74 protein-coding genes are annotated in these 89,011 nt (G+C 69.8%); 44 read left to right on the top strand and 30 right to left on the bottom strand.

Going from position 1 to position 89,011, the window contains the following annotated elements:
• Positions 1 to 180: 180 nt before the first annotated feature.
• Entirely contained in the window at positions 181 to 765 is a 585-nt protein-coding gene (locus ACI3KX_RS08000) for a GNAT family protein (protein ID WP_349426747.1), read from the bottom strand.
• 185 nt (positions 766 to 950) lie between these two features.
• On the opposite strand from ACI3KX_RS08000, the gene ACI3KX_RS08005 reads away from it, so the two are divergent.
• The 5 genes from ACI3KX_RS08005 (at position 951) to ACI3KX_RS08025 (ending at position 6,179) form a co-directional block, all read left to right on the top strand.
• On the top strand, positions 951 to 2,498 hold the full coding sequence (locus ACI3KX_RS08005; RefSeq protein WP_404909323.1) for an ABC transporter substrate-binding protein: 1,548 nt from the start codon (positions 951 to 953) through the stop codon (positions 2,496 to 2,498).
• A gap of 123 nt (positions 2,499 to 2,621) precedes the next feature.
• Positions 2,622 to 3,581 (top strand): ABC transporter permease, encoded by a 960-nt coding sequence (locus ACI3KX_RS08010; RefSeq protein ID WP_349426749.1) that lies wholly within the window; start codon positions 2,622 to 2,624, stop codon positions 3,579 to 3,581.
• Complete coding sequence (locus ACI3KX_RS08015) at positions 3,578 to 4,450, top strand: ABC transporter permease (protein ID WP_363357901.1); 873 nt, start codon at positions 3,578 to 3,580, stop codon at positions 4,448 to 4,450. Before ACI3KX_RS08010 ends, ACI3KX_RS08015 begins: the two co-directional genes overlap by 4 nt.
• Positions 4,447 to 5,274, top strand: a complete 828-nt coding sequence (locus ACI3KX_RS08020; protein ID WP_404909324.1) for an ABC transporter ATP-binding protein — start codon at positions 4,447 to 4,449, stop codon at positions 5,272 to 5,274. Before ACI3KX_RS08015 ends, ACI3KX_RS08020 begins: the two co-directional genes overlap by 4 nt.
• Positions 5,271 to 6,179, top strand: coding sequence for an ATP-binding cassette domain-containing protein (locus ACI3KX_RS08025; RefSeq protein WP_363357899.1), 909 nt, complete (start codon positions 5,271 to 5,273; stop codon positions 6,177 to 6,179). Before ACI3KX_RS08020 ends, ACI3KX_RS08025 begins: the two co-directional genes overlap by 4 nt.
• A 552-nt stretch (positions 6,180 to 6,731) precedes the next feature.
• Here the strand turns inward: ACI3KX_RS08025 and ACI3KX_RS08030 are convergent.
• A complete protein-coding gene (locus tag ACI3KX_RS08030) occupies positions 6,732 to 8,567 on the bottom strand; it encodes a phospho-sugar mutase (protein WP_404909381.1) in 1,836 nt (611 codons plus the stop codon).
• A gap of 32 nt (positions 8,568 to 8,599) precedes the next feature.
• Positions 8,600 to 9,433 carry a purine-nucleoside phosphorylase gene (locus ACI3KX_RS08035; RefSeq protein WP_404909325.1) on the bottom strand — a complete coding sequence of 278 codons (834 nt, stop codon included), beginning with the start codon at positions 9,431 to 9,433 and terminating at the stop codon, positions 8,600 to 8,602.
• Between the two features lie 106 nt (positions 9,434 to 9,539).
• Here ACI3KX_RS08035 and ACI3KX_RS08040 point away from each other — a divergent pair, with 106 nt between their 5' ends.
• Positions 9,540 to 10,997 (top strand): NAD(P)H-quinone dehydrogenase, encoded by a 1,458-nt coding sequence (locus tag ACI3KX_RS08040; RefSeq protein ID WP_349426753.1) that lies wholly within the window; start codon positions 9,540 to 9,542, stop codon positions 10,995 to 10,997.
• 360 nt (positions 10,998 to 11,357) lie between these two features.
• Here ACI3KX_RS08040 and ACI3KX_RS08045 read toward each other — a convergent pair whose 3' ends face one another.
• The 3 genes from ACI3KX_RS08045 to ACI3KX_RS08055 all read right to left on the bottom strand — a co-directional run bounded on the left by ACI3KX_RS08045 (position 11,358) and on the right by ACI3KX_RS08055 (position 14,586).
• A complete protein-coding gene (locus ACI3KX_RS08045) occupies positions 11,358 to 11,501 on the bottom strand; it encodes a hypothetical protein (RefSeq protein ID WP_404909326.1) in 144 nt (47 codons plus the stop codon).
• Positions 11,502 to 12,019: 518 nt separating this feature from the next.
• Positions 12,020 to 13,786, bottom strand: a complete 1,767-nt coding sequence (locus ACI3KX_RS08050; protein ID WP_349426756.1) for a biotin carboxylase N-terminal domain-containing protein — start codon at positions 13,784 to 13,786, stop codon at positions 12,020 to 12,022.
• Between the two features lie 110 nt (positions 13,787 to 13,896).
• Positions 13,897 to 14,586: a Maf family protein gene (locus ACI3KX_RS08055; protein WP_404909327.1), complete on the bottom strand. Its 690-nt coding sequence runs from the start codon at positions 14,584 to 14,586 to the stop codon at positions 13,897 to 13,899.
• 37 nt (positions 14,587 to 14,623) lie between these two features.
• Here ACI3KX_RS08055 and ACI3KX_RS08060 point away from each other — a divergent pair, with 37 nt between their 5' ends.
• From ACI3KX_RS08060 to ACI3KX_RS08075, 4 genes are read left to right on the top strand one after another with little or no spacing between them, the layout of a single operon-like run.
• A complete protein-coding gene (locus tag ACI3KX_RS08060; RefSeq protein WP_404909328.1) occupies positions 14,624 to 15,988 on the top strand; it encodes a class I SAM-dependent RNA methyltransferase in 1,365 nt (454 codons plus the stop codon).
• Positions 15,989 to 16,010: 22 nt separating this feature from the next.
• Complete coding sequence (locus ACI3KX_RS08065; protein WP_349426758.1) at positions 16,011 to 16,688, top strand: response regulator transcription factor; 678 nt, start codon at positions 16,011 to 16,013, stop codon at positions 16,686 to 16,688.
• Positions 16,678 to 17,928: an ATP-binding protein gene (locus ACI3KX_RS08070; protein ID WP_404909329.1), complete on the top strand. Its 1,251-nt coding sequence runs from the start codon at positions 16,678 to 16,680 to the stop codon at positions 17,926 to 17,928. The genes ACI3KX_RS08065 and ACI3KX_RS08070 overlap by 11 nt, the downstream gene beginning before the upstream one ends.
• On the top strand, positions 17,925 to 19,022 hold the full coding sequence (locus ACI3KX_RS08075; protein WP_404909330.1) for a hypothetical protein: 1,098 nt from the start codon (positions 17,925 to 17,927) through the stop codon (positions 19,020 to 19,022). The genes ACI3KX_RS08070 and ACI3KX_RS08075 overlap by 4 nt, the downstream gene beginning before the upstream one ends.
• Before the next feature lie 450 nt (positions 19,023 to 19,472).
• Here ACI3KX_RS08075 and ACI3KX_RS08080 read toward each other — a convergent pair whose 3' ends face one another.
• Positions 19,473 to 19,736 carry an acyl-CoA carboxylase subunit epsilon gene (locus tag ACI3KX_RS08080; RefSeq protein ID WP_404909331.1) on the bottom strand — a complete coding sequence of 88 codons (264 nt, stop codon included), beginning with the start codon at positions 19,734 to 19,736 and terminating at the stop codon, positions 19,473 to 19,475.
• A complete protein-coding gene (locus tag ACI3KX_RS08085; RefSeq protein ID WP_404909332.1) occupies positions 19,733 to 21,322 on the bottom strand; it encodes an acyl-CoA carboxylase subunit beta in 1,590 nt (529 codons plus the stop codon). Before ACI3KX_RS08085 ends, ACI3KX_RS08080 begins: the two co-directional genes overlap by 4 nt.
• A 138-nt stretch (positions 21,323 to 21,460) precedes the next feature.
• Between ACI3KX_RS08085 and ACI3KX_RS08090 the strand changes: the two genes are divergently transcribed.
• The 3 genes from ACI3KX_RS08090 to ACI3KX_RS08100 all read left to right on the top strand — a co-directional run bounded on the left by ACI3KX_RS08090 (position 21,461) and on the right by ACI3KX_RS08100 (position 24,326).
• Entirely contained in the window at positions 21,461 to 22,273 is an 813-nt protein-coding gene (locus tag ACI3KX_RS08090; RefSeq protein WP_363358238.1) for a biotin--[acetyl-CoA-carboxylase] ligase, read from the top strand.
• Between the two features lie 267 nt (positions 22,274 to 22,540).
• On the top strand, positions 22,541 to 23,125 hold the full coding sequence (locus ACI3KX_RS08095) for a PH domain-containing protein (RefSeq protein WP_363357891.1): 585 nt from the start codon (positions 22,541 to 22,543) through the stop codon (positions 23,123 to 23,125).
• Positions 23,126 to 23,189: 64 nt separating this feature from the next.
• Positions 23,190 to 24,326 carry a 5-(carboxyamino)imidazole ribonucleotide synthase gene (locus ACI3KX_RS08100; RefSeq protein ID WP_404909333.1) on the top strand — a complete coding sequence of 379 codons (1,137 nt, stop codon included), beginning with the start codon at positions 23,190 to 23,192 and terminating at the stop codon, positions 24,324 to 24,326.
• A 7-nt stretch (positions 24,327 to 24,333) separates the two neighbouring features.
• Here ACI3KX_RS08100 and ACI3KX_RS08105 read toward each other — a convergent pair whose 3' ends face one another.
• Complete coding sequence (locus tag ACI3KX_RS08105) at positions 24,334 to 25,209, bottom strand: hypothetical protein (protein WP_404909334.1); 876 nt, start codon at positions 25,207 to 25,209, stop codon at positions 24,334 to 24,336.
• Between the two features lie 203 nt (positions 25,210 to 25,412).
• On the opposite strand from ACI3KX_RS08105, the gene ACI3KX_RS08110 reads away from it, so the two are divergent.
• Positions 25,413 to 25,898 carry a hypothetical protein gene (locus ACI3KX_RS08110; RefSeq protein WP_404909335.1) on the top strand — a complete coding sequence of 162 codons (486 nt, stop codon included), beginning with the start codon at positions 25,413 to 25,415 and terminating at the stop codon, positions 25,896 to 25,898.
• A gap of 26 nt (positions 25,899 to 25,924) precedes the next feature.
• Here ACI3KX_RS08110 and ACI3KX_RS08115 read toward each other — a convergent pair whose 3' ends face one another.
• The gene (locus tag ACI3KX_RS08115) at positions 25,925 to 27,133 is read right to left on the bottom strand and encodes a hypothetical protein (protein WP_404909336.1); all 1,209 of its coding nucleotides are present in this window, start codon (positions 27,131 to 27,133) and stop codon (positions 25,925 to 25,927) included.
• A gap of 376 nt (positions 27,134 to 27,509) precedes the next feature.
• Between ACI3KX_RS08115 and purE the strand changes: the two genes are divergently transcribed.
• The 4 genes from purE (at position 27,510) to ACI3KX_RS08135 (ending at position 32,818) form a co-directional block, all read left to right on the top strand.
• The gene (purE, locus tag ACI3KX_RS08120) at positions 27,510 to 27,977 is read left to right on the top strand and encodes a 5-(carboxyamino)imidazole ribonucleotide mutase (protein WP_404909382.1); all 468 of its coding nucleotides are present in this window, start codon (positions 27,510 to 27,512) and stop codon (positions 27,975 to 27,977) included.
• Positions 27,974 to 29,443 carry an LCP family protein gene (locus tag ACI3KX_RS08125; protein WP_404909337.1) on the top strand — a complete coding sequence of 490 codons (1,470 nt, stop codon included), beginning with the start codon at positions 27,974 to 27,976 and terminating at the stop codon, positions 29,441 to 29,443. Before purE ends, ACI3KX_RS08125 begins: the two co-directional genes overlap by 4 nt.
• A gap of 3 nt (positions 29,444 to 29,446) precedes the next feature.
• A complete protein-coding gene (locus ACI3KX_RS08130; RefSeq protein WP_404909338.1) occupies positions 29,447 to 30,574 on the top strand; it encodes a glycosyltransferase in 1,128 nt (375 codons plus the stop codon).
• A 150-nt stretch (positions 30,575 to 30,724) separates the two neighbouring features.
• Positions 30,725 to 32,818, top strand: a complete 2,094-nt coding sequence (locus ACI3KX_RS08135; protein ID WP_404909339.1) for a hypothetical protein — start codon at positions 30,725 to 30,727, stop codon at positions 32,816 to 32,818.
• Between the two features lie 59 nt (positions 32,819 to 32,877).
• On the opposite strand, the gene ACI3KX_RS08140 is transcribed toward ACI3KX_RS08135, so the two are convergent.
• Genes ACI3KX_RS08140 through rfbB form a run of 3 tightly spaced genes read right to left on the bottom strand, consistent with a single transcriptional unit; the run spans position 32,878 to position 36,469 of the window.
• Positions 32,878 to 34,044 carry an acyltransferase family protein gene (locus tag ACI3KX_RS08140; RefSeq protein ID WP_404909340.1) on the bottom strand — a complete coding sequence of 389 codons (1,167 nt, stop codon included), beginning with the start codon at positions 34,042 to 34,044 and terminating at the stop codon, positions 32,878 to 32,880.
• On the bottom strand, positions 34,041 to 35,468 hold the full coding sequence (locus ACI3KX_RS08145) for a sugar nucleotide-binding protein (RefSeq protein ID WP_404909341.1): 1,428 nt from the start codon (positions 35,466 to 35,468) through the stop codon (positions 34,041 to 34,043). The genes ACI3KX_RS08140 and ACI3KX_RS08145 overlap by 4 nt, the downstream gene beginning before the upstream one ends.
• Positions 35,469 to 35,470: 2 nt before the next feature.
• Entirely contained in the window at positions 35,471 to 36,469 is a 999-nt protein-coding gene (gene rfbB / locus ACI3KX_RS08150; RefSeq protein ID WP_404909342.1) for a dTDP-glucose 4,6-dehydratase, read from the bottom strand.
• 71 nt (positions 36,470 to 36,540) lie between these two features.
• Between rfbB and rfbA the strand changes: the two genes are divergently transcribed.
• From rfbA to ACI3KX_RS08180, 6 genes are all read left to right on the top strand, one after another.
• Positions 36,541 to 37,425 (top strand): glucose-1-phosphate thymidylyltransferase RfbA, encoded by an 885-nt coding sequence (gene rfbA, locus ACI3KX_RS08155; RefSeq protein ID WP_404909343.1) that lies wholly within the window; start codon positions 36,541 to 36,543, stop codon positions 37,423 to 37,425.
• A 67-nt stretch (positions 37,426 to 37,492) separates the two neighbouring features.
• Positions 37,493 to 39,460 carry a rhamnan synthesis F family protein gene (locus ACI3KX_RS08160; RefSeq protein WP_404909344.1) on the top strand — a complete coding sequence of 656 codons (1,968 nt, stop codon included), beginning with the start codon at positions 37,493 to 37,495 and terminating at the stop codon, positions 39,458 to 39,460.
• A 107-nt stretch (positions 39,461 to 39,567) separates the two neighbouring features.
• The gene (locus ACI3KX_RS08165; RefSeq protein ID WP_404909345.1) at positions 39,568 to 41,415 is read left to right on the top strand and encodes a rhamnan synthesis F family protein; all 1,848 of its coding nucleotides are present in this window, start codon (positions 39,568 to 39,570) and stop codon (positions 41,413 to 41,415) included.
• A gap of 67 nt (positions 41,416 to 41,482) precedes the next feature.
• Positions 41,483 to 42,394 carry an ABC transporter permease gene (locus tag ACI3KX_RS08170; protein ID WP_404909346.1) on the top strand — a complete coding sequence of 304 codons (912 nt, stop codon included), beginning with the start codon at positions 41,483 to 41,485 and terminating at the stop codon, positions 42,392 to 42,394.
• On the top strand, positions 42,394 to 43,605 hold the full coding sequence (locus ACI3KX_RS08175; RefSeq protein WP_404909347.1) for an ABC transporter ATP-binding protein: 1,212 nt from the start codon (positions 42,394 to 42,396) through the stop codon (positions 43,603 to 43,605). Before ACI3KX_RS08170 ends, ACI3KX_RS08175 begins: the two co-directional genes overlap by 1 nt.
• The gene (locus tag ACI3KX_RS08180) at positions 43,598 to 44,452 is read left to right on the top strand and encodes a glycosyltransferase family 2 protein (protein ID WP_404909348.1); all 855 of its coding nucleotides are present in this window, start codon (positions 43,598 to 43,600) and stop codon (positions 44,450 to 44,452) included. Before ACI3KX_RS08175 ends, ACI3KX_RS08180 begins: the two co-directional genes overlap by 8 nt.
• Here the strand turns inward: ACI3KX_RS08180 and ACI3KX_RS08185 are convergent.
• Positions 44,437 to 45,942 carry a DUF2142 domain-containing protein gene (locus ACI3KX_RS08185; protein WP_404909349.1) on the bottom strand — a complete coding sequence of 502 codons (1,506 nt, stop codon included), beginning with the start codon at positions 45,940 to 45,942 and terminating at the stop codon, positions 44,437 to 44,439. The two genes, ACI3KX_RS08180 and ACI3KX_RS08185, sit on opposite strands and share 16 nt — an antisense overlap.
• Before the next feature lie 50 nt (positions 45,943 to 45,992).
• On the opposite strand from ACI3KX_RS08185, the gene ACI3KX_RS08190 reads away from it, so the two are divergent.
• From ACI3KX_RS08190 to ACI3KX_RS08200, 3 genes are read left to right on the top strand one after another with little or no spacing between them, the layout of a single operon-like run.
• Positions 45,993 to 46,610: an acyltransferase gene (locus ACI3KX_RS08190; RefSeq protein ID WP_404909350.1), complete on the top strand. Its 618-nt coding sequence runs from the start codon at positions 45,993 to 45,995 to the stop codon at positions 46,608 to 46,610.
• On the top strand, positions 46,607 to 47,704 hold the full coding sequence (locus ACI3KX_RS08195; protein WP_404909351.1) for a DegT/DnrJ/EryC1/StrS family aminotransferase: 1,098 nt from the start codon (positions 46,607 to 46,609) through the stop codon (positions 47,702 to 47,704). Before ACI3KX_RS08190 ends, ACI3KX_RS08195 begins: the two co-directional genes overlap by 4 nt.
• Complete coding sequence (locus tag ACI3KX_RS08200) at positions 47,704 to 48,708, top strand: Gfo/Idh/MocA family oxidoreductase (protein ID WP_404909352.1); 1,005 nt, start codon at positions 47,704 to 47,706, stop codon at positions 48,706 to 48,708. The genes ACI3KX_RS08195 and ACI3KX_RS08200 overlap by 1 nt, the downstream gene beginning before the upstream one ends.
• Here the strand turns inward: ACI3KX_RS08200 and ACI3KX_RS08205 are convergent.
• Both ACI3KX_RS08205 and ACI3KX_RS08210 read right to left on the bottom strand, forming a co-directional pair.
• Positions 48,686 to 49,684: a glycosyltransferase family 2 protein gene (locus tag ACI3KX_RS08205; protein WP_404909353.1), complete on the bottom strand. Its 999-nt coding sequence runs from the start codon at positions 49,682 to 49,684 to the stop codon at positions 48,686 to 48,688. The two genes, ACI3KX_RS08200 and ACI3KX_RS08205, sit on opposite strands and share 23 nt — an antisense overlap.
• Positions 49,684 to 50,115, bottom strand: a complete 432-nt coding sequence (locus ACI3KX_RS08210) for a GtrA family protein (protein ID WP_404909354.1) — start codon at positions 50,113 to 50,115, stop codon at positions 49,684 to 49,686. The genes ACI3KX_RS08205 and ACI3KX_RS08210 overlap by 1 nt, the downstream gene beginning before the upstream one ends.
• 112 nt (positions 50,116 to 50,227) lie before the next feature.
• Here ACI3KX_RS08210 and glf point away from each other — a divergent pair, with 112 nt between their 5' ends.
• The 5 genes from glf to ACI3KX_RS08235 all read left to right on the top strand — a co-directional run bounded on the left by glf (position 50,228) and on the right by ACI3KX_RS08235 (position 57,332).
• On the top strand, positions 50,228 to 51,364 hold the full coding sequence (gene glf / locus ACI3KX_RS08215) for a UDP-galactopyranose mutase (RefSeq protein ID WP_404909355.1): 1,137 nt from the start codon (positions 50,228 to 50,230) through the stop codon (positions 51,362 to 51,364).
• A 209-nt stretch (positions 51,365 to 51,573) separates the two neighbouring features.
• The gene (locus ACI3KX_RS08220; RefSeq protein WP_404909356.1) at positions 51,574 to 53,847 is read left to right on the top strand and encodes a glycosyltransferase; all 2,274 of its coding nucleotides are present in this window, start codon (positions 51,574 to 51,576) and stop codon (positions 53,845 to 53,847) included.
• 77 nt (positions 53,848 to 53,924) lie between these two features.
• The gene (locus ACI3KX_RS08225) at positions 53,925 to 55,706 is read left to right on the top strand and encodes a DUF6798 domain-containing protein (protein ID WP_404909357.1); all 1,782 of its coding nucleotides are present in this window, start codon (positions 53,925 to 53,927) and stop codon (positions 55,704 to 55,706) included.
• A 70-nt stretch (positions 55,707 to 55,776) separates the two neighbouring features.
• Positions 55,777 to 56,583 carry an ABC transporter permease gene (locus ACI3KX_RS08230; protein WP_404909358.1) on the top strand — a complete coding sequence of 269 codons (807 nt, stop codon included), beginning with the start codon at positions 55,777 to 55,779 and terminating at the stop codon, positions 56,581 to 56,583.
• Positions 56,583 to 57,332, top strand: a complete 750-nt coding sequence (locus ACI3KX_RS08235) for an ABC transporter ATP-binding protein (RefSeq protein ID WP_404909359.1) — start codon at positions 56,583 to 56,585, stop codon at positions 57,330 to 57,332. The genes ACI3KX_RS08230 and ACI3KX_RS08235 overlap by 1 nt, the downstream gene beginning before the upstream one ends.
• A gap of 3 nt (positions 57,333 to 57,335) precedes the next feature.
• Here ACI3KX_RS08235 and ACI3KX_RS08240 read toward each other — a convergent pair whose 3' ends face one another.
• Genes ACI3KX_RS08240 through ACI3KX_RS08250 form a run of 3 tightly spaced genes read right to left on the bottom strand, consistent with a single transcriptional unit; the run spans position 57,336 to position 61,233 of the window.
• The gene (locus tag ACI3KX_RS08240) at positions 57,336 to 58,325 is read right to left on the bottom strand and encodes a glycosyltransferase family 2 protein (RefSeq protein ID WP_404909360.1); all 990 of its coding nucleotides are present in this window, start codon (positions 58,323 to 58,325) and stop codon (positions 57,336 to 57,338) included.
• A gap of 56 nt (positions 58,326 to 58,381) precedes the next feature.
• Positions 58,382 to 59,737: an O-antigen ligase family protein gene (locus tag ACI3KX_RS08245; protein ID WP_404909361.1), complete on the bottom strand. Its 1,356-nt coding sequence runs from the start codon at positions 59,735 to 59,737 to the stop codon at positions 58,382 to 58,384.
• On the bottom strand, positions 59,734 to 61,233 hold the full coding sequence (locus ACI3KX_RS08250) for an O-antigen ligase family protein (protein WP_404909362.1): 1,500 nt from the start codon (positions 61,231 to 61,233) through the stop codon (positions 59,734 to 59,736). The genes ACI3KX_RS08245 and ACI3KX_RS08250 overlap by 4 nt, the downstream gene beginning before the upstream one ends.
• Before the next feature lie 84 nt (positions 61,234 to 61,317).
• Here ACI3KX_RS08250 and manA point away from each other — a divergent pair, with 84 nt between their 5' ends.
• From manA to ACI3KX_RS08270, 4 genes are all read left to right on the top strand, one after another.
• Positions 61,318 to 62,466: a mannose-6-phosphate isomerase, class I gene (manA, locus tag ACI3KX_RS08255; protein WP_404909363.1), complete on the top strand. Its 1,149-nt coding sequence runs from the start codon at positions 61,318 to 61,320 to the stop codon at positions 62,464 to 62,466.
• 182 nt (positions 62,467 to 62,648) lie between these two features.
• Positions 62,649 to 62,975, top strand: a complete 327-nt coding sequence (locus ACI3KX_RS08260) for a WhiB family transcriptional regulator (protein WP_349426796.1) — start codon at positions 62,649 to 62,651, stop codon at positions 62,973 to 62,975.
• A gap of 231 nt (positions 62,976 to 63,206) precedes the next feature.
• Positions 63,207 to 66,041, top strand: a complete 2,835-nt coding sequence (locus tag ACI3KX_RS08265; protein WP_404909364.1) for a glycosyltransferase — start codon at positions 63,207 to 63,209, stop codon at positions 66,039 to 66,041.
• Positions 66,038 to 67,444: a DUF5719 family protein gene (locus ACI3KX_RS08270; protein ID WP_404909365.1), complete on the top strand. Its 1,407-nt coding sequence runs from the start codon at positions 66,038 to 66,040 to the stop codon at positions 67,442 to 67,444. Before ACI3KX_RS08265 ends, ACI3KX_RS08270 begins: the two co-directional genes overlap by 4 nt.
• Before the next feature lie 109 nt (positions 67,445 to 67,553).
• On the opposite strand, the gene ACI3KX_RS08275 is transcribed toward ACI3KX_RS08270, so the two are convergent.
• Complete coding sequence (locus ACI3KX_RS08275) at positions 67,554 to 67,994, bottom strand: metallopeptidase family protein (protein WP_308868331.1); 441 nt, start codon at positions 67,992 to 67,994, stop codon at positions 67,554 to 67,556.
• A 140-nt stretch (positions 67,995 to 68,134) separates the two neighbouring features.
• On the opposite strand from ACI3KX_RS08275, the gene ACI3KX_RS08280 reads away from it, so the two are divergent.
• Positions 68,135 to 68,341, top strand: coding sequence for a DUF3499 family protein (locus ACI3KX_RS08280; RefSeq protein WP_163616793.1), 207 nt, complete (start codon positions 68,135 to 68,137; stop codon positions 68,339 to 68,341).
• 27 nt (positions 68,342 to 68,368) lie between these two features.
• Here the strand turns inward: ACI3KX_RS08280 and ACI3KX_RS08285 are convergent, their stop codons facing one another.
• Positions 68,369 to 69,319, bottom strand: a complete 951-nt coding sequence (locus ACI3KX_RS08285; protein ID WP_404909366.1) for a class I SAM-dependent methyltransferase — start codon at positions 69,317 to 69,319, stop codon at positions 68,369 to 68,371.
• A gap of 95 nt (positions 69,320 to 69,414) precedes the next feature.
• Between ACI3KX_RS08285 and ahcY the strand changes: the two genes are divergently transcribed.
• On the top strand, positions 69,415 to 70,914 hold the full coding sequence (gene ahcY, locus ACI3KX_RS08290) for an adenosylhomocysteinase (RefSeq protein WP_404909367.1): 1,500 nt from the start codon (positions 69,415 to 69,417) through the stop codon (positions 70,912 to 70,914).
• 166 nt (positions 70,915 to 71,080) lie between these two features.
• Here the strand turns inward: ahcY and ACI3KX_RS08295 are convergent, their stop codons facing one another.
• Positions 71,081 to 72,256, bottom strand: a complete 1,176-nt coding sequence (locus ACI3KX_RS08295) for a glycosyltransferase family 2 protein (RefSeq protein ID WP_404909368.1) — start codon at positions 72,254 to 72,256, stop codon at positions 71,081 to 71,083.
• Between the two features lie 57 nt (positions 72,257 to 72,313).
• Here ACI3KX_RS08295 and ACI3KX_RS08300 point away from each other — a divergent pair, with 57 nt between their 5' ends.
• The 3 genes from ACI3KX_RS08300 to ACI3KX_RS08310 are packed head-to-tail and all read left to right on the top strand — an operon-like array spanning position 72,314 to position 75,479.
• Positions 72,314 to 73,186, top strand: a complete 873-nt coding sequence (locus tag ACI3KX_RS08300; protein ID WP_404909369.1) for a glycosyltransferase family 2 protein — start codon at positions 72,314 to 72,316, stop codon at positions 73,184 to 73,186.
• On the top strand, positions 73,183 to 74,382 hold the full coding sequence (locus ACI3KX_RS08305) for a hypothetical protein (protein ID WP_404909370.1): 1,200 nt from the start codon (positions 73,183 to 73,185) through the stop codon (positions 74,380 to 74,382). Before ACI3KX_RS08300 ends, ACI3KX_RS08305 begins: the two co-directional genes overlap by 4 nt.
• Positions 74,379 to 75,479 carry a glycosyltransferase family 4 protein gene (locus ACI3KX_RS08310; RefSeq protein WP_404909371.1) on the top strand — a complete coding sequence of 367 codons (1,101 nt, stop codon included), beginning with the start codon at positions 74,379 to 74,381 and terminating at the stop codon, positions 75,477 to 75,479. Before ACI3KX_RS08305 ends, ACI3KX_RS08310 begins: the two co-directional genes overlap by 4 nt.
• A 7-nt stretch (positions 75,480 to 75,486) precedes the next feature.
• Here ACI3KX_RS08310 and ACI3KX_RS08315 read toward each other — a convergent pair whose 3' ends face one another.
• From ACI3KX_RS08315 to ACI3KX_RS08325, 3 genes are all read right to left on the bottom strand, one after another.
• Positions 75,487 to 76,644, bottom strand: coding sequence for a glycosyltransferase family 4 protein (locus tag ACI3KX_RS08315; protein WP_404909372.1), 1,158 nt, complete (start codon positions 76,642 to 76,644; stop codon positions 75,487 to 75,489).
• Positions 76,631 to 78,241, bottom strand: coding sequence for a DUF2142 domain-containing protein (locus tag ACI3KX_RS08320; protein WP_404909373.1), 1,611 nt, complete (start codon positions 78,239 to 78,241; stop codon positions 76,631 to 76,633). Before ACI3KX_RS08320 ends, ACI3KX_RS08315 begins: the two co-directional genes overlap by 14 nt.
• A 334-nt stretch (positions 78,242 to 78,575) precedes the next feature.
• On the bottom strand, positions 78,576 to 79,421 hold the full coding sequence (locus ACI3KX_RS08325; protein WP_404909374.1) for an RDD family protein: 846 nt from the start codon (positions 79,419 to 79,421) through the stop codon (positions 78,576 to 78,578).
• A 16-nt stretch (positions 79,422 to 79,437) separates the two neighbouring features.
• Here ACI3KX_RS08325 and ACI3KX_RS08330 point away from each other — a divergent pair, with 16 nt between their 5' ends.
• From ACI3KX_RS08330 to katG, 3 genes are all read left to right on the top strand, one after another.
• Positions 79,438 to 80,433, top strand: coding sequence for a stage II sporulation protein M (locus ACI3KX_RS08330; protein ID WP_349426802.1), 996 nt, complete (start codon positions 79,438 to 79,440; stop codon positions 80,431 to 80,433).
• A 172-nt stretch (positions 80,434 to 80,605) separates the two neighbouring features.
• Entirely contained in the window at positions 80,606 to 81,088 is a 483-nt protein-coding gene (locus ACI3KX_RS08335) for a Fur family transcriptional regulator (protein WP_404909375.1), read from the top strand.
• A gap of 47 nt (positions 81,089 to 81,135) precedes the next feature.
• Positions 81,136 to 83,445, top strand: coding sequence for a catalase/peroxidase HPI (katG, locus tag ACI3KX_RS08340; RefSeq protein ID WP_404909376.1), 2,310 nt, complete (start codon positions 81,136 to 81,138; stop codon positions 83,443 to 83,445).
• A 72-nt stretch (positions 83,446 to 83,517) separates the two neighbouring features.
• Here the strand turns inward: katG and aqpZ are convergent, their stop codons facing one another.
• From aqpZ to ACI3KX_RS08365, 5 genes are all read right to left on the bottom strand, one after another.
• Entirely contained in the window at positions 83,518 to 84,315 is a 798-nt protein-coding gene (aqpZ, locus tag ACI3KX_RS08345; RefSeq protein ID WP_349426805.1) for an aquaporin Z, read from the bottom strand.
• Between the two features lie 262 nt (positions 84,316 to 84,577).
• Positions 84,578 to 85,879: a DUF58 domain-containing protein gene (locus ACI3KX_RS08350; protein ID WP_404909377.1), complete on the bottom strand. Its 1,302-nt coding sequence runs from the start codon at positions 85,877 to 85,879 to the stop codon at positions 84,578 to 84,580.
• 63 nt (positions 85,880 to 85,942) lie between these two features.
• On the bottom strand, positions 85,943 to 86,965 hold the full coding sequence (locus tag ACI3KX_RS08355; RefSeq protein WP_404909378.1) for an AAA family ATPase: 1,023 nt from the start codon (positions 86,963 to 86,965) through the stop codon (positions 85,943 to 85,945).
• A complete protein-coding gene (locus tag ACI3KX_RS08360; protein ID WP_404909379.1) occupies positions 86,962 to 88,161 on the bottom strand; it encodes a DUF4350 domain-containing protein in 1,200 nt (399 codons plus the stop codon). Before ACI3KX_RS08360 ends, ACI3KX_RS08355 begins: the two co-directional genes overlap by 4 nt.
• Positions 88,158 to 88,844, bottom strand: a complete 687-nt coding sequence (locus tag ACI3KX_RS08365; RefSeq protein WP_404909380.1) for a DUF4129 domain-containing protein — start codon at positions 88,842 to 88,844, stop codon at positions 88,158 to 88,160. The genes ACI3KX_RS08360 and ACI3KX_RS08365 overlap by 4 nt, the downstream gene beginning before the upstream one ends.
• Positions 88,845 to 89,011 lie beyond the last annotated feature (167 nt).

Below are 89,011 nucleotides of genomic sequence, written 5' to 3' on the forward strand. Positions count from 1 at the left end.
GGGCGGACGGCTGACGTTCGGGGCGTGCGGCGTGCGCCCCGACTGCGGGCGGTGCGCCCCAACTAGGCGCCGTGCGCCCCGACCGTGCGCGGTGCGCCCCAAACCCGGAACGTCCGGGCGGGGAGGGGGAGGAACGATGGATGCCGCGGACCACGGCGAACCGCGGCCGCAGCGGCCGGGTCAGCCGCGGGCGAGGCGCTCGGTGAGGCCGAGGCGCACCGCGGGCCACTCGTGGGGGAGGATCGAGAACACGACGGTGTCGCGGAGCGTGCCGTCGGGACCGAGCCGGTGGTTGCGCAGCACGCCGTCCTGCCGGGCGCCGAGCCGGGCGATCGCGGCGCGGGACTGCAGGTTGTGCCAGTGCGTGCGGAATTCGACTGCGATCGCGTCGCACGCCTCGAACGCGTGGCCCAGCAGCAGCAGCTTCGACGCCGTGTTGACCGCGGTGCGCTGCGCCTCCCGGCCGAGCCAGGTGTGCCCGATCTCGACGTGGCGATTCGGCTGGTCGATGTTGCAGAAGGTCGTCGTGCCCACCACGCGTCCGGTGTCCAGGCGGCGGACCGCCCACGGGTTCATGTGGCCCTCGTCGCGCCACGCCAGCCGCTGCGCGATGTCGGCGGCGACCCCGTCGGGACGCGGCACCGACGTGTACCAGGTGTGCTCCAGGCCGACCGCGGCCGCGGCGAGGTCGGCCTCGTGCTCGGGGGCGAGCGGTTCGAGGCGCACGTACGCGTTCTCCAGCGCGATGGGCAGGGTGAGCAGCATCCTCCGAGCCTAGGGCTCGATGTGCATGTCGCCGCGTCGACATACTTCGCAATTGTTCGGCCGATCGGAGCCTCCCGCTCGGGGGCCGACCTAGGCTCGAACGGTGCGTTCATTCGGGCGCATGCACAGCGAAGAGGACTCGAACCACGATGAAGACCCAAGAGCTCGTAAAGACGAGACGGCGAGTGATCGCCCCCATCGCACTGGCACTGGCGGCGACCATCGGACTGGCGGCCTGCGCGCAGGGCGAAGCGGCACCCGAGACGAGCAGCGCCGAGGCGACCGGACAGTTCACCTACGCGATCGCGAGCGACCCGACATCGCTCAACCCGATCAACGTCGGCGACCGCTGGGGCCTGACGGTCACGAACCTCGTGTACTCGCCGCTCGCGCGCGTCGAGGGCGACGGCACGGTCGTCAACGAGCTGGCCGAGTCCATCGAGCCCGCCGACGACGGCCTGTCGGTCACCGTCACCCTGAAGGACGGCCTGACCTGGTCCGACGGCGAGCCGCTCACGGCCGACGACGTCGTCTTCACCTACACGAACAAGGCGGTCCGCGAGAACGGCAACGCCGACCTGCTGTGGATCGGCGACCAGCCCATCACCGCCGAGGCCACCGACGAGCGCACCGTGGTCTTCCACCTGCCCAGCGTCAGCGCGGCGGCCCTCAGCAACATCGCCACCGAGACGTACATCATCCCCGAGCACGTGTACGGCGACGTCACCGACTTCTCGGTCTCGGAGCTCGACCCGATCGCGGTCGGCTCGGGCCCGTACAAGCTCGCCGAGTACGAGCGCGGCCAGTACCTCACGTTCGAGGCGAACGAGAACTACTACGGCGAGGCGCCGAAGATCCCCGAGGTGACGCTGCGCATCGTGTCGGACGCCGACACGGTCAAGACGGCGCTGCAGACCGGTGAGGTGGACGCCTCGTTCGCGACCCCCGACCAGGTCGCCGAGCTCGAGGGTGCCGGGCTGAACGTGAACCCGTACGCCGAGGGCCGCGTCGCCTACCTCGGTCTCAACGCCGCGAAGCTGACCGACCCGAAGGTGCGCCAGGCGATCTTCTTCGCCCTCGACCGCGACGAGATCAACACCGGCGCGTTCCTCAGCGAGGACTACTACGAGAACGCCTACACGATCCTTCCGCCGAGCAACGCCTACGCGACGGAGGACGTCGAGCAGTACCAGCAGGACGCGGATGCCTCGGCCGCCCTCCTCGAGGAGGCCGGCGTGTCCGACCTCACGCTCACGCTGGCGTACGCGAACTCCGATCCCGCGCAGACGACCGAGGCGACGCTGATCCAGCAGCAGCTGCAGGATGCCGGCATCACCGTGGAGCTCGCGGGCATCGAGCCGGCCGCGGTCTTCGAGGAGATCCAGAAGGGCGCCGACTCGCAGTACGACGCGTTCCTCGGTGGCTACATCATGGGCCAGGACCCCGACGCGTACAGCCTGCTCTACCGCACGGGCGCCTCGGCGAACTACTTCTCGTACTCGAACCCGGCGACGGACGCGCTGTTCGACCAGGGCGCCGTCGAGCTCGATCCCGACGCGCGTGCGTCGATCTACGCCGATCTGCAGGCGCAGATCGCCGAGGACGCGGTGGTGTTCCCGCTCGCCGACAACCTCAAGATCCTCGCTGTGAACCCGCGGATCGGCGGCGTCGAGGACGCCAAGCTCGTCCCGATCTACACCTTCGAGAACTTCGGGCTTCTCACCGAGCAGTGAGCGACGGACGTCACGGGCACCCGCCACGGGTGCCCGTGACGTCGTCATGTTCGGCGGGTCGCTCCCGGCGACTCGGCTGCGCCGAGTCCGAGCATCCGTCGCCCTCGTGGGGAAAGGAGAACGATGGCGGTCTACATCCTGCGCCGCCTGCTGCAGGTCATCCCGATGCTGCTCCTGGTGACATTCGTGGTCTTCCTGCTGCTGCACGCGGCGCCCTACGACGTCGTCGACGCGATCACGACGCCCCAGATGTCGGAGGAGACCGAGGCGGCGATGCGCGCCCGCTACGGACTCGACCAGCCGATCGTCGTGCAGTACGGGCTCTGGCTCGTCAACGTGCTGCAGGGCGACCTGGGGTACTCGCTCGTGAGCCGGCACTCGATCGCCGAAGAGCTCGCCGCCCGCATCCCGAACACGATCATGCTGGTGGCGCCGGCCTACCTCGCCGCCCTCGTCATCGCCGTGGTGCTCGGCCTGATCGCCGGCTCGCGTCGGGGCACGATCGTCGACAAGACGATCGACGGGCTCGCCGGCATCGGCATCGCGACGCCGTCGTTCTGGTTCGCGCTCCTGGTCATCTACGTCTTCGGCTACCAGTTGCGCTGGTTCCCGATCATCGGCATGCACTCCGTGGGCAAGCAGGGCGATCCGGTCGACTTCCTGATGCACTTCGTGATGCCGTTCCTGGTGCTCGTCGTCGCGTTCTTCCCCGAGTTGGCCCGGTACGTGCGCTCCGCGACCATCAGCCAGCTCTCGCAGGACTACGTGCTGGTGCAGCGCGGCTTCGGCGCCTCGCGCCGTCAGGTGCTGACCCGCCACGTCGGCCGCAACGTGATGCTGCCGATCATCACGCAGCTGGGTCTCGCACTTCCGATCCTCGTCACCGGCGCCATCGTGACCGAGTCGATCTTCGGCTGGCCCGGCATCGGCCCCTACTTCCTCACGGCGACGCGAAGCCTCGACTACCCGGTTGTGCTCGCGGTGCTGCTGCTGTCTGCGGTGCTCGTCATCGTCGGTAACCTCATCGCCGACATCCTCTACGTCGTCGTCGACCCGCGTATCCGGATCGGAGCGGGCTCATGACCGCCACCACTCCCAACGTCGCCGCCGCCATCGATGCGAACACCCTCGTGCATCGCGCGCGGTCGTTCCGCTCGGTCGCGGCCCTGCTGGCCATCGCGTTCCTCGTCGTCGTCGGTGCGGTGTCGCTGCTCGCCCCGCTGCTGCCGCTGGATCCGACCTCGACCGACCTCGCGATCCGCTGGCAGCCGCCGAGCGCCGCGCACTGGTTCGGCACCGACGAGCTCGGGCGCGACTACTTCTCGCGTGTCGTCTACGGCGGACGCATCTCGCTGACCGTCGGCATCCTGGCGATGATCGCGGCCACCGCGATCGGCGTCGTCGTGGGCCTCGTCGCGGGGTACGCCGGCGGCCGGATCGACGACCTGCTGATGCGGTTCGTCGACTTCCTGTCGTCGATCCCGTGGATGGTGCTCGTGATCGTCGCCAGCGTGTTCCTCAAGCCGGGGCTCTGGACCATCATCTTCGTGATCGGCGCGTTCTCGTGGATGGCGACCGCCCGCCTGGTGCGCGCCGAGACGCTGACGCTCCGCGAGCGCGCGTTCGTGCGCTACGCGCGCTACATCGGCGTGCGGCGCGAGCTCGTGATGTGGCGGCACGTGGTGCCCGACGCCGCGCCTACGATCATCGTCGCTGCGACGGCGAGCATCTCGACCGCGATCCTCACCGAGTCGGCGCTGAGCTTCCTCGGCCTCGGCATCCAGCCGCCGATGGCGTCGTGGGGAAGCCTCCTCGAATCGGCGCAGGGAAGTCTGCAGACGGCGCCGTACCTGGCGCTGATCCCCGGCATCCTCATCCTGCTCACGGTGCTGTCGTTCAATGTGCTCGGCGATGCGCTGCGGCAGTCGGTCAGTGAAGGGGGTGCGTCATGACGGTCCCCGCGACGACTTCCCCCGGCGGTGACGTGCTGCTGAGTGTCGAAGGCCTCGACGTCGACCTCGCCGGCCGCACCGGCGGTCGCGTGCGCGTGCTCGACGACGTGTCGTTCGAGGTGCCGCGGGGCCGCGCCGTCGGCATCGTCGGCGAGTCCGGGTCGGGCAAGACGATGCTGCTCCGCGCGCTGATGGGGATCCTTCCCGAGGGTGCCACGCGCGAGTGGCGCCACGTTCTCCTCGACGGCCGCGACGTCACCGCGGCGATGTCGCGCGAGCGGCTGCCGGCGGCGATGGTCTTCCAGGACCCCATGACCTCGTTCAACCCGCTCGTGCGCATCGGCGCGCACCTCACCGAGGTCGCGCAGAGGTTCCAGCGCGTCGGGCGGCGGCAGGCGACGGCGCTCGCACGCGAGGCGCTCGTGGCGGTCCGCATCCCCGACCCCGACCGCGTGCTGTCGCGGTACCCGCATGAGCTGTCGGGCGGCATGCGCCAGCGCGCGATGATCGCGATGGCCCTCCTCGCGAGGCCGGAGCTGCTGCTCGCCGACGAGCCGACGACCGCGCTCGACGCGACGATCCAGGCGCAGATCCTGGCGCTGCTGCGCGCCCTGCAGGCCGAGCGCTCGCTGACGGTGCTCATCGTGACGCACGATCTCGCGGTCGTGGCGGCCGTCTGCGACGAGGTGCTCGTGATGAAGGACGGTCGCATCGTAGAGTCCGGTGACGTCGAACGCGTCTTCCGCGAGCCGCAGCATCCGTACACGAGGGAGCTGCTGGATGCCGCGCCCGACGCGCCATCGGCAGGGGAGGGGGACGCATGACCGGGCAGCCGACGGACGATCTCGTCCGGGTCGAGGGACTCGTGAAGACCTTCCCGCTGCGCAACGCCTGGGGCCGCACGACCGGCACGGTGCGCGCCGTCGACGGCGTCGACCTCACCATCCGCCGCGGTGAGACGCTCGCCCTGGTGGGGGAGTCGGGGAGCGGCAAGTCGACCCTGGGGCGCTGCATCCTGCAGATGGACGAGCCTACCAGCGGCACCGTCACGTACGACGGGGTCGAGCTCACGACGCTCGCCCGTGCCCGGCGCGCGCCCTACCACCGGTCGATGCAGGTCATCTTCCAGGATCCGTTCTCATCGTTGAACCCGCACCGCACGGCGCTTCAGAACGTCTTGGAGCCGCTCACGGTGCTCGCCCCCGACGCGGATCCGCGCGCGCAGGCGATCGAGGCGCTCGCCGCCGTCGGGATCGACGGCGACGCCGTCCACCGTCGTCCGCGCGCGTTCTCGGGCGGTCAGCGACAGCGCATCGTGATCGCGCGGGCCATCGCCGTGCGTCCGGGATTCGTGGTGTGCGACGAGCCGCTCTCGGCGCTCGACATGTCGATCCAGGCGCAGGTCACCGAACTGCTGCTGCGCCTGCAGCGCGAGCTCGCGCTGACGTACCTGTTCATCTCGCACGACCTCTCCGTCGTGCGAGAGATCGCGACGCGCACCGCCGTCATGAATCGCGGCCGCATCGTCGAGCTCGGCCCGACCGCCGAGGTGTTTGCGTCGCCGCAGCACCCCTACACGCGCCATCTCCTCGACGCCGCGCTGTCGACGGACCCCGTGCAGGCGCGACGCCGTCTGGAGCGCATCTCCACGCGACCGGAGCCGGTCGGCCTCGAGCCCGACGGCACCGCGCTCGCCGAGATCACGCCCGGCCACTTCGTGCTGCGCTGACGAGGCGCTGAAGTCTTCGCGATCGTCCGGCGCGTTTCGGCTCGCTCGTTCCTCGCTCGCTCAACGACCGGGGGCACAGTTCCGGTCGTTGAGCGAGGGAGCGCCAGCGACTGAGACGAAACGCGGCGAAGTCTTCGCGATCGTCCGGCGCGTTTCGTCTCGCTCGTTCCTCGCTCGCTCAACGACCGGGGGGCGAGGTTGCGGCCGTTGAGCGAGGGAGCGGCGGCCGGCGACCGAGCGAAACGCGCCGAAGTCTCTGCGATCGTCCGGCGCGTTTCGTCTCGCTCGTTCCTCGCTCGCTCAACGACCGGGGGTGGCGAGGTTGCAGTCGTTGAGTGGGGGAGCGGCGGCGACCGAGTCGAAACGCGCCGGAGTCTCTGCGATCGTCCGGCGCGTTTCGTCTCGCTCGTTCCTCGCTCGCTCAACGACCGGGGGCGGCGAGGTTGCGGTCGTTGAGCGAGGGAGCGCCAGCGAGCGAGACGAAACGCGCCGGAGTCTCCGCGATCGTCCGGCGCGTTTCGTCTCGCTCGCTCAACGACCGGAGGCGGCGCGTCAGCCGCCGTACTCGACGAGCAGCGCCCGGGCGCCGTCCGCGAGCGCGGCGACCCGCGCGGCGGCGTCGTCGCGGGACTCGCCGCGCACGTCGAGGTAGAGCTTGAGCTTGGGCTCGGTGCCGCTCGGCCGCACGATCACGCGGGAGCCGTCCGCGAGCCAGAGCCGCAGGACGTCCCCCGGCGGGAGGTCGTCGAAACCCTCCTGCAGATCGTCGATGCGGTCCACCGCGACATCCCCGACGGATTCCGGATGCCGCGCCCGCAGCGCCGCCATGATGCTCGAGATCTGCGACACGTCGTCGACGCGGATCGACACCTGGTCGCTCGCGAAGGCGCCGAACTGCTCCTCGAACTCGGCGAGGAGATCGCCGAGCGTCGCGCCACGACCGCGCGCCTCCGTCACCATGCCGAGCATCGCCACGGCGGCCGAGATGCCGTCCTTGTCGCGCACGGTGCCGGGGTTCACGAGATAGCCGAGCGCCTCCTCGAATCCGAACACGATGCCGGGGGCGCGGGAGATCCACTTGAACCCGGTCAGCGTGGCGTGGAAGTCGAGGCCGTAGTGCTCGGCGACGGCCTGCAGGCCGGGGGAGGAGACCAGCGAGCAGGCGAGCGATGCGCCGTCGGGGGCCGGGCCGTCGGCCGTCGCGAGCTGCGCGGCGCGCCACCCCAGCAGCAGGCCGATCTCGTTGCCGGTCAGCCGTCGCCAGCCGCCTTCGGCGGAGTCGTCGGGCAGGGCGACGGCGAGCCGGTCGGCGTCGGGGTCGTTGGCGATCACGAGCTCGGCGCCGGTCTCGCGGGCGGCGTCGAAGGCGAGATCCATCGCGCCCGGTTCCTCGGGGTTCGGGAACGCGACTGTCGGGAAGGTGCCGTCGGGTTCGAGCTGCGCCGACACCGGCACCGGCGCCGGGTAGCCGGCGGCCTCGAGGATGCGCGACAGCGTCTCCCACCCGACGCCGTGCATCGCGGTGTAGACCCAGGTGAGACCGTCCGCTCCGGCCGGCGCCGGGGCGACGGCGGCGGTCGCCGCGATGTAGTCGTCGACGACGCTCTCGGCGGCCACCTCGAAGGCGAGCGAGCGGGGGAGCGTGCTGATGTCGCCGGCCTCGGCCACCCGTGCGATGTGCGCGGCGATCTCGGCGTCGGCGGGCGAGACGATCTGCGAGCCGTCGTCGGCGCCGCCCAGGTACACCTTGTAGCCGTTGTCGTCGGGCGGGTTGTGGCTCGCGGTCACCATCACGCCGGCCGCGGCGCCGAAGTGCCGCACCGCGAACGCGAGCACGGGGGTCGGGAGCAGGCGGGGGAGCTGGATGGCTCGCAGACCCGCGCCGGCGAAGATCTCGGCGGAGTCGCGCGCGAACACGTCGGAGTTGCGACGACCGTCGTAGCCGATCACCACGATCGGGGCCTCGTCGAGGATGCCGGGAACCTCCGGCCCCTCCGCCTCGAGCGCATCGGTGGACGGCGGCTCGGTGAGCTCCGGTGCATCGGGCATCGCTGCGGCGGCGGCATCCGGTGTCTCGGCCCCCGCCTCGACATCCGCGGCGGCGTCCGGTGTCTCCGCTGCGCCCTCGGCGCCAGCGTCCGCTGCGCCCTCGGCGGCGGCGGCAGCAACCGCATGAACCGCGTGCTCGTCGCCCAGGCGCGTCGAGAAGCGGTCCGCCAGCTCGTCCGCGGCCGCCGGATCGCCGGACTCGGCGGCCTCGATCAGCGCTCGCAGCTCGTTGCGCGTCTCGCCGTCGGGGTCCTGCGCGAGCCATGCGTGCGCGCGCTCGAGCACGTCGGTGGCGGCATCCGACCCGGCCGGAACCTTCTCGGGTGCCGGCTCCTGCACGTCCGGGCTCGCGGCCGGAACCTCCGCGCCGCTCACAGCGCGCCGATCACACGGGCGAGGAGCGACGAGATGACGGGCTCGGCCTCGCGGCCGGCGTCGAGCACCTCCTGGTGGCTGAGCGGTGTCTTCTGGATGCCGGCGGCCATGTTGGTGATCAGCGAGAAGCCGAGGATCTCCATGCCGGCCTGGCGCGCGGCGATGGCCTCGAGCGCCGTCGACATGCCGACGATGTGCCCGCCGATCGCCTTCGCCATCTGCACCTCGGCCGGGGTCTCGTACTGGGGTCCGCGGAACTGGCAGTACACGCCTTCGTCGAGGCTCGGATCGATCGATCGCGCCAGGTCGCGCAGGCGGAGCGAGTAGAGGTCGGTGAGGTCGATGAACGTGGCACCCTCGAGCGGCGAGTCGCCGGTGAGGTTGATGTGGTCGCTGATGAGCACCGGCCGACCCGGCGTCCAGGTGTGCTTGATGCCCCCGGCGCCGTTGGTGAGGACCATCGTGCGGGCTCCGGCCGCGGCGGCCGTGCGCACACTGTGCACCACCCGTCGCACGCCGTAGCCCTCGTAGTAGTGGGTGCGGGCGCCGATCACCAGCACGCGGCGGCCCTTCGGTGTGACGATGCTCCGCAGCGTCCCGACGTGACCGCTGAGCGCGGGAGCGCTGAAGCCGGTCACCTGCGTCGCGGGGAACGTCGCGGTCGTCTCGCCGAGGAGCTCCGCGGCCTTGCCCCAGCCGCTGCCGAGGGTCAACGCGATGTCGTGACGCTCGACGCGGGTGATGCGGGCGATGTCCTCCGCGGCGGCGGCGGCGACCTCGAAAGGGTTGGCCGTGGGGTCGTCGAGAGGATTGCCGGTGGTGTCTGACATGTCACCACTTTAGGAACCGCCGGGCACAAGGGCCAGCGAGTGCGCTGCGCCGGGTCTTCGGGAGTGTCGCCGTATGTGTCGTCGCCGCGGCATCCGGCAGGGGAGAATGGAATCCATGTCGATCAGCTTCGAGACCACCCAGAGCGTCGCCATCCTCGGCGGCGGACCCGGAGGCTACGACGCGGCGCTGGCCGCCGCCCAGCTCGGAGCCGAGGTGACGGTGGTCGAACGGGCAGGCATCGGCGGCTCGGCCGTCATCACGGACGTCGTCCCGTCCAAGTCGCTCATCGCGACCGCCGACGCGGCCGTCGCGATCGCCGGAGCCGGTGACCTCGGTGTGCAGCTGTTCGCGAAGGGCAAGGACGGCAAGCCCCTCAAGCCCGAGATCGCGATCAACCTGAGCGCCGTGAACAAGCGCCTGCTCACGCTCGCCCGGCAGCAGTCCGACGACATGCGCGCGTCGCTGGTCGAGGCGGGCGTCCGCATCATCTCCGGTCACGGGCGACTCGAGGGCGACCATGCCGTCGTGGTGTCGACCGGCCCCGGTGGCACCGACTTCGACCGCATCGAGGCGGACACGCTCGTCGTCTCGACCGGCTCGTCGCCGCGCGAGCTCGCCAGCGCCAAGCCGGACGGCGACCGCATCCTCACGTGGACGCAGCTGTACAACATGAGCGCGCTGCCCGAGCACCTCATCGTGGTCGGATCGGGCGTGACCGGCGCCGAGTTCGCCGGCGCGTACATGAACCTGGGCGCGAAGGTGACGCTGGTCTCCAGCCGTGACCAGGTGCTTCCGGGGGAGGACAAGGATGCCGCCGCCGTCCTGGAGCGCGTCTTCAAGCGCGGCGGCATGAAGCTGCTGTCGAAGTCGCGGGCCGAGAAGGTCGAGAACACCGGTGAGGGCGTCGTCGTGACGCTGTCGGACGGCCGCACCGTCGAGGGCAGCCACTGCCTGATGGCCGTCGGCTCGATCCCCAACACCACGGGCATCGGCCTCGAAGAGGCCGGTGTTCAGATGACCGAGTCCGGCAACATCCAGGTCAACCGCGTCGCGCGCACGTCGGTGCCGAACATCTACGCCGCCGGCGACTGCACCACCTTCGTGCCGCTTGCGTCCGTCGCCTCGATGCAGGGCCGCACCGCGATCTTCCACGCGCTCGGCGATGTCGTCATCCCGCTCGAGCGCCGCCGCATCACCTCGAACATTTTCACCGCCCCCGAGATCGCGACGATCGGCTGGCAGGAGAAGGACATCGAGGACGGCCACATCAACGGCGTCGTGCACAAGCTGCCGCTGGCCGCCAACCCGCGCGCGAAGATGATGGGCGTCAAGGACGGCTTCGTCAAGCTCATCGCCCGCGAGGGCAGCGGCACCGTCATCGGCGGCGTGATCGTCGCCCCCCGCGCCTCGGAGCTCATCTACCCGATCGCGATCGCGGTCGAGCGCCGCCTCACCGTCGACCAGGTCTCCCGCGTCTTCGCGGTCTACCCGTCGCTGTCGGGCAGCATCACCGACGCCGCCCGCGCGATGCACGTCGTCGACCACAACGTCTACGGCGGCTGACCCGGGCTGACGGATGCCGCGGGCGCGCGGCATCCGTCCCGCCGGCGGCACCCGTCATCGCCGCTTCGCCGGCGATGCTGCGCGCCGCGTCCGTGGCCCGCCCGGCGGCATGCGCCCGGCTCGCGGCGCGGTTGACGTCGTCGGAGATGTCGCCTCGTCGCACCTTCCACAGGTCAACCGCGGCTCCACAGGACTTCTGCGAGCCGGGTCTCCTGTCGAGGCCCGGTTGACCTGTTGAAGGCGAGCGCATCAGCGCACTCATCCGCGGGTGAGGATCGGGGGGAACGGCGGGCGACGACCGGTGGAATGACGCGATGGACTGACGGATGCCGTGGGCAGCCTGCATCCGTCATCGCGCCGTCAGCCGAGTCCGCTGTTCGCGCGCCACAGTTCCGCGGCCCGGTTCGCGCCGGCGTCGACGACGGCGCGCAGCTCGGGATGGTCGGGCATCGCGAACGAGACGTATGCCCCGCGTCCGCCGGCGACCGGGCGGCCGTAGACCATCCTTCCCCGCCGCGCCCGCAGACACCCTCTGCGGGGGTCGATGAACTTCCGGCTCACACTTCCGGTGCGGTGTGTCTGCTTCGCTGAACTTCCTGCTCACACGGTGTGGGGTGTCGTGTCGGTGAACTTCCGGCGCACACTTCCGGCTCACACGGTGTGGGGTGTCGTGGCGATGAACTTCCGGCTCACACTGCGGTGCGGTGCGGTGCGGTGCCGTGCAGTGCGGTCCGGCGCGGTGCGGTGCGGTGCGGTGCGTGCGCGCCGGTGTGCGGGCTTCGCTGAACTTCCTGCTCACACGGGTGTGGGGGTCGTGCCGATGAACGTCCGGCTCACACGGCGCTCGTGGGCGTGCCGCTGCTCACACGCGTGGGTGACTGCTGTCGCTGAACATGCTGCTCACACTCCTGGCAGGTGGAGCGACGCGTCTCGCAAGAGGTGTGTGAGCCGGAAGTTCATCGGCCGAAAAGGCATGGGTCACACCCTGGCAGGACGCGCAGGCGCCGAGCGATTCCGCCGGATCAGCTGATCGTCAGCAGCTGGTGGCCGGCCGACACCGTGGTACCGGGGTTCGCGTTGATCGCGCCGATGACGCCGTCCTTGTGCGCCTGGATGGGCTGCTCCATCTTCATCGCCTCGAGCACCACGACCAGGTCGCCCTTGACGACCTGCTGGCCCTCCTCGACGGCGACCTTGACGATGGTCGCCTGCATGGGCGACTTCACCGCGTCGCCCGATGCGCCCGCCACCACGGTGGGGGCGTGGGAGCGCCGCGACGGCGGCACGGCGGCAGGGCGACCGGCGACACCGGGTGCGGTGACCACGCGGTCGGGCAGGCTCACCTCGAGGCGCTTGCCTGCGACCTCGACGACCACGGTGTGCCGTGCCTCGGCGGGCGCCGGCGCGTCGAGCTCGCCGTCCCACGGCGGGATGTCGTTCACGAACTCGGTCTCGATCCAGCGCGTGTAGACGCCGAACCGGCCGTCCGCCGCGACGAACGCGGGGTCGCGGACCACCGCCCGGTGGAACGGCAGAACGGTGGGAAGCCCCGACACCTCGAACTCGTCGAGGGCGCGACGCGAGCGCTCGAGCGCCTCGGCGCGGTCGCGGCCGGTGACGATGATCTTCGCGAGCAGCGAGTCGAACGCTCCCGACACGCTGTCGCCGGCGGTGACGCCGGAGTCCAGACGGATGCCGGGGCCGCCGAAGGTCTTGAAGACGTGGATAGGCCCGGGCTGGGGGAGGAATCCGCGCCCCGGGTCTTCGCCGTTGATGCGGAACTCGATCGAGTGGCCGTCGGCGATCGGGTCGTCGTAGCCGAGCTCCTCGCCCTCGGCGAGGCGGAACTGCTCGCGCACGAGGTCGATGCCGGTGACTTCCTCCGACACGGGGTGCTCGACCTGAAGGCGCGTGTTGACCTCGAGGAAGGAGATCGTGCCGTCGGCGCCGATGAGGAACTCGCAGGTGCCCGCACCGACGTAGCCGACCTCCTTGAGGATGGCCTTCGACGCGTCGTAGAGGATGGCGTTCTGCTCGTCCGAGAGGAACGGCGCGGGCGCCTCCTCGACGAGCTTCTGGTGACGCCGCTGCAGCGAGCAGTCGCGCGTCGAGATCACGACGACATTGCCGGCGGCATCCGCGAGGCACTGCGTCTCGACGTGGCGCGGCTTGTCGAGGTATTTCTCGACGAAGCACTCGCCGCGGCCGAACGCGGTGATCGCCTCGCGCGTGGCCGACTCGAACATCTCGGGCACCTCGTCGATCGTGCGGGCGACCTTGAGGCCTCGGCCGCCGCCGCCGTACGCCGCCTTGATGGCGATGGGCAGACCGACCTCTTCGGCGAAAGCGACGACCTCGTCGGCGCCTGCGACGGGGCCGGGGGTGCCCGGTGCGAGGGGAGCTCCGACCTTCTCGGCGACGGCGCGGGCGGTCACCTTGTCGCCGAGGGCCTCGATCGCCTCGGGTGACGGGCCGATCCACACCAGCCCGGCGCCGATCACGGCGCGAGCGAAGTCGGCGTTCTCAGCGAGGAATCCGTACCCGGGGTGCACGGCGTCAGCGCCGGAGCGGCGGGCGACCGACAGGATCTTGTCGATCGACAGGTACGTCTCGGCGCTGGTCGAGCCTTCGAGCGCGTATGCCTCGTCGGCGAGGCGGGCGTGCATGGCGTCGCGGTCCTGGTCGGCGTAGACGGCGACAGACGCCTTGCCCGCATCGCGGGCGGCGCGGATGACGCGAACGGCGATCTCGCCGCGGTTGGCAATGAGAACCTTGGCGATCTGGGGCATGGATGCCAGCCTACCGACGGCACCACCGGGGCTTTTGACCGGTTCATACAAGAACCGACGAGAAACGTGGGATTCCTACTACAACGCCGGTCGCCCGTCGGAGGTGCCTCTTACAGCGTGACCGGATCGGTCTCGGACCGACCGAGCGACGGATCGGACGTGTGCCACAACGCGGTCCACTCCACGCCCACCTCCCGGACGAGTCGGCGCAGCGTCGACACCGACATGCCGACGACGGTCGAGGGGTCGCCCTCGACGCGTTCGATGAAGGCCCCGCCGAGGCTGTCGACGGTGAACGCACCGGCCACGTGCAGCGGCTCGCCGCTCGCGACGTACGCGTCGATCTCGGCATCCGTCACGTCGTCCACGAAGGAGACGGATGCCGCGGCCGTCGCATGTACCTCGCGCGGCGCCTCGCCCGGCTCGATGCGAACGACGGCGTGCCCCGAGTGCAGCACGCCGGTGCGGCCGCGCATCGCCCGCCAGCGGGCCGCGGCGCTCTCGGGCGTGTACGGCTTGCCGAGCACCTCGCCGTCGAGCTCGAACATCGAGTCGCCGCCGATGACGATGCCGTCGAATCCCGGGATGTCGTCGCGCAGCCTCGCGGCCACGTCGGCCGCCTTGCGCCGAGCGAGTAAGAGCACGTGCTCGTCGGGAGCCAGCGCGCGCTGCTCGGCCGCCTCGACCGCGGCGATCACAGCCTCCTCGTCGACGTCGGGGGCGATCGTGAGCGGACGGATGCCGAACTGTCCCAGCAGCATGAGCCGGGCGGGCGAGGTCGAGGCGAGGCAGACGCGCATGCTCCCACGGTACGCGGCCGAGCCGTAGGCTCGACGGATGAGCGGAACCGGCGACCTCCTCGACCTCGACATCACGGGCGTCGCCCATGGCGGCGTCTTCGTCGCCCGGCACGAGGGACGCGTCGTGTTCGTGCCCGACACGATTCCGGGGGAGCGTGTCCGCGTGCGCCTCACCGACACGGCCAAGTCGTCGTTCTGGCGTGCCGAGACGCTCGAGGTTCTCGAGGCGTCGCCGCATCGCCAGCTCCACGTCTGGCGGCAGGCCGATGTCGACGTGCCGCCCGAGCAGCGCCCCGGCGGCGCCGACTTCGGCCATATCGAGCTCGCGCATCAGCGCAGCCTCAAGCTCGAGGTCCTGCTCGACGCCCTTCAGCGCTTCGGCCGCATCGACGCGCCCACGGCGACGATGAGCGCCGTCTCTGCTCCGCCGACGCCGGACGGCACCGAGGGCGGCGCCCAGGACGCCGACGGCGAGACCGTCGACGGCACCGGGTGGCGCACGCGGGTGAGCCTGCACGTCGACGACGACGGCAACGTCGGGCAGTACGCGGCGCGCAGCCATCGCGTGGTGCCGCTCGAGGACCTGCCGCTCGCGACCGCGGAAGTCGAGCGCACCGCGCTCGAGCTGCGCGGCGGCGAGCCCGGCCGCATCGATCTCGTACAGCCCGCGGACGGTCGCGTGCGGGTGCTGCCCCGGCGACAGACGCATCGGGATGCCGCCACCCGGCGTGGGCGCGGTAGCCGCCTGGCACCCGGGCGGCGTTCCGGCAAGACGCCCGCGCCCGAGGTCGTGGTCGAACGCGTCGGCGGCCGGGAGTTCCGCGTCGACGCCGGCGGCTTCTGGCAGGTCCACAGGCTTGCGGCGCACACGCTGACCACGGCCGTGTCGGCCGCGGTGAGCATCCTCCCGGGAGATGCTCCTGCCGTCGACCCCGACGCGTGGCATCTGGACCTCTACGGCGGCGTGGGATTGTTCGCGGCGACCCTCGGTGAGCTCGGCGGGCCGTCGACGCGAGTGACGAGCGTCGAATCCGACGCGCGCGCCACCGAGCACGCGGGCGAGAATCTCGTCGACTGGGTCGGCGCCCGGGCCGAGACTGCCCGGGTCGACCGCTGGCTGGCGCGGCTCGCCGCCGAGGCATCCGCCTCCGAACGAGAGCGCCTGTCCCGGGGAGTCGTCCTCCTCGACCCGCCGCGCTCGGGAGCAGGACGCGATGTCGTCGAGCACATCACGGCGCTCTCGCCGAAGACGGTCGTCTACGTCGCCTGCGATCCGGTGGCGCTCTCCCGCGACATCGCCACCTTCCGCGCCGGCGGCTACGACCTGGCGAGCGTCGACGCCCTGGATCTATTCCCGAACTCGCATCACGTCGAAGCCGTGGCGGTTCTCACCCGCGGGTGACGCACGTGGCTAGGCTGGCGGAATGACGCGCGTGGCCTTCATCGACGACCACGAATCGGTACGGCTCGGGCTGGAGGCGGCCTGCGTCCGTGCGGAGGCGATGAACGTCGCCTTCTCGGGCAGCACCGTGACCGAGTATGTGGAGTGGCGGGCACGATCGCGCCAGCCGCCGGCTGACGTCGTGGTGCTCGATCTGACGCTCGGCGATGGCACAACGGTCACCGAGAACGTGCGGCGCCTGGTGCTCGACGGGTCGAGTGTCATCATCCACAGTGTCGCCGACCGCCCGGCAGCGGTGCGCGAGGCCCTGGCCGCCGGCGCTGCCGGTGTCGTCAGCAAGTCCTCGCCCATCGGCGACGTGATCGCAGCGGTGCGCACGGTGGCGCGCGGCGAGCCGCTCAACAACGTCGAGTGGGCCAGCGCCGTCGAGGGCGACCGCGCGTTCGCCGACGCGCAGCTGTCGGCCCGGGAACGCGACGTGCTGCGGCTGTACGCCGCAGGGCTTCCGCTGAAGGTCGTCGCCGACCGCCTCGGGGTCGCGTACTCCACGGCGAAGGAGAACATCACGCGCATCCGCGTCAAGTACGTCGAGGTCGGGCGCCCCGCTCCCACCAAGATCGACCTGCTGCACCGCGCCGTCGAAGACGGCATCCTCGTCGAGCCATCAGCCGACCCAGGAGACAGTGCGCGTGGCCGTTGACGCGCAGACCGGCGTGCTCGACACGGCGTGGGGTCAGATTCCCCACTCGCCGCAGGCGACTGCGGGCGTCGGGTCGTTCACGCGTTCACGCGTGGAGCGGATCATCTCGCTCGTCGGCGGCGCCTTCGGATCGCTCATCCTCGGCGTCCAGGCGTTCCTTGCGGCGCTGGGCTCGACCGACGAGCGGCCCGGGTGGCACGAAGCCCTGATGATCTCGGTGTTCGGCACTCTCGCGGTGATGATCCTCGCGTGCGTCATCGGGCGCGGCGTCCGGGTGGCTGCGGGTGTCTTCGCTCTCGTCTACGTGCTCGCGCTGGTCGCCTGGCCGATCGCCACCGCGGGAGTGACGCCGGCGGGCATCGAAGAGCCGTGGATCTGGTACTTGGTCAACCTTGCGACCCTCGCCGCGGTGCTGGCCTTCCCCTTCCCGCTGCAGATCGGCTGGACGATCCTCGCCCCGGTCCTCTTCGGACTGGTGCGGATGATGCAGGTCGACTTCGACAGCGACTACTGGATGACCGTCGGACTAGACGTGTCGTTCGCCCTCATCCTCGGCGGCGTGATCCTCACACTGGGCTGGCTGTTCCGCTCGATCGCCGTCAACGTCGACGAGACGCGTGCCCGGGCGGTCGCCTCCTACGCGCAGGCTGCGGCGGCGGATGCCGCGGAGCAGGAGCGCGTGGCCGTCGCAGCCCTCATGCACGACAGCGTGCTGGCAGCGCTCATCGCCGCGGAGCGGGCGAGCACGCCGCGCGAGCGCACGCTCGCGGCGTCGATGGCGCGCGAGGCGCTCACGCGGCTCGCCAACACCGAGCAGGATGCGCACGAGGGCACCGACGAGCCGTGGGATGTCGCGGCCCTCGCCGCCGAGATCGATGCGGCCGCCGCCGAGCTGGGCGTCGACGTCGACGTGCAGCGAGAGTTCGACGACGCCGGGTCGCTCATTCCGGGGCGCGTGGCGCGGGCGCTCGCGCTCGCCGCGACGCAGGCGGTCGCGAACGCCCTCCAGCACGCCGGTGGCGCCGGCCTCGGCGTCGCGGTGATGGAGACCCACGGGCGCGTGCGTGTAGAGGTGCACGACGCCGGCGAGGGCTTCGACCTGGATGCCGTCCCGGACGACCGGCTGGGCATCCGCGCGTCGATCATGGCCCGTGTCGCCGCCGTGGGCGGGCATGCGGATCTCGAGACCGGTCCGCACGGCACCGTCGTGCGGCTCACCTGGCAGGAGTCCGCCGCATGATCAGCGTCAAGAACGTCCTGGTCGTGCTCGCCGTCGCCTTCACGGCGTACCTTGCCGCGCGAGGCCTCTCGTGGACCGGACCCATCACGCAGCCCCTCGTCGTCGTGGTCACTCTCGCGTTCTATCTCGCGACCACCTGGCTCTGCATCTTCTGGGAACCCGCATCGACGCGATCCACGCCGCCTCCTGCCCCGTCGCCCGCGACGGGCGCACACGCCGAGGACGACGCGAAGACGGCGGTGGACGGCATCCGCGGTCCTGTCCGGCTCCCGCCGATCGCGCAGGTCCTGGCGCTCGCGTGTGCGGTCATCGTGCCGAGCGCGATCTCGGTCTCGGTGGGGGCCGACGCGCGCACGGCGCCGTTCGCGACCTGGTACCTGGGCGGGATCGGCGCGCTCATGACCATCGTCATGGTGCGCCGTCGCCCATGGACGGCATGGACGGGCATCGTCGCGCTCACCGTCGCGTCGATGCTCTGGATGGGACCGGTGAATGCGCTCGCGCTCGGGCTCGTCGGCTCCATCGTCTGGGTGACGTGCGCGCAGCTGCTGGTGTTCTCGATGGACCGGGCCGCCCGCGACACGTCCCGCCTCACGCGGCTGCAGCGCGCGGCGACGGGATGGCAGACCTCGCAGATCGTGCGCCAGCGGGAACGCCGGGTGCAGGTGCAGAAGGCGCTCGCAGTGGCGGGGCCCGTGCTCACGCGCACGGTCGCTCACGCCGGGGTGCTCAGCGATCCCGACCGTCTGGAGGCGCGGATTGCTGAGGGCAAGCTGCGCGATGAGATGCGCGGACCCCGCCTGCTCGATGACGAGGTGCGCGCCGAGCTCGAGCGTGCGCGGCGTCGTGGCGCGAACGTCACGGTCCTCGACGAGGGCGGGCTCGACGACGTCGACGACGAGCAGCTGAGCGTCATCCGCGCGCAGCTGGCCGACGCGCTGCGGTCTGCCACATCCGACCGGCTCTACATCCGCACCTCGCCTGACGAGCGGGTGGCCGTCACGGTCGTGGGACGCTCGCCGTCCGTCGCTGGGCCCAGCGACGAGGACTCCGTCGACCTCTGGCTCGAGATCCCGCACCCCGGCCGGGCCTGACCGCTCTGGCGGGCGCTTCCGATGGTGCTCGCGGCTCGGGGCTCGCATGGCGCTGATCGGCGACCGCTGAGCCAGTCGGGATGCCGTCGCATCACGCGAACGAGTCGGATGCGTTCGGTCAGCGCAGCGCAGCGCCGCACGGGGACACGAGCACGGATGGCGTACTCGCTCCCCGCCAGGAGGGGGAGGAACCAGGCGGGGAACGGAGAAGAAGGAGGCGAGGGGCGGCGAAGCCGCCCGCCCCTCGCCTGCGCGGACGGTTACCCGAAAACCGTCCGCATGGCCAGATCCGGGGATACCGCAGTGCGGAGTCGGACCGACCGAACGCAGAAGCGTTCCAGCGGATCAAGTATCTCCAGGTATCAAGGGCTGTGTCTGTAGGTATTTCGGGGGACAAGACCCACGAGCCCGGCGCAAGCGCTTTGGAGGCCTCCGACGAGGGCCGCGTGATCAGCCGAAGCGACCCCAGCCCAGGTCGCGGTCGAGCGGCTGCCGCAGGGCACGCTGCGAGAGCTCCCAGCCCGTGCGTCGCACCCGGTCCTCGGCGACGGCCTCTGCCGCCTCGCCGGTGTACGCCTCGCTCACGACGGCGATGAGCGCTGCGAGCTCCTCCTCCGTGGCCGTGCCGCGACGCATGTCGATCGTGACGCGGTCGGGCGCGGCAGGATCCCCGCCGGCCTCGGCAGGCACCGCCTGGTCGTCCGCGAGGCTCACAGCGGGATGTTCCCGTGCTTCTTGGGGGGCAGGCTGGCGCGCTTGCCGCGGAGCGCCCGCAGGGCCTTCGCGATGGAGACCCGCGTCTGCGCCGGCTCGATGATGCCGTCGAGCTCGCCGCGCTCGGCGGCGAGGAAGGGCGAGGCGACGTTGTACGTGTACTCGTTGGCGAGGCGTGTCCGCACCGCGGCGACATCCTCGCCTGCTTCTTCTGCGCGCTTGATCTCGCCGCGGTAGAGGATGTTCACGGCGCCCTGGCCGCCCATGACGGCGATCTCGGCCGTCGGCCACGCCAGGTTCACATCGGCGCCCAGCTGCTTGGAGCCCATGACGATGTAGGCGCCGCCGTAGGCCTTGCGGAGGATCACGGTCACCAGCGGGACGGTCGCCTCGGCGTACGCGTAGAGCAGCTTCGCGCCGCGGCGGATGACGCCGGTCCACTCCTGGTCGGTGCCGGGCAGGTAGCCCGGAACGTCCACGAGGGTGACGATCGGAATCGAGAAGGCGTCGCAGAAGCGCACGAAGCGGCTCGCCTTCTCGCCGGCCTCGATGTTCAGCGTGCCCGCCATCTGCGAGGGCTGGTTGGCGATGATTCCCACGGAGCGGCCCTCGATGCGGCCGAAGCCGATGACGATGTTCGGTGCGAACAGCGGCTGCACCTCGAGGAAGTCCTCGGCGTCGACGATCCCGCGGATCACCTGGTGGATGTCGTACGGCTGGTTCGGCGAGTCGGGGATGATCGCGTTCAGCGCGCGGTCGGCATCCGTGGTTTCGAATTCGAAACCGCTCTCGTAGACGGGCAGCTCGGCCATGTTGTTGTCGGGGAGGAATCCGAGCATCGAGCGGACGTAGTCGATCGCGTCGTCCTCGTCCTCGGCGAGGTAGTGCGCGACGCCCGAGCGGGTGTTGTGCGTGTACGCGCCGCCGAGCTCCTCCATGCCGACGTCCTCGCCGGTCACGGTCTTGATCACGTCGGGACCGGTGACGAACATCTGGCTGGTCTTGTCGACCATCACGACGAAGTCGGTGAGGGCGGGGGAGTACACGGCACCACCGGCAGCCGGGCCCATGATGATCGAGATCTGCGGGATGACGCCCGATGCTCGGGTGTTGAGGCGGAAGATCTCGCCGTACTTGCCGAGGGCGACGACGCCTTCCTGGATGCGGGCGCCGCCGGAGTCCAGGATTCCCACGATCGGGATGCCGGAGCGGAGGGCGAACTCCATGACCTTGATGATCTTCTCGCCGGCGACCTCGCCGAGCGATCCGCCGAAGGTCGAGAAGTCCTGCGAGTAGACCGCCACCGTGCGGCCGTGGATCGTACCGACGCCGCTGACGACGGAGTCGCCGTAGGGGCGGGAGCGGTCCATGCCGAACGCCGTGGTGCGGTGGCGCACGTACTCGTCGAGCTCGACGAAGCTGCCGGTGTCGAGGAGCATGTCGATGCGCTCGCGGGCGGTGCCCTTGCCCTTCGCGTGCTGCTTCTCCTTTGCGACCTCCTCGGGATCGAGGACGGCCTCCTGGAAGCGTGCGCGGAGGTCGGCGATCTTGCCGGCGGTCGTCGAGAGGTCGGGCTGATCGGTCACGGATTCCACCCTATCGGCGGGCTCAGGGGATCTGTTGGAGGGTTCACACAAGGGGTCGCGGCATCCGCTGTGGGTCCCCGGCGGGAAGGGCGGCCGCTCGAGCGGCGCCGACGCGGGGAGGCGCGTACGGTGAGCATCATGTCGTACTCGTCCGAGGGGTTCCCGCTCGCGGCAGCCGTGAGCCCGCGCGTCCAGGTCGTGGAGACCACCGACTCGACCAATGCCGACGTCGTGCGGCACGTCGTCGACGCCCCGCACGAATGGCCCCATCTGTCGCTGCTGCTGACCAGAGACCAGCGCGCGGGTCGCGGCCGCCTGGACCGCACGTGGGTGACGCCGCCCGGATCCGCCCTCGCCGTCTCGGTCGTCATCGATGCCGCGGCGATCCCCGCAGCGGCCAGGGGCTGGATCCCGCTGCTGGCGGGCGCCGCGATGACGCGTGCGATCGGTGCGCAGCTCGCAGGCTCTGCGCATACCGCGACGCTCAAGTGGCCGAACGACGTGCTGATCGACGGCGGGAAGGTCTGCGGCATCCTCGCCGAGGTCGTGCCCGGCCACCCCGATGTCGTCGTCGTCGGATCGGGCGTGAACACACGGATGCCGCGCGCCGACCTCCCCGTCGACACCGCGACCTCGTTCGCGGTCGTGGGTCTGACGTGCGACGAGGATCGCCTGCTGGCGGACTACGTCGCCGCCCTCGACGAACAGCTCACCGCGCTGGCCGCCGCCGGCGGGGATGCCGCCGCCTCGGGCGTGCTCGCAGAGGTCGAGGCGCTCTGCAGCACTCTGGGAAGCGACGTCGCGGTGTCGCTGCCCGACGGCCAGACGCTGTGGGGCCGGGCCCAGCGCGTCGACCCCGACGGGCGCCTCGTCGTCGTACAGGACGGCGAGTACGAGAGCGTCGTGTCGGCCGGCGACGTCGTGCACGTGCGAGCCCGTCCCCGCTCCTGAGCCCCGTTCGCTGAGCGAGCGAGGTACGAGCGAGACGAAACGCCTGCGCACGGAGCACCCGCCGGCCCCCAGGCATCCGAGCCCCGGTCGTTGAGCGAGCGAGGTACGAGCGAGACGAAACGCCTGCACCCGGCGCACACGCCGGTCCCGAGGCATCCGAGCCCCGGTCGTTGAGCGAGCGAGGTACGAGCGAGACGACACGCGCGCGGATGACGTAAAACGGCGGGTTCACCCCGGGCTGTCGGCGGCTCGCCGCACAATGGGGACATGACGCAGCCGACGAGCTACGGTGGCAGGCCGCTGACGCCGGCCCCCGGCGCGCCCACCCCGGAGCTGCTCGTCGCGCGCTTCCGCCCCCATGCGCGCCGGCTCACGTGGTCGGCCCTCGTGCTCATCGCCGTCGCCGGTGCCTGCGGGTACTTCTACGGCAACCTGCCGGCGCCGTTCGAGAACTGGATGCTGCTCGCCGCGGCCGCCGCCGTGGTGCTCCTGATCGTGGTCCTGCCATACCTCGCGTGGCTGGGGCACGTGTACACGATCACGACGCGGCGGGTGATGGAGCGTCGCGGAGTGTTCTCGGCGAAGCGCAGGGAGCTGGCACATGTCCGGGGCTACACGCTGAAGGTCCATCGCGGCCTGCTGCAGCGCATGTGGGGTGCGGGCACGATCACGCTCGCCAACGGCGTCGACGAGCCGCTGCGGCTCGCCAACATCCCCAGCGCCGAGCTCGTGCACGAGGCGCTGGTCGATCAGGTCGAGGTGAATCAGATCCTCGCGCACCGCGACGCCCAGCCGCTGCCGCCCGGTCCGCCGCCTGCTGTTCCGCCTCGGCCGCCCCTGCCGCAGTCCTGACCGGCTCGTCCGCCATTCCGGTGTGCGGGATGATGGAGGGAGTCTTGAGTCGAGAGGGAGTGGCATGGCGCTGCGAGTCGGAGTCGTCGGAGGTGGCCAGCTGGCCCGCATGATGATCGCGCCGGCGGTCGAACTCGGAGTCGAGCTGCGCGTGCTCGCCGAAGACGAGGGGATGTCGGCATCCCTCGCCGCCACTGCCGTCGGCGACTACCGCGACGCCGCCACCGTGCTCGCGTTCGCGCGCGACGTCGATGTCGTGACCTTCGACCACGAGCATGTGCCGCAGGACGTGCTGGCCGCGCTCGTCGGCGAGGGCATCGCCGTTCATCCCGGCCCCGATGCGCTCAAGGTCGCGCAGGACAAGCTCGTCATGCGGGCGCGCCTTCAGGAGCTCGGGATGCCGCAGCCCGACTGGGCGGCGGTCACCGACACCGAGGAGCTGCAGGCCTTCATCGACGACCACGGCGGGCGAGCGGTCGTGAAGACTCCCCGCGGGGGCTACGACGGCAAGGGCGTCCGCGTGGTCTCGGCGGGCACCGAGGCCGAGGACTGGTTCGCGACGCTCGCCGAGGACGCCCGTGGCGGCGCACTCCTCGTCGAGGAGCTCGTCGACTTCACGAGAGAGCTCGCCCAGCAGGTCGCCCGTCGTCCGTCGGGCGCCATGAAGGCCTACCCCGTCGTCGAGACGGTCCAGCGCGACGGGGTGTGCGCCGAGGTGATCGCACCGGCCCCGCACTCGAACGAGCGACTGCAGCGGGTGGCGTCCGAGATCGGCGTCGCGATCGCCGAAGGACTGGGCGTGACCGGGATGCTGGCGGTCGAGCTGTTCGAGACCACCGACGAGCGGCTGCTCGTGAACGAGCTGGCCATGCGCCCGCACAACAGCGGTCACTGGAGCCAGGACGGTGCGGTGACCAGCCAGTTCGAACAGCACCTGCGCGCCGTGCTCGACCTTCCGCTCGGCGACACCGATCCGGTCGCGGGGTGGGCCGTGATGGTCAACATCCTCGGCGGGCCGGCGGACGACCCGCTGGACGCGCGCTTCGCGGCCGCTATGGACGAGCACCCGCAGGCGAAGGTCCACACCTACGGCAAGGCGCCGCGCCCGGGGCGCAAGGTCGGGCACGTCAACGTCGTCGGCGACGACCTCGACGACGTGGCCTACCAGGCGCGCGCCGCGGCATCCTTCTTCCTCGACTGAGGCGGGCTCACTGTCGCCAGTCGTCCCCCTTGTCCAGGATGCGGCCGAGGTAGGTGGCGTCGACCGTGCCAGGGTAGTCGATCATCCCCGGCGCGAAGGTGCCCCAACCAGGGCGACCTTGGTCGGGTCCGAAAGACGGCAGGTACGCGCCGTAGTGGTACAGGGTCTCTTGGATAGGGCGGTAGCAGGCTCCACCCTCGTCGCTGATTCCAACGACGGTGCCCAGCGCGCGCAGCCCCGCGGCGTCGTTCCTCCACACAGGGCCGCCGACATCGCCTGCGGACGCGGGTGCGTCGGTACAGAGCAAGTACTCGCCGAAGCGGCCGGGGGCTATGCCGAGGATGCGTCCCTCGGTCCAGCCGGTGTCGATCCCCATCTTGCCGACCAGCAAGCCGACGGGCTGGTCGGCGCTTCGAGTCCAGCCTTGAACCCGCCCGGTCCCCGGCATCTCGCCGGTCAACGGGTCAACCAGGATCTGGAACGCGTCATTGCCGGGCCTCACCTTCAGCAGGACGAGCGGATCGGTGTCACGACGGGCGAAGACGTCGGCATAATAGCCGGCATCGGCCCGGATGCTGCCGTCCGGCGCCAGCCCCACCCCGCACATCGCGGCCGTGGTCAGGAAGAACCCGGAGTCTCCGGCGACTGCGTACCCGCCGGAGCAGGCCTTGTCGTAGTAGGCGCCGACGCTTCCGGCAATGCTGCCCCAGATCGCCGGTTCTCCGGCGACGTAGTCATACCCCTGGGCTTCGGGGACGGGTCTTATCTCGGCGGTCGCGGGCTGAGGGATCACGAAGGCCGCCCCGACGGCGACTATGAGCGCGGCGAGTGAGCGCAGACCGACTCCGCGCTTTGCGGCGTGGCGGTTCACCGATGAAACCATGTCCCTACGATAGGTGCGTCTGACCCGTAGCACGACGCCGAGACGTCGGCCCGCGCTACGGCAGCAACCGTGCTTAAGGCACAGCGGGCCAGCCCGAAACGATTTCGGGAGCAGGATACTTGGTTCAGGCGGCGGAGGCCGTCGGATCGCGGGCGAGGAAGCGGACTATGGGCGATCGGAGCGCGAGGTGGATCCTCCTCGCCATGACGCTCGCGGTCCCGCTCATCCTCGCTGGCTGCTTCACGCCTTCTGCTGAGGTGCCGTCGGTGGCGCCATCGCCGTCGTCCTCGCAGAGTCCGTCCGCGCTGACCGACCAGCCGCGATTCATCATCGAGTGCGTCGGGCCTGGAGGCCGCGCGGTGGGTCCATTCACAAGTCTGGAAGACGCGTGGGCCAGCCCGGACTACGTCCGCATCGACAGCTGCACCGCGTCCGCGGCGGCAGGCGAGTCGCTGGAACTATCGCCCGAGGAGCAGGTTATCGCCGAGATCGCAGCCGTAGATCTGGCCGCAGAGAGCCTCGAGGAGCTGTATGCAACGACGCTCGCGACGTGTGTGCGCGTGACGCCGACCAGCAGTGTTCCCCTCAAGAGTCTGCCCACCTCGCTGCTCGAGGCTGCAAATGCCCTTTGTCCACAGGCGCCACATGCCGGTCTGATTGAAGCCGAACTCATGCAGCGAGGCCCATGACGATGTCGGAATCCCGAAGCATCGGCTCACGACAGCTGATCGGTGAGCGCATCGATCACTGCGGCTTCGACACCGACGTCGCCCGCGAGGAAGTGCGCGATCTGAGAGTAGATCGTCATGCTGCCGCCGGCGATGCCCGGCGCGTCAGGGTCCCAGCCGCCCTCATAGCTTCCCCAAGCTGGTGCAAGCGGCAGCAGGAAGTTGTTCGCGGGAATGTAGCAGTTGGTCTCGTTCGCGTAGCCGCCGATCATGAGTTCTTCGGCTCCGCCGTACCTCTGGCGGAAGTACACGCCGTATCCGCTCACGAGCTCGCCACCGAGGAAGGCGAGCCGAAGTCCTGGGTCGCCGCCGATCCGCCAGACCTGGGACGGGTTCGGCACGGTCGTCGCGAACGTGCCGTTGTCGATCAACGCGATCATTGCAGCGCCGTGTCGGGGGTACCAAGCCGGGAGCCCAATGCGGTTGAGCATGCGCATCTGGTATCTAGCGCGCACTTCGGCCAGGTTGGCAGGCGACTCGTCGACATCGAGAGGCAGGGTGACCTCGCGGAGGTCGGAATTGATCGGTCCCGTCAGGGTTCGACCGGAGTCCGCGGCTTCCACGACCGCCTCGCCAACCGACTGGCCGTGCTCGTCTCGTAGCGCCCAACCTCGAACCCCGGCCGGGTCCTGGTCTCCGGCCGGTCCGGGGATGAACAGGGCGAACGCATCAGTCTGCTCCTCTATCACCTCGCATGCCTTCGCCGGCCAGTCGCCATCCCACAGCTCCTGAACCCCGGCGCTGACCGGATGGCACCCGTAGCTGAAGAGCACGGCCCGGAGCTTTCCGTTGCGCCGACGCGCCGTAAGAACGGGGACCTCGGACTCCGCCTCGCCGAGTCCTGCACGATTGAAGGCGAACCCCGCGGACGCCACCGTGTACTCCAGGGTTACCTTGGAGCGGGGTGAGTGGAGTGCATTGGTGACGACCTCAACGATGCGGTCCTGGAGCCACTCGGTGTACACATCGACCTTGGCGAGTTCGGCCGGGCCCATACCGTATGTGATAACAGGGTCGAGCGTTCGTCCGACTGCGGGTCCATTATGCGTGTGGCTGGCCACCAGCACGATATCGGACGACTGCCACTCCGCCAGCGCTATCAGTCGCGCTCGCAGTGCAAGATGCACGGTGCGCGTAATGCCGAGGATGTCCAGCGATGTGATCGCGAATGGATGGTCGTCGTCCCAGATGACCACGCACCGAGCGTAGAGCGGTCCGCTCTCGGGCTCGTCGCTTGTCACCTCGCGCGGGACAGTCTGTGACCCGTACCCACCCATGTACGGGTTCATGCCCGACGATGGCGTGATCCCGATCTTCGCCTTCGAGACTTTGAACCCCATCGGACCGGCTCCCTTCACGGAACCACGAGCGGTCGCCGTGACGCCCTCAGCCAGCACGATAGCGCGCATGTCGCCGACGAAACACCCCGTGCGGTTGACTAAGGGGCGCGACATCCGATCGCGCTGAATCGGACGTACCGCGCCGTTGCGGGGAGTTTCCAGCCACGACCCCTAGCCTTGACGAGTGACTGCGCCCCTTCATTCCTCCGAGGCGCCGCTCGTCGGCGTCGTCATGGGCTCCGACTCCGACTGGCGGGTCATGAGCGACGCCTCTCAGGCGCTCACCGACTTCGGCATCCCGCACGAGGTCGAGGTCGTGTCGGCGCACCGCACCGTCGACAAGCTCATCCGGTACGGGCGTGAGGCTCGCGCACGCGGCCTCCGGGTCATCATCGCCGGCGCCGGCGGAGCCGCGCACCTTCCCGGCATGCTCGCCTCGGTCACCGCGCTCCCGGTCATCGGCGTGCCGGTGCAGCTCGCGACGCTCGACGGCATGGACTCGCTGCTGAGCATCGTGCAGATGCCCGCCGGCATCCCCGTCGCGACCGTCTCGATCAACGGCGCGAAGAACGCGGGACTCCTCGCAGCCCGGATCCTCGGCAGCGCCGATTCAGACATCGCGGACCGCGTCGAGGCGTACGCCCGCGATCTCGAAGCGCAGGTCGAGCAGAAGAACCGGCGGCTCAAGGAGTCGCTGTGAGCGTGATGAGCCCACCGAGCGCCAAGGTACGTCCGGTCCGACCGGGCGTCGTCGAAGAGCGCCCGATGCGGCACCCGGATGCCTCGTCCCGCGCCGTCATGACGCGCCGCGGGTGGTGGCTGGTCGGGCTGAACTTCCTCATTCCCGGGTCCGCGCAGGTTCTCGCGGGCAACCGGAGGCTCGGTCGATTCGGAATCGGCGCGACGCTCGTGATGTGGGTGCTCCTCGTGATCGCGCTGCTGTTCGCGCTGCTCGCCCCCACTGCGGGACTCAGCATCGTGACGAGCGCATGGCTGCCCGACTGGCTCGGACTGCTTCGTCCGCTTCCGCTGCTCATCGCGCAGGGGTTGCTGATCGCGTATGCCGTGCTGTGGATCGTGCTCACGATCGACACACTGCGGCTCGTGCGCCTCGTCAAGACTGGGCGTGGCGCGCGCTTCGCGATCGCTGTGGTGGCCGTCGGGCTCATGGTCGTCGCCAGCGGCACCGCCGCCTACGCATCGACCGCCGTCGGCGCCGCGCGCAGCACCATCAGCACGATTTTCGGCGCGAGCGGCCCGACCGTCCCGCCGTCTGACGGCTACTACAACATCCTGCTGCTGGGCGCCGACAGCGGCGAGGGCCGCGACTCGATGAGGTTCGACAGCATCTCGGTCGTGTCGGTCAACGCCACGACCGGTGCGACCACGATCACCGGCATCCCGCGCGACATGCCCCACTTCCCGTTCGCGGAGGGTCCTATGCAGGACACCTACCCGAACGGGCACGAGGGTCACGCCGACCCGACCTGCGGGTGGGGGAGCGGCATCAACCAGCTGCGCACCGAGGTCGAGGTCTGCCAGGACGGCACCACGCTCTACCCGGATGCCGAGGCGAACGGCTCCGAGCCGGGCATCGAGGCGACGAAGGACGCGGCTGAGGGGATCCTCGGCATCGAGATCCCGTACTACGTCTTCGTCGACATGCACGGGTTCGCCTCTCTCGTCGATGCGCTCGGCGGCGTCGACATCACGGTCACCGAGCGCCTGCCGAAGGGCGGCGGGCCGTCGTATCCGGGTGAGCCTGCTGAGGACTGGGCCATCGGCTGGATCGAGCCCGGTGCGCAGCACATGGACGGCGACACCGCCCAGTGGTATGCCCGCTCGCGGTACACGACAGACGACTTCTCGCGCATGAAGCGTCAGCGTGAGCTGCAGGCGGCGATCCTCGCGCAGTTCACGCCGCAGGTCGTCCTGACGCGCTTCCAGGAGGTCGCCACCGCGGGCTCGGACCTCATTCAGACGGATCTGCCGCAGTCGCTCATCCCGACGCTCGTCGACCTCGCGCTGAAGGCCAAGGAGCAGCCGGTGCAGACGCTCGAGCTCACCCCCGCCGAGGGGATCGACGAGTTCAACCCCGACTACGCGTACATCGCCGACCTCGTGCAGACGACGCTCCACCCGCCGACCCCAACGCCCGAGGGCTGAGCCGTGGTCGCCACCCTGCGCGTCGTGCTCGACCAGCTCGTCGCACCCACCGAGCCCGAGATCGCCGAGGCGTCGCGCGAACTCGCCCGGGCGCTCGTGCTCGGTGCGCCCTCCGGGTGCGAGGTCGAGGCGATCGCCCCCGCTGGTGGGCCGGACGGGGCTCTGGACGCGGTGCCGGGTCTGGTCGGCGTGCGTCGCACGGCCCTGCCCCGGCGCGAGCTCGCGGCCGCACTGCAGCTGGGCGTCGGTACGGGGATCGGCGGCGGCATGATCCACTCGCCGTCGCTCTTCGCGCCGCTCGTGCGCCACGATCGGGTGCACGACCACGACCAGACCGTGGTGACCGTGTGGGACCTCCGCCCTTGGGAGTCGCCCGCCGAGCTGCCCCGCGCCGTCGTCGCCTGGCACAAGGCGATGCTGAAGCGCGCGGTCAAGCACGCCGACGCTGTGGTGGTGCCGACTCACTCGCTGGCGGCGCGGCTGCTCGAGATCGCGCCACTGGGCGACCGCGTGCGGGTCATCGCCGGTGCGTCGCCGCTGACGTTCTCGGTGCCGGTGGATGAAGTGGGCCGTCGCCGCGAGCTGGGGCTGCCCGAGGGGTTCATCCTTTTGGCGGGCGGGCCGCTCGGCTCAGAGGGGCTGGATGCCGGACTCGCCGCGGTCGCGGCATCCGGTGTCGACCTCCCCATCGTGGTGATCGACGTCGAAGAGGGCCACGAGCCCGCGGTGGCCGATCTCGCGTCAGCTGCCGGAATCCCGGAACGCGTGCTGCACGTGCGCGGCGTGCTGTCAGCGATCGATCGTGCCGCGGTGTTCGGCGCGGCCGTCGCCTTCGTCGCTCCATCGCGTCGCGCGGCGTTCCCGTGGCGCGTCGTCGACGCCCTGACGCTCGGCGTGCCGGTGTTCGCGGCGGCGTCGACGGTGCAGGACGAGGTCGTGTTCGACGGGGGAGTGCTGGTGCCTTCGTCGAGTGTGGCGGAACTCTCGGACGGGCTCGGTGCGGCTCTGGCTTCGGGACTCGGCTCCACTGCGGCGGCGGAGCGCCTCGGGGTGCTGTCGGGAGACCGCGGGCGCGCATTCTCTTGGCGCGAGGCCGCCGACAAGGTGTGGATGCTGCACGCCGAGCTGTAGCGATCGGCAGTTCGCCGCACCGATCAGCGGAAAATCCCGGCGAGGCATCCCGCTCCCAGCTGCCCCATAGGTCACACTGTTCACGTGGATGCTGGTTTCCGGGGGGAGCGTCGTGCGTCTGCACGGCGCCGAGTGGGCATAGTCGCTGGTGTGGTGAGTCTGATTGCGGCGCTGCTGCTCGTGCCGGGCACGGCTTCGGCCGGTCAGGCCGGGTTGGAGCCGGCGGCCGCGGCTGCCGACGCGGTGCCCGGCATGGTCGTGAAGAGCGCCGACCTCTCGCAGTTCCAGCCGGGGAACATCATCAGCGACGCGAAGTTCACCGACCGCGGCACGATGAGCGAGGCCCAGATCCAGCAGTTCCTTCAGTCGAAGGTTCCCGCCTGCCAGTCTGGGTATGTCTGCTTGAAGGACTGGTACGACACGTCGCGCACGACGAACGCCGACGCCATGTGCGGCGCTTATGCCGGTGGCATCCGCGAGCGTGCCTCGGCGATCATCTACAAGGTCGCGCAGGCCTGCGGCATCAACCCGCAGGTGATCCTCGTGATGTTGCAGAAAGAGCAGGGGCTGGTCACGCACACGTGGCCGTCGGACTGGAGATACACGATCGCGATGGGGCAGGGATGTCCCGACACGGCCGCCTGCGACACGCGGTACTACGGGTTCTTCAACCAGGTGTACGGCGCCGCATGGCAGCTGAAGCGATACGCCAACCCGCCCGGGACCAGTCAGTACTTCACGTGGTACGCCCCCGGCAAGACGTGGAACGTCCGCTGGCACCCGAACGAGGGGTGCGGCTCGTCGCCCGTGTACATCCAGAACCAGTCGACGGCGAACCTGTACTACTACACCCCGTACCAGCCGAACGCCGCCGCGCTGCGCGCCGGCTACGGCGAGGGGGACGCCTGCTCGAGTTACGGCAACCGCAACTTCTTCCAGTACTTCACGGACTGGTTCGGGTCCACGCAGCAGGTGAACAGCCCGTTCGGCAACGTCGAGCTCATCGAGGCTCGCCCCGGCGAGTTCCGCGTCGCCGGATGGGCGGCCGACCTCGACACGACGGCGCCGATAGCGGTCCACGTGTATGCGGGCTCGCAGGGCACGGCTTTCACCGCGGACCTCGAGCGCGCCGACGTCGGCGCTGCCTATCCCGCCGTGGGAAGCAGGCACGGATTCGATGTCCGTGTGCCGGCCGTGGGCGCGGGGTCGACCAACATCTGCGTGTACGGCATGAATGTCGGCGGTGGGGCGAACGTGCTGATCGCGTGCCTGGCGTCCGAGGCGATGAGCGGCTCACCAGTCGGCAAGCTCGACCCCGTCAAGGTCGTGGACGGCGGCGTCGAGGTGAGCGGATGGGCGATCGACCCCGACACCACCGGGCCCACCTCCGTCCACGTCTACGTCGACGCGGCCGGAACGGCTGTCAACGCGGGCACGGCGCGGAGCGAACTCGCGACGACCTACCCCGCCTACGGGACCGCCCATGGCTTCACGGCGAAGCTGACGGCCGCTCCCGGAGCCCGAACGGTCTGCGCGTATGCGATCAACACGGGGCCGGGCGGTACCACGTCACTGGGATGTCAGACGGTGACCGTTTCCGGATCGGCTGACCTGGGGCGTGCACCGTTCGGCAACTTCGAAGCGCTTTCGGTCAGCGGGAGTACGGCGACGGCGTCGGGCTGGGCGATCGACCCCGACACGACGGCTCCGATCAGGATCCACCTCTATGTGGGGGCGACCGGGACCGAGTACGTCGCGGACAGGGTGCGCGCAGATGTCGCTGCAGCCTATCCGGCTTCCGGCACGAACCACGGCTTCGTCGAGACGGTGGCCCTGCCCGTCGGCACGGCACAAGTGTGCGCCTATGCGATTAACAACGGTGCCGGCGGCCACACCCTCCTCGGTTGCAGGTCTGCGACGGTCGTGGAGACCGCGCCGGATCTGGGGCGAGCGCCGTTCGGCAACTTCGAATCCGTCACGGTGAGCGGCAACGTCGCGACGGCATCCGGATGGGCGATCGATCCCGACACCACCGCACCGATCAAGGTGCACCTCTATGCCGGCGCTGCCGGCACGGAGTACACCGCCGACAAAGCGCGCGCGGATGTGGGCGCGAGCTATCCGGCGTCAGGACCCAACCACGGGTTCAACGAGAAGCTGACGCTGCCGGCGGGCACGACTCAGATCTGCGCCTACGCGATCAACACCGGAGCGGGCGGGCACACCTTCCTGGGGTGCAAGTAGGGGGCGGTCGGCGAGACGGGGCAGGCCTCGGCCGGCGCACCCCCGGCGGTGCTGACGCTTCAGCCGTGCTCGGCGTACGCCCGCTGGGCCGATGCGGTCCGACGAGCAGCCAGCCATCCGGCGGTACCGCGTGCGAGGCGGTGCGTTCCGCGCTCGACGAGTACATAGAAGAGCCAGCCCGCTGCAACGGCGAGCGGGATCCCGATCACCGGTGCGATCCAGGACATGTCCGGCGGGGTGGTCACGGCGAGCGTGACGAGGATCGGTTCGTGCACGAGGTACAGGCTGAATGAGATTGTCCCCGCCGCCACCAGGATGCGCGACGACAGCACCCGGGAGGCGAGGGGAAGGCAGACGGCGATCAGCACGACCGCGACGGCGCCCACCGCGACCACGGCTGCGTTCATCTGGGCGACGGCAGCCGGCAGGAGATTGCCTGGCCACCAGCGGAACGTGAGCAGGAGCAGTGCCGCCACGACCAGTGCGAGCTGCGCCGCCCTGCTCTGACGGGACCGGTCGAACCTCAGGGAGCGCTCACCGAGACGGTCGAGGTTCACCGCGATGAGCGAGCCCAGCCCGAAGAACGGCAGATAGCTCAGCGCCTTGACGCCGCTGACGTCCCCCAGCACGACCAGGGCGATCAGCGCCGCTCCGATCAGAACCCAGTGCCGCGCGCCCCACCGCAGCGTCACCCACACATAGAGCGGCAGCAGCAGCGAGAACAGCACCTCCCATTGCAGCGACCACAAGGGGCTGTTGAGCCATGTGGTCCCGTTGAGGAGCAGGCTGTTGTGGAGCGCATTCGCGAGCGTCGGCGCCTCGTTGTGCGCCTGTATCCACAGGCTGTAGCGGTCATCGGTCGCCCGTGGCCACAGGCGGGCGAGCAGCACCGCGAGCGCCACGGAGAACAGGACCGGCAGATACAGCCGGATCAGACGGCTCGGGTAGTACGCCACCCACGGCAGCGCGCGTCGTCGCACCGCGGGCAGGGTGAGCACGACGCCGCTCAGCACGAAGAAGACCAGAACCGCTTCGGATCCCGCCCACACCGCGTGCAGGGGCGTGTAGGCGAACGGCGCGACGTACGCCGGATACGGCTGTCCCCAGTACACGGCGGCGAAACCCGACATCGTGAGCAGCGCGTGGTGGAGAAGCACGATCAGCGCCGCACCGCCCCGAAGCCCGTCCAGGCTCGCGAGGCGCGGCGCCGGCGCCGGCGAACTCACGTCGCGATCGCGAGATAGCGGGCGAGCGCGTCGGACGCCGGCTCGGCGTCGAAACCGGTCGCCGTGATCTTCGCGAGGTCCAGGACGCTGTTCGCGGGACGCGGCGCCACGGGTGCGGTCGCGGTGGCGAAGTACTCCGTCGCGGTGACCCCGGTCACGCGCTGCGGGTCGTGTCCCGTGAGCCGGAACACCTCGCGGGCGACATCCGCCCACGACGTCGGTGCACCGTTTCCGGTCAAGTTGTACGTCCCGTAGGGTGCGCCGGAGTCGACCAGATGCCGGATGCCGCGCGCGATCTCCGGGGTGAACGTCAGGCGTCCCACCTGGTCGTCGACCACTCGCGGGTGCGCTCCGCGCTCCGCGAGGCTCGCCATGGTGCGGACGAAGTTCTTCCCCTCCCCGATCACCCAGGAGGTGCGGACGATGTAGTGGCGGGGGACGGTCGCGACGATCGCGTCCCCGGCGGCCTTCGTCTGGCCGTACACGCCGAGGGGGCGGACCGGGTCGTCTTCGCGATACGGGCGGTCCAGCGTGCCGTCGAAGACGTAGTCACTCGACACGTGCACGAGGGTGATGCCGTTGGCGGTCGCGATCCGGGCCAGCGCCGCGACACCGGTGACGTTCGCCGCCCAGGCGTCCTGACGCCCTTCGGTCGTCTCGGCGACATCGACGGCCGTGTGCGCCGAGGCGTTCACGATGACGCCGTAGTCGCGCCAGCGCCTCGCCGTCGCAAGGTCGGCTTCGGTGACGTCGAGTTCGGCCCTCGTTGCGAACTCGACGCCGACCGAGTCGCCGAAGGCGGTGCGCAGGGCGCGGCCGAGCTGACCCGCCGCGCCGAGCACCAGCGTCTTCTTGGGCGGGATCGGCGTAACATCGGCAAGGCGCGGATGGGCGAGGTCCTTCGGCGAGATCTCGACGTCGGCCAGCGGGATCGGCCACTCGATCGCCGCGGTCTCGTCGGCGAGGTTCAGGAAGCTGTACGAGGCGTCAGGCGACCAATGGTCGTTGACGAGATAGGTGTAGGCGGTGTCGGGCTCCAGCGTCTGGTAGGAGTTGCCGACGCCGCGGGGAACGAAGATCGCGCGGGAGGGGTCGAGTTCCGTCGTGAACACCGCACCGAACGTCGGACCCTCGCGCAGATCGACCCACGCGCCGAAGATGCGCCCCGTCGCGACCGACACCCACTTGTCCCAGGGCTCCGCGTGGATTCCCCGGGTCGTACCGACGGCGTCGTTGAACGAGATGTTGTTCTGCACCGGCCCGAAGTCGGGAAGGCCGGCGGCGGTCATCTTCTCGCGCTGCCAGTTCTCCTTGAACCAGCCGCGGGCGTCGCCGTGCACCGGCAGCTCGAAGACGACGAGCCCCGGGATCGGCGTCTCCGTGCGGCTCAGCGCCTTGCCGAATGCGAGCTCAGCATCGGCCACGGTCACTGCCCCTTCGAGGCGTAGAAGGCCTCGACGCCGTCCTTCGCCGGCGCCCACCACCGCTCGTTGTCGCGGTACCACTGGATCGTCGCCGCGAGGCCGACCCCGAAGTCGTCGTAGGACGGTGTCCACCCCAGCTCCTCGCGGAGCTTCGTCGAGTCGATCGCGTAGCGCAGGTCGTGCCCGGCCCGATCGGTCACGTGGTCGTAGGCGTCACTCGGCTCACCCATCAGCTGCAGGATCAGCTCGACGACGTCCTTGTTGTTCTTCTCGCCGTCGGCGCCGATGAGGTACGTCTCGCCGATCCGGCCCTTGTCGAGGATGGTGAGCACCGCCGAGGAGTGATCGTGGGCGTGGATCCAGTCACGCACGTTCTCGCCCTTGCCGTACAGCTTCGGACGGATGCCGCGGATGACGTTGGTGATCTGGCGGGGGATGAACTTCTCGACGTGCTGGTAGGGACCGTAGTTGTTCGAGCAGTTCGAGATGGTGGCCCGCACGCCGAAGGAGCGCACCCACGCGCGCACCAGCAGATCGCTGCCGGCCTTCGTGGAGGAGTAGGGGCTGGACGGGTTGTACGGGGTGGACTCGGAGAACCGGGCGGGATCGTCGAGTTCGAGGTCGCCGTACACCTCGTCGGTCGAGATGTGATGGAAGCGCGTGTCGTGCTTGCGGGCGGCTTCCAGCAATGTGTAGGTCCCGATGATGTTGGTGTCGAGGAACGGCCGGGGATCGTGGAGCGAGTTGTCGTTGTGCGACTCGGCCGCGTAATGCACGACGGCGTCCGCGCGCGAGAAGAGGTCGTCGACGAGGGCGGCGTCGGCGATGTCGCCCTTCACGAACGCGAAGCGGTCGGCCGGGAGACCGTCGAGGGAGCCGCGGTTGCCCGCGTACGTCAGCTTGTCGAGGACCGTGACGTGGTCGTCGGTGTGCTCGAGGACGTGGTGGACGAAGTTCGAGCCGATGAAGCCGGCACCGCCAGTGACCAGGAGTCTGCGCATCCTTCGAGAATACCGGGCGGGGGTGAGGGCCTAGGTTTGGCTCACTTGGGCGCATGCCCGAGACTAGACGCATGCGTGGAATCATCCTGGCCGGCGGAACGGGCTCGCGGCTTCACCCGATCACACTGGGAATCTCGAAGCAGCTCGTGCCGGTCTACGACAAGCCGATGATCTACTACCCGCTGTCCACGCTGATCCTCGCGGGGATCCAGGACATCCTCATCATCACAACCCCTCAGGACTCGGATCAGTTCCAGCGTCTCCTCGGAGACGGCAGCCGCTTCGGGGTGTCCATCACGTATAAGTCCCAGCCTTCGCCGGACGGACTCGCACAGGCTTTCATCCTCGGCGAGGAGCACATCGGGTCGGACTCGGCGGCGCTCGTCCTGGGTGACAACATCTTCTACGGCCAGGGGATGGGGACCCGCCTACGGCAGTACACCGACCTCGCGGGCGGCATCGTCTTCGGCTACTGGGTCGACGACCCCACCGCCTACGGCGTCGTGGAGTTCGACGCGGCCGGCAACGTGGTGTCGCTCGAAGAGAAGCCCGCTCAGCCGAAGAGCAACTATGCGGTGCCCGGACTGTACTTCTACGACAACGACGTCGTGGAGATCGCCAAGGACCTGAAGCCGTCCCCGCGCGGCGAGCTCGAGATCACGGACGTCAACAAGGTCTACCTCACGCGAGGGGACCTCCGGGTCGAACTGCTCCCTCGCGGCACGGCGTGGCTCGACACCGGGACGTTCGACTCACTGAGCGAGGCGACGGACTTCATCCGTACCGTCGAGAAGCGTCAGGGACTCTCCATCGGATGCCCGGAAGAGGTCGCCTGGCGCATGGGATTCCTTTCGGACGACGAACTGCGCGCGCGGGCGGAGCCTCTCGTGAAGAGCGGGTACGGGGCCTATCTACTCAAGGCACTCGCCCAGGGATCCAACCAGCCCGCGGTCTAGGATCGACTCCGGCCGCGGCGCTCGCTCGCGCCGTGAAGCAGCGATTGACGGTGGAGAAGACGCACGCATGACAGACGCAGTCGACGTCGCCAGCCGATCGGTGGCCGTTCCGGGTGGTTTTCCTGCGGGTGGTCGTCGTCTTGTGGTGTATGTGGTTTTCGATCGGCGCGGGGATGTGGATGATTACGTTCCGTTGGCGTTGGCGGGGCTGCGTGAGCATGCGGCGCGGGTGCTGGTGGTCGTCAACGGGAAGTTGACCGATCAGGGGCGGGCGGCGTTGGAGCCGGTCTCCGACGAGATCCTGGTGCGTGACAACGCGGGCTTCGACATCTGGGCGCACAAGGCAGCGCTGGACCATGTCGGCGATGGCCTGGCGGAGTTCGACGAGGTGCTGCTGACCAACGACACCTGGTTCGGTCCGGTGCGTCCGTATGGGCCGGTGTTCGAGCGGATGGGGGAGCGTGCGGTCCATTTCTGGGGGATGACCGATCACGCCCGGGAGGAGCCGAATCCGTTCACGGGCAAGGGTGTGCTGCCGTATCACCTGCAGTCGTTCTGGATCGCGGTGCGGCGGGAGATGTTCCTGTCGGAGCAGTGGGCGTCGTATTGGCGGGAGCTTCCCGCGATGCCGTCGTACTTCGATGCCGTGCTCAAGCACGAGGCGGTGTTCACGGAGCACTTCACCGACCGCGGCTACACCGCCGACGTCGCCTACCCCAGCGCGGGCTATCCCACCGATCACCCGGCACTGTTCAACCCGGACCTGCTCATGGACGACGGGTGTCCGGTCTTGAAACGGCGGCCGTTCTTCCACTATCCGCCGTTCCTCGACCGGCATGCCGTCATCGGGCGGCAGAATCTCGAGCGCGTCGCCGCCCACGGCTATCCGGTTGCGGCGATCCTTCAGAATCTCGCGCGCAACGTCGCGCCCAAGACCCTGAACGCCGACGCCGGGATGCTCGAGGTCCTGCCGCACACGGACACGTCCTACGACCCCGAACGGCCTTTCCGTGTCGCGGTCTTCGCGCACGTCGCGTCGCCCGCTTCGCTGACAAGGGTCCTCCGCTCCGTGGCGGTGATCCCCGTGGACTTCGATCTGTTCGTATCGACGGTCGACGCGGTCAGCCTCAGCGAGATCGAGCGTGGGGTCGCCGACGCAGTACTGCCGCACGCAAGGCGCCGCGAGGTGCGTCTCACCCCGGCGGAGCGTGGGCGTGACATGAGCGCATTCTTCATCGGGTGGTGCGAAACGCTGCGCTCCGGCGACCACGACCTGGTGATCAAGGTCCACGGGCGGACGCCGACGAAGCGCGATCCCAACGCCGTGCGATACTTCCGCCGCTATCAGCTGGGCAATCTGCTGCCCAGTGCCGGTTACGTGGCGAACGTGCTGGCACTGTTCCAGCGCGAGGAGGGCCTGGGCGTGGTCTTCCCGCCGCCCATGCACATCGGCTACGCGACCCCTGGTCGCGGTTGGCACGCCTACCGCGAGAGGGGGCTCGAGATCACGCAGCGCCTGGGCATTCGGGTACCGCTGGACGGCGTATCGCCTCTCGCGCCACTCGGTGGAATGTGGATCGCGCGCACTGAGGCGCTGAGACTTCTCACCGACGCGGAGTGGAGCTACGAGGACTTCATCAAGCCGCCGGGCGGCGCAGCCGTCCTGAGCAAGGTGCTCGAGCGCCTGGTGCCTCTGGCGGCGGGGGAACGCGGCTTCCATGTGCGCACGGTGCTCACGCCGGAGCACGCCGCGATCAGCCACGTCGCGCTCGAGTACAAGGTCGATCAACTGTCGTCGACGACGCCGGGCTACCCGGTCGAGCAGATCCAGTACTTCCATCGCGCCGGGTGGATGGGCGTGGGAGGCGCCGTCGCGATCACTCGCATGTACATGCGGACCAATCATCCGCGCACGATGCAGGCGCTGAACCCGATCCTGTCGCCCGCGGGCAGGATTGCGCGCGGGGTGCTGCGCCGCGGCAAAGCCGCCGTGCGGAAGGTGCGCGGCCTCCCGGAGATGGGGGAAGAACAGTGAGCGACGGACCCGAATCGACAGGCACGACCGCGGTGGCCGTTCCGGGTGGTTTTCCTGCGGGTGGTCGTCGTCTTGTGGTGTATGTGGTTTTCGATCGGCGCGGGGATGTGGATGATTACGTTCCGTTGGCGTTGGCGGGGCTGCGTGAGCATGCGGCGCGGGTGCTGGTGGTCGTCAACGGGAAGTTGACCGATCAGGGGCGGGCGGCGTTGGAGCCGGTCTCCGACGAGATCCTGGTGCGTGACAACGCGGGCTTCGACATCTGGGCGCACAAGGCAGCGCTGGACCATGTCGGCGATGGCCTGGCGGAGTTCGACGAGGTGCTGCTGACCAACGACACCTGGTTCGGTCCGGTGCGTCCGTATGGGCCGGTGTTCGAGCGGATGGGGGAGCGTGCGGTCCATTTCTGGGGGATGACCGATCACGCCCGGGAGGAGCCGAATCCGTTCACGGGCAAGGGTGTGCTGCCGTATCACCTGCAGTCGTTCTGGATCGCGGTGCGGCGGGAGATGTTCCTGTCGGAGCAGTGGGCGTCGTATTGGCGGGAGCTTCCCGCGATGCCGTCGTACTTCGATGCCGTGCTCAAGCACGAGGCGGTGTTCACGGAGCACTTCACCGACCGCGGCTACACCGCCGACGTCGCCTACCCCAGCGCGGGTACGGGGTTCAAGGACGCGTCGTTGTTCGCCGCCGAAGAGCTGATCGATGCCGGCTGTCCTGTGCTCCGCCGTCGTCCGTTCGGCGAATGGCCGCCGTTCCTCGATCGGCATTCCGTCATCGGGCGCTGGACGCTCGAGAAGGCGGCGCGGCACGGGTATCCGGTCGCGACGGCGCTGCAGAACCTCGCGCGGAACGTCCCCCCGCGAGATCTCAACGCCAACGCGGGACTCTTCGACGTGCTGCCGGACGTCGCGGGTGCTTACGACGCTGCGAACCCGTTCCGGATCGTCGTCGCCGCGCACATCTTCTATGAAGAGATGACCGGCGAGATGCTCGACCTCGCCGACACGCTTCCCGGCGCGTACGACCTGGTCGTGACCACACCCACGTCCGAGAAGGCGGAGGCGATCCGCGGCCTTCTCGCCGGGCGCGCCACGCGAGGATCAACCGATGTGCGCGTGGTCACCAACGACGGCCGCGACCAGAGCGCTTTCCTTATCGGATGCCGCGACATCCTGCTCGACGACCGCTACGACCTCGTCGTGAAGCTGCACTCGAAGAAGACCCCTCAGGACGGCTTCAACGTCGGCCGCCACTTCAAGGAGCAGCAGTTCGACAATCTGCTCGCCAGCCCGGGATACACGTCCAACCTGCTGGCGCTGTTCCAGAAGGAGGCCGGGCTCGGCCTCGTCTACCCGCCCATGATCCACATCGGCTACCCCTCGATGGGCCGCGGATGGTGGTCGAACAAGCCGGGATTCGAGAAGCTTGCCGAGGAGCTCGGCATCCGTGTCCCCCTCGATGACATCTCGCCGCTCGCGCCGTACGGGTCCATGTACATCGCCCGGCCGGAGGCTCTCCGCCCACTGGTGCAGCGCGAGTGGCGCTACGAGGACTTCGGCGGCGCGGAGGCGTACCGAGACGGCGGCCTCGCCCACATCCTCGAGCGCATGCCCACATACGCCGCGGCGGAGCTCGGCTACCACACGCGCACCGCCGCCACGACCGAGTACGTCTCGATCTCCCATACCGCATTCGAGTTCAACTTCGATGAGCTCTCCGCCACCACGCCGGGGTACAGCTACGAGCAAATCCGGTTCATCCGTCGGGCGGGATACGTCGGGCACGGACGCGCCCGCGACTTCCTCCGCATGTATCTCCGGCTCAACCACCCCGGCGCCGAAGGGCGGATCCTGGGCGCGTTCGAGGCCCAGCGCACGTTAGGTCGATGGGCGCGCCGGCTCCGGCACCCGCGGTCGACCATCGCCGACGCGCTGGCCCGCAGGCGGCGGTGATCGCCCCGTCTGCCGCCCGCCCGCCGGCGGCTATAGTTCTCTGGTCGACCCGATAGCGAGTACCCCCTTGGACACATCTGCACGTTTCACACGGCTCGCGGCTGAGCCGTTCACCGTCGTCGACACCCGCGGTCATCGCCCGCGCGTGCGCGGCGGGAAGCTCGGCGAGATCTTCTCGCGCCGCGAGCTCCTCAACCTCCTCGTACGACGCGACCTTCAGGCGCGCTACCGCGACAGCGCACTGGGCTTCCTGTGGACCGTGATCCGCCCCCTGATCCAGTTCTTCATGTACTTCATCGTCCTCGGGCAGTTCCTGGGGGCGGCTCGAGGGATCGATCAGTTCGCGATCTACCTGTTCTCCGGCCTCACGCTGTTCGCCTTCTTCAGCGACATGGTCTTCGGTGCGACGGGATCGATCATCGGCAACGCCGGTCTCGTGAAGAAGATCTACCTGCCGCGGGAGATCTTCCCTCTGGCCAGCGTCGGTGCGGCGTCCTTCATGTTCGTGGTGCAGCTGCTGATCCTCTTCGTCGCTGCCCTCGTCCTGAGCGCGCTGCCCGCTCCTGCCCAGATGCTGTGGTTCTTCCCCTCGGTGGGCCTCATCCTGGTGTGGGGTCTGGCGATCGGTCTCCTGCTGGCGGCGCTGAACGTCTATCTGCGCGACATCCAGTACCTGACCGAGGTCGTCATGATGCTGGCGATGTGGGGATCGCCCATCGTCTACTCGTGGCAGATGGTCACCGACGCGCTCGCGCGATTCTCGCTGCCGCCGTGGGTGCTCGAGATCTACGCCGCGAACCCCATCACGATCGGCGTGCTCGGATTCCACAAGGCGTTCTGGAATGCGGGCACACCCGCGGACTACCCCGACAACCTCGGCCTGCGAATGGTCATCGCCGGTGTGATCGGGCTCGTGTTCCTGTACATCTCCCATCGTGCGTTCGTCCGCATGCAGGGCAACTTCGCTCAGGAGCTCTGATGGACACCACCGCTCCGCGTCCAGACCTCGTGCGCCTCTCCGAAGTCAGCAAGCACTTCACCGTGCGCAAGGACAACAACCTCAAGGACCGCATCGTCTACTTCGGCCGTCTAGGCAGCGCCCACCGGCAGGACTTCACCGCCGTCGACGACGTGTCGCTGTCGATCCAGGCCGGCACGACAGTGGGCCTCATGGGCGCCAACGGATCGGGCAAGAGCACGCTGCTCAAGCTCATCGGAGGCATCGTGTCTCCCTCCTCCGGCGTGATCGAGACGCGCGGTCGCATGGCGGCCCTGCTCGAGCTCGGGGCGGGCTTCCATCCCGACCTGAGCGGTCGCGAGAACGTCTACCTCAATGCGTCGATCCTCGGTCTGACGCGTGACCAGATCGATGAGCAGTTCGACGCGATCGTCGCGTTCAGCGGCATCGGCGACTTCATCAACACGGCGGTCAAGTTCTACTCATCCGGTATGTACGTCCGTCTGGCGTTCGCCGTCGCCGTGCACACCGATCCCGACATCCTCCTCGTGGACGAGGTGCTGGCCGTCGGCGACGAGGCGTTCCAACGCAAGTGCATGGAGCGCATCGCCCAGTTCCGCGAAGAGGGACGGACGATCATCCTCGTTAGCCACTCCGCGCAGCAAGTGGCCGAACTGTGCGACCGTGGCATCGTGCTCAAGGACGGCAAAGTCGTCTTCGACGGCGACACCAACGCCGCCATCGGCGCCCTGCGAGACGTCCTGGAAGGGCGTCGTGTGGGAGAAGCCGCTCCCGAGAGCACTGTGCACCCGATCCAGGTGAAGCGGATCGAGCTGCTCGATGCCGACGGAGAGGCGACGCGCAGCGTCGCGGCGGGCGCACCCCTCACGATCCGTGTCCATGTCGACGCGCTCCGCCCCATCGAACGATGGGAGCTCGGCTTCAGTATCGACACCCCGCTCGGTCATATGGCCCTGGCGAGCAACACCGAGGTACTCGGAGTGCGGCTGGCCCCGATCTCGGGACATGTCCACGTGGATCTGAACATCGAAGAGGTGCACCTCGGTCCTGGCCAGTACTACGTCAACGCGAACGCGGCCGGTGTGAGCGAGGAGAGCAGTCACGGCCTCATGCAGGGCGCGCTCTTCACGGTCACGAGCGAGCACCCGACCTTCGGCACCGTCGCCGCCGCCGTGTCGGTGACGGGCGCGGGCAGCGGCGATCGTGGATGAGCCCGGCGCCCAGACGGCGGGCGTCGTCCTGGCATATCACCCCACCGTCGAGATCCGCCACAACGTCCGGCAGCTGCTGACGCAGGTGCCACGGGTCTTCATCGTGAATAACTCGCCGGATGCCCTCTCTCGCGAGCTCCTCGGCGACCTCGACGGCGACCGCGTCGTCATCCTCGAACAGACCGAGAACGTCGGCGTCGCAGCCGGCTTCAACGCGGGGATGCGCGCGGCGCTGGACGCCGGCTTCGACTACGTCTGGATCTTCGACCAGGACAGCACGGTGACCGACGGCATGCTCGACGCGCTCCTGCGCGCTCAGGCGCGCACCGACGTCAAGGTGGGCATCGTCGGTCCGGCGCTGCGCGCTGCCGAGACGGGCAACGTCTATGACGCGGACCGAGGACAGGGGAGTGCGCCGATCGACGCCCTGATCTCGTCGGGCGCGCTGTTCTCGCGCGCCCTGCTCGAGGACATCGGCCTGCACGACGAGGCGCTCTTCATCGACTACGTCGATCACGACATCTCGCTGCGTGCCGGGCGTGCCGGGTACACGAACCTCAAGGTCTTCGAGACGCTGCTTGACCACCGCTTCGGTGAATCGCAACCCAGCCGCCTGCTGTGGCGCGTGGTATATGTCTCGAACTACTCGCCGATGCGCCAGTACTACATGTCGCGCAACCGGGTGATCCTCGCGCGGCGTTTCGGCTGGGGTCGCTGGCTGCGGGACGATCTGCGCTACGCCATGAAGGCGTGGACCAAGGTTCTCATCACCGAGCGCGACAGGCCGGCCAAGGTGGGGGCGGCCCTTCGCGGACTCCGCGACGGTCTGCGTTACACCGCGGTGTGATGCAGGGCGCGCGGCGCGGGTCCGGCCGTGACCGCCTCCTCGGCCGGCACGTCGACGCGCCGAAGCGTCAGGATCAGGAGCACGCACATCGCCGCGAACGCGGCTGATCCGATGAGCCAGACGGCGATCGGCGACGGAGCCGCCTGCCACCACCACTGGGCTCCCAGGCCCGGGTCGACCGCCATGCTGTCGGTTCCTGTCGTGTACCGGCGGATGTTGGCGTGCAGTGCGATCGACATGGCGACGGTGAGGGCTGTGCCCGCCACGACCGCGCGGGGGCCGTTCCACGACCCCACGATCCGCGGAGACAGGCTCGCGACCGCGACGAGGATGAGCAGCAGAGGCAGCAGGTAGCGCGACTGCACTTCCGTTCCGACGAGGGCGCGGGACTGCGTGAGCATGACGAAGGGCACGAGCCACACCGCGGCGAAGGCGAGCCCGAGGGCGGCGCCGCGGCGCACGCCGAGCCGGTGGATGCCGATGAAGACGGCCGCAGCGAAGACGGCGAAGGCGAGCGTGCCGACGGCCGCGGGCGGGACGGTGTCGAGCCATCCCAGTCCCGACGGACCGAACGCGCCCCACCAGAGAATGGGGACCCCGAGGAGGTTCGCCATGTGCTGTGCACCGGTCAGCGGCGGATTCTGGTTCGGCAGCCCGGACGCCAGCGCACCGGCCTGGCCGGCCATGAGGTAGAAGATGCCGCTGATGGCCACGACGAGGCCCGCCGTGATCGCGGGCACGAGCAGACGGACGCCGCGGCGCAGTCCGAGGATGACCGCGATGACGACTCCGAACACCGCGAAGATCGCCGCGTCAGCCCGGGCACCCGCACCCACGACGGCGGCGAGCACCGCGAGTCCTCCCAGCACGAGTTGCCTCCGGCCGGTCGTCCGCGTCGTCGCGTAGACGCAGAGCCACACGGTCGCCGCAGAGACGAAGGCCCAAGAGGACGGGTTGGTGGAGGCCAGGACGAACAGACCCAGCGGAACGCTCGTGGCGAGCACCGAGATGACGAGTGCCGGGCGGAGTGTGCGGGGGAGGGCGAAGAAGACGGCGGTGAGCAGTCCGATGACGATCACGGAGTTCGCGAGCCGCATCATCACCACCGACACCGAGACATCGGGACCGGCGAACACCGACATCGTCGCGTAGAAGACCGGAGGGTAGAGCCCGACCGCGTTCATCCATCCGGCTTCGGACATGCCGGGGGCGTCGGAGTTCCAGCATGCGCCGCTCTCCGTCGAGTCGAAGGCATAGCACGCCGCCGTCGTGACGGGCGTGGGCACCAGACGGGTGTCGGGGTCGCCGGATTCCTCGCAGAGTCCGGGGCGGTCGCCGAGGCCGCACCAGATCGAGGGAAGGTGGAAGTTGTCGTCGGGGCTCGACCCCACGGGTGAAGCGAACGACCAGCACACGAGGGTCAGAAGCATCAGGAGAGGGATCGCGATGGCCGAGGCGCGCAGGAGTCGCGAGGTGGAGCGGGTCGTCACCGTCCTATGGTAGTCAGATCGCCTTCGCGGCCCGACTAAACTTGATAGACGTGTCTCCTGCGAACTCCGACCATCCGTCCGTTCGCGTCGCTGCCAGCGCCGATGTTGCTGCCGACGCGCTGATCGGGGATGGCAGTTCGATCTGGCATCTGGCGCAGGTGCGCGAAGGCGCCCGACTCGGACGCAACTGCGTCGTCGGCCGGGGCGCCTACATCGGCACCGGCGTCGTCATGGGCGACAACTGCAAGGTGCAGAACTACGCCCTCGTCTACGAGCCCGCGGCGCTGGGCGACGGAGTCTTCATCGGCCCGGCGGTCGTCCTGACCAATGACACCTACCCGCGCGCGGTGAACCCCGACGGCTCGCTCAAGAGCGCGCACGACTGGGAGCCGGTCGGCGTCACGATCAAGGAGGGCGCTTCAATCGGTGCACGCGCCACGTGCGTGGCTCCGGTCACGATCGGTGCCTGGGCGACCGTGGCAGCGGGTGCCGTCGTCGTCAAGGACGTGCCCGACCACGCTCTGGTCGTGGGCGTCCCGGCACGCCGCATTGGATGGGTCGGCCGCGCCGGTGTTCCCCTGGTGGACGAGGGCGGCCGCTGGCGCTGCCCCGTCACCGGTACCCACTACGTCGAAGCAGACGGACGTCTCACCCTGGAGGATCAGTGACCGGTTTCATTCCCGCAGCAAAGCCGCTCATCGGCGATGATGAGCGCGCCGCCGTCGACCGAGTTCTGCTGAGCGGCATGATCGCCCAGGGGCCGGAAGTCGCGACCTTCGAGCAGGAGTTCTCGGCCCACTTCGTCGGAGGGCGCCCGGTCGTGGCGGTCAACTCGGGGACGGCCGGCCTGCACCTCGGTCTTCTCGCCGCAGGCATCGGCCCCGGCGACGAGGTCATCGTGCCCTCCTTCACGTTCGCCGCGACCGCGAACTCCGTCGCGCTCACAGGGGCGACGCCCGTCTTCGCCGACATCGAGCCGGAGACCTTCACCCTCGACCCGGCAGCTGTCGAGTCGGCGATCACGCCACGCACCAAAGGCGTCATGCCGGTGCACCTGTACGGGCACCCCGCCCGCATGGGCGAGCTCGGGGATCTCGTCGCCGAGCGCGGCATCGCGCTGTATGAGGATGCCGCGCAGGCGCACGGCGCCGCGCTGGACGGGCGCCAGGTCGGCACGTTCGGCGACTTCGCGATGTTCTCGCTCTATCCCACCAAGAACATGACCAGCGGCGAGGGTGGGATGATCGCAACGGTCGACGACGTCGTCGCGCGGCGCGCCCGACTGCTCCGCAACCAGGGGATGGAGCGGCAGTACGAGAACGAGGTGATCGGGTTCAACGCCCGCATGACCGACATCCACGCTGCGATCGGACGAGTGCAGCTGACCAAGGTCGATGCGTGGACCGAGGCACGGCGCAGCAATGCCGCGTTCCTCGACTCCCGGCTGAGCGGCGTGGTCATCCCGCCGGTCGCCCCCGGGGCGCGTCACGTGTACCACCAGTACACGATCCGGGTGGTCGATGACCGCGACGGCTTCGTGCGTGCGCTCAAGGAGGAGTACGCGATCGGAAGCGGCGTGTACTACCCGGTTCCCAACCACCGGCTTCCGTCGCTCGCGCACTTCGCACCGGGTCTCGACCTGCCCGAGACGGAGCGCGCTGCGCGCGAGGTCGTATCGCTCCCGATCCATCCCTCGCTGTCGGAATCCGATCTCGAGCGGATCGCCGATGCTGTGAACGCACTGGCGGGAGCGGGCGCCTGATGGCCGTCCTGCGCGCCGGCCTCCTAGGCCTCGGCATGATGGGCCGTCACCACGCTCGGATCCTGCGCGATGTGGAGGGGGTCGAGCTCGTCGCGGTGGCCGACCCGGGCGGGGACCCCCACCGGGTCGCGACGGGCCTCGAGGTGCTGTCGGATGTCGACGCCCTCATCGCCGCCGGCATCGACATCGCCGTCGTCGCCATTCCCACCCGCTTCCACGCGGACGCCGCCTTCGCGCTGGCTGACGCCGGAGTCCATACTCTCGTCGAGAAGCCCATCGCCGACGACACCGAGACCGGTCGCCGAGTGGCGGAGGCGTTCCGTTCCCGCGGTCTGATTGGCGCAGTCGGACACGTCGAGCGGTTCAATCCTGCGCTGCAGCAGCTGCGGTCCCGCCTGGCTCACGGTGATGCCGGAGACGTGTACCAGATCGCGACCCGTCGACAGAGCAGCTTCCCGAGTCGGATCGGCGACGTGGGCGTCGCGAAGGATCTGGGGACCCACGACATCGATCTCACGGGATGGGTGGCTCAGTCCACGTACAGCTCCGTGTCGGCGCAGACGGCGCACAAGAGCGGCCGCGACCACGAGGACATGATCTCGATCACGGGCAGGCTCGAGAACGGCATCGTCGCCAACCACCTCATCAACTGGCTGAGCCCCATGAAGGAGCGCGTCACCGTCGTGACGGGCGAACGGGGCGCCTTCGTCGCCGACACCGCGACCGGCGACCTGACCTTCTACTCGAACGGCACTGTCGCGCTGGAGTGGGAGTCGGTGTCGACGTTCCGCGGAGTGTCCGAGGGCGATGTCACCCGTTTCGCGTTCGCGAAGAAGGAGCCGCTTCGGTCGGAGCTCGAGGCGTTCCGCGACACCGTACGAGGCGAGAGCACAGAGCTGTCGACGATGGCGGAAGCCGCTCACACCCTCGAAGTCGTCGAGTCAGCCCTCCGCTCGGCGCGAGCCGGCGGAGAGCTGATCGTCACAGGCCGCGCGACGGTCTGATCTCCTTCGGCGCCGGACCGCTCTCGAACGGGGGGTAGGTCGGCGCCGAGGGTGTCGCCTGGATGTCCAGCTGCAGCGCACTGATGAGCATCTGCGTTCCGAGCATGAGTGGCAGCGCGGCGAGCATGACGGTCGCTGCGGTGGCGATGACGGACGCGGCGATCTGGAAGATCAGCCAGATGCTGACCGCGATCCCGAAGACGAAGAGGATGAGGCCGAGGAACAGCAGCAGGGCGATCGGCGAGAACGACCACAACACGTAGCGGTACCAGATGCGGGTCCAGAACCCCACCGTGAGTCTGTGGATCAGTTCGGGGATCACCCGTCGCAGCTTGATACTCGACACCTCCTCGCCGTAGACGGCGGGGATCGGAACGTCGACGGCGGGCACCTGCAGGATGTTCAGATGCGTGAGCAGGTCGTTCTCGAAGCTGTAGCGCTTCGCGATGCGATCGAGGGGGAGCCTGCGCACGACCTCTGAGCGGATGGCGGTGTAGCCGTTCTGCGGATCGAAGAGGTTCCAGTACCCGGACGCGAGCTTCGTCATGAAGGAGAGGACGATGTTTCCGAAGACGCGGTGCCCGGGCATCCCGACGAAGGACTCCGGGGAGTAGAAGCGATTGGCCTTGGCGAAGCCGTAGCCGTCGTCGGTCACCTTGTCGAGGAGCTCAGGCAGGTATTCGGGGTCCATCTGCGCGTCGCCCGCCATGATGACGTTGACATCGCTCCCCAGATCGAGCGCAGCCCGGTGTCCGGTGATGATGGCACCGCCCACGCCCTGGTTGACTGCGTGGCGGATGAGGGTGACCCGTGGATCGGCCAGTCGCTCCACGGCACCGCTCGTGTCATCGGGGCTGCAGTCGTCGACGATGACGATGTGATCGATGTAATCCGGCATCGTCTCGATGACGCGACCGATCATGAGCTCTTCGCGGTAGGCGGGGACGACCGCCGCGACACATGCACCGTTGTGCATCAGGCATCCGCCTTCCTGCTCGCGAACACCCAGTAGCGGTACGCGAAGTAGTTCCAGATGGTGGTGGCCGCCACTGCGGCGACCTTCCCGACACTCCACGGCAATCCCACTGCATCCGAGGCCCAGACGATCGCCGTCGTCGCGACGGTGTTGAAGGCGACGAGGAGCGTGTAGCGGAGGACGCTCGGCGCGACCCCGTCCGCCGCGCGGAATGCGACGGTGCGCTGGAGTGTGTACGTGACGGCGAAGCTCAGGAGGAAGGCGACCGGCGTGGCGATCGCGAGCGCGACGCCGAAGACGTCGTGGAGAAGCCAGAGCACGCCGATATCGAAGAGGAAGCTGAAGCCGCCGACGACGAGGTAGCGGGTGGCACTCGACGACCAGATCCTGACGATCAGCGGGCTCGACTCGGGGTGCGGGTCCGCATGCATGTGTTCCATCATCCCATGGCCGACTCTGAGAGCCGCATCTGACCCACCGCGGGGATCCCCCCATTGCGGACTAGGCTCGTTGCGGCATCCCTCTCGAAAGGCAGTCGGTCGCATGGATCTTCTCATCGTCGGCTCCGGTTTCTTCGGCCTCACGATCGCCGAGCGCGCGGCGGCGTCCGGGCGCAACGTCACGGTGATCGACCGCCGCAGTCATATCGGCGGCAACGCGTACAGCGAGGACGAGCCGACGACGGGCATCGAGGTGCACCGGTACGGGGCTCACCTCTTCCACACGTCCAACCCGGGTGTGTGGGAGTACGTCAACCGGTTCACGACGTTCACGGACTACGTGCACCGGGTCTACACCACCCACAACGGAGTGGTGTTCCCGCTGCCGATCAACCTCGGCACGATCAACCAGTTCTTCCAGGCCGCCTACTCGCCGGACCAGGCGCGGGCACTGGTCCACGAGCTTGCGGGCGAGTTCGACGCCAAGGAGGCGGCGAACCTCGAGGAGAAGGCGATCGGCCTGATCGGGCGTCCGCTGTACGAGGCGTTCATCCGGGACTACACCGGCAAGCAGTGGCAGACCGATCCGAAGGATCTTCCCGCCGAGGTGATCAGTCGTCTCCCGGTCCGGTACACCTACGACAACCGTTACTTCAACGACGCGTGGGAAGGTCTGCCGACAGACGGCTACACGGCCTGGCTGGAGCGGATGGCCGACCACCCGCGCATCACAGTGAAGCTGGGCACCGACTTCTTCGACTCCTCGCAGCCGCTGCACAAGCAGGCGGCTGTGGGTCAGGTGCCCGTCGTGTACACCGGTCCTGTAGACCGGTACTTCGATTACACCGAGGGTGCGCTCTCGTGGCGCACACTGGACTTCGAACAGGAGGTGCTCGACATCGGAGACTTCCAGGGAACCCCGGTGATGAACTACGCGGACGCGGACGTGCCGTACACGCGGATCCACGAGTTCAAGCACTTCCACCCCGAACGCGCGGACCGTTACCCGGGCGACAGGACCGTGATCGTGCGGGAATTCTCGCGGTTCGCGTCGCGACACGATGAGCCCTACTATCCGGTGAACACCGCCGAGGACCGCGCCCGACTGCTCACCTACCGCGAGCTCGCCAAGGGGGAGCGCGACGTGCTGTTCGGCGGACGCCTCGGCACCTACCAGTACCTCGACATGCACATGGCCATCGGCTCCGCCCTCTCGATGTGGAACAGCCAGCTCGCCTGAGCGGGACGAGGGATCCGATTCCCAGCCGTGATGGGGCAGAATAGGTCAGTCCGCGCGATCCCTCCCCGGGACTGCCGGGTCCGCGGGTCGGCGTCGACCTCCGGCTCCTTTTCCGGTGGAAGACGGCTCGTTCCGGCGCCGCCGCACGCATCGGCGCAGCGGCTGATCTCGGCGCAGGTCCCCCAACCACAAGAGATACCGAAAGCACCATGGCCGAAACCGACGCGTTCGCCGAGGCGAACAAGCTCTGGCCCCGTTCGACGAGCCTGTTCCTCCTTCTGGTGGGGTTGATCCTCAGCGTCGTCTCGTTCGCCGTCATCCTCGCCATGCCGGCGCTGCCTTGGGAGCCGCACCGGGACCTCGAGCTGCGTGCGACGTATGACTCGTACCGCGAGACCGGAGTCCTGCTCATCAAGGAGGAGGGCACCGGATCGCCCTTGACACAGACTCGCGCGCCGGAGGGGGAACTCGTCGCCGCCGCGTGGGATGACGACCCTGCCGCCTACGTGATCGCGAGCCTCATCAGCAGGCTGACCGGAACGGAGTCCCCGTACCCGGGGCTGTCGGTGCTGACGGCCCTTCTCGTGGCCGTCCCGCTCTTGTGGATGCCCACCGCGGTCGCGCGGATCTTCCGCCGGGCCCGAGCCGGCTACGCGCTCATCCTGCTTCCGCCTGCGATGTGGCTCCTCAACCAAGGCACCGTCCTCGTCGGGACGGAGTACGGGCTCGCCGACAGCGTGAGCCAGTTGCGTGTGCACGCGTTCTACGGCATCGCGTCATCCCTCGTCTTCCTGTCGCTGTCGTTGGTGGTCTACCTCAGCACCTTCCGCCTCGGGTGGCGCGCACTGGTGTTCGCAACCGCAGGCATCGGGGTCCTCGCCGGCGTGACCGAGCTCGCGAAGTCCTTCGCCGGCCTCGGTGTGGCTGCCTCCATCGCCGTGCTGTGGTGGGTGAACTCGTCTGGCAGGTGGCGGTGGGCGCGAGCCCTCGGCGCCGCCGCGTGTGCCATCGCCCTGACCTTCGGCGTCCAGACCACCGTCATGGGCGCGATCGACGCCTCGCGCAACGACGCGGTTGCCGCCGAGAGCGCGGATCTGCCGGCGTTCCACGGCGGGTGGCAGCAGGTCTATGTCGGACTGTCGTACCCTGAGCCCATCACCGGCCGGCCGTCGCCGTTCGACATCGACTACTCGGCGGACTTCGCCCAGCAGCAGGCGGCTGCGGTCGACCCTAACGCGGTGGTCGGAAGCGTCGAGTACGACGAGATCATGCGCGACCTCTACTTCGAGGCGATCGGGTCCGACCCGCTGGAGGCGACGGGGCTCTACCTCTCGAAGGCGCTCTTCGTGGTCAAGCAGTTCGGCGCCATGATCGCCTTCATCGTCGTGGCATTCACGATCGCCCTCACCCGTCGAGTACCGCAGCGCCGCCTGCTCGGCGCGTCGATCGCCATCGCCGGGCCGACGCTCCTCATCGGTCTGCTGTCCCCGGTGCTGGTCATGACCGACCTCTACCACTACACGGAGGTCACCGCAGCGCTCGGGCTGCTGGTCGCGGTGTCGCTCGGGGCGCTGGTCTGGTCGGTGACGTCGATGCCGTCGCATGTGCGGTCGATGGAGCGCAGCCGTCTCAGCGGGCGGATGCCGGAGCATCTTCACTTGGCTCCCACCGACGAGCGGTCGCATACGAGCGTCATCGTGCCCACGCGCAACGGCGCCGAGGTGATCGAGGGAACCATCCGCACTCTGGCTGCTGAGAGGCTCAGAGCCGGCGACGAGATCATCGTCGTAGAGAACGGCTCGACCGACGACACCGCGCTCATCCTGGAACGGCTGCTCGCCGAGTGGCGGGAAGCCCCGACGCTGCGGGTGCTTCACTCTGCGCCCGGGCTCGGTGAGGCGCTGCGCAGCGGTGTCCTCGCGAGCACCGGCCAATGGCTCCTTCTCACTGCGGACGATCTGCCGTTCGGGTTCACCGACTACGACGGCTTCACGCGCCTCGACGCCGACACTGTCGTGGCGATCGGTTCCAAGGCGCACCCCGACTCCAACGTGATTCGCAGTCGGCGACGGGTGATCCAGTCGCGGATCTTCCGATTCCTGCGGGCGGCGCTGCTCCAGTCGAAGGTCGGCGACAGCCAGGGGACCATCTGGGTCGACGGAGACTGGGCGCGGTCGTTCTCCCTCCTGTCGCGGGAGACGGGCCTGATGTGGACGACGGAACTGGTGCTCGCCGCCGAGCAGCAGGCCGTGGTGGTCCGCGAAGTGCCGGTGTCATTGAGCGATGCCCACGAGACCGGCTCAAGCAGGTTCCGCATGTCGGATGCCTGGCACTCGGTGGTCGGCTTCATGCGCCTGGCGATCTACAAGGACGACTACGCCAACGAGGTGTGGACGCGCGCGCCGCTGGAGGAGCCCGATTTCGCGTCGGACCAGCCGGCCGCCGAGGATCTCGCGCCCCTGCCCGCCCCCGCCTCGGTGTGATCCCGCAGGAGGCCCCGGTCGACGCCGGCGTCGCCAGCACACCCAGTGACATGAGTTCGCCCAACCTAGGAGCCCGAGTGCAGACGCAGCAGCACCTCGAGACGATCGAATCGCGGGATGCCGCGCCCCAGAGTTCTGACGGCGGCCGCCGTGGCAGCCTGGGCCTGAACGCCCCCGTGATCGCCCTGCCGCTCGTCCTCGCTGCGATTCTCGGCGTCCTTCAGGAGTGGGGCACGATCGGGTCCGGCTACTTCTCCGGCTGGGGCGACCACTTCGTCCTGTCCACGGAGGGCATCAGCTGGGCTCACCCCGGTGCGTTCGAGAACGACTGGTTCATGCAGGTCTCGCCGCAGCCGCACTGGTTCTTCGACGTGCTGACCTACGCGGGCGAGAGCCTCGGCGTCCTGTCTTTCGTCTACGCCGCGTTCTGGGCGGTCGGGCTTCTGGCATTCGGCGTCGCCACGGCGATGCTCTCCTACCGGTTCTTCCCCGCTGCGGCGTGGCCCGTCGCGCTCGGCGTCACGATGATCGCCGCGGTGACGCCTTGGATGATCGGAGGCACGGGCTCGGGGATGATCGCGCAGGCGCTGCCGGCGGTGCAGTCGGCGAACCTGATCTACCTGCTGCTCGCGGGGATGCTGACCGAGCGACGGATGCTCGTGGTCGTGCTCGCACCGCTGATCGCGGTCGTGCACGTGCAACAGGGCTCCATCACCATTGTTCTCCTCGCGGCGATGCTGCTCGCCGAGACGGTGAAAACCCGCAAGGTCGACTGGTTCCTCGCGGGCGCGATCGCGTTGACCGGTGCGGTCGTCGTCTTCGGGCTCGTGCTGCGGCCCGTCGCCTCGAATCTCGCGGATTTCGTGCGGATCTGCGACGAGGTGATCCCGTACCACTGCGCCGCCCACCTGTGGACCCCGTACGAACTCGCGTCAGCGGTGGGGATGATCATCCTGGCGGCGCTCAGCGCGCTGGTGATCCCGGCGTCGAAGCGGTGGATCTGGTACTCGACGGTCGGGCTGGCGATTCTGGGCTATGCGGGCGGGTTCCTCTCCGATGCACTGCGTATTCCGTTCCTCGGCACCTTGGCGCAGGGCGTCAACGTGTACCGGCTCGGCGCGGTGCTGGTCCCGTTCATCGTCTGGGGTGCGCTGGCCCCGCTTCTGGTCAAAGTGCGGGGCGGTCGGCTGGGTCTGCTGCTCGGAGCCTGGGGCATCGGGTGGATCCTGTTCCTGACAGCGCCAGGCTTTCCGACGGTCATGGGCACCCGACTGGTGCTGATGGGGCTTGCGCTGCTCGTACCGGTCTGCTGGTTCCTGGTGAAGACCTGGCGCGAGACCGACATCGCCCGGCGCTCCGGCTCGTCGGTGCTCGTCGCCGGCCTCCTGGTGCTGGTGGTGACAGCTGTCGGAGGCGGCCTGGCGCTGAGGACGCCCAACTACGCGTTCATCGCGGACCCGAGCCTCCGACAGTGGGGCGAGGAGGTCCGCTCGTCGGTACCCGAGGGCGAAGTGCTGGTCGCCTCGCCGCGGTTCGAGTGGGTGAAGCTCGTGACACAGCGTGCGGTGATCGCCGACTGCAAGGACGTCCCCTACGGAGGGGAGGCGTGGGATCAGTGGCAGGAGCGTCTTGAAGATCTGGGCGGCTACAAGCAGTGCGTCGCACCCGGGCCACTGCTCTACGACGACCTCTCCGCGGACCGACTGGTCGAGATCGCGGACGAGTACGCGTCGGACTTCATCGTGGTCAGTCCGACCCGTCCCGAGACCGTCTCTGCCCTCGAGGAGCTCGGCTGGACGCGGGAGGTCACGCCGATCGGCGGAGCAGGCGCCGAGGTGATGCAGCGACCGACGTCGTGACAGCGACGAGCAGTGACGGCCCCGCGGCGCGTGTCATCCGAGTCCGGCGGGTGCTCGTAGACTCGACATCGTGAGCACTGCCGCCGTCGGCGCCCCCGGATCGCCCCGGCGCTACCTCCACTCGCTGTGGCTGCTGTCGGCGCGCGACCTCAAGGTGCGCTACGCCACGAGCGCACTCGGGTACCTGTGGTCGATCCTCGACCCGCTCGTCATGAGCGCGATCTACTGGTTCGTGTTCACCCAGGTGTTCCAGCGCACGGTAGGTCACGAGCCGTACATCGTGTTCCTCATCACCGCGCTGCTGCCGTGGGTCTGGTTCAACTCCACGGTGTCGGACTTCACGCGCGCGTTCAACAAGGATGCCCGCCTCGTGCGGTCGACCGCGATTCCCCGGTCGATCTGGGTCAACCGGATCGTGCTCAGCAAGGGCATCGAGTTCCTGTGCTCGCTGCCGGTTCTGGCTCTGTTCGTCGTGCTCTCGTTCTTCTCGGAGCACCCCGCGCAACTCAACTGGGGGCTCCTCTGGATCCCCGTCGCGATCGCGCTGCAGGCGGTGCTCCTTGTGGGCCTCGGCCTCCTCGTCGCCCCGCTGTGCGTCATCTGGAGCGATCTCGAGCGCACCACGAAGCTCATCCTGCGCGCACTGTTCTACGCGTCGCCGGTGATCTACGGCGTCGAGGATCTGCCGGGTGCGTTCGAGACGCTCGCCGCCTTCAACCCGCTGTCCGGCATCTTCGCCCTCTACCGGGTCGGATTCTTCGCTGAGGAATGGGATCCGTGGGTCATCGGCATGGGCGCGGTCATGTCCTTCCTGTTTCTCGCCCTCGGGATCTTCGTCTTCCGGCGGCTCGAGCGTCCCGTGCTGAAGGAGCTGTGATGACGGCATCCGGTCTGGCGATCGAGGTGCAGGGCCTCGGCGTCCGCTTCCGGCGGAATCGGCGGGGGCGCCGCAGCATCAAGGACCTGTTCTCCGACTCATCTCGACGCTCGAAGCCCGGGGAGTTCTGGGCGCTGCGAGATGTCAGCTTCGACGTGAGGCCGGGCGAGTCGATCGGCGTCGTCGGCCGCAATGGGCAGGGCAAATCGACGCTCCTCAAGCTCGTGGCAGGCGTCCTTCTCGCCGACGAAGGAACCGTGTCCGTCAACGGGGGGGTGGCGCCACTGATCGAGATCACCGGCGGGTTCGTCGGCGACCTCACTGTGCGCGAGAATGTCCGCCTCACCTCCGGACTGCATGGGATGTCGAAGGCAGAGGTCTCACGCCGCTTCGACGGCATCATCGACTTCGCCGAGCTCGAGGACTTCATCGACACCCCCTACAAACATCTCAGCAATGGCATGAAGGTGCGGCTGGCGTTCGCCGTCGTGTCGCAACTCGAGGAACCGATTCTGCTGGTCGACGAGGTGCTGGCCGTGGGCGACAAGGCGTTCCGCGAGAAGTGCTACCGGCGCATCGACGAGCTGCTGGCCGATGGGCGCACGCTGTTCTTCGTGTCGCACAGTGAGCGCGACCTGCGCCGTTTCTGCACGCGCGGTCTGTATCTCGACAAGCATCGACTGGCGATGGATGCCTCGATCAACGAGGTGCTAGACCGCTACAACGCCGATTACCCGACCGGCTCCTGAGCGTCAGGCCTGCGCAGTCGCCGCTTGAAGCGGCGGCATCGGCTGCCACGAGGCATCCTTCGCGATCTTCCGTCCGTCACGCAAACCGCGGAAGAGGTTGGACGTCCCTCGCACCGTGCGCTCGACGAACAGCAGGCGGATCAGCTCCTTGCCGAACGTGAGGCTCGTGCCCACCCCGAACAGCACCGGGTTAAAGACGCCGAGCGTGCGGTAGTACTTCTTGATGTATGCCCGGTTGCGCATGATGTAGTAGCGATAGGCGTTGCTGGAAGCATTCATGTGGCGGATGCCCATGTCCCACTGCTTGATCTCGCGCGTGCGGCGGAGCACGAACTCGTCGACGATCACCGACTTCGTCTTGCGCGAGGCGAGCCAGCCGTACATCTGGTCGTCCCAGTAGATGAAGAAACGTGGGTCGGGCAGCCCGATCTGCTGAACGATGTCGCGGTGGATGAACATCCCCTCGAAGCATCCCGAGTTCATTGGCTTGTAGCCGGACTCGTCGAACTCCGCGGGAGCGAAGGGAATCGGGATGGCCAGCGGCTCGGCGACACGGTACTGCCAATAGAAAGCGCTGCCGTCGTAGTCGTACCGGCGGCCCTGGATGCTCTTGAACCGGGGCGTCCACTTGCCCATCTTCGCGAGCCCGTCGGGGAGCACCTCGACGTCGTCGTCCATCAGCCAGATCCACTGGGAGCCGAGTTCGTAGGCCACGCGCATTCCCTCGCTGAACCCGCCGGAGCCGCCTGTGTTGGTCTCCATGCGGCGGTACACGAGGGTCGCGGGCTCGAGGCGCTCACGGAACGACTCGACGACGTCGGTCGTGTCGTCGGTCGACGCGTTGTCGATCACGACGATGTGACCGGGCTTCGGGTCCATCTCGGTGATGCTCGTCAGCAGGCGGGTGAGAAGTCCCGAGCGGTTGTAGGTCACGACGGCGATCGTTGCGGTGGTCGGATCGAACTGCGCGGAGGCGGACGAATCGTGGGTCACAGGGCTGATCTCCGAAAAGAGGTGGCTGGCGCCGAGACGTCGGGCCGGAGAGAAGCCTACCCTGCCGTCCCTTGCTCTCCCTGGGCGTGAGGCAGCCCCGACTCCTCCGCTGCGCCGCCGTCTCCGGCATCCGTTCCGCCGCGGAGGCTCTCGCGCCACGAACGCGACTGGCCCGCTCTCACGGCGCACAGCACGAGCATCAGCCAACCGAGCCCCGTCAGCGCGAAGCTCTCGAACATCGAGTCGATGAGGAGGGTGACGAGGATGAGCGGCGTCCAGGCGTAGACGACCGAGCGGCGCTCGCCGGCGACGAGCCATGAACGCGCCAGCGCCAGCGCAGCCAGCGCAAGGAACAGCACCAGGCCGACCCAGCCGAGCTGCAGCGCGACGTCGAAGTAGGCGTTGAGGCCCGTGGCGTGCTTCGTGTCGAGCCAGAAGTTGATCGCGTTGAACGGGTACTCCTTCTGGTCCCAGACGCCGAACCAGCCGAAGCCCTGCACGGGCTTCTGGCGGAGGATGTCGACCATGAAGTTCCACAGCTCGACGCGCACCGAGAAGTCGGTGCCGGCGCCGAGCAGCGCGATGATCGGATGCCGCGCCGCATAGCCCACGAACACCCCGATGACGACCAGCGCCCCCAGTGCGAGCTGCAGTCCGGCGCGGCGTTCGGGCCGCGCGTGCCGTACGAGGGCGAGGGCTCCGACGGCGAGCCCGACGCCGAGCGCGAGCACGACCACGGTGGGGGAGTCGCTGAGCGCAGCCAGGCCCCCGGCGAGCACGACGGAGGCCACCGAGACACCGGGGCGGACCGACTGGGTGCGGTACTCGATGAGGAAGGTGATGAGCGCGATGACGGCGACGAAGCCCAGCAGGTTGCGTGTGCCGAAGATGCCCTGCACCGGACCCAGCTGGGCGATGTTGCCCTGGATGCCGAGAAAGGTGAAAGGCAGGTCGAGGAGGACGCCCGACAGCACCTCGAGTGCGAGGGAGGCGCTGAGCAGCACCCGCAGCACGTCACCCAGCGCGCGGACGGTCTGCAGCGTGTCGCGCACGTGCCCGATGACGACGGCGAGGAACGCCAGCGCGGCCATCGACACCCAGCTCCAGAACGACGCGCTCGTGTCGCTGCTCCAGAAGATGCTGGCGAAGGCCCACCCGATGAAGATCAGCACCGTCGTCGGCACCAGCCGCAGCAGCGAGATCTCGCGCCGGCGCGCCACCATGACCGCCAGACCCAGGATGCAGAGCCCGGCCACGATGGTCACGTAGGTGACGTGTCCGGCGATCCGCTCGATCGCGAATGCCGAGAAGACGGTGGCGAAGACGACGAGGGTGAAGGCGCGGGCGAAGGCCGCCGAGTCCAGCAAGGCGCCCAGCCACCCGGGCGACGCGGACCGCGGCGTATCGGTCACGCGCCGGACCCTGCCGGGTCGCCCGCGGCGACCACGCTCGACTCGGTGCCCGACGCGCGCCGAGCGGGTCGCTGTGCCGGGAGCCGCGCGCCCGCAGACTCGCCCAGTTCGACGGGGTCGCCGCGCTCGATCGCGGCACTCTGCTCGGCGGGGCCGACGCCGACGTGCGGCGACTGCTTGATCTTCGCGCCGAGCATGACGACGAAGAGCCAGCCCCACAGCAGGAGGGGTGTGGACTCGGCGAGACCCTGCACGAGCAGGATCGCGCCCACGAGCGTGGGGAGGAGCGTCAGCGGCGAGTAGGGGCGGTCGGCGCGGAGATCCCAGCGCGGCCGGTCGACGGCGAAGAACCATGCCCGCCACACGAAGGCGAAGTAGAGGACTGCGAGGAGCACGACGCCGATGATGCCCAGCTGCATCGCGACATCGACCCACATGTTGTGCGCCTGCATCACGGTCTGGCCGTGGTCGATGATCCACTCGTCGAACGCCGGATCCGAAGGCACCCACGGGGTCGCGTAGCCCCAGCCGACCCACGGGCGTTCCGCGGCGCGAGCCAGCACGGCCTCCCAGATGCCCTCCCGACCGGTGAGGTCGGCGCTGCGGCCGAGGGCGGTGAAGATCGCGTCCCGCAGCAGCCACAGCCCGAGGAGGCCGCCGATCCCGACCGCGGCGTACGCGACGTAGTACTTGGTGCGCTCGCCCGGCCTGGTCGCGCGCCGCATGAGGAGCACTGTGACGAGCACAACGGCGACGGCGGCGGCCGCGAGATACGCGGTCGCCGACGATGCGCGGATGAAGAGGTAGGCCGACAGCGCCATCCAGATCCATAGGAACGTGCGGCGCGGCGCACCCGATGCGAGGCGGATCGCGAAGACGACGATCGCGAGCAGGGCGACCGGGGCGAGCAGGTTCGCGTTGCCCATGATGCCCTGGAGGCGCCCGGGGAAGTCGAACAGGTTGTTGCGCGACCAGTACTCGATCGGGTCGTCGGCCTTCTCGACCACGAATCCCGGCAGGACCGGCTCGCCGATGAAGACGGCGACCCACAGCTCGAAGAGGATCGACAGTGCCAGGACCCACTTGAGCGCCGAGGCGATGGCGCGCACGAGCTCCCGCCAGGTGAGCACGCTGCCGATGAACAGCGCCTGCAGGCTGGTGATGTACAGGAGCAGCAGCGTGAGCGCGGTCGCCTGCGGCCAGGCCGACCATGCGAGCGAGAGCGTCGCCCACACGACGTAGGCGACGACGAACCACGGCAGGCGGCGCCACTGGACGGGTGGGCGCAGGACGATCCACAGCACGGCCGACAGCACACCGCCGGCAATCGTGATGACGGTGGCGGTGAGCTCGCCGAATGCGTGCACCCAGGCGGTGCCCGACAGCGCCATGAAGAGCACGAAGATGCACCAGCCGCGCAGCATGAGGTGCCCGGTCTTCTCGCGGACCGGCGGGCCCGGCGGCGCCGACGCCGGGTGCTTGGAGTGGACGGCCATCGCCTCACAGCGTACCCCGGCGCCCTGCGCGATCAGCGGGGGCGCGGGCGGGGTCTGCGACGGCCGCGTCGCTAGGCTGTTCGGGTGCTGATCCCGCTTGCCAACGACCCCCGTGACTACGCGTGGGGCTCGCTCTCCCTGCTCGCCGAACTCGAGGGACGCGGGGCGTCCGGCCGCGCTGAGGCGGAGGTGTGGTTCGGGGATCACCCGGGCGACCCGTCCGAGACGCCCGACGGCCGCACGCTCGACCGGTGGGTCGCCGAAGAAGGGGCCGCGGCCGGTATCGATGCGCCGCTGCCGTACCTGCTGAAGCTGCTGGCGGCGGCATCCGCTCTCTCCATCCAGGCCCACCCGTCGAAGGCGCAGGCCGAGGCGGGCTTCGCGCGTGAGGAGGCCGCCGGGATCCCGCGCGACGCCGCCGAGCGCACCTACCGAGACGCCAATCACAAGCCCGAGCTGATCGTGGCGCTCAGCGACACGTTCCGGGCGCTCGCGGGCCTCCGCGAACTCGAAGCCACGCGCCGCCTCGTCGCCGCGCTCGGCCCCGCTGCCGCACCCCTCGCGGAGCGTCTCGAAGCCGAGGATTCCTCACCGTCTACCGTCATCGGCTGGCTGCTCTCGGACGGGGCGGACGTCGCGCGCGACGTCATCGCCGCCGCGGTCTCGGCCGAGTCCGACGAGTTCTCCGCCGAGCTGGAACTCGCGCGCACGCTGGATGCCGCCTTCCCCGGCGACCCCGGCATCGTCGTGGCCCTGCTGATGAACCTCGTGACCCTGCGACGCGGCGAAGGACTCTTCGTGCCGGCCGGCGTCCTGCACGCCTACCTCGACGGTCTGGGTGTGGAGCTGATGGCGGCGAGCGACAACGTGCTCCGCGGTGGTCTGACGCCGAAGCACGTCGACGCGGCCGAGCTCGTGAGCGTGCTCGACCCGACGCCGGGGCTGCCGCCGGTGATCCGGGCGCGTGCGCTCGGGGACGGCATCGGCCAGTACGACGTGCCCGTCTCGGACTTCGCCCTGCTCGCCGTCGCCCCGACGCGGGAGGGGGTCGAGGTGCCGCTGGCGGGACCGGCGATCGCGGTCGCCACCGGCGGGTCACTCGAGGTCGTCGGGCTCGCGTCGGGGGCGGCGTCGGCCCTCGTTCCCGGGGCCGCCGTGCTCGTGACCCCGGACGAAGGCGGGGTCCGCGTGGCAGGTGAAGGAGAGCTCTTCATCGCCCTTCCGGGACGCTGAACCGCGGGCTCATCGCTTTCTCATCGGACCGTTATCACAGCGCGACACGCCGTCGGCGCGTCGTGAAGGTTCAAGAGGCGGTTGAGCGTTTACTATCTGCGACTTGACCTCGGCGAACTACACAGGTGTAATTATCCGTACACGCACCAGCGTGGAGCAGGATCACGGGGGGTGAGAACGACATGACGGTTTCTCAATACCGTTCCGGCGTTCCCGACGACTGGTTCGTCGATCCGGTTCAACTGGGGGTACCGGGGGTTCGCCGCAACATCGACGCGGAAGAGGACAATCCGCTCGCATGGCAGACCGACGCACTATGTGCGCAGACCGATCCGGAGGCGTTCTTCCCCGAGAAGGGCGGCTCCACGCGTGATGCGAAGCGCATCTGCACGTCGTGCGACGTGCGAGGCGAATGCCTCGACTATGCGCTGCAGAACGACGAGCGATTCGGTATCTGGGGCGGTCTCAGCGAGCGCGAACGTCGCAAGCTGAAGCGTCGAGCGGGCTGAAACGCACGCCGGTCGGCCGGTTCGATCCGGCCGACCCGGCGCGTTCGCCCGAGCTGGCGATGGAGCGCGACCTAGGCTGACCAGGACATGCCCACCGTTTCGCCGACCCCTGTGCCGCCGACCAGTCCGTCGTCGGACGGTGTCACCTCGAACGCTGCCTTCGCGAGCTCCGGCCCCTCGGAGTCCGCGCTGACGCGCGCCTCCGCGTCGAACCGGATACACGCGGTTCTCGTGGTCCGTCCCGACGGTCGCACGCCGGCCGCATTCCACCTGCGACGCACTCTCGCGGCGCTCGCCGAGCAGACGCGTCCGGTCGACGTTCTCACGATCGTGGTCTGCGGCGGTGACGACCACCTCTTCGAGATCGTGGATGCCGCAGGCGCCGAGTCCGTCGTGAAGGCTCCGGCATCCACCGGTTTCGCGGCGGCGACGGCGCTCGTGTCGCCGCGCCGCGGCGAGAACGTCGATGGCGACGCGCTCTGGCTGCTGGCGCAGGATACGGCGCCGGAGCCCGACGCGCTCGCCCGGCTGGCCGGAGCCCTCGAGCTGTCGCCGTCGGTCGCCTTCGTGGCGCCCAAGCTCGTGCGCTGGGACGACCGTTCCGAGATCGTCTCGCTCGGCGTGAGCATGACCCGGGTCGGCCGCACGGTAGGCCTCGCCGACGGCGAGCTCGATCAGGGGCAGCACGACGCGCAGGAGGACGTGCTCGGTGCCGACGTGCGCGGCATCCTGGTCCGCTCCGATGCCTGGGACCGGCTCGGCGGCCTCGACCGCGGCCTCGCAGGCGCCGACGAGGGACTCGACCTCGGGGTGAGGGCGCGACTGGCCGGGGGCCGCGTGTCGCTGGTCCCGGCAGCACTCGTCGCCACGGCAGGGGACGGCGTCGCCGGTCTGCCGGTGCCGCTGACCCCGCAGCGCCGACGTCGCGCGGTCTATGCCGAGCGCGTGGCGCAGCTGCGCCGACGGCTGGCGTACGCGCCGACCGTCGCGACGCCGCTGCATTGGCTGTCCGTGCTGCCGCTCGCGCTCTGGCGCACCGTCGTGGATCTCGTCCGCAAGCAACCGGGTCGCATCGCCTCCGAGTGGGGCGCGGCGGCCGTGGCGTTCGTCGGGATCGTGCCGGTATGGCGCGCACGTCGCCGCATCGCGCGCGCACGCACGGCGTCGTGGGCGCAGGTGGCGCCGCTGCGCACGACGCAGGCCGAACTCCGCGAACGTCTCGACGACGACCCCGAGGTCGCGATCGGCGGCCATCGGCGCAGCGACCTGAGGTTCTTCGCCGGTGGGGCTGCCTGGCTGGTGCTCGCCGCGCTCGCCGTCTCTGTCGCCGCCTTCCCCGCGCTGCTGGCATGGCCGGTGCTGGGCGGGGGAGCGCTCCAGCCCCTCGCGAACACCGTCGGTCAGCTGTGGGATGACGCCGCGTACGGACAGCGAGCGCTCGGACTCGACACGATCGGGCCGGCGGATCCGTTCGCAGCCGTGACCGCGGTGCTCGGCTCGCTCTGGCCGTGGGCGCCGTCGCGGGCGCTCGTGCTGCTGTGGATCCTCGCGCTGCCGCTCGCCGCGCTCGGCGGCTGGTTCGCGGCTACGCGGGTGACCGAACGGGCCAGCCTGCGGCTGCTCGGCGGTGCGGTGTGGGCGCTGTCGCCGACGCTCCTCGTCGCGCTCACCCAGGGGCGGCCCACCGGAGTGCTCGTTCACCTGCTGCTGCCGTGGCTGTTCTATGCGGGTGCGGTCGCGCATCGGTCGTGGGCAGGGGCGGGGGCGGCCTCGCTGCTGCTTGCCGCCGTGCTGGCGGCAGCGCCATCCCTGGCGCCCGCGATGGCGGTGTTGTGGTTCGGCGCCGTCGTGCTCGGCATCGTCCTCCGTGCGGGTCGCGGCGTGGCACGTCTGGTGTGGACGCTCGTGCCGTCGCTCGCCCTCGCACTCCCGCTCGTCTGGAACGCGCTGACCCACGGACGCGCGTGGGGACTCGTCGCCGACCCGGGTGTGCCCTGGGCAGGACCGCAGGTCGCGGCCGACGCCGCGGGCCGCGCGCTCCTGGCAGCCGGCATCCCGACCTCGGATCTTGCCGGGTGGGCGACTCTGCTGCCGGACGGGCCGACCTGGTGGGTGCCCCTGCTCAGCGTGCCGCTGGCCCTGCTCGCCCTCGCGGCGCCGTTGACGCAGCGCTGGGCCGCCGGCATCGTGCTGCTCGCAGTGACCGCGCTCGGCCTCGGCACGGCGTTCGCCGCGGTCGGGGTGTCGGTGTCGTTCGTCCAGTCGCTCACCGTTGCGCTGTGGCCCGGCACCGGGCTGAGCCTCGCATGGCTCGGCGCGCTCGGAGGGGCGCTGGTTGCCCTGGATGCCGGTCTCGCCCCGCGTGTCGCGCTGGCGCGCGGGCTGGCGGCCACGCTCGTCTTCGCCGCGGCCGTGATGCTCGCCGTGCCGTCGCTCACCGCCTTCACCCGCGGCACCGCGACGATCGCCAACGGTCCCGCCAGCACGCTTCCCGCCTTCGTCGCGGCCGAGGGGCGCGACGACCCGGATGTCGGAACCATCGTGCTCACTCCGCAGGCCGACGCCGGTGTCGCTGCCCAGGTGGTCTGGGGTGCGAGCGAGACCGTCGGCGGTCAGACCACGCTGCTGTCGACCCGCACTCAGGCGAGTTCTCAGGACGAGGAGCTGGCGGCCCTCGCCGCCGATCTCGTCATCCCCTCCTCGGAGGATGTCGTCGCCGAGCTCGCCGACCGGGGCATCGGGTTCATCCTGCTGGCGCCGTCGACACCGCCCGAGACCGATGGCGCGCGGACGATGCGGCTGTCTGCCATGACGGCGCTCGGCCAGCGCGACACGCTCGTCGTCGTGGGCGACACCGCCAAGGGAGCGCTCTGGCGCGTCGTCGATGAGATCGCACCGCGTCCGGCGGAAGCGGCATCCGTCTCCGCCCTCGCGCGGTGGATCGCGTTCGGGCAGTTCGCCATCCTCGGGATCGCCCTGCTCCTCGCGCTGCCGACGGCGACGTCGATCCGCGAGGCGCGCCGCACCCCACGCGTGGTGGGACCTCACTGGCAGGAGGGTCGATGAGCGACCGACGGGTGTTCCGCTGGGCGACGACGAGCGCCCGCCTGCTGATCGGCACGGCCGTGTCGATCGTCGCCGTGGTCGCCGTCGTCACCGCCGTCTCGGTGCCGTGGCCGACGGTCGCGCGCGAGCCGCTGAGCGTGCGGGCCACACCGGCGCCCGCGGCGTCCGTGATCGCGTGCGACGGCGGGCTGCTGTCGATCGGCCGCAATCCGGCGGCCGCCGACGCCATCACCGTGGTCGCGCCGCAATCGGTCGTCGTCGGGGTGGCAGACGGCGAACGGCCTGCGGAGCAGCGTCTGGAGACCACCGACGTCGGACCCGGCCCGCTGGCCTACACGGCTCCGCCGCTCGACGGCCAGGCGGTCGACGTGGCAGCCACGGGCGCGGCGACCGCGTCGGCCGACGACCTCTCCGGCTTCGCCGCCTCGGCATGCCGGCCGCCACTGCTGGACTCGTGGCTCGTCGGCGGGTCCGGGGCCACCGGCGCGGCCGACCTCGTGCTGCTCGCGAACCCGGGCACCGTTCCGGCGACGGTGCAGCTGACCGTCTACGGGGCCGCGGGGCCGCAGACCCCTCCCGGCGGCGTCGACCTCGTCGTCCCGCCCGGCACCCAGCGCGTCGTGCCCCTGGCGGGCATCGCGCTGGGCGAAGAGACGCCCGTGGTGCGCGTGTCGGCTGTCGGCGCGCCGATCCGGGCGTCCCTCCAGGCGAGCATCACGCGCACGCTCACGCCGGGCGGCGTCGACCAGGTCGGTCCTGTCGCGCATGCCGAGACGACAGAGGTCATCACCGGCATCACCGTGACGCGCGCGACAGCCGCGGACGGCGCGGCCGACGAGGTGACCGTGCTGCGGATGCTGGCGCCCGCTGCGCCCGCGACCGCACGGGTGACCGTCACCACGGTCGGCGGCCGCGAACCGGTGCGCGAGCCGCAGGAGGTGGCGCTCGAGGCCGGCAAACCGCTCGAGCTGGCGCTGGACAGCCTGACCGCCGGCTCGTACACGGTGACGATCGATGCGGACGAACCCCTCGTGGCGGCGGTCTGGCAGGCGACCGGTGTCGACGAGGGCGACGACTTCGCGTGGTACACCCCGGCGCCCGAGGTGGCGGTGGCATCCCTCTTCGCGACGCCCGGAGGACCGACTCCGTCGCTCTCGGTGGTGAATCCGTCGAACGAACCGGTCGCGGTCGCCGTCGCGCCGGTCGACGGCGGATCCCCGCTCGATCTCACGATCCCGGCGAACGGGTCCGTCGCCGTGCGACTGGCCGCGCGCACGGTGTACCGGTTCGAGCCCGAGGCCCCCGTGCGCGCCGGCCTGTCCTTCGCGGGAGACGGCGCGCTGGCGGGCGTGCCGGTGTGGCCGGCGGACGTCGCGACCTCCGAGGTCCTCGTCTACCCCTGAGTCGAGCCTTCTGGTGCCCCACGGTAGGGGGTTTCGACTCGCTTCGCTCGCTCAACCTTGATCCGCCCCGCATCAACGCTCGCCGGCGATCGCATTGATCCGAAACGCGTCAGAAGTAGCGGAAGCGCTCCGGACCGAGGTCCCACGGGTCGCGGTCCAGATACTCCGCCGCGGCCCGGAAGACGGCGCCCTCGACGAGCATGCGCCGATGCAGCTCGTCGTCGCGGTGCAGATGGCTGAGCCGCTCGATCGGCAGGCGATACAGGATGATGCGGCCCGCGTCGGGCAGCACCGTCCATCGAGGGATGCCGTCGTCGTCGGTCGCCGCCGGCATGTCGGCGACCTCGAACCGCACGTCGCGGAGCTCGGGCCAGGCCGAGCGGAGGAACTCCGCCGCGGTGCCGACGGACAGGTCGAAGCGGTCGACGCGGGTGTCCAGCGGCGGGAGGGGAGGACGCACCACCGGGCTCCGGCCCTCGCGGCCGTGTCGGCCATGGCGAGACGCGCGCGGCTGCGCGCGCTCGCTCGTCCGGGTACGCCGCCACGCCATATGCCCATCCTAGGGCGGGGTGAGGGACAGGCTCCTCTCCCACGATGTCGCGGCTTGCGCGCTGCCCGATGCTGACGGGGCGGAGACGCCGCGGCGCGGCATCCGTCCGCATGGGTCGGGGGCGCGGTAGCGTCGACCCGATGCGCGAGAGAGTCTGCTCCAAGGTCGGCTGCGCCCGTGAGGCGGTGTCGACGCTCACCTACGACTACGGCGACCAGATGGCGGCACTCGGTCCGCTCGGCGCCGGGGGCGATCCTCACGCGCACGACCTGTGCGCGATCCACACCGACCGCCTGTCGGTACCCAAGGGCTGGGTGGTCGTGCGGCACGAGACCCTCCGCGCCTGAGCGGAGGGCTCGATCCCCGGCCGCTCGTCAACGATCGGGCGTCGACTCGCCCCGGTGCGGCACCACCCGCCGCACGGCACGCAGGGGCGCTGTGACCCTCCAGCTGGTGCTCGATTCGAGGGCGCCGATCCGCTGGTCGCGCGCGGCGACGGCGCTTCGGAGGTGCTCGTTCTCGCCCTCCAACCAGGCCACTTTGTCCAGGAGCTGGGTCGCGTGAAGACGGGCGTGGCGAAGCTCCTCCGGCAGGGTGTCGAGCTCTGCCCGATGCGCGACTTCCGCGCCGAGGCTGGCGAAGTCGTCACGGATGCGATCAGCCGTCCCGTCGTCCGCGGCGAAGAGCTTGCGGAGGTCATCGTTGCGCACGTCGCCCACGCCGAGCACGCCCAGCCCGTGGCCATGGTTGAACGTGAACGTGGGATTCGCGTCGCGCAGCTCATCCCACAGGCGCCACACTCCGAAGCCGCGTTCGCGTTCGGCGGTGTCGTGGAACAAGATCACTCCGCCGTCGCGGACGACGCTCCGCCACTGCTCATAGTCCTGCAGAACGTCTTCGTACGCATGGCGGCCGTCGATGTGGAGGAGATCGATGGACGCGTCGGCGAAACGCGGGCGGGAGTCGCTGAAGAAGCCGCGCACGAGTCGGACGGAGGCCGGGTAGTCGAGCTCCGCCGTGCCACGAACCGATTCCAGCACGTCCTCGCCGTAGAACCCGGCCTGGTCGTCACCCATCCAGCTGTCAAGTGCGCTGATGGTGATCGTGTGGCCGAGGCGTGCGGCCGCTTCGGCGAAGGCGAAGCACGAGAAGCCCATGTGCGTGCCCAGCTCGGCGACGTTTGCCGGACGCAGAACGTCCACGAGCCATGCCGCGAAGGGCGCGTGCGTGTACCAGGCGGAGACGGGGTAGTGAGCGGGCAGCCAGTACGACGTCGGCCGCAGCCAGAACGTGTCGTCTGCAGCCCTAGGCGCTCGCTGTGGCATCACTGGAATGCTCGATCCTCCTGCTCCGTTGCTCGATCTCTGCCAGCATAGGGCGGATCGCGCGGCGCCTCGTCGCTGCGTGGGAGAATGGGCGGATGCCGACCCACACGCCCGTCGCCGCGCCTTCCACCCCTGCCGTCTCAGAGCTCACTGAGGGGTTCGAGTACGAAGTCGCCGACCTCTCTCTGGCCGAAGCGGGCCGCCATCAGCTGCGTCTCGCCGAGAACGAGATGCCGGGCCTCATGGCGCTGCGCGAGGAGTTCGGCCCGACGCAGCCGCTGAAGAACGCGCGCATCGCGGGCTCGCTGCACATGACGGTGCAGACCGCCGTGCTCATCGAGACGCTCGTCGCGCTGGGCGCGCAGGTGCGCTGGGCGAGCTGCAACATCTTCTCCACGCAGGACGAAGCCGCCGCGGCCGTCGTCGTCGGTCCGACGGGAACGGTCGACGCGCCCGCCGGCGTCCCGGTTTTCGCGTGGAAGGGGGAGACGCTCGAGGAGTACTGGCGCCTCGCGGACCGCATCTTCGACTGGTCGGCCGAGGGCTTCGACGGCCCGAACATGATCCTCGACGACGGCGGTGACGCGACTCTCCTCGTGCACAAGGGCGTCGAGTTCGAGAAGGCAGGAGCGGTTCCGGATGCCGCCGCCGACGACTCCGCCGAGTACCGGATCATCCTCGACACGCTGCGCGCCAGCCTCGCGCGCGACCCGCAGCGCTTCACGCGGATGGCCGAGGACCTGCTCGGCGTCACCGAGGAGACGACCACGGGCGTCCACCGGCTGTACGAGCTGGCGGCGGCAGGCGACCTGCTCTTCCCGGCCATCAACGTCAACGACTCGGTCACGAAGTCGAAGTTCGACAACAAGTACGGCATCCGTCATTCGCTGCCGGACGGCATCAACCGCGCGACCGACGTGCTGATGGGCGGCAAGGTCGCCTTCGTCTGCGGCTACGGCGACGTCGGCAAGGGCGCCGCTGAGGCCCTGCGCGGTCAGGGCGCCCGCGTCATCGTCAGCGAGGTCGACCCGATCTGCGCGCTGCAGGCAGCGATGGACGGCTACCAGGTCGCGCGCCTCGCCGACGTCGCCGGTCAGGTCGACATCCTGATCACGGGCACCGGCAACAAGGACGTCGTCACCACCGAGGACCTCCTCAAGCTCAAGCACCTCGCGATCGTCGGCAACGTCGGTCACTTCGACAACGAGATCGACATGGCGGGCCTCGAGGCGCTGCCCGAGGTCGAGAAGGTCGAGATCAAGCCGCAGGTGCACGAATGGCGGCTTCCGAACGGGCGCAGCGTGCTCGTGCTGAGCGAGGGCCGGCTGCTGAATCTGGGCAATGCCACCGGGCATCCGTCGTTCGTCATGAGCGCATCGTTCACGAACCAGGTGCTCGCGCAGATCGAGCTGTTCACGAAGCGCGACGAGTACCCGACCGCCGTGTACACGCTGCCCAAGCACCTCGACGAGAAGGTCGCGCGCCTGCACCTCGACGCGCTGGGCGTGCAGCTCACGACCCTCAGCGACGAGCAGGCCGCCTACATCGGCGTGCCGGTCGAGGGCCCCTACAAGCTCGACCACTACCGCTACTGAGGCAGGCAACATCCGTCCGCGCCTCGTCGCGCGGGGTCATCTCCCTTGCTCGTCCGCCACAGACGACACGAACTCGCCGCGGAATTCGCGTTCATACCTGACGAAAAACATCAGGAGGGGTCGACAGACGGGCCGAGCCCCCGGGTTGCGCAAGGGCGCCCGCTGCTCAGCTCTGGCGCTTGAGCCCCACGTTCAGGACGCCGAGGAACATGCCCGACATGATCGTCTGCGCACCGAGGATCATCAGGAGCGCGGCAGGGACCGAGACCCTCAGCGTCGGCGCGAGATCAAGCGACCCGAAGCCCAGCGCCGCCCACGCGACGAACTGCCAGATCGCGATCGCGAAGCCGATCAGGAACAGCGCGAGGCCGGCGACTGCCCCGCTCTCGAGGCTGATGCGCCGCTCGAGGCGCTCGAAGTTGCGGGAGCGTGGGATGCGGAAGCCCTCGTGCTGGGCATAGATCTTGGTCAGGATCGCGAAGATCACCGACTGATACCCGACGACGCAGAGCGCGGCGAGGTACACCTGGCTGATCGCGTCGAGCCCGAGGCCACCGATCTCGATCGGGCCGATCGCGAGGAAGAACGTGCCGAGCAGCCCGAGGAAGAACGCAGCCGCTCCGGGAATCAGGAAAAGCCACCGCGGGCTGAAGATCAGCAGGAACCGCAGGTGACGCCAGCCGTCCCGCCAGCTGCGCAGGTGCGGTGGGCGGCTGCGGCCGTCCTTGGACAGCGTCGTCGGCACTTCCGAGACGCGCAGCCCGCCGAGTGTGGACTTGACAACGACTTCGCTCGCGAACTCCATGCCCGTCGTCTGCAGGTGCAGGTCCAGGATCGCGCGGCGGTTGAAGCCGCGAAGTCCGCAGTGGAAGTCACCGATCGGTGACCGGAACAGTGCACGCCCGATCCACGACAACACCGGGTTGCCGAGGTACTTGTGCAGCGGCGGCATCGCGCCCTCGGCGATCCCGCCCTGAAACCGATTGCCCATCACGAGCTGATCGCCTTCGCGCAGGCGCTCCACGAACGGGTCCAGCTGTGAGAAGTCATAGCTGTCGTCCGCGTCGCCCATGATCACGTACTCCCCACGCGCGGCGTCGATTCCGCCCATGAGCGCGCTGCCGTAACCCTTCGCGGGAACGTCGACGACACGGGCGCCGTGGGCGCGCGCGATCTCCTGTGACCCGTCGGTGCTGCCGTTGTCGGCGATCACGACTTCGCCGACGACACCGCTGCGGGCGAGATACCCCTGCGCCTTGTCGATGCAGACGGCAAGCGTCTCAGCCTCGTTGAGGCACGGCATGACGATCGACAGCTCGATCGTCTCGGTAGAAGTTGACATGCGAGGGGGGTTCCTGACGGTGCGCGGGTGGGCACTTCATCGTACAGAATGGTGCGGGTGGATCTCGGACTCGTGGTGACGACGCTCGGCCGGATTGACCCTCTGAAACGGCTTCTCGGGTCCCTTCGCGGCCAGCTCGCGGCTGGCGACCGCCTCGTGATCGTCGCGCAGGAGCGCGCACCCGAAGTCGAAGCCCTCGCGGCCGCGTACCGCGGCACTGACTTCGCGATCACCGTCACGACGTCCGAGCGAGGGGCCTCGCTCGGACGCAACACCGGCGTCGCGCACCTCCACGCGGGCGAGTTCCTGCTGCTCTTCCCGAACGACACGACGTGGTTCCCCGCCGGATCGATCGCGGCTCTGCGGGAGTACGCGGACGACACGGACGCCGGTGCACTCACTGTCATCGACGAGAACGGCCCGAAGTTCAAGCTGCCTGCTCCGGAGACCCCGCTGGACCGCTGGAACGTGTGGAGCGTGATCGAGATGGGCCTACTGTTGCGCCGCACGGTGTTCGACGAGCTCGGCGGATTCGATTCCGGCATCGGTACCGGCGCGCAGACTCCATGGCAGGCGGGCGAAGCAACCGACTTGCTGTTGCGCCTTCTCGCGCGCAGGCCCGATCTCGCCGGGCGATTCCGCTGGCTGCCCGACGATGTCGCCGTGGGCGGCGTGGCCGATGCGCGCGGCCTCAGCACGTCGGAGCGTCGCCGCAAGCTACGCGCATATGGGCGAGGTCTCGGTCGCGTCGTGATGAGGCATCCATACCCTTGGTGGTGGCGGTGCGCGTTCGTGGGTGGAGGGCTGGCCTTCGGCCTCCGTCATCGCGCGACGAACGTCGTCGCCGACGGCGGGTGGGTGTTCCTCGGCCGCGCCGAGGGCGCACTCGGGCGCACGATCGGCACGGCGCGTGCGGCGGTGTCCCGATGACCGACCTCGCGGGCGGACCCGCAGGCGACGGCCTACCGGCCCCCGTCCGGCTGCGCGGTGCGGCGATGAGCCTGATTACGCTGCTTGGCGGCGTGTCGCTCGCGGTGATCCCAGCTGCGACGATCTCCATCTCATCCCGCCTCTTCACGGTGCCCGAGCAGGGCCTGCTGGCGGTCGCCGTGCTGGTCGCGACGTTCACCGGGCAACTCACGTTCGCCGTCGTGGTGGAGTCGCGCCTCAGCTCGGCGGCCACCGAGCGGCGCGTCGTCTTCCCACTGTGGCTCGCAGCGATCGCGGTCGTGACTGCGCTGGTGGTCTCGATCTTGCCGCCGAACGCTGTCCTGCTCGCCGTCGCCCTGCCGATCCTGCTCGCGGCTTTGGAGGTCGGGCGCGGGGTCTCGGTCGCCGAGCGCCTGGACCGTCGTGAGATCGCCGCATCCATCGCGGTCGGCGCGGGCGCGCTGATCGGCGTGCTCGCCGGCTTCGCGAGCCAGCAGTGGGCGCTGATTCCGCTCGTGCTCGGCATCGCGGTCGCGACGTGCATTCGCTCTCTTCCGGTGCAGCACCGGGCGAGCCGCCCACACCCGGCCGTGATGGGCTGGGTGATCGCCGACACGGCCATCACCGGCGTCGTGTATCCCCTCTTGAATTCGATGATCCTCGCGGTTCTCGGCTCGGCCGACGCTGTGCTGTTCGCCTCGATCGCGACGGTGTCGGGACTGCTCGCGATCCCGCTGAACTTTATGCGACTGCGGCTTCTGAAGGAGCACTCGCACGCCGATGTCGTGCTGTCGGCGGCATCGGTCCTCGCCGCAGTGGTCGCGCTGCTCGTCCTCGAATTCACCGGCATTTTCGGATTCCTGTTCGGCGCGGCGTGGACGGGGTCAGCCACGCTGCTCCCCCTCCTGCTCGCGTGTGGCTGGCGCGCCGCGTCGCTGGCGACCACGCTCCCCTTCACTGCGTTGCGTCGCATGGGCGAAGTGCGGCTGCTCACGGGCCTACGTGCGATCTCATCGGCGCTCACCTTCGCCTTGGCGGCGCTCGGGCTCGCGCTGCAGAGCCTGCCCACCGTGTTCGTCGGGCTCCTGCTAGCCGAACTGCTCTCGGCCGTCTTCTACGAGGTGGCCCGCAGGCGCCGTGTCGCCGCGAGCGACCGCGAGACCACCACCCTCGACGCCGACGAGGACGAGGCATGACCCGGCGCCGCGTCCTCGTGGACCTGCAGTTCTTCACCGGAACCAAGGGCGGCATGGAGTCGTACGCGCGCGAGGTCTACACGCGGCTCTCGCCCGACGACCCCGAACTTGAGTACGTCGGATATGTCTCGCGCGAGCTTGCAGCGTCTGACACGTCGTGGTTCCCGGGAACAGTGATCGCGTCGGGCGTCTGTGGCGATGACCGCGCCGCCTGGGCACGCGGCGAGCTGTTCGGCGTGGCCCGCGCGGCTCGCACGCACGGCGCGGCGCTCGTGCATTGCCCGGCGAACTTCGGCCCACTGCGCTCGCGCGTGCCGGTCGTGCTCACGATTCACGATCTGCTCGCGTTCCGGCATCCGGAGTACGTCCCCGGACCATACGCACGGGTGCTGCGCACGATGATCCGCCGCGCCGCGCGGGCCGCCCGACGCGTCCTCACCGTGAGCGGCGCATCGCGCGATGACATCGTGCGCTTTCTCGGCGTCCCTCCCGGCTGCATCGACGTGACTCCCCTCGCCGGGTCGGCGCAAGCACCTGTCGACAGTGGAGAGCGCCCCGCCCGCCGGGACGACTTGCTCCTCGCAGTAGGCAACAGGATGCCGCACAAGGGCTTCGAAACTCTGCTCGACGCCCTCGCCCGCATCGCACCGGACGAGCGGCCGACGCTCGTGATCACCGGGAGCCACGGCGAGGACCCGCTCGCCCCGATCGTGAAACGCCTCGGGCTGGAGACATCCGTCAAGCTGCGTGGGTGGCTGAGCCGCGAAGAGCTGGACGAGCTCTACGCCCAAGCGACCGCGCTCGTGTTCCCGACGCGCTTCGAGGGATTCGGCCTGCCGCCGCTGGAGGCGATGGCGCGCGGCTGCCCAGTCATCGCGTCCGACATCCCAGTCGTGCACGAGATCGCGGGCGACGCGGCGGTCTATGTCGATCCAGCGGACGCCGAGGCGATCGCCGCCGCGATCAGGGCGTTGCGTGATTCCCCCGCACAGCGCGCGCGGATGGCGGATGCCGGTCTCGCACGCGCCGCAAACTTCTCCTGGGATGCCACAGCCCGGGCGACGCGTATGGCGCTCCTGCGCGCGCTCGAGGGCTGAGCCCGCGTCAGTACCCGAGCCGCCGCAGCAGCTCGTCCACCGAGCGGCCGAGCCCGCGCTTGACGCGCTCGCGTTCGAACCAAGCCAGCGTCGACGCACGCAGGGTCTCTCCCGCCCTCACCACACGCACGATGGCGTCGCCGAGCGTGGCAGCCGACGCGTCGACCGCGATCGCGCCGTTCACCCCCGGCTCGACGAGCTCGGCAGCCGCGTTGTCGTCCCCGGCTACGACGACGCTCGGGGTTGCGGCCGCGGCCGCCTCGGCGACCACGAGCCCGAAGCCCTCGCGGGCGGACGGGCTCACGAGCGCGACGGCGGCGCGATACCGGCGGCGCAGATCGTCGTCGTCGATGCGACCCACGAACTCGATGGCATGGGCGACGCCCGCCGCTGCCGCGGCCGCACGGACTCGCTGGGTCTCGGGGCCCCGCCCCGCGATCTGCGCGACGAGTTCGGGGAGTTCCCGCCGTGCGTGCGCGAGGGCACCCGGCAGTGCGTCGAGCCGCTTGTCAGGGATGTGGCGCCCCACAAACAGCAGCGTGGGCGGCGCGGACGGCACGACCGAGGCTTCGGGCTCCGACCCGACCAGGTCGACCAGCCCCAGGACGATGGGTTCCGCCCTTGGCCGATACATCCGCAGCCGGTTCCGCGTGAATCCGCTGTTGACGGTGGCGACATCGCCGATCCGGATCGCGAGTGACTGGAGCACCCAGGCGATCGTGCCGGTGAGCACGCCCGCGTACGCGCGCCACTTGCGCGCGGACCAGATCTCCAGCCAGTCCACGACCAGCCGCGTGCCGCTGCCGAGCAGGGCCAGGCGAACCGCGAAGACGTTCAGCACCGGCAGCGCCGCGACCACGACCGCATCGTACGCATCACGCCGGCGCACGAAGTGGCAGAACAGCGCGAACGCGAATGCCACCGCGCTCGAGGTCGTGCGGGTGCCGTTCGCGTCGTAGATCTCGCCCCGCCAGACGCCGTGCAGGTCGAACGGCGCGCGAGGTGCGGCATCCATCTCCCAGTCCGAGCGGGTCACGTACGTGACGTTCGCGCCACGCTCGACGAGCAGTTCGGCCATGCGGCGGTAGACGCGCTCGCCGCCTCCGGTCTGCAGCGGGAAGAAGCAGTCGTACGCGATCGCGATCCGCGGCTCAGTCGCGCGCATCGACGCGCTCCGCCTCGGGAGCAAGCTGGTCGGGCTGCGGGTCCGTCTCGCGCCGCGCGGTGCCCCGCGCGAGCCACACCACGAAGACGACGTACGCCGCGGATGCCGCCGTGAACACGAGCGTGAGGGCAGGCCAGCCGAGCGGCGGTTGCCATTGCGGATCCCGCCACATAGCGCTGAGCGGCTTTTCCATGCCCACGACGTAGCGCACAAGAGCGAACCAGAACGCGTACAGCCCGAACGCCGCGACGAGCGTCGCGGCGATCGCGGTGATCCGCACCGACAGGTGCCCGATGCGCCGCCCGTCACGACCAGAGAGCAGCCACGCCGCGACGATCAGCACGCCGAGATAGAGGAACAGGCCGTAGCGCCCCTGCCAGATAATGCCCGTCTGCGCGACGCTTCGCGCCTGCACGACCACAGGCACGAGGAAGGCAGCGGCGAGCACCACTGCCATCACCATCGTGGCGCGTCGCCGCAGAGCACTCAGAGCGAGAGTCAGGGGCACCGCGACAGCCGCCACGAGCGGCCAGTACGCCCATGTGGGGAGCACGGTGTCGAACCAGCCGAACCATCCCGCCGCTTGCTGAAGGAAGTCCGGTGTCGTGCGCACCATGTACGCGGCGCCGCGGAGTAAGCTCGCCCCCACCAGGGGGGCGTCGCCTGACTGAGCCTGACCCGACAGCGAGCCGCCGCCCAGAGTCCACGCGACCGAGAATACGGCGCCCGCAGCGATGGCGGCGAGCCACACCCAGTTCGCGCGGGTTGTGAACAGCCGGTGTACGGGCTTCCACCCGGCGGTGATCGCGGCGAGCGCGACAATCACGACGACCCACAGCGGGCCGAGGGCGCGCACGTTCGCGACCACGATCGCAGACACCGTGACCAGCGCCCACAGCGGTGCGCGGTGCAGAGTCGACGCGTCTGCGTGCTCGCGGTCGAAAGTCTCGAAGAGTCTCAGCACACCTACCCACAGGGCGACGGATCCGGCGATCTCGAGCCCGTTCGGATTGACCGAGCCCATCAGATACAGGTTCATCGGCACCGCCGCGAACGCGACGCCCAGCGGCATCCACCGGGAGCGGCGCCCCACGACGGCGAAGACAAATGCGCTCGCCAGGAACGCCGAGCCCACGAGCGCGCTCACCAGACGCATCGCATAGACCCCGGCGTTCCCATCCAGGAACACGGTCGGCCATCCGACGATGTAGTAGTACAGCGGGTTGTAGGTGCCCACCCAGGTGTTGAACCACAACTGGCCCCCCGGATCGCCGAGCTCGGCGTCGCAAGCAGCGGGGACTTCGGGGTGCGTCGCGTAGCAGAGAAGGTCCTGGGTGTATTGGTCCTCGGGCGCGAGATCCACGACGAGGTGGCGTACTCCCTCCACCGTGCGTCCGAACACCTGACCCTGCAGTTGCCCGATCGCCTTCACGGCGTGGGCGTTCTCGTCCGGGACGGAGAAGATCGGGCTCGCGAGCGCCCACAGACCTGACAGTACGGAGAACAGGATGAAAGAGGAGAGCCAGATCCGCAGTGTCGGAATGCGCGGCGCATCAGGAGTTGGTGCGGAGACGGTCTGTGTGTGCGGTGTCGCCATCGCGCGTGCCGATGAACCTTTCAGTCTGCGCGAGGCCTCCCCGCTACGCCTTGCTCGGCCATCTACTGCCTCGAGCTCGGTCCAGGATAACCCGTCGCGCGCACCGGGTCGGCAACCGTACCAGCGCCTGCAGATGACATCTGTCCCGCGGCCGAGCTTGCTGGTCTTCTGGCCGACACCCGCAGTGCCGACCTCACCCCTGAGCCCCGGATCGCACGTCAGGCCGCAGCCTCGGTCCCGCCCCTCCGCTGGTGTTCGTTCGTCACATGCACGCGAGATCGCCCGCGATTCCGCCTACACAGGTGAGGAACGAAGGGGGAAGGGGGCTTCGGGCTCAGCGCTCGGGGAAGCCGCGGGGTGGCGCGGAGACCGGAGCCGCGAGCGCGTCGGCGCGGGCGGTCTCCAGGCGCAGCGCGCGCAGCTCGCGCTCGCGCCGCACTGCCGCGACGCCGATGAGGAACGTCTCGTGGTCGACGGCCGGCACGGGTGAGACGTGCACGGCCGTCTCCCGCGCGAGGGATGCCGCGACCCGCGCACGCGCCGTCGGCTCCATGTTGGCCGCCGAGCGTGCGAACTGCGCGAGGCGTCGAGACAGCCGTTCCGGCAGGCGTGCGACGTCGGCGACCGCCGCCCACTCGGCCAGGACCGGTGGGATGCCGAGCTGCGCGTCGGCCAGTCGAGGGGTGCGCGTGCGCTCCGAGTAGGTGCCGGCGAGCAGGTCGCCGAGCCGCTGCGAGCGGGGGGTGAATGCTCCGACCAGCGCCGCGACGGCGCCGACCGTGAACCACAGCTCGAAGACGCCGACGAGTGCCCGGATGAACGCGTGCCGGAAGCCTGCGGCGCCACCGTCGGCGCGGACGATCCGCCCGCCGACCGCGAGGCGTCCGAGGCTGCGGCCCCGGGTGGTCGTCTCGACCACCGTCGGGATCACGATCATGACGAGGACGAGGACGACGATCGTCAGGATGGGCACCACCGCCGGGTCGATCGCCCCCAGGCCGAGCAGCCAGCTGAGTCCCCACGCGAACAGCAGCAGCACGGCGACGCCCAGCAGCATGTCGATGAGCACGCCGAGCGCCCGCAGGAAGTAGCCGAGCGGCTGCACGTCCAGCGCGACGGCCTCGCCGGTGAGCACCTCGTCTTGATGGATGTCGACGATCGCGGGGCGCTCAGCGGTCATGGCTACAGTGAAACACATGGACCTCGACGCGCTCACGGCCGCTCGGCGCGAGGAGTGGGCGCGGCTCGACGAACTCAGCCGCCGGCGGCACCTCTCCGGCGCGGAGGTCGACGAGCTCGTGACGCGGTACCGTGCGGCATCCGCCGATCTCGCCGACGCGAAGACGTCCGCCGGACGCAGCGTCCAGGGCGATCACATCTCGACGATGCTCGGACGCGCGCGGCTGCGGCTCACGGGTGCGCCCGAGAACGTCATGCGCCAGATCCCGCGGTTCTTCGCGCTGCAGCTTCCCGCCGCCCTGTACCGGGTCCGCTGGACGACGCTCGCCATCGCGCTGGGCTTCGTGGCCGTGGTCACCGTCGTGGCCCTGTGGGTGTCGGGCGACCCCGCTCTGGTGGCCAGCCTCGGCAGCCAGGCGCAACTCGAGCACTACGCCGAGAACCAGTTCACCGAGTACTACAGCGAGAACCCGGCGGCGGTGTTCGCGGGCACGGTGTGGACCAACAACGCCTGGATCGCGGCCCAGTGCGTGCTCTTCGGCATCACCGGGGTCTGGCCGATCATGGTGCTGGTGCAGAACGCCGTCGGCGTCGGCACGGCGGCGGCGATCATGGCGGCGTTCGACCGCGGCGACGTGTTCGTGCTGTACATCCTCCCGCACGGGATGCTCGAGCTCACCTGTATCTTCGTGGCCGGTGCGGCTGGCCTGCAGATCTTCTGGGCCTGGGTCGCGCCCGGCCCGCGGTCGCGCGGCGAGTCGCTGGCCGCCGCCGGACGCTCGCTGGCAACGATCGCGATCGGCCTCGTCATCGCCCTCGGCTTCTCGGGGATCATCGAGGGCTTCGTGACGGCGCAGCCCTGGCCGTGGCCCGTGAAGATCGGCATCGGCGCGGCAGCGCTCGGACTGTTCCTCGTCTACATGCTCGTGGTCGGACGCCGCGCGCACCGCCTGGGGGAGAGCGGCGACCTGACCGAGTACGAGGCCGGCACCCCCACCCTCGTCGCCGGCTGACCCCCGCGCGGCGTCTTCCCCGCCTCGTCTCCCGTCGTTCACTTGCGCTGAACGTACGCTCCACGCCGGGATCGGCGTACGTTCAGCGCAAGTGAACTCGGGGGCGGGGAGGGAGAGGGCGCGTGCGCATACCACTGTTTTGAATGAATCAAAACAACGGTAGGCTGAGGGTATGAGCCCGCACACCGCCGTCGACACGCATGCCGTCGACACGGCGGCACGGCTGCGGGCGGCAGGGCTGCGGGTCACCGACTCCCGGCGCGCGGTCGTCGAGGCGCTCATCGAGCGCCCGCACGCCAGCGCTGACGAGCTGTTCGGCATCGTCGCGCGGACGGTTCCCGGGACGAGCCTGCAGTCGGTGTACAACGCGCTCGGCGACTTCGTCGACGCCGGACTCGCACGCCGCATCGAGCCCGCGGGCCGGCCCGGTCTGTTCGAGCTGCGCGTCGACGACAACCACCACCACCTCATCTGCTCCGAATGCGGCGCCGTGCAGGACGTCGACTGCATCGTGGGCGAGGCGCCCTGCCTGACGCCGTCCGACGCGCACGGCTACGCGCTGCAGGCGGCCGAGGTCACCTTCTGGGGTGTGTGCCCCGCCTGTGCGACGGCGGAGGCGAGCGTCGCCGAGCCGGTCGCCACCGTGCGCTCCTGACATCCTGTCCGACCCTCTGATAGCCCATCCCGATTGGAAGGAAGCTCATGACCGACACCAACGACACGATCCCGGAGATCGGCGAGAACCCCACCGACGCCGACCAGGCGGTCACCCCGATCGACACGCCGGTCGACGAGCGTGAGGACGGCGAGAGCCGCCCGCGTCCGAATGAGTCCGAGGGCTGCCCGGTGATCCACGGCGGTCAGCCGCACCCGACCACCGGCAACGCCAACAGCGTGTGGTGGCCCAACCAGCTGAACCTCAAGATCCTCGCGAAGAACCCGGCCGTCGCCAACCCGCTCGGCGAGGACTTCGACTACAAGGCGGCGTTCGAGTCGCTCGACCTCGCCGCGGTCAAGGCCGACATCGCCGAGACCCTCACGACGTCGCAGGACTGGTGGCCCGCCGACTTCGGCAACTACGGTCCGCTGATGATCCGCATGGCGTGGCACAGCGCCGGCACCTACCGCGTGACCGACGGCCGTGGTGGTGGCGGCGCCGGTCAGCAGCGCTTCGCGCCGCTGAACAGCTGGCCCGACAACGTCAACCTCGACAAGGCTCGCCGCCTGCTCTGGCCGGTCAAGAAGAAGTACGGCCAGTCGCTCTCGTGGGCCGACCTGATGATCCTCGCGGGCAACGTGGCGCTCGAGTCGATGGGCTTCACGACGTTCGGCTACGCCGGCGGCCGCCCCGACGTGTGGGAGCCCGATGCCGACGTGTACTGGGGCCCCGAGACCACCTGGCTGGACGACGAGCGATACTCGGGCGACCGCGAGCTCGAGAAGCCGCTCGCAGCCGTCCAGATGGGCCTCATCTACGTCAACCCCGAGGGTCCCAACGGCAACCCCGACCCGCTGGCGTCGGCCCGCGACATCCGCGAGACCTTCGGCCGCATGGCGATGGACGACGAGGAGACCGTCGCGCTGATCGCCGGTGGCCACACGTTCGGCAAGACGCACGGCGCCGCGCCCGACACCAATATCGAGGACAACCCCGAGGCCGCCGGCCTCGATCAGCAGGGCCTCGGCTGGAAGAACAACCACGGCACCGGCCACGGCGACGACACCATCACCTCCGGCCTCGAGGTCACGTGGACCTACCACCCCACCCGCTGGGACAACGAGTTCTTCCACATCCTCTACGCCTACGAGTGGGAGCTCATGCGCAGCCCGGGCGGCGGCCACCAGTGGCGTCCGATCAACGACGGCGGCGCCGACATGGTGCCGCTGGCGCATTCGAACGGCCGTCGTGAGCCGCGCATGCTGACCAGCGACCTGGCCCTGCGCACCGACCCGGCGTACGACGCCATCTCGCGTCGCTTCAAGGACGACCCCGAGGCGTTCGCCGACGCGTTCGCGCGCGCATGGTTCAAGCTCACGCACCGCGACATGGGCCCGATCGACCGCTACCTCGGCCCCGAGGTCCCGGCCGAGGAGCTGCTGTGGCAGGACCGCGTCCCGGCCGTCGACCACGAGCTCATCGACGCGGCAGACGCTGCGGCGCTCAAGGCCCAGATCCTCGACGCCGGCCTCACGGTCTCGGAGCTCGTCGAGACGACGTGGGCGGCGGCATCCTCGTTCCGCGGCAGCGACAAGCGCGGCGGCGTCAACGGCGCCCGCATCCGCCTCGCCCCGCAGAAGGACTGGGAGGTCAACAAGCCCGCCCAGCTCGCCACGGTGCTCGCGAAGCTCGAGCAGATCCAGGCCTCGTTCAACGACGGCCGCACCGACGGCAAGCAGGTGTCGCTGGCCGACCTCATCGTGCTCGCCGGCAACGCGGCGGTCGAGAAGGCCGCCGAGGACGCGGGGGTCGACGCCGAGGTGGTCTTCCACCCGGGCCGCACCGATGCCACGCAGGAGCAGACCGACGCGCAGTCGTTCGCGTTCCTCGAGCCGATCACCGACGGATTCCGCAACTACTACGGGCCGCGGGCTTTCATGCCCGAGGAGCACCACCTCATCGACCGGGCGAACCTGCTCACGCTGAGCGCTCCCGAGCTGACGGTCCTCGTGGGCGGTCTGCGCGTGCTCGGTGCGAACTGGGACGGCTCGGATTACGGCGTCTTCACCGACCGCAAGGGCGTGCTCACGAACGACTTCTTCGTGAACCTGCTCGACCTCGGCACGACCTGGAAGCCGCTCGACCCCGGTGCCCACGCGTTCTCGGGCGCGAAGGACGGTTCGGGCGAGCCGGTCGGCATCGGCACCCGCGTCGACCTGCTGTTCGCCTCGAACTCCGAGCTCCGGGCCGTCGCCGAGGTCTACGCCTCGGATGACGCGAATGAGAAGTTCGTGCGGGACTTCGTCAAGGCGTGGGGCAAGGTCACCGAGCTCGACAGGTTCGACCTCGTCTGACCTCGCGACGCACGAGAGAGCGGCCCGTCCCCGATCGGGGGGCGGGCCGCTCTCTCGTGATGCTTGCGAGTCCTACTTGAGGCGCGCCTCCGCCTGGACCGGCGGCAGCGTGCCCTTGGGCTCGAAGAGCGCGCGGTGCAGGACGCCGGCGAGCAGACCGCCGACGATCGGGAAGACGATGAACACCCACAGCTGCGCCAGGGGTTCGGGGCCGCCGTAGATCGCCGCGGCGATCGATCGGGCCGGGTTCACCGAGGTGTTGTCGATCGGGATCGAGATCAGGTGGATGAGGGTCAGTGTGAGACCGATGGCGAGCGGCGCGAGCGCCGCCGTGCCGCGGGTCGAGTGCGTCACACCGAGGATGATCAGCACGAAGACCGCCGTGAGGAGGATCTCTGCGATGATCGCGGCACCGAGCCCGAAGCCGCCCGGCGAGCCGAAGTCGCCCGTGCCGAAGCCGTTGGACGCGAAGCCGCTGTCCTGGGCGTTCGCGAGCCAGTTGTCGGTGCCGAAGATGCCGATCAGCACGATGAGCGTCGTGCCGAGGGCGCCGCCGATCAGCTGGGCGATGATGTAGCCGATCGTGTTCTTCCACTCGAAGCGACCGGCGGCGGCGAGGCCGAGCGTGATCGCCGGGTTGAAGTGGCCGCCCGAGATGGGACCCCACGCGTAGGCGCCCACGACGACCGTGAGACCGAAGGCGAAGGCGACGCCGACGAATCCGACGCCCAGTGGGTTGCTCTCCGCATCTGCGGGGAAGTTGGCGGCGAAGAGCGCCGTGCCCACGCCGCCGAAGACGAGCAGAAACGTTCCCAGAGCCTCCGCGACGAGCCTGTTCACCGTGGTGGGCGGGATGGTGGTATCCGACATGGCGGACTCCTTTCCTCGTCGTGAGGCTAGCGCTACGCCCAGCGGATTCCCAGGAACCGGGCACGGAGTGTCTGAGTGTGACGCGTGATCCCGCGAGGTTTCCCTTCGTGTTCAGGCATTCGTCGCCGGCCGTTTCGGCGTCCTCCCGCGTTTGGGGCGCGCGAGCGGCGTTCGGGGCGTGCGCCGCGCGCCTCGAACGTGCGCGGCGCGCCCCAAACCAGTGAGAGAGATCGTCGGATGCCGAGACCCGCGTGTTACGCCCTCAGAGCCGCCCGGCGGCTTTGAGCGCGAGATAGCGGTCGGCGATGCGCGGCGGCAGGTCCTCCGGGGTGGCGGCGATCGCCTCGCCTCCCGCGCGGCCGATCGCCGCTGCCACGACGGCGGCATCGTGCGTGCTGCGCTCGATGGCGGCGGCGCGGTACACGTCGGCGGCGTCGGGGCGCTCGGGCAGGGGCTCCTGCTCGTCGGTCACCGCCCCGACCAGCACGTGGGCGGCTCGGGAGAGCGCGGGCAGCGATCCCAGGAACCCGCGCGCGGCCTCCGGGGCGTCCTGCGCGGTCAGGAGGACGACCAGCGACGGGCGGGACGTGAGCGTGCGCACCTGGGCGAACGCGGCATCCCAGTCGGTGTCGATGAGCTGCGGCTCGACGGGCGCCATGGCGTCCACCATCGCCGGCAGGAGTCCCGGGCCGTCGACACGGGTGACGCGGGCGCGGATCGTGCGGTCGAACATCAGCAGGTGCACGTGGTCGCCGGCCCGGGTCGCGAGGGCGGCGAGCAGCAGCGCGGCCTCCATCGCGGCATCCATCCGGACGCCGTCGCCGACGCGTGCTGCCGCCGTGCGTCCGGTGTCGATCACGATCACGACGTGCCGGTCGCGCTCCGGGCGCCAGGTGCGCAGCATCGTCGTGCTCGACCGCGCCGTCGCGCGCCAGTCGATGGCGCGCACGTCGTCGCCGCGCACGTACTCCCGCAGGCTGTCGAACTCGGTGCCCTGGCCCCGCACCTGCACGCTCGTGTTGCCGTCGAGCTCGCGCAGCCGCGCCAGCCGCGAGGGGAGGTGCCGTCGCGCCGTGAACGGCGGCAGCACCCGCAGCGTGCCCGGCTCGTCGAGGCGCGCCTGGCGTCCGGCGAGGCGCAGCGGCCCGTCGGATCGCACCACGACGAATCGCGATCGCAGCTCGCCGCGTCGACGGGGGAGGAGCGGGATGCCGATCGCCCGGGACTCGCCGGGCGGGATGTCGATGGCCGGGCGCTCCACCGGCGCACCCGCGGTGGGCTGCCAGGCATCGCGCACGCGTCCGCGGACGGTGCGATCGCCGGTGTTGCCCAGCACGAGCTCGGCCCGCACCGCCTGTCCGAGCAGTACGCGGCTCGGAAGGCGCCGCAGCACCGTCATCCGGCGCGGATCGGGCGCCGCCGCCGCGTCGGCGAGCGCCGCGATCAAGCACAGCAGGATCCACGCCGCCGCTGCGAGCCAGGGGTCTACGCCCGCCGCAGAGAGCAGCACGACGGGCACCGCCCCGACGGCGAGGAGCAGCGGCAGGCGGCCGGTCAGGTACATCAGGCGTCGTTCCGTTCGGCGCGTTTCGTCTCGCTCGTTCCTCGCTCGCTCAACGACCGGCTCCTAGATCGGGACGCGGGTCTGCTGCAGCACCGAGCCGAGCACGGCGTCGACCGACACACCCTCGAGCTCGGCGTCGGGGCGCAGGCGGATGCGGTGCCGCCACGTCGGCAGCAGCATCGTCTGCACGTGGTCCGGCGTGATCGCGGGGTACGCGCCCAGCCACGCCCACGCCTTCGACGCCGCCAGCAGGGCGGTCGCCGCGCGGGGACTGACGCCGAGCTGCACCGACGGACTGCTGCGCGTGGCCTGTGCGAGGTCGACGATGTAGCCGAGCACGTCGTCCGAGACGGTGACGGATGCCGCGGCCCGCTGCGCCGCGCGGATCTCCTCGGCGGTGGCGGCGCGGCGCAAGCCTGCGCCGGCGAGATCGCGGGGGTCGAAGCCGCTCGCATGGCGGCGCAGCACCGCGAGTTCGGCATCCCGAGCCGGCACGTCGACGATGAGCTTGAGCAGGAACCGGTCCAGCTGCGCCTCGGGCAGCGTGTAGGTGCCCTCGTGCTCGATGGGGTTCTGCGTCGCGGCGACGAGGAACGGGTCCGGAAGCGACCGCGTCACACCGTCGGTCGAGACCTGGCGCTCCTCCATCGCCTCGAGCAGCGCCGCCTGCGTCTTGGGCGGTGTGCGGTTGATCTCGTCGGCGAGGACCACGTTCGTGAACACGGGTCCCTCGCGGAACTCGAACTCCCCGGTCTTCGCGTCGTAGACCAGCGAACCCGAGACGTCGCCCGGCATGAGGTCGGGGGTGAACTGGATGCGCGTGGTGTCGAGGCCGAGCGCCGTCGAGAACGACCTCACGAGCAGCGTCTTCGCGACGCCCGGAACGCCTTCGAGCAGCACGTGCCCGCGTGCCAGCAGGGCGATCAGCAGGCCTGTCACGGTGCCGTCCTGGCCGATGACGGCCTTGCCGACTTCGAGGCGCACGCGATTCATCGCTTCGCGCAGGGCGGCGTCGTCGGGGGGTGCGGTCGGGCGGTCGACCGCGTCGGACGCGGTCGCACTCGGCGCCACGGGCGAATCCGTCATCGGGGGCTCCTCTCGGGGCGGACGGCCGCGCGCACGGCGTCCTCCAGGTCTCTCAGGCGTGTGCTCAGGGCGACGAGCTCCGCGTCGCTGCGCGGGATCTCGTCGAGCAGGATGCCGCGCACCGCGCGGCGGTCGAGGCCGGTGCGGCCGGCCGCGGCGTCGGCGATCTCGGGGCCGGCGGCGTTCGCGGCGAGGCCGAGCAGGGTCGCCAGCCGACGCAGCGCGCCGATACGCAGCCGGTCCGCGGCGTGGAGCGGATCGCCCGCGCGCGCGTACAGGCGCGCCCGTCCCTCCGTCGTCTCGGACGCCCGGACGGTCACAGGAAGCCGCTCGGCGACGAGCGGGCCGAACCGGCGGCCGCGCCAGATGCCGGCGGCGACCCCCGCGACCAGCAGCAGCACGATCACGGGACTCACCCACGGGGGCGTGAGTTCGCCCAGCGACGGGTCGGCGTCGGCGAGGTCGGTGTCGCCCGCGCCGGGCATATACCAGACGACGAGCGGATGCCGCCCCATGAGGTTCACCGCCAGCGCCGCGTTGCCGTTGTCGGCGAGGTGCTCGTTCGTGAAGAGTGCCCGGCCGTCGACCGCGGCGACGCGGCCGGCGTCGGTGGCGTGGACGACCAGTCCGAAACCGTCGGCCGCCGCGTAGCAGGCGGACGTGTCGTCACCCGCGCGGTAGACCGCGCCCGGGGCGACGGCGCCGGAGCGGACGGCAGCCTCGAGTCGGCAGTCGGGCTCGACGCTCTCGTCGGGCGCGACGCCGGCCGGCGCCGACCCGCGGACCAGCAGATCGAGCGTCCGGGAACGTGGCTCGATGAGCACGACGTCATCGGCGGCTTCGGCGAGAGCGGTCACGACGTCGTCGGACAGCGCCGGCGCATCGGGCATCACGAGGGTCGCCTCCACGGCCGCGAGGGCTTCCGACGCCGCCGCGCGATCCCGCACGACGACCACGTCGACGCCGTGCTCGCGCAGGATCTCGGCGATCGCGCGCGTTCCCGCGGGTCCCGTGGAGTCGGGGTCGAGTGCGCCGCGCTGAGCCCACTGGTTCGCAGCCGACACGGCGCCGCCGATCCCTCCGACGACGAGCAGCGCGAGTCCGATGGCGATCCACGCCGCGATGCGGCGGCGTCGTCCGGTGGCTGCGTGGATGGTGGCGGCGTCCTGCCGCGGGGGAGTGGCCGTCGCCGTCATGCCGGCACCTCCTCGCGCACCGCCGGTCGCGCCGACACGACCGCGTCGTCGACCGAGGCGACGAGGCGATAGAGCTCCGCCGTGCCGGGACGCCGCAGGTAGCGGACGTCGTCGAACGCCGTCGCGGCGTCCTCCAACCGCGACGCGAGTGCGGGGAAGGCGCGGGCGGCGGCCCGCGCGAAGGCGTGCACCGTCGCGCCCGGCGGCGGGTCGACGACGCCGCGTTCGAGGCAGCCGCGGGCGAGCGCCCGGAAGCGCAGCACGATCGCGGCCTCCCAGTCGGCCGCCCGCGCGCGCTCGGCGGCGGCGGCGCGCAGCTCGGCGGCCGAGCGGTGCTCCGTCTCACCGAAGAGCAGCGGCGGGCGAGCTGCCGCGCGGCGGGTGGCGCGCGGCACGCCCCACACGAGGAAGGCGGCGACGATGATCACGACGACGACGATGGCGGCGACCAGCGCGAAGGTCGATCCCCAGCCGCCGGAGAGGTCGGGATTCAGCAGCGACGCGATGAAGTCGCCGATCGCCCGCGCGATGCGATCGAACGGAGTGGGCTCGGCGATGTCGTAGGCCGGGTCGGACAGCTCCTCCTCGGCCCAGCGCCGCGCCTCGTCACCGTCGGGGGTGAGCGGCGGCACGGCGTCGGCGGCACGCGCGAACGCCTGCAGCAGGGCGGAGGTCAGGCCCACGGCGAGTCGCGGTCGGTGCCGTCGGACGCGGCGCCCGGCGCCGTCCAGGCCGTCGCCGAACTGGCATCCTCGGGTGCGACATCCGCCTGAGTGTCCGGGGCCGAGACCTCCGAGGCAGGGGGAGCAGCCGGCGCCGCGGGAGCCGGGTTCGCCGCTGGCGGATACGG

This window comes from Microbacterium sp. ZW CA_36 (genome assembly GCF_044987475.1).
GTDB lineage: Bacteria > Actinomycetota > Actinomycetes > Actinomycetales > Microbacteriaceae > Microbacterium.

What these genes read in the sequence shown, in the direction of transcription:
- ACI3KX_RS08000 (WP_349426747.1), bottom strand. Translation starts at nt 765, where the DNA reads ATGCTGCTCACCCTGCCCATCGCGCTGGAGAACGCGTACGTGCGCCTC.
- ACI3KX_RS08010 (WP_349426749.1), top strand. Translation starts at nt 2,622, where the DNA reads ATGGCGGTCTACATCCTGCGCCGCCTGCTGCAGGTCATCCCGATGCTG.
- ACI3KX_RS08015 (WP_363357901.1), top strand. Translation starts at nt 3,578, where the DNA reads ATGACCGCCACCACTCCCAACGTCGCCGCCGCCATCGATGCGAACACC.
- ACI3KX_RS08020 (WP_404909324.1), top strand. Translation starts at nt 4,447, where the DNA reads ATGACGGTCCCCGCGACGACTTCCCCCGGCGGTGACGTGCTGCTGAGT.
- ACI3KX_RS08025 (WP_363357899.1), top strand. Translation starts at nt 5,271, where the DNA reads ATGACCGGGCAGCCGACGGACGATCTCGTCCGGGTCGAGGGACTCGTG.
- ACI3KX_RS08035 (WP_404909325.1), bottom strand. Translation starts at nt 9,433, where the DNA reads ATGTCAGACACCACCGGCAATCCTCTCGACGACCCCACGGCCAACCCT.
- ACI3KX_RS08040 (WP_349426753.1), top strand. Translation starts at nt 9,540, where the DNA reads ATGGAATCCATGTCGATCAGCTTCGAGACCACCCAGAGCGTCGCCATC.
- ACI3KX_RS08045 (WP_404909326.1), bottom strand. Translation starts at nt 11,501, where the DNA reads ATGGTCTACGGCCGCCCGGTCGCCGGCGGACGCGGGGCATACGTCTCG.
- ACI3KX_RS08050 (WP_349426756.1), bottom strand. Translation starts at nt 13,786, where the DNA reads ATGCCCCAGATCGCCAAGGTTCTCATTGCCAACCGCGGCGAGATCGCC.
- ACI3KX_RS08055 (WP_404909327.1), bottom strand. Translation starts at nt 14,586, where the DNA reads ATGCGCGTCTGCCTCGCCTCGACCTCGCCCGCCCGGCTCATGCTGCTG.
- ACI3KX_RS08060 (WP_404909328.1), top strand. Translation starts at nt 14,624, where the DNA reads ATGAGCGGAACCGGCGACCTCCTCGACCTCGACATCACGGGCGTCGCC.
- ACI3KX_RS08065 (WP_349426758.1), top strand. Translation starts at nt 16,011, where the DNA reads ATGACGCGCGTGGCCTTCATCGACGACCACGAATCGGTACGGCTCGGG.
- ACI3KX_RS08075 (WP_404909330.1), top strand. Translation starts at nt 17,925, where the DNA reads ATGATCAGCGTCAAGAACGTCCTGGTCGTGCTCGCCGTCGCCTTCACG.
- ACI3KX_RS08090 (WP_363358238.1), top strand. Translation starts at nt 21,461, where the DNA reads ATGTCGTACTCGTCCGAGGGGTTCCCGCTCGCGGCAGCCGTGAGCCCG.
- ACI3KX_RS08095 (WP_363357891.1), top strand. Translation starts at nt 22,541, where the DNA reads ATGACGCAGCCGACGAGCTACGGTGGCAGGCCGCTGACGCCGGCCCCC.
- ACI3KX_RS08100 (WP_404909333.1), top strand. Translation starts at nt 23,190, where the DNA reads ATGGCGCTGCGAGTCGGAGTCGTCGGAGGTGGCCAGCTGGCCCGCATG.
- ACI3KX_RS08105 (WP_404909334.1), bottom strand. Translation starts at nt 25,209, where the DNA reads ATGGTTTCATCGGTGAACCGCCACGCCGCAAAGCGCGGAGTCGGTCTG.
- ACI3KX_RS08110 (WP_404909335.1), top strand. Translation starts at nt 25,413, where the DNA reads ATGACGCTCGCGGTCCCGCTCATCCTCGCTGGCTGCTTCACGCCTTCT.
- purE (WP_404909382.1), top strand. Translation starts at nt 27,510, where the DNA reads ATGGGCTCCGACTCCGACTGGCGGGTCATGAGCGACGCCTCTCAGGCG.
- rfbB (WP_404909342.1), bottom strand. Translation starts at nt 36,469, where the DNA reads ATGCGCAGACTCCTGGTCACTGGCGGTGCCGGCTTCATCGGCTCGAAC.
- rfbA (WP_404909343.1), top strand. Translation starts at nt 36,541, where the DNA reads ATGCGTGGAATCATCCTGGCCGGCGGAACGGGCTCGCGGCTTCACCCG.
- ACI3KX_RS08160 (WP_404909344.1), top strand. Translation starts at nt 37,493, where the DNA reads ATGACAGACGCAGTCGACGTCGCCAGCCGATCGGTGGCCGTTCCGGGT.
- ACI3KX_RS08175 (WP_404909347.1), top strand. Translation starts at nt 42,394, where the DNA reads ATGGACACCACCGCTCCGCGTCCAGACCTCGTGCGCCTCTCCGAAGTC.
- ACI3KX_RS08200 (WP_404909352.1), top strand. Translation starts at nt 47,704, where the DNA reads ATGGCCGTCCTGCGCGCCGGCCTCCTAGGCCTCGGCATGATGGGCCGT.
- ACI3KX_RS08205 (WP_404909353.1), bottom strand. Translation starts at nt 49,684, where the DNA reads ATGCACAACGGTGCATGTGTCGCGGCGGTCGTCCCCGCCTACCGCGAA.
- ACI3KX_RS08210 (WP_404909354.1), bottom strand. Translation starts at nt 50,115, where the DNA reads ATGCATGCGGACCCGCACCCCGAGTCGAGCCCGCTGATCGTCAGGATC.
- glf (WP_404909355.1), top strand. Translation starts at nt 50,228, where the DNA reads ATGGATCTTCTCATCGTCGGCTCCGGTTTCTTCGGCCTCACGATCGCC.
- ACI3KX_RS08220 (WP_404909356.1), top strand. Translation starts at nt 51,574, where the DNA reads ATGGCCGAAACCGACGCGTTCGCCGAGGCGAACAAGCTCTGGCCCCGT.
- ACI3KX_RS08235 (WP_404909359.1), top strand. Translation starts at nt 56,583, where the DNA reads ATGACGGCATCCGGTCTGGCGATCGAGGTGCAGGGCCTCGGCGTCCGC.
- ACI3KX_RS08250 (WP_404909362.1), bottom strand. Translation starts at nt 61,233, where the DNA reads ATGGCCGTCCACTCCAAGCACCCGGCGTCGGCGCCGCCGGGCCCGCCG.
- ACI3KX_RS08260 (WP_349426796.1), top strand. Translation starts at nt 62,649, where the DNA reads ATGACGGTTTCTCAATACCGTTCCGGCGTTCCCGACGACTGGTTCGTC.
- ACI3KX_RS08270 (WP_404909365.1), top strand. Translation starts at nt 66,038, where the DNA reads ATGAGCGACCGACGGGTGTTCCGCTGGGCGACGACGAGCGCCCGCCTG.
- ACI3KX_RS08275 (WP_308868331.1), bottom strand. Translation starts at nt 67,994, where the DNA reads ATGGCGTGGCGGCGTACCCGGACGAGCGAGCGCGCGCAGCCGCGCGCG.
- ACI3KX_RS08280 (WP_163616793.1), top strand. Translation starts at nt 68,135, where the DNA reads ATGCGCGAGAGAGTCTGCTCCAAGGTCGGCTGCGCCCGTGAGGCGGTG.
- ACI3KX_RS08285 (WP_404909366.1), bottom strand. Translation starts at nt 69,319, where the DNA reads ATGCCACAGCGAGCGCCTAGGGCTGCAGACGACACGTTCTGGCTGCGG.
- ahcY (WP_404909367.1), top strand. Translation starts at nt 69,415, where the DNA reads ATGCCGACCCACACGCCCGTCGCCGCGCCTTCCACCCCTGCCGTCTCA.
- ACI3KX_RS08295 (WP_404909368.1), bottom strand. Translation starts at nt 72,256, where the DNA reads ATGTCAACTTCTACCGAGACGATCGAGCTGTCGATCGTCATGCCGTGC.
- ACI3KX_RS08305 (WP_404909370.1), top strand. Translation starts at nt 73,183, where the DNA reads ATGACCGACCTCGCGGGCGGACCCGCAGGCGACGGCCTACCGGCCCCC.
- ACI3KX_RS08310 (WP_404909371.1), top strand. Translation starts at nt 74,379, where the DNA reads ATGACCCGGCGCCGCGTCCTCGTGGACCTGCAGTTCTTCACCGGAACC.
- ACI3KX_RS08315 (WP_404909372.1), bottom strand. Translation starts at nt 76,644, where the DNA reads ATGCGCGCGACTGAGCCGCGGATCGCGATCGCGTACGACTGCTTCTTC.
- ACI3KX_RS08320 (WP_404909373.1), bottom strand. Translation starts at nt 78,241, where the DNA reads ATGGCGACACCGCACACACAGACCGTCTCCGCACCAACTCCTGATGCG.
- ACI3KX_RS08325 (WP_404909374.1), bottom strand. Translation starts at nt 79,421, where the DNA reads ATGACCGCTGAGCGCCCCGCGATCGTCGACATCCATCAAGACGAGGTG.
- ACI3KX_RS08330 (WP_349426802.1), top strand. Translation starts at nt 79,438, where the DNA reads ATGGACCTCGACGCGCTCACGGCCGCTCGGCGCGAGGAGTGGGCGCGG.
- ACI3KX_RS08335 (WP_404909375.1), top strand. Translation starts at nt 80,606, where the DNA reads ATGAGCCCGCACACCGCCGTCGACACGCATGCCGTCGACACGGCGGCA.
- katG (WP_404909376.1), top strand. Translation starts at nt 81,136, where the DNA reads ATGACCGACACCAACGACACGATCCCGGAGATCGGCGAGAACCCCACC.
- aqpZ (WP_349426805.1), bottom strand. Translation starts at nt 84,315, where the DNA reads ATGTCGGATACCACCATCCCGCCCACCACGGTGAACAGGCTCGTCGCG.
- ACI3KX_RS08350 (WP_404909377.1), bottom strand. Translation starts at nt 85,879, where the DNA reads ATGTACCTGACCGGCCGCCTGCCGCTGCTCCTCGCCGTCGGGGCGGTG.
- ACI3KX_RS08355 (WP_404909378.1), bottom strand. Translation starts at nt 86,965, where the DNA reads ATGACGGATTCGCCCGTGGCGCCGAGTGCGACCGCGTCCGACGCGGTC.
- ACI3KX_RS08360 (WP_404909379.1), bottom strand. Translation starts at nt 88,161, where the DNA reads ATGACGGCGACGGCCACTCCCCCGCGGCAGGACGCCGCCACCATCCAC.